Source organism: Flavobacterium phragmitis, assembly GCF_900112575.1.
GTDB classification, from domain to species: Bacteria; Bacteroidota; Bacteroidia; order Flavobacteriales; family Flavobacteriaceae; genus Flavobacterium; species Flavobacterium phragmitis.
The window spans coordinates 57672-173014 of the sequence record NZ_FOMH01000001.1; the positions used below are offsets into that span (position 1 = coordinate 57672).

General features: G+C 33.9%; 111 protein-coding genes. 75 read left to right on the plus strand and 36 right to left on the minus strand.

Features of this window, described 5'->3' with window-relative positions:
• The first annotated feature begins 98 nt into the window (after positions 1-98).
• From BM289_RS00270 to BM289_RS00325, 12 genes are all read left to right on the plus strand, one after another.
• On the plus strand, positions 99-377 hold the full coding sequence (locus tag BM289_RS00270) for a hypothetical protein (protein ID WP_091489728.1): 279 nt from the start codon (positions 99-101) through the stop codon (positions 375-377).
• 148 nt (positions 378-525) lie between these two features.
• Positions 526-1089 (plus strand): NfeD family protein, encoded by a 564-nt coding sequence (locus BM289_RS00275; protein WP_143102016.1) that lies wholly within the window; start codon positions 526-528, stop codon positions 1087-1089.
• Positions 1090-1105: 16 nt separating this feature from the next.
• A complete protein-coding gene (locus BM289_RS00280; protein ID WP_091490688.1) occupies positions 1106-2623 on the plus strand; it encodes a flotillin family protein in 1518 nt (505 codons plus the stop codon).
• A 131-nt stretch (positions 2624-2754) separates the two neighbouring features.
• Positions 2755-3639: a DMT family transporter gene (locus tag BM289_RS00285; protein ID WP_091489733.1), complete on the plus strand. Its 885-nt coding sequence runs from the start codon at positions 2755-2757 to the stop codon at positions 3637-3639.
• 280 nt (positions 3640-3919) lie between these two features.
• The gene (locus BM289_RS00290) at positions 3920-4627 is read left to right on the plus strand and encodes an HAD family hydrolase (RefSeq protein WP_091489736.1); all 708 of its coding nucleotides are present in this window, start codon (positions 3920-3922) and stop codon (positions 4625-4627) included.
• A complete protein-coding gene (locus BM289_RS00295) occupies positions 4627-5256 on the plus strand; it encodes a chloramphenicol acetyltransferase (protein ID WP_091489739.1) in 630 nt (209 codons plus the stop codon). Before BM289_RS00290 ends, BM289_RS00295 begins: the two co-directional genes overlap by 1 nt.
• 33 nt (positions 5257-5289) lie before the next feature.
• On the plus strand, positions 5290-6687 hold the full coding sequence (locus tag BM289_RS00300) for a hypothetical protein (protein WP_091489741.1): 1398 nt from the start codon (positions 5290-5292) through the stop codon (positions 6685-6687).
• Between the two features lie 178 nt (positions 6688-6865).
• The gene (locus tag BM289_RS00305; RefSeq protein ID WP_091489744.1) at positions 6866-8008 is read left to right on the plus strand and encodes an OmpA family protein; all 1143 of its coding nucleotides are present in this window, start codon (positions 6866-6868) and stop codon (positions 8006-8008) included.
• Positions 8009-8128: 120 nt separating this feature from the next.
• The gene (locus BM289_RS00310) at positions 8129-9574 is read left to right on the plus strand and encodes a hypothetical protein (RefSeq protein WP_091489747.1); all 1446 of its coding nucleotides are present in this window, start codon (positions 8129-8131) and stop codon (positions 9572-9574) included.
• Positions 9575-9675: 101 nt separating this feature from the next.
• Positions 9676-10194 (plus strand): ferritin, encoded by a 519-nt coding sequence (locus BM289_RS00315; protein WP_012022953.1) that lies wholly within the window; start codon positions 9676-9678, stop codon positions 10192-10194.
• 82 nt (positions 10195-10276) lie between these two features.
• A complete protein-coding gene (locus BM289_RS00320) occupies positions 10277-10462 on the plus strand; it encodes a hypothetical protein (RefSeq protein WP_091489749.1) in 186 nt (61 codons plus the stop codon).
• A gap of 84 nt (positions 10463-10546) precedes the next feature.
• Complete coding sequence (locus BM289_RS00325) at positions 10547-11239, plus strand: DUF2461 domain-containing protein (protein ID WP_091489751.1); 693 nt, start codon at positions 10547-10549, stop codon at positions 11237-11239.
• An 85-nt stretch (positions 11240-11324) separates the two neighbouring features.
• Here the strand turns inward: BM289_RS00325 and BM289_RS00330 are convergent, their stop codons facing one another.
• Positions 11325-11651, minus strand: a complete 327-nt coding sequence (locus BM289_RS00330) for a single-stranded DNA-binding protein (protein WP_091489754.1) — start codon at positions 11649-11651, stop codon at positions 11325-11327.
• 177 nt (positions 11652-11828) lie between these two features.
• On the opposite strand from BM289_RS00330, the gene BM289_RS00335 reads away from it, so the two are divergent.
• The 12 genes from BM289_RS00335 to BM289_RS00390 all read left to right on the plus strand — a co-directional run bounded on the left by BM289_RS00335 (position 11829) and on the right by BM289_RS00390 (position 26070).
• Positions 11829-13358: a bifunctional GNAT family N-acetyltransferase/carbon-nitrogen hydrolase family protein gene (locus BM289_RS00335; RefSeq protein ID WP_091489755.1), complete on the plus strand. Its 1530-nt coding sequence runs from the start codon at positions 11829-11831 to the stop codon at positions 13356-13358.
• 24 nt (positions 13359-13382) lie between these two features.
• Entirely contained in the window at positions 13383-13724 is a 342-nt protein-coding gene (locus tag BM289_RS00340; protein WP_091489758.1) for a hypothetical protein, read from the plus strand.
• Positions 13725-13737: 13 nt separating this feature from the next.
• Positions 13738-14085, plus strand: a complete 348-nt coding sequence (locus BM289_RS00345) for a hypothetical protein (RefSeq protein ID WP_091489760.1) — start codon at positions 13738-13740, stop codon at positions 14083-14085.
• Between the two features lie 16 nt (positions 14086-14101).
• Positions 14102-16498: a M28 family peptidase gene (locus BM289_RS00350; RefSeq protein WP_167365361.1), complete on the plus strand. Its 2397-nt coding sequence runs from the start codon at positions 14102-14104 to the stop codon at positions 16496-16498.
• A gap of 164 nt (positions 16499-16662) precedes the next feature.
• Positions 16663-17478 (plus strand): NAD-dependent epimerase/dehydratase family protein, encoded by an 816-nt coding sequence (locus BM289_RS00355; protein ID WP_091489763.1) that lies wholly within the window; start codon positions 16663-16665, stop codon positions 17476-17478.
• Between the two features lie 136 nt (positions 17479-17614).
• Positions 17615-18091, plus strand: coding sequence for a methylated-DNA--[protein]-cysteine S-methyltransferase (locus BM289_RS00360; RefSeq protein WP_091489766.1), 477 nt, complete (start codon positions 17615-17617; stop codon positions 18089-18091).
• A 205-nt stretch (positions 18092-18296) separates the two neighbouring features.
• Complete coding sequence (locus BM289_RS00365) at positions 18297-19010, plus strand: 3'-5' exonuclease (protein WP_091489769.1); 714 nt, start codon at positions 18297-18299, stop codon at positions 19008-19010.
• Positions 19011-19099: 89 nt separating this feature from the next.
• Positions 19100-20173, plus strand: a complete 1074-nt coding sequence (locus tag BM289_RS00370) for a winged helix DNA-binding domain-containing protein (RefSeq protein ID WP_091489771.1) — start codon at positions 19100-19102, stop codon at positions 20171-20173.
• A 110-nt stretch (positions 20174-20283) separates the two neighbouring features.
• Entirely contained in the window at positions 20284-21723 is a 1440-nt protein-coding gene (locus BM289_RS00375) for a nucleoside recognition domain-containing protein (protein WP_091489774.1), read from the plus strand.
• Between the two features lie 1457 nt (positions 21724-23180).
• On the plus strand, positions 23181-23642 hold the full coding sequence (tnpA, locus tag BM289_RS00380; protein WP_091489775.1) for an IS200/IS605 family transposase: 462 nt from the start codon (positions 23181-23183) through the stop codon (positions 23640-23642).
• Positions 23643-23646: 4 nt separating this feature from the next.
• Positions 23647-24393: a hypothetical protein gene (locus tag BM289_RS00385; protein WP_091489778.1), complete on the plus strand. Its 747-nt coding sequence runs from the start codon at positions 23647-23649 to the stop codon at positions 24391-24393.
• Positions 24394-24465: 72 nt separating this feature from the next.
• Complete coding sequence (locus BM289_RS00390; protein ID WP_091489781.1) at positions 24466-26070, plus strand: fumarate hydratase; 1605 nt, start codon at positions 24466-24468, stop codon at positions 26068-26070.
• Between the two features lie 131 nt (positions 26071-26201).
• Here the strand turns inward: BM289_RS00390 and BM289_RS00395 are convergent, their stop codons facing one another.
• Complete coding sequence (locus BM289_RS00395; RefSeq protein WP_091489783.1) at positions 26202-26702, minus strand: PAS domain-containing protein; 501 nt, start codon at positions 26700-26702, stop codon at positions 26202-26204.
• Between the two features lie 102 nt (positions 26703-26804).
• Positions 26805-27887, minus strand: coding sequence for a DNA polymerase IV (dinB, locus tag BM289_RS00400; protein ID WP_091489786.1), 1083 nt, complete (start codon positions 27885-27887; stop codon positions 26805-26807).
• Positions 27888-28026: 139 nt separating this feature from the next.
• Here dinB and BM289_RS00405 point away from each other — a divergent pair, with 139 nt between their 5' ends.
• Both BM289_RS00405 and BM289_RS00410 read left to right on the plus strand, forming a co-directional pair.
• Positions 28027-28761 (plus strand): metallophosphoesterase family protein, encoded by a 735-nt coding sequence (locus BM289_RS00405; protein ID WP_091489788.1) that lies wholly within the window; start codon positions 28027-28029, stop codon positions 28759-28761.
• A gap of 50 nt (positions 28762-28811) precedes the next feature.
• Positions 28812-29339, plus strand: coding sequence for a DUF6646 family protein (locus BM289_RS00410; protein WP_091489790.1), 528 nt, complete (start codon positions 28812-28814; stop codon positions 29337-29339).
• 143 nt (positions 29340-29482) lie between these two features.
• Here the strand turns inward: BM289_RS00410 and BM289_RS00415 are convergent, their stop codons facing one another.
• The 5 genes from BM289_RS00415 to BM289_RS00435 all read right to left on the minus strand — a co-directional run bounded on the left by BM289_RS00415 (position 29483) and on the right by BM289_RS00435 (position 35238).
• The gene (locus BM289_RS00415) at positions 29483-30136 is read right to left on the minus strand and encodes a CoA transferase subunit B (protein WP_091489792.1); all 654 of its coding nucleotides are present in this window, start codon (positions 30134-30136) and stop codon (positions 29483-29485) included.
• Positions 30137-30218: 82 nt separating this feature from the next.
• A complete protein-coding gene (locus BM289_RS00420; RefSeq protein ID WP_091489795.1) occupies positions 30219-30920 on the minus strand; it encodes a CoA transferase subunit A in 702 nt (233 codons plus the stop codon).
• Positions 30921-31087: 167 nt separating this feature from the next.
• Entirely contained in the window at positions 31088-33394 is a 2307-nt protein-coding gene (locus BM289_RS00425) for a penicillin-binding protein 1A (RefSeq protein WP_091489797.1), read from the minus strand.
• A gap of 10 nt (positions 33395-33404) precedes the next feature.
• Positions 33405-33884 carry a gliding motility lipoprotein GldH gene (locus tag BM289_RS00430; protein WP_091489800.1) on the minus strand — a complete coding sequence of 160 codons (480 nt, stop codon included), beginning with the start codon at positions 33882-33884 and terminating at the stop codon, positions 33405-33407.
• The gene (locus BM289_RS00435) at positions 33868-35238 is read right to left on the minus strand and encodes a PSP1 domain-containing protein (RefSeq protein ID WP_091489802.1); all 1371 of its coding nucleotides are present in this window, start codon (positions 35236-35238) and stop codon (positions 33868-33870) included. The genes BM289_RS00430 and BM289_RS00435 overlap by 17 nt, the downstream gene beginning before the upstream one ends.
• 298 nt (positions 35239-35536) lie before the next feature.
• Here BM289_RS00435 and BM289_RS00440 point away from each other — a divergent pair, with 298 nt between their 5' ends.
• From BM289_RS00440 to BM289_RS00510, 14 genes are all read left to right on the plus strand, one after another.
• A complete protein-coding gene (locus tag BM289_RS00440; protein WP_091489804.1) occupies positions 35537-35848 on the plus strand; it encodes a hypothetical protein in 312 nt (103 codons plus the stop codon).
• Between the two features lie 243 nt (positions 35849-36091).
• Positions 36092-36460: a hypothetical protein gene (locus BM289_RS00445; RefSeq protein WP_091489807.1), complete on the plus strand. Its 369-nt coding sequence runs from the start codon at positions 36092-36094 to the stop codon at positions 36458-36460.
• Positions 36461-36735: 275 nt separating this feature from the next.
• Positions 36736-37917: an ankyrin repeat domain-containing protein gene (locus BM289_RS00450; RefSeq protein WP_091489809.1), complete on the plus strand. Its 1182-nt coding sequence runs from the start codon at positions 36736-36738 to the stop codon at positions 37915-37917.
• A gap of 220 nt (positions 37918-38137) precedes the next feature.
• Complete coding sequence (locus tag BM289_RS00455) at positions 38138-39481, plus strand: ankyrin repeat domain-containing protein (protein ID WP_244165298.1); 1344 nt, start codon at positions 38138-38140, stop codon at positions 39479-39481.
• Positions 39482-39492: 11 nt separating this feature from the next.
• Complete coding sequence (locus BM289_RS00460) at positions 39493-40029, plus strand: hypothetical protein (protein WP_091489815.1); 537 nt, start codon at positions 39493-39495, stop codon at positions 40027-40029.
• 400 nt (positions 40030-40429) lie between these two features.
• On the plus strand, positions 40430-40711 hold the full coding sequence (locus BM289_RS00465; protein WP_091489818.1) for a DUF6881 domain-containing protein: 282 nt from the start codon (positions 40430-40432) through the stop codon (positions 40709-40711).
• A gap of 716 nt (positions 40712-41427) precedes the next feature.
• Entirely contained in the window at positions 41428-41862 is a 435-nt protein-coding gene (locus tag BM289_RS00470; protein ID WP_143102017.1) for a DUF6036 family nucleotidyltransferase, read from the plus strand.
• Complete coding sequence (locus BM289_RS00475) at positions 41843-42493, plus strand: hypothetical protein (protein WP_091489823.1); 651 nt, start codon at positions 41843-41845, stop codon at positions 42491-42493. The genes BM289_RS00470 and BM289_RS00475 overlap by 20 nt, the downstream gene beginning before the upstream one ends.
• A 966-nt stretch (positions 42494-43459) precedes the next feature.
• Complete coding sequence (locus BM289_RS00485; protein ID WP_091489828.1) at positions 43460-43672, plus strand: hypothetical protein; 213 nt, start codon at positions 43460-43462, stop codon at positions 43670-43672.
• A 36-nt stretch (positions 43673-43708) separates the two neighbouring features.
• Positions 43709-44275: a hypothetical protein gene (locus tag BM289_RS00490; RefSeq protein ID WP_091489829.1), complete on the plus strand. Its 567-nt coding sequence runs from the start codon at positions 43709-43711 to the stop codon at positions 44273-44275.
• A 9-nt stretch (positions 44276-44284) separates the two neighbouring features.
• A complete protein-coding gene (locus tag BM289_RS00495; RefSeq protein ID WP_091489832.1) occupies positions 44285-44485 on the plus strand; it encodes a hypothetical protein in 201 nt (66 codons plus the stop codon).
• A gap of 30 nt (positions 44486-44515) precedes the next feature.
• Entirely contained in the window at positions 44516-44839 is a 324-nt protein-coding gene (locus BM289_RS00500) for a hypothetical protein (protein WP_091489835.1), read from the plus strand.
• Complete coding sequence (locus BM289_RS00505) at positions 44829-45605, plus strand: hypothetical protein (protein ID WP_208610221.1); 777 nt, start codon at positions 44829-44831, stop codon at positions 45603-45605. Before BM289_RS00500 ends, BM289_RS00505 begins: the two co-directional genes overlap by 11 nt.
• Positions 45606-45628: 23 nt before the next feature.
• Positions 45629-46669 (plus strand): XAC2610-related protein, encoded by a 1041-nt coding sequence (locus BM289_RS00510; RefSeq protein ID WP_091489838.1) that lies wholly within the window; start codon positions 45629-45631, stop codon positions 46667-46669.
• A gap of 123 nt (positions 46670-46792) precedes the next feature.
• Here the strand turns inward: BM289_RS00510 and BM289_RS00515 are convergent, their stop codons facing one another.
• From BM289_RS00515 to trhO, 4 genes are all read right to left on the minus strand, one after another.
• Entirely contained in the window at positions 46793-47023 is a 231-nt protein-coding gene (locus BM289_RS00515; RefSeq protein ID WP_091489840.1) for a ferredoxin, read from the minus strand.
• Positions 47023-48264 carry a peptidase U32 family protein gene (locus BM289_RS00520; protein WP_091490691.1) on the minus strand — a complete coding sequence of 414 codons (1242 nt, stop codon included), beginning with the start codon at positions 48262-48264 and terminating at the stop codon, positions 47023-47025. Before BM289_RS00520 ends, BM289_RS00515 begins: the two co-directional genes overlap by 1 nt.
• A gap of 859 nt (positions 48265-49123) precedes the next feature.
• Positions 49124-49558, minus strand: a complete 435-nt coding sequence (gene tnpA / locus BM289_RS00525) for an IS200/IS605 family transposase (RefSeq protein ID WP_091489843.1) — start codon at positions 49556-49558, stop codon at positions 49124-49126.
• 23 nt (positions 49559-49581) lie between these two features.
• The gene (gene trhO / locus BM289_RS00530) at positions 49582-50940 is read right to left on the minus strand and encodes an oxygen-dependent tRNA uridine(34) hydroxylase TrhO (RefSeq protein WP_091489845.1); all 1359 of its coding nucleotides are present in this window, start codon (positions 50938-50940) and stop codon (positions 49582-49584) included.
• A gap of 272 nt (positions 50941-51212) precedes the next feature.
• Here trhO and BM289_RS00535 point away from each other — a divergent pair, with 272 nt between their 5' ends.
• From BM289_RS00535 to BM289_RS00545, 3 genes are read left to right on the plus strand one after another with little or no spacing between them, the layout of a single operon-like run.
• The gene (locus BM289_RS00535; RefSeq protein WP_167365363.1) at positions 51213-52367 is read left to right on the plus strand and encodes an efflux RND transporter periplasmic adaptor subunit; all 1155 of its coding nucleotides are present in this window, start codon (positions 51213-51215) and stop codon (positions 52365-52367) included.
• 3 nt (positions 52368-52370) lie between these two features.
• On the plus strand, positions 52371-55517 hold the full coding sequence (locus tag BM289_RS00540) for an efflux RND transporter permease subunit (RefSeq protein ID WP_091489849.1): 3147 nt from the start codon (positions 52371-52373) through the stop codon (positions 55515-55517).
• Positions 55514-56878 carry an efflux transporter outer membrane subunit gene (locus BM289_RS00545; protein ID WP_091489852.1) on the plus strand — a complete coding sequence of 455 codons (1365 nt, stop codon included), beginning with the start codon at positions 55514-55516 and terminating at the stop codon, positions 56876-56878. The genes BM289_RS00540 and BM289_RS00545 overlap by 4 nt, the downstream gene beginning before the upstream one ends.
• Before the next feature lie 422 nt (positions 56879-57300).
• On the opposite strand, the gene BM289_RS00550 is transcribed toward BM289_RS00545, so the two are convergent.
• From BM289_RS00550 to BM289_RS00560, 3 genes are all read right to left on the minus strand, one after another.
• Positions 57301-57711, minus strand: coding sequence for a BrxA/BrxB family bacilliredoxin (locus BM289_RS00550; protein ID WP_091489855.1), 411 nt, complete (start codon positions 57709-57711; stop codon positions 57301-57303).
• A 166-nt stretch (positions 57712-57877) separates the two neighbouring features.
• Positions 57878-58288, minus strand: a complete 411-nt coding sequence (locus BM289_RS00555; RefSeq protein WP_091489859.1) for an ArsR/SmtB family transcription factor — start codon at positions 58286-58288, stop codon at positions 57878-57880.
• 189 nt (positions 58289-58477) lie between these two features.
• Positions 58478-59668, minus strand: coding sequence for a lycopene cyclase family protein (locus BM289_RS00560; protein ID WP_091490692.1), 1191 nt, complete (start codon positions 59666-59668; stop codon positions 58478-58480).
• A gap of 139 nt (positions 59669-59807) precedes the next feature.
• On the opposite strand from BM289_RS00560, the gene BM289_RS00565 reads away from it, so the two are divergent.
• The 3 genes from BM289_RS00565 to BM289_RS00575 are packed head-to-tail and all read left to right on the plus strand — an operon-like array spanning position 59808 to position 62916.
• Complete coding sequence (locus BM289_RS00565; protein WP_091489862.1) at positions 59808-60638, plus strand: DUF6492 family protein; 831 nt, start codon at positions 59808-59810, stop codon at positions 60636-60638.
• Positions 60639-60667: 29 nt separating this feature from the next.
• On the plus strand, positions 60668-61747 hold the full coding sequence (locus BM289_RS00570; protein WP_167365364.1) for a glycosyltransferase family 4 protein: 1080 nt from the start codon (positions 60668-60670) through the stop codon (positions 61745-61747).
• 32 nt (positions 61748-61779) lie between these two features.
• Positions 61780-62916, plus strand: coding sequence for a glycosyltransferase (locus BM289_RS00575; RefSeq protein ID WP_091489867.1), 1137 nt, complete (start codon positions 61780-61782; stop codon positions 62914-62916).
• Here BM289_RS00575 and BM289_RS00580 read toward each other — a convergent pair.
• From BM289_RS00580 to BM289_RS00605, 6 genes are all read right to left on the minus strand, one after another.
• Entirely contained in the window at positions 62911-64107 is a 1197-nt protein-coding gene (locus BM289_RS00580) for a glycosyltransferase family 4 protein (protein ID WP_091489870.1), read from the minus strand. The genes BM289_RS00575 and BM289_RS00580 overlap by 6 nt on opposite strands.
• A gap of 303 nt (positions 64108-64410) precedes the next feature.
• Positions 64411-64875, minus strand: coding sequence for a thioredoxin family protein (locus BM289_RS00585; protein ID WP_091489873.1), 465 nt, complete (start codon positions 64873-64875; stop codon positions 64411-64413).
• Positions 64876-65054: 179 nt separating this feature from the next.
• The gene (locus BM289_RS00590; protein WP_091489876.1) at positions 65055-67307 is read right to left on the minus strand and encodes a TonB-dependent receptor; all 2253 of its coding nucleotides are present in this window, start codon (positions 67305-67307) and stop codon (positions 65055-65057) included.
• Between the two features lie 217 nt (positions 67308-67524).
• The gene (locus BM289_RS00595; RefSeq protein WP_091489879.1) at positions 67525-68439 is read right to left on the minus strand and encodes an NAD(P)/FAD-dependent oxidoreductase; all 915 of its coding nucleotides are present in this window, start codon (positions 68437-68439) and stop codon (positions 67525-67527) included.
• A 12-nt stretch (positions 68440-68451) separates the two neighbouring features.
• On the minus strand, positions 68452-69657 hold the full coding sequence (locus BM289_RS00600) for a GTP-binding protein (RefSeq protein ID WP_091489882.1): 1206 nt from the start codon (positions 69655-69657) through the stop codon (positions 68452-68454).
• Complete coding sequence (locus BM289_RS00605) at positions 69654-70007, minus strand: MerC domain-containing protein (RefSeq protein ID WP_091489885.1); 354 nt, start codon at positions 70005-70007, stop codon at positions 69654-69656. The genes BM289_RS00600 and BM289_RS00605 overlap by 4 nt, the downstream gene beginning before the upstream one ends.
• Positions 70008-70099: 92 nt before the next feature.
• On the opposite strand from BM289_RS00605, the gene BM289_RS00610 reads away from it, so the two are divergent.
• The 4 genes from BM289_RS00610 to BM289_RS00625 all read left to right on the plus strand — a co-directional run bounded on the left by BM289_RS00610 (position 70100) and on the right by BM289_RS00625 (position 73820).
• Positions 70100-70492, plus strand: coding sequence for a Fur family transcriptional regulator (locus BM289_RS00610; RefSeq protein WP_068841836.1), 393 nt, complete (start codon positions 70100-70102; stop codon positions 70490-70492).
• A gap of 74 nt (positions 70493-70566) precedes the next feature.
• Complete coding sequence (locus tag BM289_RS00615) at positions 70567-72438, plus strand: Nramp family divalent metal transporter (protein WP_091489887.1); 1872 nt, start codon at positions 70567-70569, stop codon at positions 72436-72438.
• 90 nt (positions 72439-72528) lie between these two features.
• The gene (locus BM289_RS00620) at positions 72529-73182 is read left to right on the plus strand and encodes a metal-dependent transcriptional regulator (protein ID WP_091489890.1); all 654 of its coding nucleotides are present in this window, start codon (positions 72529-72531) and stop codon (positions 73180-73182) included.
• A 323-nt stretch (positions 73183-73505) separates the two neighbouring features.
• The gene (locus BM289_RS00625) at positions 73506-73820 is read left to right on the plus strand and encodes a hypothetical protein (RefSeq protein WP_091489894.1); all 315 of its coding nucleotides are present in this window, start codon (positions 73506-73508) and stop codon (positions 73818-73820) included.
• 328 nt (positions 73821-74148) lie between these two features.
• Here BM289_RS00625 and BM289_RS00630 read toward each other — a convergent pair whose 3' ends face one another.
• The 8 genes from BM289_RS00630 to BM289_RS00665 form a co-directional block, all read right to left on the minus strand.
• Positions 74149-74655 (minus strand): hypothetical protein, encoded by a 507-nt coding sequence (locus tag BM289_RS00630; protein ID WP_091489897.1) that lies wholly within the window; start codon positions 74653-74655, stop codon positions 74149-74151.
• Positions 74656-74677: 22 nt separating this feature from the next.
• The gene (locus BM289_RS00635) at positions 74678-75076 is read right to left on the minus strand and encodes a hypothetical protein (protein WP_091489900.1); all 399 of its coding nucleotides are present in this window, start codon (positions 75074-75076) and stop codon (positions 74678-74680) included.
• Between the two features lie 169 nt (positions 75077-75245).
• Positions 75246-76028: an enoyl-CoA hydratase/isomerase family protein gene (locus BM289_RS00640; RefSeq protein ID WP_091489903.1), complete on the minus strand. Its 783-nt coding sequence runs from the start codon at positions 76026-76028 to the stop codon at positions 75246-75248.
• An 11-nt stretch (positions 76029-76039) separates the two neighbouring features.
• Positions 76040-77455, minus strand: coding sequence for a sensor histidine kinase (locus tag BM289_RS00645; RefSeq protein ID WP_091489907.1), 1416 nt, complete (start codon positions 77453-77455; stop codon positions 76040-76042).
• Positions 77456-77685: 230 nt separating this feature from the next.
• Complete coding sequence (locus tag BM289_RS00650; protein WP_091489910.1) at positions 77686-78234, minus strand: CopD family protein; 549 nt, start codon at positions 78232-78234, stop codon at positions 77686-77688.
• A gap of 89 nt (positions 78235-78323) precedes the next feature.
• Positions 78324-79337: a ferrochelatase gene (gene hemH / locus BM289_RS00655; RefSeq protein ID WP_091489912.1), complete on the minus strand. Its 1014-nt coding sequence runs from the start codon at positions 79335-79337 to the stop codon at positions 78324-78326.
• Positions 79338-79471: 134 nt separating this feature from the next.
• Entirely contained in the window at positions 79472-80572 is a 1101-nt protein-coding gene (locus BM289_RS00660; protein WP_091489915.1) for a PDDEXK nuclease domain-containing protein, read from the minus strand.
• A gap of 14 nt (positions 80573-80586) precedes the next feature.
• A complete protein-coding gene (locus tag BM289_RS00665; RefSeq protein WP_394332977.1) occupies positions 80587-81453 on the minus strand; it encodes an AraC family transcriptional regulator in 867 nt (288 codons plus the stop codon).
• 321 nt (positions 81454-81774) lie between these two features.
• On the opposite strand from BM289_RS00665, the gene BM289_RS00670 reads away from it, so the two are divergent.
• From BM289_RS00670 to BM289_RS00735, 14 genes are all read left to right on the plus strand, one after another.
• The gene (locus tag BM289_RS00670; RefSeq protein WP_091489920.1) at positions 81775-82209 is read left to right on the plus strand and encodes a hypothetical protein; all 435 of its coding nucleotides are present in this window, start codon (positions 81775-81777) and stop codon (positions 82207-82209) included.
• Between the two features lie 15 nt (positions 82210-82224).
• Positions 82225-82812, plus strand: coding sequence for a hypothetical protein (locus tag BM289_RS00675; protein ID WP_091489922.1), 588 nt, complete (start codon positions 82225-82227; stop codon positions 82810-82812).
• A 358-nt stretch (positions 82813-83170) separates the two neighbouring features.
• The gene (gene hemA / locus BM289_RS00680) at positions 83171-84421 is read left to right on the plus strand and encodes a glutamyl-tRNA reductase (RefSeq protein ID WP_091489925.1); all 1251 of its coding nucleotides are present in this window, start codon (positions 83171-83173) and stop codon (positions 84419-84421) included.
• Between the two features lie 103 nt (positions 84422-84524).
• Positions 84525-85448, plus strand: a complete 924-nt coding sequence (gene hemC, locus BM289_RS00685; protein WP_091489927.1) for a hydroxymethylbilane synthase — start codon at positions 84525-84527, stop codon at positions 85446-85448.
• On the plus strand, positions 85448-86125 hold the full coding sequence (locus BM289_RS00690; protein WP_091489930.1) for a uroporphyrinogen-III synthase: 678 nt from the start codon (positions 85448-85450) through the stop codon (positions 86123-86125). The genes hemC and BM289_RS00690 overlap by 1 nt, the downstream gene beginning before the upstream one ends.
• A 56-nt stretch (positions 86126-86181) precedes the next feature.
• A complete protein-coding gene (gene hemE, locus BM289_RS00695) occupies positions 86182-87207 on the plus strand; it encodes a uroporphyrinogen decarboxylase (RefSeq protein WP_091489933.1) in 1026 nt (341 codons plus the stop codon).
• 110 nt (positions 87208-87317) lie between these two features.
• Entirely contained in the window at positions 87318-87869 is a 552-nt protein-coding gene (locus tag BM289_RS00700; RefSeq protein WP_091489934.1) for a transposase, read from the plus strand.
• Positions 87870-87989: 120 nt separating this feature from the next.
• Positions 87990-88676 (plus strand): hypothetical protein, encoded by a 687-nt coding sequence (locus BM289_RS00705; RefSeq protein WP_091489937.1) that lies wholly within the window; start codon positions 87990-87992, stop codon positions 88674-88676.
• 6 nt (positions 88677-88682) lie between these two features.
• The gene (locus BM289_RS00710) at positions 88683-89063 is read left to right on the plus strand and encodes a hypothetical protein (protein WP_091489938.1); all 381 of its coding nucleotides are present in this window, start codon (positions 88683-88685) and stop codon (positions 89061-89063) included.
• Positions 89064-89068: 5 nt separating this feature from the next.
• Positions 89069-89992, plus strand: coding sequence for an oxygen-dependent coproporphyrinogen oxidase (hemF, locus tag BM289_RS00715; RefSeq protein WP_091489941.1), 924 nt, complete (start codon positions 89069-89071; stop codon positions 89990-89992).
• Between the two features lie 34 nt (positions 89993-90026).
• The gene (locus BM289_RS00720) at positions 90027-90569 is read left to right on the plus strand and encodes a Panacea domain-containing protein (protein WP_091489943.1); all 543 of its coding nucleotides are present in this window, start codon (positions 90027-90029) and stop codon (positions 90567-90569) included.
• A gap of 3 nt (positions 90570-90572) precedes the next feature.
• Complete coding sequence (locus BM289_RS00725; RefSeq protein WP_091489945.1) at positions 90573-92444, plus strand: hypothetical protein; 1872 nt, start codon at positions 90573-90575, stop codon at positions 92442-92444.
• On the plus strand, positions 92419-93387 hold the full coding sequence (locus BM289_RS00730; RefSeq protein ID WP_244165299.1) for a DUF4421 family protein: 969 nt from the start codon (positions 92419-92421) through the stop codon (positions 93385-93387). The genes BM289_RS00725 and BM289_RS00730 overlap by 26 nt, the downstream gene beginning before the upstream one ends.
• Before the next feature lie 87 nt (positions 93388-93474).
• Positions 93475-94362: a fructose bisphosphate aldolase gene (locus BM289_RS00735; RefSeq protein ID WP_091490694.1), complete on the plus strand. Its 888-nt coding sequence runs from the start codon at positions 93475-93477 to the stop codon at positions 94360-94362.
• A gap of 256 nt (positions 94363-94618) precedes the next feature.
• On the opposite strand, the gene BM289_RS00740 is transcribed toward BM289_RS00735, so the two are convergent.
• The gene (locus BM289_RS00740; protein WP_091489947.1) at positions 94619-96490 is read right to left on the minus strand and encodes a hypothetical protein; all 1872 of its coding nucleotides are present in this window, start codon (positions 96488-96490) and stop codon (positions 94619-94621) included.
• 3 nt (positions 96491-96493) lie between these two features.
• Positions 96494-97126, minus strand: a complete 633-nt coding sequence (locus tag BM289_RS00745) for a hypothetical protein (RefSeq protein WP_091489950.1) — start codon at positions 97124-97126, stop codon at positions 96494-96496.
• 264 nt (positions 97127-97390) lie between these two features.
• Here BM289_RS00745 and hemB point away from each other — a divergent pair, with 264 nt between their 5' ends.
• Positions 97391-98386, plus strand: coding sequence for a porphobilinogen synthase (gene hemB, locus BM289_RS00750; RefSeq protein WP_091489951.1), 996 nt, complete (start codon positions 97391-97393; stop codon positions 98384-98386).
• A gap of 1 nt (position 98387) precedes the next feature.
• Positions 98388-98786: a c-type cytochrome gene (locus BM289_RS00755; protein WP_091489954.1), complete on the plus strand. Its 399-nt coding sequence runs from the start codon at positions 98388-98390 to the stop codon at positions 98784-98786.
• A 269-nt stretch (positions 98787-99055) separates the two neighbouring features.
• On the opposite strand, the gene BM289_RS00760 is transcribed toward BM289_RS00755, so the two are convergent.
• Positions 99056-101116: a M13 family metallopeptidase gene (locus tag BM289_RS00760; protein ID WP_091489957.1), complete on the minus strand. Its 2061-nt coding sequence runs from the start codon at positions 101114-101116 to the stop codon at positions 99056-99058.
• Between the two features lie 192 nt (positions 101117-101308).
• A complete protein-coding gene (locus BM289_RS00765) occupies positions 101309-103366 on the minus strand; it encodes a M13 family metallopeptidase (protein ID WP_091489960.1) in 2058 nt (685 codons plus the stop codon).
• A 227-nt stretch (positions 103367-103593) separates the two neighbouring features.
• Between BM289_RS00765 and BM289_RS00770 the strand changes: the two genes are divergently transcribed.
• The 5 genes from BM289_RS00770 (at position 103594) to BM289_RS00790 (ending at position 108109) form a co-directional block, all read left to right on the plus strand.
• A complete protein-coding gene (locus BM289_RS00770) occupies positions 103594-104259 on the plus strand; it encodes an SCO family protein (protein WP_091489962.1) in 666 nt (221 codons plus the stop codon).
• Positions 104260-104363: 104 nt separating this feature from the next.
• The gene (locus tag BM289_RS00775; protein WP_091489964.1) at positions 104364-104603 is read left to right on the plus strand and encodes a FeoA family protein; all 240 of its coding nucleotides are present in this window, start codon (positions 104364-104366) and stop codon (positions 104601-104603) included.
• Positions 104603-106702 carry a ferrous iron transport protein B gene (gene feoB / locus BM289_RS00780; RefSeq protein ID WP_091489967.1) on the plus strand — a complete coding sequence of 700 codons (2100 nt, stop codon included), beginning with the start codon at positions 104603-104605 and terminating at the stop codon, positions 106700-106702. Before BM289_RS00775 ends, feoB begins: the two co-directional genes overlap by 1 nt.
• A 6-nt stretch (positions 106703-106708) precedes the next feature.
• The gene (locus tag BM289_RS00785) at positions 106709-106834 is read left to right on the plus strand and encodes a FeoB-associated Cys-rich membrane protein (protein ID WP_091489968.1); all 126 of its coding nucleotides are present in this window, start codon (positions 106709-106711) and stop codon (positions 106832-106834) included.
• 384 nt (positions 106835-107218) lie between these two features.
• Positions 107219-108109: a DUF4349 domain-containing protein gene (locus BM289_RS00790; RefSeq protein WP_091489970.1), complete on the plus strand. Its 891-nt coding sequence runs from the start codon at positions 107219-107221 to the stop codon at positions 108107-108109.
• 396 nt (positions 108110-108505) lie between these two features.
• On the opposite strand, the gene BM289_RS00795 is transcribed toward BM289_RS00790, so the two are convergent.
• The 3 genes from BM289_RS00795 to BM289_RS00805 form a co-directional block, all read right to left on the minus strand.
• Positions 108506-109159 carry an HD domain-containing protein gene (locus tag BM289_RS00795; RefSeq protein WP_091489972.1) on the minus strand — a complete coding sequence of 218 codons (654 nt, stop codon included), beginning with the start codon at positions 109157-109159 and terminating at the stop codon, positions 108506-108508.
• A gap of 144 nt (positions 109160-109303) precedes the next feature.
• Complete coding sequence (locus BM289_RS00800) at positions 109304-110299, minus strand: acyl-ACP desaturase (protein ID WP_091489974.1); 996 nt, start codon at positions 110297-110299, stop codon at positions 109304-109306.
• Between the two features lie 44 nt (positions 110300-110343).
• Positions 110344-111090: a lysophospholipid acyltransferase family protein gene (locus tag BM289_RS00805; RefSeq protein WP_091489976.1), complete on the minus strand. Its 747-nt coding sequence runs from the start codon at positions 111088-111090 to the stop codon at positions 110344-110346.
• A 125-nt stretch (positions 111091-111215) separates the two neighbouring features.
• Here BM289_RS00805 and rnpA point away from each other — a divergent pair, with 125 nt between their 5' ends.
• From rnpA to BM289_RS00825, 4 genes are all read left to right on the plus strand, one after another.
• Positions 111216-111620, plus strand: coding sequence for a ribonuclease P protein component (rnpA, locus tag BM289_RS00810; RefSeq protein ID WP_091489978.1), 405 nt, complete (start codon positions 111216-111218; stop codon positions 111618-111620).
• 70 nt (positions 111621-111690) lie between these two features.
• Positions 111691-112527, plus strand: coding sequence for a DUF4349 domain-containing protein (locus tag BM289_RS00815; RefSeq protein WP_091489980.1), 837 nt, complete (start codon positions 111691-111693; stop codon positions 112525-112527).
• Between the two features lie 2 nt (positions 112528-112529).
• Positions 112530-114167, plus strand: coding sequence for a S41 family peptidase (locus BM289_RS00820; RefSeq protein WP_091489982.1), 1638 nt, complete (start codon positions 112530-112532; stop codon positions 114165-114167).
• Positions 114168-114170: 3 nt separating this feature from the next.
• A complete protein-coding gene (locus tag BM289_RS00825; protein ID WP_091489984.1) occupies positions 114171-114974 on the plus strand; it encodes an OmpA family protein in 804 nt (267 codons plus the stop codon).
• Positions 114975-115343 lie beyond the last annotated feature (369 nt).

A 115343-nucleotide genomic window follows, 5' to 3' on the forward strand; every position in this document is an offset into this window, starting at 1 on the left:
CATGATGTCCCTGCGGAAACAATGGGAAAACCTATCCCTATGGGGTATTTTTTGCACATCTAAAACGAGGGATTTGTGCGTTTAATATTTTCAGGTTTATGCAAAAAAGAGAAAATCAAAAACCGACACACCACGATGTAATGCCATCAATGGCAAAATTTCTTTCAGACTTATGGTTTGAAGGCGATTTTAGAGAACAACCCCATTATCTGTCTGAAATTTTCAAGCGGATTCTTGAAACAGATTTGGGAGATGATAAAGATCTAAGATCAAAAATGATGGAATGCATCAAAACAAGTGAAATGCTTGCCGAAACTCTAGAACCGTTTTCGGATAAACAAATTCAGAAAGCCTGCAATAAAATCATAACGGCTTAAGATAAAAGCGTAAATCGATTAACTTTTTTAATTGATTTGCGCTTTTTCATTCTGTACAACATCAAATCATTGATTTTCCTTTAAAATTAGTTTTCTTACAAAAAAAATAAGATATTAGCGCCAAAAGTTATTCGAAAAACTGAAAATTATGGAGCTATTAGAAAGTTTACCTACGTTGCTTAAATCTTTTTGGTACATCGCGATTCCAACAAGTTTAATTTTTCTTATTCAAACCGTTATTACCTTTTCGGGTCTTGATGTGGCTGACGGTTTCGATACCGATTTTGATGCAGATGTTCACGACGGCGATTTTCAGCTTTTCTCTTTAAGAAACCTAATCAACTTTTTACTGGGTTTCAGCTGGACCGGAATTTCTTTTTATGCTACTCTCGGCGAAAAGCCGGTTTTTCTTATTGTTACTTCATTAGTTGTTGGAGTTTTGTTTGTGCTTTTGTTTTTCTTCGTAATCAAACAAGTACAAAAACTAGCCGAAGACAATTCTTTTAAAATAACCAACACGCTTAATAAAACTGCCGAAGTTTACTTGACAATTCCCGAAAAGAAAAGTGGAAAAGGCAAAATCATGATCAGCGTAAATGGTGCATTTCATGAACTGGAAGCCATGACAGAAAATGACAGAATTCCGTCGGGAAGTTCAGTAAAAGTTGTCAAAATAGAAAACAACAACCTCTTAATCGTAGAAACCATATAATACACATACCATGTTAATGAACCCAATTATTTTGATTGCAGTTGCGGCAATCGTTCTATTCGTAACCATTTCAGCATTAATCTCGAGGTACAAGCGCTGTCCTTCGGATAAAATTTTAGTAATCTACGGACGCACCGGCGGAACCTCAGCACGCTGTGTACACGGTGGAGGTGCTTTTATCTGGCCCGTAATTCAGGATTATTCTTTTCTGGATTTAAAACCGCTTTCTATCGAAGCCAATCTGACCAACGCGTTAAGCCGTCAGAACATTAGAGTCGATGTCCCTTGTCGATTCACCATTGCCATTTCTACAGAATCTGACAGCATGAATACAGCTGCTGAAAGATTATTAGGCTTATCATCAGAACAAGTTCAGGAGCTTGCAAAAGATATTTTATTTGGTCAGTTGCGTTTGGTTATCGCAACCATGACTATTGAAGAAATTAACTCTGACCGTGATAAATTCCTAGACAACATTTCTAAAAACGTGGACAGCGAATTGAAGAAAATCGGTTTAAAATTAATCAACGTAAACGTTACCGATATTCGTGACGAATCTGGTTATATCGAAGCTTTAGGAAAAGAAGCTGCTGCAAAAGCAATCAACGAAGCTAAAATTAGCGTGGCTGAGCAAGAAAAAATCGGGGAAACTGGTAAAGCTCTTGCTGACAGAGAAAAAGACACTCAAATCGCCGAAACACATAGAGATCGTGATGTTAAAATTGCCATTACTCAAAAAGACCGTGAAATTAGTATTGCAACAGCCGCCAAAGACGAAACGATTGGTAAAGCTGAAGCTGAAAGAGATACAAGGGTAAAAACGTCTGAGGCTAATGCGATTGCGATTCAGGGAGAAAACGAGGCAAAAATTGCCATTGCGAATTCTGAAGCTATTCGTAGAGAAAAAGAAGCAGAATCGTTGCGTATCGCAATTGCTGCCGAAAAAGTACAACAAGCAAAAGCATTGGAAGAATCTTATCTTGCAGAGCAAAAAGCCGAGTTGGCGCGTTCTGAAAGAGAACGTTCTACACAAATTGCCAACATTGTAGTTCCTGCCGAAATCGCTAAACAAAGAGCCATTATCGAAGCACAAGCCGCCGCAGAAACGATCAGAGAAAATGCAAAAGGAGAAGCTGACGCGATTTTCGCTAAGATGGAAGCAGAAGCAAAAGGTTTATTTGAAATCTTAACCAAACAGGCAGAAGGTTACAAAGATGTTGTAGCGGCAGCGGGCGGAGATCCAAGCAAAGCTTTCCAACTTTTATTATTAGAGAAACTTCCTGAATTGGTTAAAACTCAAGTTGAAGCTGTTAAAAATATCAAGATTGACAAAATCACGGTTTGGGATTCTGGAAATGGTCAGGGTGAAAATGGTTCTACAGCCAATTTTGTTTCTGGAATGATGAAAACAGTGCCACCATTAAATGACTTATTCAATATGGCCGGATTAAATCTTCCATCTTATTTAAAAGGTGAAGACTTGACTTCGCCAGAAGCTCCTCCAACCCTTGAAGTTGAAGAAACGAAAGAGTAAAAATTCTTCTTTTTAAAAATAAAAAAGCGCGAACCGATTATCCTTTTTAATTGATTCGCGCTTTTTGTTTTCAAAATACTCTCTTTCTAAACTATCTTTGAAGAAAAAATATCTAAGAATAAATACATCTAATGAAACTCACTAAACCAAGATTAGCCCTAATCTGCGGTATCCTTTGCATTTCGATTTTTCCAATATTGGTAAAATTACGTTTAACACCAGGATTGATTTCGGCATTTTACCGAATGTTTTTTGCTGTTTTACTTTTACTGCCTTATGTCATTTTCAGCGGGAACTTTAAACTTCCTAGTTTGAAATTTACACTTTTGGCAATGCTTTGCGGTGTTTTGTTTTCGTCAGATGTTGCGGTTTGGAATATTGCTATTCAGGATTCGAGTGCAACTCAAGCTTCTTTACTGACAAATTTATCGCCTGTCTGGGTCGGAATTGGTTCTTTCCTTTTTCTGAAATCAAAACCTGCCACAAACTTCTGGATTGGAACTGTCGTTTCGCTTTTTGGAATGGTCGCTTTAGTTGGATTTGAGTTCTTTCTGGATTTAAATTTCGATCAAGCGTTTTTATTTGCAGTTTTATCTGGAATCTTATATTCGATTTATCTTTTGGTCAGCAAAAATGTACTTTCAGAGGTAGATGTTCTTTCGTTTATGACAATTAGTTTAACGGCTTCCAGTATCTATTTGGGAATTTTATGTTATTCGCTGGACGAACCTTTTACTGGATTTTCAAATGCAGGCTGGTTTGTTTTGGTCTTACAAGCCGTAATTTGTCAATTGTGTGCATGGCTTTCGATTAGTTACGCAACACAGCACATGCGAGCAACCAGAGTTTCGCTGAGTTTATTGAGTCAGGCAGTAATTACTTCCATTTTGGCTTGGTTGTTTTTGGAAGAAAAAATAACTTTACAGATGGTTTTCGGTGGCATCGTTTTGCTTTTCGGAATCCGAATTACTTTTTACGATAAAACGATTTCTTTGAAAAAGCTGTTTATAAAGTAAAAAATCAGCTCACAGATTTCCACAGATTAAAAGGATTAACACCGATTATTAATTAATTTTAGAAAAAGTTCTCCCGCAGATTTGAGTAGATTTATTTAAAAATCCTTCTAATCCGAGTAATCTGTGGCAATAATTATTGTAATTCGTGAATTCGTGGCAATAAAAAGTTTCACGCAGATTAGACAGATTTGAGCAGATTTATTTAAAATCCTTTTAATCCCAATAATCTGTGGCAAAAAAACCTGAAACAAAGAAACATTAAACTTGAAACAAAAGCACTATGTTACATAAAACTAAAATACCAAACTTAAAAGTAATCGCATTTGATGCCGATGATACTTTATTTGTAAACGAACCCTATTTCCAGGAAACCGAACATAAATTTTGTGCTTTGATGGAAGATTATCTTTCGCATCAAGGCATTTCGCAGGAATTATTTAAAATTGAAATCGCCAATTTGTCTTTATACGGTTACGGCATCAAAGGTTACATTCTTTCGATGATTGAAGCTGCGATGAACATTTCCAACAAAACAATTCCGGTAGAAGTCATTGAAAAAATCATTCAATACGGAAAAGAATTGCTCGAAAAACCAATCGAATTGCTGGACGGAATAGAAGAAACTCTTGAAGCTTTAAAAGGCAAATACAAACTGGTTGTGGCAACAAAAGGCGATTTAAAAGACCAACACAGCAAACTGCACCGTTCTGGTTTGGGGCATTATTTTCATCATATTGAAGTCATGTCAGACAAACAGGAAATCGATTATGAAAAACTTTTAGGTCGTTTAGATATTCAGGCACATGAATTTTTGATGATCGGAAATTCATTAAAATCAGATGTGCTTCCAGTTTTGGGAATTGGTGGCTATGCCGTTCATATTCCGTTTCATACAACTTGGGAACACGAAAAAATTAATCATACCATAGAACACGAGCATTTTAGTTCATTTGAAACTATTGCAGAAGTGGTTCCGAAATTACTATAATGAAAACACTTTTAGACTTAGAAAACTGGAATAGAAAAGAGCATTTTGCTCATTTTAAACAAATGGAAGAACCGTTCTTTGGAGCAACCGTTGAAATCGATTGTACCAAAGCGTATCAAACTGCCAAAAGTTTAAATGCTTCTTTTTTCATTTTCTACCTGCATAAAACCTTAACTGCAGTAAATACAATTGAGAATTTTAAATACCGAATTTCCGAAAACCAGATCTATATCAATGATCGTGTTGATGCTTCGGCAACTATCGGACGTGAAGATGGAACTTTTGGATTTTCATTAATTGAATATCATCCTGATTTTAAAACATTCGAACAAACGGCATTGGCAGAAATTGAGCGTATTCAGAACACAACCGGTCTTTTTACAAGATCTTTTGATGATGATAACCTGATTCATTTTTCTGCAATTCCGTGGTTGAATTTCACATCGCTTACGCATGCAAGAAGTTTTATCTATCCAGACAGCTGTCCTAAAATTTCGTTCGGGAAAATGATGGTTTCAGAAACGGGAAAAAGAACCATTTCGATGGCAGTATATGTACATCATGGTCTGATGGACGGAATGCATCTTGGGCAATTCGTTGATCTTTTTCAAGAGCTTATGAATCAATAAATTAAATGGAATAATTTTTGTTCGCAGAAACTTATGAAACAAATCTTCCTTTTTCTGGTTTTTATATATAGTACTGTTTCGCTGAGTCAAACAGTACTAGCTTCCTATCCTATAGATTTAAAAACACAGAAAGAGGAATGTGAAACTTTAAATGCAGAAAACGTTGTCACGCATGAAGTTTTCGCTTTTATTGCCTCTCGTGATAGTTTGACGATTCTCAAATACAATAGCGCTTTATTCCTAAACGATAAGTTTACCACTACCCGACAATATACCGAAAACAGATCCTTGATGGGCTATAGTTTCAGCGAAGACGGCAATCCGACTTTGTATTGGTTTTCGCCAGTAGACAACAGCATTATTGTAATCAAATATTATTTTGAAACCAAAACAACTAGAGCTTTAAAATTTGGTTTACCTGTTGACGAACAATCTATTCTAGCACAATATCAAAAGGATAATAATTTTTATCTGGTTTTGAAATACAAAGAAAAACCAGCCTTAACAGTTTACCTTTTTAAAAATGGAATGGCCGATGAAAAATTTTTGGACTTCTCCCCTTTTACTTTTCGAGATCGAAAAACACAGCAAAAGACATTCAACCAGATCTTAAATGAAAATCCGATTGAAAAAATGGAACCTGGAGAATATAATCCGCTTTATAAAGTAACTGCAAAAAGCAAACTTTATATATTGCCCAATCGCTTAATTCTCTCTTTAGATCAAGGCCTAAGAAAAACACAGCTTTTTGACATCAATCTCGAGAATTCTGAAATAACAGAAAAAACTTTTTTACAGCCCTTGGGGCAAAAAAATGCTAGAACATCCAACTCATTCTATCATGAAAACAAGCTTTATCAGATTAACGTAAACTCTAATGAGCTTTTATTTGATATTAAAGATTACAATACTGGAGAATCGATAAAATCATTCACTGTTTTAAGGAAAGATACTATTCGTTTTAATAACTCTCCTTTTTTAATGCAGATTGAGGACCGCAAACCTAAAACCATAAAGAACACCAGTAATTTTATTAAAGAACTGGCTTCTACCAATGCAGGTCTTTCTGTATATAAAAACCAAAAGAACCTTTTAATCACATTGGGCGGGACTGGCAGCAGTTCAAAAACGGTATCTATGAATGGTTTTAATATGTTTGATGATTATTTTGGAGATTTTCCTTCCACGAATTATTACAACATAGACAGTGATTATTCTGTTTTTTTTGAAAGCATCTGGACTAAAAAACTGGAATTAACCACAGAAACACATGAACCATTCGCTTCTGACAAGATTTATTATTTTATAGATACTCATAGAGAAGTGTTTATTCCCAATGTTATAAAATTAAATAACTATTCTATTTTAGGTTATTACGATACCATCGCTAAACAATATACTTTACGTAAATTCACCGACGGATTCGAGTAACCAACTTGTAATCAAATTATTACACAAAAAGAATATGCTTTTCAGCATATTTACTACGCTTATTATAGAAATATAGGCATCATTATTATCCTATTCTGACATCTTTGTGGCTTTTAGAGGAAGTTTTTACTTACAAATTGTTGTTGTTTTGATTAAAATTTATTAATCTCAAACAACAATGAAAAAAATTGTAATGACTCTGGCATTTGCTTTAAGCATAATGTATGCAGAGGCGCAAACTGAAACAAAAACCTCAGATAATTACAACAAATGGTCTATTGAATTAGCCGGCGGTTTTAACAAGGCGCAGCGTCCATTTGCATCTGGTAATTATTACAGCTCTAGAATTAGTCCTTTCACAACTGATCTAGGAGTAAGATACATGCTGAACAATAAATTTGGTCTTAAAGCTGATTTTGGATACAACTCTTTAACAGAGCAGAAAAACAGTTCACTTCCTTTTGACTCAAAATATTACAGAGTTGATTTACAGGGTGTAGCTAATTTAGGTCGTATCATGAATTTTGAAACATGGACTAATACATTTGGATTATTAGCTCATGCAGGTTTTGGAGTTGGTCAGTTAGAAAACAAAGATTATAACGTTAAAGACAAAGTTGGAAATTTGATCGCTGGTTTAACTGGACAGATAAGATTAACAAACAGAGTGGCGCTGACAGGAGACGTAACTACAATGTTAAATGCATTTCAGGATCATACTTTTGATGGTACTGCCATGAATGCAAACAGAGGCTTTTCAGGCTTGTTATTTAATGGTACTATTGGGCTAAATGTTTACTTAGGTAAAAACGCAAAACATGCTGATTGGACAGTAACTTCAAATGACAATGGTGATATTACTGCTTTAGAAAAAAAGGTAGCAGATTTGGAATCACAAGTCAAAAAAATTCCAGCACAAAAAGAAGTAATTGTTGAAAAACAAGTAGGCACACCACAACTTACTAATGATGAATTAATCAAGAGAATGATTAATGATAAGTATTACAGCGTGTATTTTGACTTTAACAAAACAACCCCAATTGAGAACTCAACTGCTGCAATTGATGTTGTTTTAACGTACCTAAGAAAAAATCCATCTGCATCACTTGACTTAATTGGCAATGCTGATCAAGTTGGAAAATCAGATTACAATCAAAAATTATCAAACACAAGAGCCAATAATGTAAAAACTATTCTAGAAAAAGCTGGAATTGCTTCCTCTCGCTTGAATGTTATTGCTAATGGTGCCGATACCTCAATTCAAAAAGATTCTGACGAAGCCAGAAGGTTAGCTAGAAGAGTTATCTTTATTGTGAAATAATTTCTTTTTTTAAAATGGTGCCTAAAGTCCTTAAGATGATTCTTAAGGACTTTTTTATTGTTTAAATTTGAGACGCTTAATCAAATAAAATTTGGAATAAATTTTGATGAACTTTTCATTATGAAAAAACTGCTTCTACTCTTTGTTTTATTTTCTAAAACAGCGCTGTTTAGTCAAACAGTACTAAACTCTTTACCATTAAATCTGAACTTTCTGGGAAAGACCCAGATTTTAAATGCTCAAGATGAAAAAAGTAAGGATATTTATGTTTTTACTTGGGATAATAAAAACGTAAATATTTTAAAATACAATCCGTCTTTATTTCTTGCGAATCAATTTACAGATTCCATCAAACCTGAAACAAGTCGGGATTTAATTGGTTACAGTATAAGTGAGAATAAAAAACCATCATTATACTGGAGTTCTCATAATTATAAAAACATTTTAATTACAGTTTATAATCTAGATAATAAAACCTCAGAATCCTTAAACTTCGATTTCCCAAAAAATCACGATTATATTATTAGCTCTTTCCAACAGAACAATATTTTCTACATTTTGGCAAAAGAAAAAGACTTTGAACATCTGCTTCTTTACAAATTTGAAGATGGGAAATGCGTTGTTAAAATGTTTGATTTTTCTTCATTTATTTTTAAAAATGAAAGAAATACCCAAATCTCTTTTAATGCTCTTATCAAATATTTCCCGATACAGAAAGTAGATCCAGATATTTATACTCCTATAGAATTGGCTTCAAGCGCCAGCAAAATGTATGTCATTCAGGATCATATTATTTTGACATTTGACAATACTCTTATCCAAACGCAAGCCTTCGATCTTAATATTAAAACTGGTGAAATAAAAGAAAAAACTTTTGATCTGCCTGCTCCAGAAACTCCGTTACGAACAACAAATTCATTTTATAGTGATAATAAATTATTCCAAGTAAAGGCAAATAAAGAATTCTTTTTATTTCAAATCAAAGATTTTGATTCAGGTAAAGGCATCAAGAATTATTCATTTTCAAAAAATGATACTATTCCTTTTATGAATTCTCCTTTCATTATGCAGATTGACAATAACGAACCTCGTCAATTAAAAACCACTGAAAAGTTTCTGAAAAGCATAAACGGACTTCCTGCCGGTGTTTCCGTTTTTAAAAACCATAAAAACAGTTTTATCACTTTTAGCGGTTTTGGTGAATATTCAGATTTTTATTTTTCCTTCAATTCTTCGACTGATTCTGGAGAACGTGTTCCTTATTCGTTAAGCAAAGCAGTTTATTTTGACGCAATGTTAAGTGAAAACCTAAGTTTCGCAAAAGACTATCAATCAAGACCTTTGGCTATTGACAATTTGTTTTACTTTTTGAATAGCAATAAAGGCATAAAACTTTATGATGCGTTAAGATTGAAAGATTTTTATGTTTTAAGTTATTTCGACAGTGGTTCTCAACAGTTTGTAATGCGAAAATTTACTGATGGCCCTATGATGCAAGACAATGGAAATCCGATTATAAATAAATCTCAATTCTCAAAACCTTTTTCTTTTGGCGATATAAAATAGTATTAAATTTATTGGAAGTGAATTGAAATACGTATTGTTTTCAGGGTTTTGAAAAAATGGTTTGGATTATTTTTTCTAATTTTACAAAAAAGACACCTATTATGCTATCAAAAAATATTGAATCGGCTTTAAACAAGCAAATCCGCATAGAAGCAGAATCTTCGCAAACGTATCTTTCTATGGCTTGTTGGGCAGAGGTACAAGGATTAGAGGGAATTGCTCAATTTATGTACACACAGTCAGATGAAGAGCGTGCACACATGCTTAAATTGGTTAAGTATGTAAACGAACGCGGAGGACATGCTCAGGTAACAGATCTTAAAGCGCCAAAAACGACTTACACTACTTTCAAAGAAATGTTTGAGGAGCTTTACAATCACGAACTTTTTGTATCGAAATCAATCAACGAATTAGTGCACATTACTTTTGAAGAAAAAGATTATGCTACACATAATTTCTTACAATGGTATGTTTCTGAACAAATCGAAGAAGAAGCAACTGCTAAATCGATCTTAGATAAAATCAACTTAATTGGAGACGATAAAGGCGGACTTTACTTGTTCGACCGTGATATTCAGCAATTAACAGTTACAAGTTCGATTGCTATCAATCCAAAATAAAAAAAGTTAAAGTTTATTTAGAACATTTAAAAATTACTTTTTTCGTTTATATTTGTCTCTGTTTTTATAATACAGAGGAAAATTGGGCAAGAAAGAAAAAGACAAGGAGAAGAAAAAGGATAAAAAGAAAAAGAAAAATTCTGAAATCCTTGATAAGATCAAGAAGATTGAAAACTGCAAATCTTCTTGCTGTGAGAAATATAAAAAGAGCGAAAAAAAGCGCTGTTCTCGCTGTCCTATGTTTGATTTATTCAAAAAAACAGCTTAACAAAATATAGAAAAACCCATTAGATTTCTCTAATGGGTTTTTTAGTTTAAATTGCAGTCAATCTTTCTGATTTTTAATTCAATTATGGAAAACTACGTTACTATACCAAAATCAAGCCTTGATTTTCTGGTTCAGCTCAAAGAAAACAATAACAAACCCTGGTTTGACGATCATAAATCTGAATATTTAATCGAATTAGAACATATTCAAAACTTTGCAGATGCTTTATTAAAAGAACTTTCAAAAACAGATGTTCTGGAAAATACTTCAGGAAAAAAAAGCGTTTACCGAATCTATCGCGATATTCGTTTCTCTAAAGACAAAACTCCTTTTAAACATTATTGGGGCGGAAGTTATACACGCGCAACAGCAGCGAGAAGAGGCGGTTATTATTTTCATCTGGAAAAAGGAAACAGCTTTTTCGCCGGTGGATTTTGGGGGCCAAATGCATCTGATTTAAAACGCATTAGAACTGAATTTGGGTTTAACTCTGAAGCTTTCCGAGAAATCCTAAACTCCAAATCTTTCAAAGATACATTTGGAACACTGCAAGGCGAACAATTGAAAACAGCTCCAAAAGGTTTTGATGCCGATCATGAAGCCATTGATTTACTGCGTTACAAACAATTTTTAATCATCAAACGTTTTACTGATGAGGAAGTATTGAGTCCAACGTTTTTAGAACAAGCTTTGGACACTTTCAAAAAAATGAGACCTTTCTTTGACTATATGAGCGAAGTATTGACAACGGATAGCAACGGCGTTTCAATTTTATAAACATACTTTTTTATAAAAGTTAAACCCGACAGGTTTAAAAACCTGTCGGGTTTGTTTTGCTTTTCGTGGCGTTTAGTCAAAATATTTACAGCAATAAAATCTCGTTTACAACAACTTCGGTGATGTATTTTTTCTCTCCGTTTTTATCATCGTAACTTCTGTGAGTTAGTTTACCTTCAATTGCGACTTCTTTTCCTTTTACAACAAACTTTTCGATAATTTCGGCAACTTTTCCCCAGGCAGTTACACGATGCCATTCGGTTTGCTCTACTTTGTCTCCTTTTTCATTTCGGTAAACATCATTTGTCGCAATTGTTAAATGTGCAAGCTTTTTACCGCTTTCTAATGTTTTAACTTCTGGATCATTCCCTACATTCCCAATTAACTGTACTCTGTTTTTCATTGCATTCATGGCGTATATTATTTAAATGTTAGTATAACTTGAAATTGTTCGTCAACTTCAACGATGCAAAGATGATACAGCCCAGCAATAACAGTCGGTTGTTAACTATTTACTATCGACTGTAACTATTTGTAACCGTTTGTAATTGGAATTGATTTTTTGTATATTTGAGAGAAATCTTACTATATGCAGGCAAAAATCAAAAAAGTCGAGTTACGAAATTTAGAAATTGAAGACTATAAACAATTAAAAAAATCAATGATTGAATCGTATCCTGAAATGGCCGATTCGTATTGGGGATCTGAAGATATAGAAAGATTGCTTTCTATTTTTCCGGAAGGACAATTGGTGATTTTAGTGGATGGAAAGGTCGTTGGTTCTGCATTATCTCTGATAGTTGATGAAAAATTAGTAGAAAAAAGACATAATTACCAACAAATTAGTGGCGATTACACTTTCTCAACCCATAATCCAAATGCTGAAATTTTATACGGAATAGATGTTTTTATTCACCCAAATTATAGAGGTTTACGTTTAGGTCGTCGATTATACGATGCCAGAAAGGAACTTTGCGAACAATTGAACTTAAAAGCCATTGTTTTTGCAGGCAGAATTCCGAGTTACCGAGAACATGCTAAAAAGATGTCTCCAAAAACCTATATCGAAAAAGTACGAACTAAAGAGTTGTATGATCCCGTTCTTTCTTTTCAGTTAAGCAATGATTTTCATGTTTTGAGGGTCATCAAAAATTATCTAGAGGGCGATGAAGAATCTAAAGAATTTGCTGTTTTACTGGAATGGAATAATATTTATTATGAAGAAAGTCCGAAACTGATTAATCTAAAGAAAAACATCATTCGTTTGGGATTAATTCAGTGGCAGATGCGTCCTTTAAACAATGTTGAAGCCTTATTCGAACAAGCGGAATTCTTTATTGATGCTGTTTCCGGATATGGATCTGATTTTGCTCTTTTTCCCGAATTATTTACGGCACCACTAATGGCAGATTATAATCATTTATCTGAGGCAGAAGCAATTCGTGAACTGGCACGCCACACCGATCCAATTAAAAAGCGTTTTCAGGAATTTGCTATTTCGTATAATATCAATATCATTACAGGAAGTATGCCTTACGTAGAAAGCGGAAATCTTTACAATGTCGGTTTCTTGTGCAAAAGAGATGGAACTTCAGAAATGTACACCAAAATTCACATCACTCCAAACGAAGTCATTCATTGGGGAATGAAAGGTGGCTCTGAGTTTAAAACCTTTGATACCGATTGCGGAAAAATCGGAATTTTAATCTGCTATGATGTAGAGTTCCCAGAACTTCCAAGACTTTTAGCAGATGAAGGAATGGATATTTTATTTGTGCCATTCTTAACCGATACCCAAAACGGATATACTCGTGTAAAACATTGTTCACAAGCAAGAGCTATCGAAAATGAATGTTATGTAGCCATAGCAGGTTGTGTTGGGAATCTTCCGAAAGTAAACAATATGGACATTCAATATGCACAGTCTTCTGTATTTACGCCTTCTGATTTTGCTTTTCCGAGTAACGGTATAAAAGCAGAAGCTACTCCAAATACAGAAATGACCTTAATTGTTGATGTTGATTTGAATTTATTGAAAGAACTTCATGAACATGGAAGTGTCAAAACATTAAAAGACAGAAGGAAAGATCTTTATGAACTTAAAAAGCTAAATTCATAAAGAGTTCATTAAATAAAAAAGCCAATGACTGTCATTCGAAGAAATCCGTTATTTGAAATCTATCTTAAAGAGGATTGCTTAGTAATTAACAATACTGATTTTAGTAAAGACAATGGCATATTTGAAATTGACAGCATTTTAAGCGTAGAACTAATCAGACATTTAGCTTTCATTGATAGAGTCATTGAAGTAACATTTGGATTTAATGTCCCTGCTAAATCTTGCGAACTTAGAATTAATTTGGAAAATGGTTTTAAGGATATTGTTCTAACCCGTTGTGACATTGAAAAAGTGGAACTTTTAATCTACCAAATCAATCAAACAATTATTAAAAGAGAAAACGAAAAACCTAGTTTATCAACGTAATAAAAATTGTTAAATGAAAACATGCCTCGAATGTTCCGTTAAGATTGTTGGCCGAGAAGACAAGAAATTTTGCTCTGATAGCTGCCGAAATGCGTACAATAACAAAATAAATAAAGATAGTACAAATTTCATGCGAAATATAAACAACAAGTTACGCAAAAATTACCGTATTTTGGCAGAGTTAAATGTAGATGGAAAATCAAAAGCATCGCGCGACAAATTATTAAACAAAGGCTTTGATTTTGAGTTCTTTACCAATATCTTACAAACCAAGACGGGAAATACATATTATTTCTTGTACGACCAAGGCTATCGTTCCTTGGACAATGATTATTTTATGCTTGTTAAAAAAGAAATATAGTTAGCGTTTATTAACCATGAGAAAAAACCAAACCTCAATTCTAGCCATTGCCTGTGTCTTAGCTCTGCTGGGCATTATCTACGCCACCATGATGCCGCAAGGAATCAGTAAAGATGACGAAGCACTCGCAGAATTCTCAACCGAAAGGGCTTTAAACCAAGTCGAAATAATTGCGCAGAAACCACATTACGTCGGATCGACAAATCATGAACTGGTTGCTAATTATTTAAAACTTGAATTAAACAGAATCGGTTTAGAAACTAGTGTTCAAGAAGGTTATACTTTAAATGACAGAGGCCTTTTAGTAAAATCTAAAAATATTTTAGCCAGAATAAAAGGAACCAACAATACCAAAGCGCTTTTACTTCTTTCTCATTACGACAGTGCTCCACATTCTTTCTCAAAAGGAGCAAGCGACGACGCTTCGGGTGTCGCAACCATTTTAGAAGGTGTTCGTGCCTTTTTATATTCTAAACATCCTCAGAAAAACGACATTATCATATTATTTTCAGATGCCGAAGAATTAGGTTTAAACGGCGCTACTCTTTTCGTAAATAAGCATCCCTGGGCAAAAGATGTTGGAGTAGTTTTAAATTTTGAAGCCCGCGGAAGTTCTGGACCAAGCTATATGTTAATGGAAACTACGAAAGGAAATGAAGCAATGGTTCAAGCTTTTTCTAATGCTAAAACTTCTCATCCTGTTTCCAATTCATTGATGTACAGCATCTACAAAATGCTTCCAAATGATACCGATTTAACTGTTTTTAGAGAACAAGGAAATATTCAGGGTTACAATTTTGCATTTATAGACGGACATTTCAACTATCATACTCAACAGGACGATGTTCAGCATTTAAGCAAAACTACCTTAGCACATCAGGGCACTTACATCATGCCTTTATTGAAATACCTGACTAATATTGATTTAACTAAAACAGAATCTACTGAAGATAATGTTTACTTTAGTGCTCCGTTTTCATTCATAAGTTATCCTTTTTCATGGGTAATGCCAATGACATTAATCGCTTTTGGATTATTGGCTTTGTTTATTTTTATCGGAAAAGTAAAAAGAATCATCACTTTCAGAGAAATATTCAGAGGTTTTGTACCTCTTTTGGGATCTATAATAATTGCTGGTTTAGTAACGTTTTTAGGATGGAAACTGATTCTGGAAATTTATCCTCAATATTCTGATCTTTTAAACGGATTTACCTATAACGGACACGCTTACATTGGTGCTTTTGTCACTTTAAGTATTGCGATTTGTTTTGCTTTCTACCACCATTTTTCTGAAGCTAAAATTACCATGAACCATTTTGTGGCTCCACTTTTACTTTGGATTATCATTAATGGATTTTTAGCCAACAGCTTAACAGGCGCAGGATTTTTAATCATTCCTGTTTATTTTGGAATTCTGTTATTCGGAATATTTGTTTTCACACAGCATTACAGTTTAGGTGTAAATCTGCTTTTCAGCATTCCGGCTTTAGCTATCATTGCTCCGTTTATCGTAATGTTTCCTGTTGGTTTAGGTCTTAAAATCTTATTTGGAAGTGCTATTTTAACCGTTTTACTTTTTGGATTATTATTGCCAATATTTGGAGATTTTGCCCGAAAAGGAATTTGGACTGTTGTTTTCTTCCTTACTTCTATTGGATTTTTCATCTACGCAGGATATCATTCCGGTTATGAACCTGGCAAAGCCAAATCAAACAGTTTATTGTATGTTTATAATGCCGACAACAATTCTGCCGTATGGACAACTTATGACAAAAACCTTGACGATTGGACAAAATCTTATGTAGGCGAAAAGAATCAAAAAGCAGTGGGTTTAAATTCACTTCCATTGGCAAGTAAATACAATACCACATTTACTTACAGCGCTATCGCACCAGTTGTGGATGTTCCTAAACCAACAATTCAGTTTTTAAGAGACAGCGTTATTGGAAATAATCGATATCTGAAAATCAGAATCACGCCAAACAGAAGAGTAAACCGTTACGATATCTACGCCAATCCAAAAATGACGTTTTATAACTTTAAAGCAAATGGTGTTTCAGAATCTCGAGCAAAAACCAACAAACTGGAACGTGAGGACAGTAAAATTCTTTGCTACTATGTTGTAGGCAACGAACCGTTGGAAATGGAATTCTACATCAACAAATCGTCTATTTTTGATATGGATTTAATTGAAAGCTCATTTGATTTAATGTCGAATCCACTTCTAAACGTTAAACCAAGAGAAAACTGGATGATGCCGACTCCTTTTGTTTTAAATGATGCTGTATTAATTCAGCAGAAATTAAAAAGATATGTCGCTCCCGTAAAACCAATTGAAACAGCTCCTGTTGTAGATAGTTTGGCTATTTCTAAAGACAGTATAAAACCGGTTCCGGTTGCAACACCAGAATAAAACAGTAAAGGCAGATTTTTTTAAGTCTGCCTTTTTTATTTTACGCTCCCGATAACTATCGGGATCAAAAGATTTGAGCAGATAAAAAATCTTTTTTAATCCTTTAATCTGTGGCTAAAAATCTTTACAACTCTTGTACCTTTGTCTCTCTGAACCTCAAAAAAATGACACAAATAAGCATATTAGGCTGTGGCTGGCTTGGATTTCCTCTAGCAAAAAGGCTAATCGAAAAAGGATATTCTGTAAACGGATCCACAACTTCTGAAAACAAACTTTCAATATTAGAAAATGCTGGAATAAAGCCCTTTTTAGTTGCGCTTGAAAGTGAAAGTATCTCAGAATCTATAATTGATTTTTTAGCAGAGAGCAAAATCTTAATAATTGACATTCCGCCTAAGTTACGAAGTGAAAACACTGATTCTGAAAAGAAAGTTTTTGTAGAGAAAATCAAAAACCTGATTCCGTTTATAGAAAAATCCGCAATTGAAAAAGTACTTTTTATAAGTTCTACTTCTGTTTATGGAGATGACAATAACTTGGTTACAGAAGAAACCGTTCCAAATCCGGAAACAGAAAGTGGTAAACAATTACTTTTAGCGGAAGCTTTACTTCAAAACAATCCTAACTTCGAAACTACAATTCTACGTTTTGGAGGATTAATTGGAGAAGATCGTCATCCTGTCAAATTTTTGGCTGGAAAAGAAAATATTGAAAACCCGGATGCTCCAGTGAATCTAATTCATCAGAAAGATTGTATTGGCATAATTGAAGAAATCATAAAACAGTCAAAGTGGAATGAGATTTTTAATGCTGTTGCATCTTTTCATCCAACAAGAGAGGAATATTATACACAAAAAGCAAAAGATTTAAATCTGGTTGTACCGAAATTCAACAATAAAAAATCAAACATTAAAAAGACTATTTCTAGCGGAAAAATTGAGATAATTTTAAACTATCAATTTAAGTTGGAGAATTATTAAACCATATAAGTTATATAAGTTCATTTAAAAAGGCTTTCCAAAAAAAACAAAATCTTAAATTGCTTATATAACTTACATGGTTTAAAAAAACTTTGCGAACTTTGCGCTAAACTTAGCGTCTTTGCGTTAAAAAATTATGGAAACAGTTTACATCAACTCCCCTTTAGGAATCACCAAAATTATTGGAGATGAAAATGGCATTGCCGTAATTTCTGTTTCTGATGTTGGCACAAACGAGGTTTCCCAGACTATTCCAGCGGTTTTACAAGAAGCAGTTTCACAGTTAAATGAATATTTCGAAGGCAAAAGAACCGATTTTGACCTCAAACTTAATCCACAAGGAACCGAATTTCAGCAGAAAGTCTGGAAATCATTATTGGAAATTCCATACGGAAAAACGGTGAGTTACATGGATCAAACCAAAAAACTAGGCGACGTCAAAGCTATTCGGGCGGTTGCTTCGGCAAATGGTAAAAACCCGCTTTGGATTGTGATTCCCTGCCACAGAGTTATCGGAACAAACGGATCACTAACAGGATATGCAGGCGGATTGTCCCGCAAGAAATGGCTTCTGGAACACGAAAATCCATCTGCTCAGCAAAGTTTGTTTTAATTTTTTTTTTAGCCACGAATTACACCAATTATCACTAATTTTCTTTTACTCAATTCTTTTCAACAAAAATTGATTTATTTTTAAAATAAGATAATTCATTCATTTTTTCTTTATGATAGGATATAAGAATTGAAATTAGTGTAAATTTATATGGAATAAAAAATTAGTGCAATTCGTGTAATTCGTGGCAAACCCAAGTAAAATTATGATTGAAAAAATAAATCTCAACAACATTCTCTTTCTTGATATAGAAACCGTTCCGGAAGAAGAAAACTTCAATTCGCTTGACGCGGAAATGCAGTCACTTTGGGATTTGAAAACACAATACCAGCGAAAAGACGAATTCTCTCCAGAAGAATTTTACGAACGTGCAGGAATCTGGGCCGAATTTGGAAAAATTATCTGTATCTCTGTCGGTTTTTTTACCATCAAAGGAGATGTTCGAAACTTTAGGGTTACTTCTTTTTTTGGTGACGAAAAGAAAATCTTAAAAGACTTTTCTAATCTGATCAACAATCATTTTAATCAGCCACAGCATTTGTTATGCGGACATAATTCCAAAGAATTTGATATTCCGTTTATAGCAAGAAGAATGATTATTAATCAAATGCCAATTCCGGATAAACTGAATCTATTTGGAAAAAAACCTTGGGAAATTCCACATCTCGATACTTTAGAATTATGGAAGTTTGGCGATTATAAGCATTTTACTTCTCTAAAACTGCTGACTAAGATTCTCGGAGTTCCATCGCCAAAAGGCGATATTGACGGAAGTCAGGTTGCCCACGTTTATTACGTTGAAAAAGATATTGACCGAATTATAACATACTGCGAGAAAGATACTATTGCCGTTGCTCAGATATTTCTTCGTTTAAGAAGAGAAGATTTGCTGATTGATGACGAGATTATTCATGTTTGATTTTTTAGGTACAAAGATTCAAAGTTGCAAAGGGACAAAGATTTTTACATGAACTTATATAACTTATATGGTTTAAAATAATTCTGATTATGATTCATTCTGAAATTTCACATCATCGTATGACTGCCCAAAAATTGTTTAAAACAACTCAATGCTCACCACAAGAAGTTGTAAAACATTTTGGTGCGATGCAAGCGCAGGATTATGCTATGGCAAAATGGGCTGTTGGATCCCGATGTGATGCTTCTGAAAAAGAAATTGAAGAAGCGGTAAATTCAGGACAGATTATTCGAACTCATATACTGCGTCCAACCTGGCATTTTGTTTCTGCAGATGATATTTATTGGATGTTGGATATTTCGGCTCCCCAAATAAAAAGATTAGCCGTTTCTGGAGCTAAAAAATTTGATGTCGATCTTAAAAAGCTCGATCAGTTTAATACCAAAATTGAAAAACTATTATCTGGAAACAATCATTTGACGAGAGAAGAAATTATGCAGGAACTTGATGTCAAAAAAACTTCTAAAGAAGATTTTCTCGCCGCCGCCATTATGATGAATGCAGAATTGGAAGGTTTGGTCTGCAACGGAAGAATGAACGGCAAACAAATTACGTATGCTTTACTTGAAGAACGTGTCGAAAAACCAAAAACAAAACTGACTAAAGAAGATGGTGTCGCCAAATTGGCTCAACGCTATTTTGAGAGTCATGGCCCGGCAACTTTGCTCGATTTTTCATGGTGGTCCGGTTTTTCTCCAACAATTTGCAAGTCAGCTATTGATGCAATTGAGTTGCAGTTAAACCATATTACTATTGACAATCAGACATTTTGGTTCGGAAAAAATTATAAAGAGGAGAATCTCTTTCACGAAAGCGTCCATTTTCTTCCTGCTTTCGATGAGATATTAATTTCGTATAAAACCCGCGAAGTTTCCTTTTCAGGAGATCATCAATCCAAAACTTTTACTAATAATGGCATCTTTAAACCGATCATTTTAGAAAATGGAAAAGTAATTGGAATCTGGAAAAGAACCATTAAGAAAGATCACATCAAAATTGAAACGGAGTTTTTTAATGAGACAGAAAGTTCTAAAAAAGAAGTTTTGTTTGAAGGAATTAAAGCTTTTGAAAACTATATAGGAACTAAAATTGTGATTGAATAAATTGCATTTTATCTTCAATATTATTGTTTTTCATGAACACTTCTCGTTTGACTACTAAAATCTTTATGCTTATTATTGCTAAATAATTACATTTACAAAAAATTATAGTTATGGTATTGAGCAGATTTTGGTTAGTTATTTTTATTTCTTCAATTATTTTTATTGTAGCCAGTTTATTTACTGCCAATACATATACTATTGATTCTGTTTTAAATGGAAAGAAAGACGATCCTATTTTAGTTTCCGAAAAGTACGTTGAAGAACTTCCTGCTTTTATCAAAGACAGCATTACGAAAGCACCAGATCAAACCATGATCGTTAATCGTGATACGCTAAATGCCGACACGACTTATGTTTATAAAAACAAAACCGTAAAAATTTTCAGCGGACTTCAGAAATCTGATGGCTTACTGCCGACTTGTAAAAGCACTTTAGTCGATTTGATTTTACCACTTATTGCCTATTTAGCCTTTTTTTGCGGATTAATGGAACTTTTAATTATTTCTGGAGCATCCGGAAATCTGGCAAAAGCTTTAAGTCCTGTTTTCGTAAAAGTTTTTCCAAGTATTCCGAAAAATCACCCTTCGATTTCCTACATGACCTTAAACTTTGCCGCCAATTTCCTCGGATTGGATTCAGCTGCAACTCCATTCGGACTTAAGGCCATGGAAAGTTTACAGGAAATAAATCCTGATAAAGACAAAGCCAGTGATGCGCAGATTATGTTTATGTGTCTTCATGCTTCCGGTTTAACATTAATTGCCACTTCAATTATTGGTTATCGTGCAGCTGCAAACGCCAGTAATCCAGCCGATGTAATGCTTCCATGTATCATCACTTCATTCATTGGTACAATCGCCGCTTTCTTAATTGTGGGAATCAAACAAAAAATTAATTTCAAAAGTGCTTCACTTCTTATTGGTTTAATGGGTTTAATTGCTGCCATAGTTGGTTTATTGATGTATGTTAATCATTTAGATCTTATTGGAAAAAACTATTTTACTTCTAATCTTTCTGGGTTGATATTATTAACAATTATCGTTTTCACTCTGATTTTTTCTTTCAGACATGAACAAAAATTCAAAGATGCTAATACAACAGTTTTTGATACTTTCGTAGTCGGAGCAAATAATGGTGTTAAAACGGGTGTTACTATTTTTCCTTATGTTTTAGGAATGTTAGTTGCCATTTCATTATTCAGAAACAGCGGTTTGTTTGAAATTATCAGTGACGGAATCGGGTTTGTATTTTCAAATATGGGTGTAAGCAAAGAAATAACTAATGCTTTGCCAGTTGCTATGCTTCGTCCGTTTAGCTCTGCCGGCTCTCGTGGATTCTTAATTGATTCGATGAATACTTTTGGTGCCGATTCTTTAACGGCTAGATTGAGCAGTATTTTCCAATGTAGCGCCGAAAGTACGTTTTATGTAATTGCAGTTTATTTTGGCTCTGTAAATATCAAAAATACACGTTATGCTTTAGGCACAATGCTTTTGGTTGATTTGATTTGTGTGATTACAGCGATTTTTGTGGCGACTTGGTTTTTTTAATTTGAAAGAAAATGAACCGATCCTACGGATCTTTTTACTAAACCTAATTTTCATAACCGGATTAAAATCCAGCCCTACAATATTTGGTCGAGCCGATGGCTCTTTTCTAAATCGAATTGAAATTCAATCGAATAACATTAAATTGGCTTAATTCGTTGTAAAGTTCCGAAGCAACGATTCTATTTTGTAGCAACGGATTTCAATCCGTTGATGATAATGACCGACATTCCATAAGTTCCGTAGGAACGGTACATTTTAGCGATTCTAACATTTAGAAAAAATGATATAAAAATGGGTCGATCCTACGGATCTTTTTACTAAACCTAATTTTCATAACCAGATTAAAATCCGGTCCTACAATATTTGGTCTAGCCAATGGCTCTTTTCTAAATCGAATTGAAATTCAACCGAATAACATTAAATCGGTTTAATTCGTTGTAAAGTTCCGAAGCAACGATTCTATTTTGTAGCAACGGATTTCAATCCGTTGATGATAATGACCGACATTCCATAAGTTCCTTAGGAACGGTAAATTTTAGCGATTCTAATATTTAGAAAAAACGATATAAAATGAACCGATCCTACGGATCTTTTTACTAAACCTAATTTCCATAACCGGATTAAAATCCGGCCCTACAATATTTGGTCGAGCCGATGGCTCTTTTTTAAATCGGATTAAAATTCAATCGAATAAGATTAAATCGGCTTAATTTTCTGTAAAAGTTCCGAAGGAACGACGTATTTTGTAGCAACGGATTTTAATCCGTTGATGATAATGACCGACACTCCATAAGTTCCGTAGGAACGGTACATTTTAACGATTCTAATATTTAGAAAAAACGATACAAAATGGGTCGATCCTACGGATCTTTTACTAAACCTAATTTCCATAACTGGATTAAAATCCGGCCCTACAATATTTGGTCGAGCCGATGGCTCTTTTTTAAATCGGATTAAAATTCAATCGAATAACATTAAATCGGCTTAATTTGCTGTAAAGTTCCAAAGGAACGATTCTATCTTGTAGCAACGGATTTTAATCCGTTGATGATAATGACCGCATTTCTATAAGTTCCGTAGTAGGAATGGTACATTTTAGCGATTCTAACATTTAGAAAAAAAGATATAAAATGGGTCGATCCTACGGATCTTTTTACTAAACCTAATTTCCATAACCGGATTAAAATCCGGCCCTACAATATTTGGTCGAGCCGATGGCTCTTTTTTAAATCGGATTGAAAAACAATCGAATAAGATTACATCGGCTTAATTTCGTTGTAAAGTCCCAAAGGAACGATTCCATTTTGTAGCAACGGATTTCAATCCGTTGACGATAATGACCGCATTTCTACAAGTTCCGTAGGAACGAATGATATTCATTACAAAAAAAGAAAGTCAAATATTACAAAAAATATCTTCTTTTCAATTAATATTCGTTCTTTAGCCAGAAAACTAAAATGGCAAACACATACCATCAAATTTATATTCAGGTTGTTTTCGCTGTAAAATATAGAGATGCTCTAATTGAGGAGAAATGGAGATCGAAATTACTAGGTGTAATTGGAAATCTGATTAATGAAACAGGATGTAAAACAATTATCGTTAATGGTGTTGAAGATCATGTTCATTGTCTTTTAGGATTAAAACCAACAATTACAATTTCAGAATTAATGAAAACAGTAAAGGCAAAGTCATCTAAATACATAAACGACAATACATTGACAAAATCCAAATTCTCCTGGCAGGAAGGTTACGGCGTTTTCTCTTACAGTCAATCTCAAATTGATTCTGTGTATAAATACATTCAAAATCAAAAAGAGCATCACAAAAAACAAAGCTTTAATGAGGAATATTTAAATTTTCTGAATAAATTTAGCATCCAATACGATGAAAAATTTATTTTTGAAAATCTAAAATAATACCATGAAAACCCCAATTTTCTTTTCCCTGCTACTTTTAATCGGATGCCAAAACAAACCTACTAATTCAGAAGCTATTGCAGAGTTACCAGTACCGCAAGAAATTGCAATGATAACAAATGATGATGCTGCGGATGAACGCGCTCTTCGAACGGATACGATTTATCTTTCAGAAGATAAAGACAGCCCAATTACACATGTTTTGGCCAATCTTGTCGATCTAAAGGCCGATCAGGACAGCATAATGACTTCTAAATTCAGATTGGATTTTTATCAAAACAAGAACAAATTGATTTCTTCTAAAGTGGTCATCAAAAATTATGAGAAAGGATCAGAATGGGGAGGCTCGATTGGCTTAACCAATACTTCTCATAAAAATTCTCCTTTTATTCAATTAGGTTTTGGATATCCTGCCTGCGGTTATGTACATGAAAACTATTTGTATTATTTCAAAAACAGTTCCTTACAGCTTGTTCATCAATGGAATACCATGTCAGATAGCGGTTGGGGAAATTGGCTGGAAATTGTAAATCCATCCAATGCTTCCGATCCAAAATCTTTTTATTGCAAAACTGTTGCATTTGTTCCTGCGGATGATGATGAAAATATGGACATGGGTGTTCTTAGTCATTCAGATTCAATTGGTTTCGAATTAAAAGGAAACCAATGGAGCAAGAAATTACTTTCGGCAAAAGACAAAGCCTACTTTCAAAAAAAGATGACTTTTGATCAATTCAACAGTACCGAATAAAACTGTGTAGAAGGTCTTATTCAAATTCTTTCTTAGGTAAATAATTTCTAAATTTGTAAAAAAAACAAAGCAATGATTGATTTTATATACCAAGATCCTTATCCGATCTTAAAGGACGATACACAGTATCGCAAAATCACCTCAGATTTTGTGAAAGTGGAGCAATTTGGAGAACGTGAAGTTTTAACTGTTGATCCAAAAGGTTTAGAGTTACTGGCTGAAGAAGCTTTAACGGATGTGTCTTTTATGCTTAGAACGACGCATTTGCAAAAACTAAGAAAAATTCTCGATGATCCAGAAGCTACAGACAACGATCGTTTCGTGGCTTATAACTTACTTCAAAATGCTTCTGTTGCTGCTGAAGGTCAGTTGCCGAGTTGTCAGGATACAGGAACGGCTATCGTAATGGCTAAAAAAGGAGAAAGCATCTTTACTGGTGTTGATGATGCTGAATGGTTAAGCCGAGGAATTTTTAATACTTACCAAAAAAGAAACTTACGTTATTCGCAGATTGTTCCTATTTCGATGTTTGAAGAAAAGAATTCAGGTTCAAATCTTCCCGCTCAAATCGATATTTATGCTAAAAAAGGAAGTTCTTATGATTTCTTGTTTATGGCAAAAGGAGGAGGATCTGCTAACAAAACGTATTTATACCAACAGACAAAATCTTTATTGAATGAAAAATCATTAGATGAATTCATTCGCACCAAAATCAAAGATTTAGGAACTTCTGCTTGTCCTCCATATCACTTAGCTTTAGTTATTGGTGGCACTTCTGCCGAAGCAAACTTAAGTGCTGTTAAAAAAGCTTCTGCAGGATATTATGACAATCTTCCAACATCTGGAAACATGGCTGGTCAGGCTTTTCGTGATCACGAATGGGAAGAAAGAGTTCAAAAAATCTGCCAGGAAAGTGCTATCGGAGCGCAATTTGGTGGAAAATATTTCACACATGACGTTCGTGTAATTCGTCTGCCTCGTCACGCCGCTTCTTGTCCGGTTGGATTGGGAGTTTCTTGTTCTGCGGATAGAAATATCAAAGGAAAAATTACTAAAGACGGAATCTTCGTTGAGCAATTAGAAGTAAATCCGAAACAATTTTTACCAGAGACAGCGCCACATTTAGAAGCACCTGTAGAAATTGACTTAGATCAGCCAATGGCCGATATTTTAGCCAAATTGTCTCAATATCCAGTTAAAACACGTTTAAAACTAAACGGAACTGTAATTGTTGCCCGAGATATTGCTCACGCCAAAATCAAAGAATTACTAGACGCTGGAAAACCAATGCCTGATTATTTCAAAAATCACCCAGTTTATTATGCTGGTCCTGCTAAAACACCAGAAGGAATGGCTTCTGGAAGTTTTGGCCCAACAACTGCTGGCCGTATGGACGTTTATGTAGATGAATTCCAGAAAAATGGTGGCAGTATGATTATGCTGGCGAAAGGAAACCGTACCAAACAAGTTACCGATGCCTGCAACAAATACGGCGGATTCTATTTAGGTTCTATCGGAGGGCCTGCTGCTATTTTGGCTCAAGACAATATTCTTAAAGTTGAAGTGGTTGATTTTGAAGAACTAGGAATGGAAGCCGTTCGTAAAATCACAGTGAAAGATTTTCCAGCATTTATTATTACAGATGACAAAGGGAATGATTTCTTTGCAAATCTATAAGAATGTTTTGCTTTTGCCACAAAGGCACTAAGACACAAAGTTTGTATATATTGAAAAACCGCCTATTTGGGCGGTTTTTTTTATTTCTTTTACTAAGCTTAAACTTAACGTCTTAGTGCCTTTGTGGCAAATCAAGCACTTAAGTCCTGTTTTTCAAAAGCTATAAAATGGGAAACTTCTCCTTTTAGATTATAAACTGGCGAAGCATCGATTTTACATTTATATGTTTTTCCGTTTTTTCGGTAGTTATCCAGTGTTTTTTCAAACGGAATTTTCTTTGCCAAAGCTTCTCTGATTTCTTTTAAAGTCTTTTTTGAAGTTGCAGGCCCTTGAAACATCTTTGGTGTTTTACCTAAAATTTCTTCTGCTTTGTAACCCGTCATTTTTTTGATGCCGCTTGACGCGAAAACTATTTTCAAATCCAAATCGGTAACCACAACAACTTCATGTTTAATTCTTTCATGAATATTCAGTTTCTTTTCATCCCAAACAAACTCATTCGAAATTTTGCTGACTCTCTCCAAATCAGAACTTAAGGCTTTAAGCTCATTCAGATATTCATAATGAAAATCCCAAGATAAGATTGGAACTGAATTTCGTTGCATTAAATCGTCAGAATTTTTATTTTTCATATTAAAACAATTCAGAAGATGAATGGATCTTTTTTCTCAAAGATACAAGAAAAACTCTGTTATAAAGAGCCTGAAATCTTAATATACGATTAAAATAGGTTGTCAAAATGTAAATTTTAACTGAACAGCAACTGCTTTTTTTACTTCGGTATTCAAATTACTTAATGAAATTCCAAGCAACCTAACAGAATCCTTCATTTTTTCCTGATATAACAATTCTTCTACGTTTTCCATAATCAGACTTTTATCCGAAATAAAATAAGGCAGTGTTTTACTTCTGGTCTGCTGTGAAAAATCGCTGTATTTTATCTTCAAAGTAATCGTTTTACCTGAAATATTGTGTCTTTTGAGTCGTTTTTCCAATGAAACTGCAATTCTTTCTAATTGTTCCATCATAAAAATCTCTGAAGAAAGATTGACATCAAAAGTATGTTCAGCTGCTACAGATTTTGTAATTCTGGATGATTTTACTTCGCTGTTATGAATGCCGCGGACTACGTTGTAATAAAAAGCTCCCGATTTTCCGAAGTGTTTTTCCAGAAACTCTAATGATTTACTTTTTAAATCAGTTCCGGTAAAGATACCAAGCTGATACATTTTTTCGGTTGTTACCTTTCCTACTCCATAAAACTTGCGAATCGGCAACTCTTCCAAAAAAGCTTCAACTTCATCTGGATTTACCGTTTTTTGTCCATTGGGTTTATTATAATCACTTGCAATTTTGGCCACAAATTTATTAATGGAAATACCTGCAGAAGCAGTTAAACCAACTTCACTGAGAATTCTTGATCTAATTTCTTGAGCTAAAAGACTTGCACTTGGGTTTCCTATTTTATTCTGCGTAACATCCAAATACGCTTCGTCAAGCGAAAGAGGCTCAACTAAGTCAGTGTATTCATGAAAAATTTTATGAATTTTAGATGAAATCTCTTTATAACGGTCAAATCTTGGTCGGACAAAAATAATTTCGGGACAATATTTTTTAGCCAAAACTCCGCTGATGGCACTTCGAACACCAAATTTACGAGCTTCATAACTTGCTGCCGAAACCACTCCTCTATTTTCTGAACCGCCAACAGCAACAGGTTTTCCTCTTAATTCAGGATTGTCCATCTGTTCTACCGACGCGTAAAAAGCATCCATATCGATGTGAATAATTTTGCGATATGTTGTTGTTTCAGACATATTGCAAATTTACAGAGGAAAAGCAATAAAAAACGTTGTAAATAGTTATAAATCATATCAATTTTTAAAGAATACAAATTCAATGAGTGCAAACCAATTATTCTTTTTATTTTTGTTCTTCTACTCCAAAAATTAAATAATGCGAACATTTGTTATAGGTGACATTCACGGCGGATTACTTGCGCTTGAACAAGTGATTGAAAGAGCCAAAGTTACCACTGAAGATACTCTAATTTTTTTGGGCGATTATGTGGACGGCTGGAGTCAGTCTGTTGAAGTAATCGACTATTTGATTGATTTAAAAAGCAAACAAAACTGTGTTTTCATTAGAGGAAACCATGATCAGCTGGCACTAGACTGGCTGGAAGAAAGACATGATGATTTTGATGAAGAAATGTGGTACAAACATGGCGGAAAAGCCACTGTTGAAGGTTATGCTAAAATCTCTGAAGAGAAAAAACAAACTCATATCGAATTTCTAGAAAATCTTCAGGATTATTACCTTGATGATCAAAACCGTCTATTTGTTCATGCAGGATTTACCAATTTAAATGGCGTAAAATGGGAATATTTTTCTAAGCTTTTTTATTGGGACAGAACGCTTTGGGAGACTGCTCTTTCTTTGGATCCAAAATTAAAAGAAGACGATATAAACTATCCAAAGAGATTTACCGTTTATAAAGAAGTTTACATTGGACATACTCCGGTAACACGAATCGGACAAACTATTCCTGTAAACAAAGCTTGTGTCTGGAATGTCGATACAGGCGCGGCATTTAGAGGCCCACTTACCATTTTGGATATCAACACCAAAGAATACTGGCAAAGCGAACCATTAAACGAATTATATTTTAACGAAAAAGGTAGGAATTAATTTATTTAAAACTTTATTTTTGCCAATCAAAATAATTAATATTAAAATTTATGAAAAAGGTTATTACACTCTTGTTTTTAGTTTCATTCGGATTTATCAACGCACAGAAAGCCTTTACAGGCAAAGGAGACACTAGAGTAAATGTTGGTGCTAATCTACAAGATGGTGGCTCTGGAATTCAGGGATCTATTGATTTTGGTTTAGGAGAAAATTTCTCTTTTGGATTTGTTGCAAACTACCTATTAGGGGTTGATAATTTTAATGGCTTCTACCACGGAAGTAATACTGCTTATAATGATCAAAAACCAGACTTCGGAGATCGTTTTGATGCTAAAGCAAGAATCAATGCTAACTTATCTAGTGTAATTGGAGTGGAACAATTAGACGTTTACCCTGGATTAAGTTTAGGTTTACATAATTTTGGAGGTCATGTTGGTGGTCGTTATTTCTTCACTGACGGATTCGGTGTTTTCACAGAAATCGGATTCCCAATTGCAAAATACGGTTCAAACAATGACCCTTTCTATCATTTGAATAATCAGGCTACTTTTAGTTTAGGAGCTTCTTTTAATTTATAATACTTTGTCGTTTGCCACGAAGGCACAAAGACACTAAGTTTTTTTAAAATAAAACCGCCATATTGGGCGGTTTTTTATTGTTTTTTTCTTAATTATTTACTTTGCGTCTTTTTTGCGTCTTTGTGCCTTAGTGGCAATACTTTTTAGATTAGCATCTCAGGAATTTCTCCTTCAATAATCAAATCAGCTTCGGTTGAAGCGATGATGTGTTCGACTGAAACACCTGGCGCTCTTTCTAAGAGCTTAAAACCTTTTCCTGTTACTTCGAGCACTGCGAGCTCCGTTACGACCTTTTTAACGCATCCTACGCCCGTTAATGGCAAAGTGCATCTTTTTAAGATTTTTGACTCTCCAGCTTTGTTTACGTGCATCATGGCAACAATAATATTTTCTGCAGAAGCAACTAAATCCATAGCGCCTCCCATTCCTTTTACCATTTTACCCGGAATTTTCCAATTGGCGATATCTCCATTTTCAGAAACTTCCATCGCGCCTAGAATCGTTAAATCGACTTTCTGGCTTCGTATCATTCCAAAGCTAAAAGCGGAATCAAAGAAACTTGCTCCAGGAAGCGTTGTAATAGTCTGCTTTCCTGCATTAATAATATCGGCATCTTCTTCTCCTTCAAAAGGAAAAGGCCCCATTCCGAGAACACCGTTTTCACTTTGAAATTCTACCGCTATATCTTCTCTAACATAATTTGCAACCAAAGTTGGAATTCCAATTCCAAGATTCACGAAATAACGGTCTTTTACTTCTTTTGCAATTCGTTTTGCTATATCTTCTTTTGTTAACATATCTCTAATGTGTCAATTTGATAATTAGATAATTTCAAAACGTAATTTAAAAAATTATCTAATTGTCCCTTTTTCTCATTATCTAATTCTTAGCTCTTACTGTTCGTTGTTCAATTCTCTTTTCAAATTTCTCTCCCTGAAAGATACGCTGTACCATAATTCCCGGAACATGAATTTGATTTGGATCTAATGAACCAACTGGAACCAATTCTTCAACCTCGGCAATTGTAATTTTTCCTGCACCTGCCATACACGCATTGAAGTTTCTTGCTGTTCCTTTGAAGATTAAATTTCCAGCTTCGTCACCTTTCCAGGCCTTTACGATAGCAAAATCTGCTTTGAAAGCTTCTTCCATAATATGCATTTTCCCGTTGAATTCTCTGGCTTCTTTTCCTTCAGCCACTTCTGTTCCATAACCTGCCGGCGTGAAGAAAGCTGGAATTCCAGCCTGTGCTGCACGACAACGTTCTGCTAGAGTTCCTTGTGGCGTCAATTCAACTTCCAATTCTCCAGAAAGCATCTGACGTTCAAATTCTGCATTTTCACCCACGTAAGAAGAAATCATTTTTTTGATTTGCTTCTTTTGCAATAACAACCCCAAACCAAAATCGTCAACTCCTGCATTGTTTGAAATACAAGTTAAATCAGAAATTGATGTATTTACCAAAGCTGCAATTGTATTTTCAGGAATACCACATAATCCGAAACCGCCAAACATAATGGTCATCCCACTTTCAATTCCGTTAATAGCATCCTGAACGTTATTTACTTTTTTTGTTATCATAACAAACTGTCTTTATTACTGTATATTTTTTGATAAAAATAAGATTTTTAGATTGAATTATAACGATTTCGTAAAAATAAAACCCAAATAAAAATCCCTTTACTAATCTTATACAAAAGAGCAGTAAAGGGATGATATATAATTAGTTGACTCTTATTGCAACATTATTACAATGCAAATTCATCTGTATTTTGTTCTGTGTCTGTAGTATCTTTTACAATTACTGGTCTTTGATAACAGTCCACTTTTATAGAAAGGTTTGCTGGGCGCTCAAATTCTGCTTTAGAAATCTGAAGGTTTTTATCGGCATAACATTTTTTCATGAAATAACCCCAAATTGGCAAAGCCGCTGTCGCTCCTTGTCCATAAGTCAAACTTTTAAAACGAGCAGAACGATCTTCACATCCAACCCAAACTCCAGTTACTAAGTTCGGAACCATTCCCATAAACCAACCATCAGATTGATTTTGTGTTGTACCCGTTTTACCCGCAATAGGATTTGTAAACATGTATGGATAACCTGTCCAGCGATTATCTCCGCTTCCTCCACCTTGAGTACGTAAACGCACACCAGAACCACTTTCTGTTACCCCTTGAAGTAATTTGATTACGGCAAAAGCAATATCTTTATTTAAAACGTCGTGAGACTCCGGAATCGGTTCGTAAATAACTTCACCGCTTTTGTTCTCAATTCTGCTTAAAAACTGTGGTTTTACATAAACTCCTTGGTTTGCGAATGTACTATAAGCCGCAACCATATCTTCAACTGTAATATCAACGGCTCCTAAGGCAATTGAAGGCTGAACCGGAATTTCTGTTTTAACTCCTAATTTTTTAGTCAATTCTACAACTGCTTCTGGACTTGTTCTGTCAATTAATTTAGCAGAAACTGTATTGATAGAAGCCGCTAGAGCTTGTTTTAAAGTAACCATACCTCTGTATCTGTAATCAGAGTTTCTTGGTTCCCAATCAGCTGTAACATGATGACGTCCTTTATGAATCATAAATGGACCATCTAAAATAGAATCACAAGGAGACATATTCAATTCTTCAATAGCGGTTGCATAAACGAAAGGCTTAAAAGTAGAACCTACCTGTCTTGCTCCTTGTCCAACGTGATCGTATTGGAAATATTTATAGTTAATTCCTCCAACCCAAGCTTTGATTGCTCCAGTCTGAGGCTCCATTGACATTAAACCAGATTGTAAAAAGTGTTTGTAGTAACGGATAGAATCCAATGGTGTCATTGTAGTATCTCTTTCACCTTTCCAAGTAAAGACACGCATTTTTGTTTTTACTTTGAATGAAGCAATGATATCGTCTTCACTTTTATCCATTTCTTTCATCTGAGCCCAACGAACAGAATTTTTCATTGCCTGCATCATGATTCGCTCAGTTTCTGCTTGTGTGATGTTTACGAAAGGGGCATTTTTATTGGTTTTCTGTTCAATAAAAAACTGCTGTTGAAGGTTTTGCATATGTGCTGCAACAGCTTCCTCTGCATAAGACTGCATTCTCGAATCTATTGTAGTGTAGATTTTAAGTCCGTCTTTGTAAATATCATAATCAGAACCATCAGGTTTTTTGTTTTCTGCAACCCATTTCTTCATATAATCACGAAGATATTCTCTAAAATAAGTAGCAATACCTTCACGGTGGCTTTCCAATTTAAACTTTAAAGTAATTGGTAATGCTTTATACTTTTCTTTTTCAGACTCCGTAATCATCTTTGCTTTTACCATTTGACCTAGTACTACATCACGACGGTTTTTAACCCCAACAGGGTTTCGCAACGGATTATAGAGAGAGGAATTATTAAACATTCCAACCAATATCGCCGATTCGTCTATAGTTAAATCTTTAGGGTCTTTTGAAAAATAAGTTTGAGCAGCCGAACTTACGCCAACAGCATAATTTCCGAAATCATAAACGTTACAGTACATCGCTAAAATCTCATTTTTGGTATACTGTCTTTCCAAACGAATTGCAATAATCCATTCCTTTATCTTTTGTACGATTCTAAAAGGCAAAAAGCTAGACCCTCCTTTATGAAATAACTGTTTTGCCAATTGTTGCGTTAGAGTACTAGCTCCTCCATTTGTTCCCAGCGAAAAGGCAGCACGTAGAGTTCCACGACCATCAATTCCTGAATGTTCATAAAAACGAGCGTCCTCAGTTGCAACTAAAGCATCTACCAGATTTTTAGGTAAATCAGAATATTTAAGCTGGGATCTATTCGTTTTGAAGTATTTACCAAGCACTACTCCGTCAGAAGAAATAATTTCTGTTGCAAGGTTAGAATCTGGATTTTCTAAATCTTCAAAAGAAGGCATAGACCCAAAAAAGCCCCAAGAGGCAAATAAAAAGAAAGCTAAAATTCCCAGTAAGGTATATGCAAAAACCCTCCAGAATTTCTTTTTGTAATAATTAATATCCTTAACGTTTTTGGATTGATTGTTTTTTTTAGTAGCCATACCTATTTTTCTAATCTTTTTGTTCTATTCTAAAACCAACGTCTGTAATTCCTTCTAAAGCTTCAACACCAGCAATTTTGCCTGATTTTCTAACGGCTTGTTTGATGTGAACTTGATATTTTCCTCTAAATTTTACGTCTTCTTTGTAATAAAGTTTACTCTCTTTTATGTCTGAAAATCCATTTCCTAATAATGTTCCGTCTGGTTCAGCCATTTGGTATTCTAGGGTATCCACTTTTGTAAATCCGTTTGGCATTTCCATTGAAACAATCAAAAACAAATTATTAAACGGATAATTGTTGTTGTCTCGTATGTTTACAAAAAGATTGTACTTTTTTGTAGAATCTAAAACCGGCAGATTAAAGCTTATAATACTGTCTTTGTGCCAAGCACTTCCAACAGATTTATATTCATCAAATACTCGCTTTTTATCACAAGAAAAAAGAAGTATTGCTGCCAAAAGAAGAATCCAGCTATTTTTTATTCTCATTTTTAGTATTCGTTATTGTTTTTCTAGGTTCAGCAGATTTATTTTCATTTGAATTTTGCTTATTCGGATTGTTTTTATTCGAATTATGCTTTTTCTTATGATTTTGCTTATTAGGCTTATTCGCATTACCATTATTTGGATTGTTATTCCCTGATGGCTTAGCGTTATTCGTATTTTTTTCCTGCTGTGGTTTTATTGGAGTTGCAACACCAGCAGTTTCAGCATTTTGTTTGCGTTTGCGGTTTGGTTTTTTCTTTCTTTTTGGCTGGTCGAAACGAGTCAAACTCTCTTGTCCCATTGCATTATTGAAATCTTTTTCAGGTTCTGCAACCACTTCAAGAGCAAAATCTTCCAGAGACGAAACTTTATTTTTCTGCTTGTTTTCTGCAATAATCTCCTTAACCTGATCAATTTTTAAAACGTGCCAGTTTGCAAAATTGTTGGTATATGCAAACCACATTAATCCTTTAAAAATATCTTGTTTTTGGCAAACAGCATCACCTTTTTCAGTAATCAACTTCGTGTCATAATCCGGAAAATCTTTCAGCGCATCCATGTAAGTGTCTAACTCATAGTTTAGACAGCATTTTAATTTTCCACATTGACCTGCCAATTTCTGCGGATTCAATGATAACTGCTGATAACGCGCTGCAGAAGTATTTACACTTCTAAAATCAGTCAACCAAGTTGAGCAGCAAAGTTCGCGTCCGCAAGAACCAACTCCACCTAAACGAGCCGCTTCCTGACGGAAACCAACTTGCTTCATCTCTACTCTGGTACTGAATTCTTTCGCAAAATCTTTAATCAGCATTCTAAAATCGACACGATCATTTGCTGTGTAGTAAAATGTTGCTTTAGAACCGTCTCCCTGAAATTCGATATCCGAAATTTTCATTTCCAGTTTGTGCTGAATCGCCAATTCACGTGCACGAACTTTCATTGGTTCCTCACGATCGCGGGCAACAGACCAGATATCAATATCTTTTTGAGATGCTTTTCTATAGATTTTTGGCACATCATTACTTTCGTAATTCACTCCTTTTTTCTTCATTTGAATCTTTACCAATTCGCCTGTAAGAGTAACAATCCCAATATCATGACCTGGCGACGCTACAGTTGCTACAATATCGCCAATACTTAAAGTTAATTTTTCTGAATTTCTAAAAAATTCCTTACGTCCGTTTTTAAAACGAACCTCAACACAATCAAAAATCGCCTCTCCATTAGACGGACTCATGTTCGAAAGCCAGTCAAAAACCGTCAATTTATTGCAGCTATCGGTGCCGCAAGTCCCATTATTTTTACAACCTTTTGGTGCGCCACCATCTGAGGTTGAACAACTTGTACATGCCATAATTATATATGTAGTGCCACCAGAATGTGGCTTAAGTTCATAAACGTTTGATCGGTAAAGATAGTATTTTTTTTATTTGGCTATTTATAGATTAATTCTAAAGGGTTGTTAAATAAAAAAATGCTTTGATTTAAAAAAATAACATTTTAAAAATTCTATGCTTTTACTATTCTTTTCTGCTTTAAACAGCAAACAAAACAAAAGACTTATTCTTTCTTTTTTATGACTTATTATGGTCATTTAGAATAACTTTCAATACTATTTTGCACTTTTTGCAATAACTTAAATCTATTAAAAAATGGAAGATTTGTATTTTTCAATTGATAAAAATGTCAAAAAAATTTCTCTAAAATTGCAACGTAAATCTTGGGAATTAAATATTCATGGATGGAATTTTGAAATTGACTTACTTCAAGATTTATTCAAAACAAATTGGGCAGATAGAAAAACAATTAAAGTTGGAAAATCAGCAAATACAAGTGCGTATTGGACTATGGAAGGAGAAAATGTTATAATAATGACAGGTAATGATGATGAGACTTGGGATTTTGCAGTCATCATTTCATCTAAAAAATTAAATGATATAATTGGAAAATTCTGCAGCATTTAAGAAAACAGATAAGATAAAAAATGATTAATGACTTAGAAAAGTTTAGAGAAAAAGAGTAATATGGTAGAAAACATCACATTTATATTTAATAGTAAAGTAGCACTAGATATGCTTTTATATAATGCTTCAAAATCAGAACAATTCAGGAAATCAAGAAAAACCAGCCGTTTCATATTTATAAGCATTATTTTGCTGATCAGTTTACTTTTTATAAAATTTAACCTCCTTATTTCAGTTTGTTTCATGGCATTAGGAGTCATCTCGTTTATCGTTTTTCCTCAATATCTGGGCTATTACTATAAAAAGCATTTTTCTAAAATAATTAAAACGGAAGACTATAAAAACCGTATTGATCAATCGTTCAACATTTCTTTCAACAATGAATTTATTGAAGTTAAAAATAATCATATTCAGGCGAAACACAACGTTGGAAATTTTGAATACATATCTGAAACTAACGAATATTTTTTTATAAAACTAAAAGCTGGTGATTTTTTAGCTTATCCCAAAGAACAGATTAATGATTTTGATACACTTAAAACCTATTTTAAAAACATCTGTACCAAAAATAAAATAGAATATAAAAATGAATATGGCTGGAAGTGGAAATGAAAAATCAAAAAACTCCAATCAAATCAGGATTTCATATCCTATTTTAATTATTGCCATTATAATTTCATTTGAATCAATGTTTCTACCAAAATCTAAATTAAAAAACTCCCAAAAACCCTATTCTGTAAGTTTTACGACTTAAACTGTCATTTTTAATTTTTATCCTGAAATATATTTACGAATTTTATGTTTTATCTTACAGCATCATTTGCGAAGTCAATAATTACAAAGCAAATTGCTATTAAAATTTATCATCATTTTTAAATATATTTCAAATGCAAACACAAAACCAGATTGAAAATTTCCTTTTTCAGGGAAAATTTGACGAGGCCAGAGAATGTCTAAATAACGGAGAAACTTTTAACGAACAATATCTTAAAAACAACTTTTCTCAAATCGCCGCCAAAATAATCGAAGCCAAAGAAATTGATTTTATCGAAAGATTCATAAAAGCCGGTTTTATTGAAACGGATATCTACGAATTGGACAGTTTTGATAAATCAATCTTCAATCCTCTTTCCCGAAATATCAAAAATGATGATGCATCTCTTTCTTTCTTCAAAGAAATCATGTCAAAAGTCGATAATGTGAATGACGAAATCAGTGATCAGACTTTGTTGGGATACTGCATCGAGAAAGAAGCCGTTCCGGAAGTCATTAAAATCTTAATAGAAGATTTCGGCTGTAATGCCAATTATAAAAACAATGCACAAGAAAATTTGATTCATAAAATCGTAAATAATTATTCTTTGAATGCTGAAAAAGGTATAGCGTATATCAAAACCCTTCTTGAAAACGGAGTTGACATCAATGATAAAAATGTAGTTGGTACAACGCCTTTGATGTACGCTATTAAAAGGCATAAAAAAGAATACATTCCGATGTTATTAGAAAACGGAGCTGATCCAAATGAAAAAGACAATCAGGAAAACAGTTCGTTTTATTATGCTGTTGGCGAGCAGTTTTCGATTCCGATGTATGAAATTCTGGCCGAATCATCTTCAGCCGATTTCAACAGCATCAATAAAGACGGAAGAACTTTGCTAACTGAATTTATCCGAATGATGTCTGATTCTGAGTATGACCTAAATTCACTTCAAAGATTATTATCAGATGGTGCCGACTTAAATCACTGTGCTACTTATTACGGAAATCCAAAATCGGGTATTGATTATATTGCTGAAAAGAAATCGGGTATTCTAAAATCGGCATTAGACAGCGGATCGATTGATGTGAACGAACAGGACAACGAAGGAAATACCATTTTACACAAAGTCTGTGCTTTCAATGTAAACTATGACGCAGAAGCTGCCAAAGAAATTTACAGAAAAGTAAAACTGCTTCTTGAAAATGGCGCTGATAAAGATATTACAAACGATAAAGACGAAACCGCTCTTACGCTTGCTTCTACAGATAATTTGAAAATAAAAACGGTTGAGCTTCTAATGAAAGCTTAAACTTTTCCAGATGGTTAAATAAAAAACAACTTAAACACATAGAAACATAGATTTTTATTTGTGAACAAAAGAAATTAGAAAGAAACTAGTTTCTTACGCATAGTCCCGATAGCTATCTGGAATGTGAATTTATGCAAGTGAAACGCCTTCTTTTAAGTTTCCAGAGAACTATGTTTCTATGTGTTTAATAATAATTATATAAAACTAAGATTCTATGTCAATGTCATTTATAATTGCCTGCGAAAACGGCAACCGAAAAATAGCTGAATTGTTACTTCAAAACAAAGAAGTAGATGTAAAATATACCGACGAAAAAGGAAGAACCGCTCTTCATTATGCCGCACACAGAGGTTATCTGGATATTGTGAAAATATTGTGCGAAGACGGTGCCGATATCGATTATGAAGATCATGCGGGAGAGACGCCTTTGTTCTTTGCTTGTCTTCAAAAGCAAAAACAAACTGCTTTGTATCTTTTGGAAAACGGAGCCAAAATAGAAATCAATGATAAAAACGGTAATAGCCTGTTGCACTTGACTGTACAGACTGCTCAGGTTGAAATTGCAACAAAGTTGCTTGAGGCAGGAGTTGATGTTAATTTACTGAATAACAATGGAGAAACTCCACTTCTACTAGCTTCGGCAAGATTAAACAGAGAGATTATACAATTACTTTTAGACAAAGGTGCAGACATTAATGTGACCGATAAACAAGGCAATACGCCATTGCTTTATGCTTGTTACACCAAATCATTACCTATGGTAACTTTACTTTTGGACAACGGTGCTGATGTGAATCATGCCAATCATTCGGGCGAAAATGCACTTTTAATTGCCTGTTATGAAACCAATAGGATACTGGCGAAATTATTAGTCGAAAGAGGCGCTGATGTATTTACTTCCAATAACAATGGTTATTCTCCAATTTGGTACGCTTGTGCGAATAATCAAAAGGAAATTGTGGCTTTGTTTTTAGAAAACGGAGTTGATGTCAATTACAGCAAACCAGTTGCAGGAGACACTTCGTCTATGAACGATTATCTGGATTGGGTGGTAAGTGCTTCAAACATTTCCAACGATTCGAGTTTCACATTAAACAACAGTTACAATTATGGCGGAGAAAGTCTGCTTCATGTTGCCACCAAAAAAGGAAACCTCAGCATGGTAAAGTTAATTATTGAAACCGGAGCCAATATCAATATTCAGGACGAATCTGGAAATACACCTTTGCATTACAGTGCCGCAAACGGAAAAAAAGATGTAGTAAAATATCTTCTTGACAACAAAGCTGATGCGTCTATCGTAAACGTAAAAGAACAAAAAGCAATTGATTATTCGAATGTAAAAGGCTTTAATGAAATTACAGAACTGATTCTAAAATATGCTCCATCAGGAACAGTTGTAACTCCAATTCAGACCACACAAACTGAAACACCAAAATCCGAAGCTTCAAATTCGATGGAAACGAAGAAAAAGGCTTTATTAGATTTGAAAGAACTTCTAGATGCCGGAATTTTAACATCAGAAGAATTTGATGCTGAGAAAAATAAAATTTTAAAAGGATAAATAAACACGAAATGAAAAAAATCTTAAATGCCACAACTCTATTTTTAGTATTAATTGCTATCGTTTCTAGCTCTTGCAATAACCTTTCGCCAGAAAAAACTTTTGAAATAGCGGGATTAAATTCCAATCTATTGTCACGTTTTGGTGGTAAAGAAATAAATGAAAAACTACAGTCGGAACCACAAGTTTATGACGAAAGCCAGAAAAAGATGATTCCTTCTACTTATTACGATGCTTTCAAGTATGATATCAGCAATCTGGAAACTCGATTTCAAACTATTAAAGATATAGCCGAAGACGATGACAATAAAGAATTTCTTCAGGCATCAAAAGACTTGTTTACTTATGCAATCGCCAAACAAAAAGAAGGTTATTTGCCCATTGCAAAGATGAAAGACGAAAAAGCTTCTCCTGAACAAATTGAAAAAGCAATTGCCGATTTTGATGCTTCAACCCTAAACGACATAGATGCCAAGTTTACAAAATTGATGAATGAGGCAAAGGCATACGCCGAAAAGCATAATATTAATGCCAAAATAGGCATTTAAAAATCTGATACGAAAATTTAGATTAAAGTAAAATCGGGCATACTTTGTCCGATTTTTTTTGCTGTCATTTAAACTGATTCATTCCAACAAAATAAACCGTTTTTTCTTCATAAAAACTTCAATAATATATTCTGTCTTATTTTATCATTTTTTTGCCTTATAAAGAACAACCATCACTTAATCAGCAATTTAACTTTGTAAACAATTCCTTTTTTATTATTTAAATTATTCTTGCTGTTAGTAATTTAAAATATTCACACAACTTTTAGTCCAACTAAATCTTTGATTTCATGCAGAAGACAATCCCTCAAAAATATATTTACAATAGCACAAAAATGAGAACTTAGAGATATTAAAATTGTTGAATTAGCAACAATAAAACGTACTTAAAACAATGAAGATGGCATATTATAAAATTAATTGGAGAAATGAATTTGTTGAAGAACCTTTTATGTGTTTAATTGAAGTTGATGAAAATGGTTTTGAACAAAAAAAAATAGAGATTTATAATAATCACATAATGAAAATAGCTTCGAATAAATTTCAAAGAGGAACATTTTTAAGTCCTGATAAATTTTATTTTGAAGACTATAATTATGAATCATATAAAGAAAAGATTTCTGTTGTAGAAATTTCCATAGTTTACTTTAACATGGAATGGAACAGGGCTATTCGTATCTAGACTTATTTTGATACAGTGATGACTTCTAGTAGCTGTTTTGGGATTTAGATTTAGATATTTTTATCTGATAAAGAAACGATTGAGTTTGATTAAGAATTTAATATAAATACTTATAATAAGTGATATCAAACTATGGACTATAAAAATAATTTAATAATTAAGATTATAATTTCTGCGTGTTCGATTCTTTTTGCGGGATATCTTTTGTATATCATTTTACGACATGGTAATTACAACGGAAATGGAAGACTATTGATTTGGCCAATTATGACACCTATCATCGTAAATTTTATAGTATTTAAGCCCGACAATCTCTCTACGTGGCCCACTTCCAAACGAGGAACTTTTGTTTGTATGGTAACATTTATTCCGCTAATCCTAACAGTAGTTGCTATGTGTCTAATTGGAATGCTATTGGGGTAAAATTTTAAATTTTATTATTACGATAACGCGGATTTGCACCCGAGCGATAGCGAACTGAGGAGGTAATCCGTGCACCTAAAGTATATCTGCACTCCCGCACGAATCCTTTCGTGTGGCGTTATAGAAAGTAAAAGTCTTTTTTAAAGAATCAATATATGAAATGAGTAGAAAATTCAAATTTTATAATCCTGATGGACTAAGTTGGAACGTACCACACGAAAGGATTCGTGCGGTAGCGGGGTGATAATTGAAATAACGATGATTACGAAAACAAACAATAAATTAGAGATATAATGTTACAACCAATAATTTTATTGAATAACTATCAAATAAGATATTTAGTAATAGGCTCATTTGCAATGTTGTTAAATGGTGTTTCTGTAATTCCATCTGATTTAGATTTATGGATCGATTATAAAGACGAAAAAAACAGACATCTATTTAACAATTTCCTCAAAGAAATAGCAAAAGGAGAAACAATAAAAGACGAAGAGTTTTTTATTCATTACAAATATGGACTGTATTTATATAACTTTTTATCAGTCGCAAGTGGTTTGGAATTCGAAATGGCATATAACAATAGTACAAAAGCAGTAATTGAAAATACAAATTTAAGATGCTTAAGTCTCGACGATATTGTCCTCAATAAACTTGCGGTAAACAGACCTAAAGATGCATTAGATATTATTAAAATAAAATCATTTAATCATGGCAGAATTATATATTAAAGTTCAGGGATTATATTCCTGGAATGAAGGAAAATATTCGGTAGAACCAATTGATTTTAATAAACTGATTGAGAACTCTGAACGGATTTTATCTACAGATTTCATGGATGTCGATACAAAATCAATTACTTATTACAGCATAGATGAAATCTCTTGTCGGCTTGGAATACCTTGGGAACTATTAACCCTTTTTAATGGCATTAATAAAGAACAAAAGTTTTCTAAACTATTTTTGGAAGATATGGATGATTTAACCTCAAAAGTTATTTCAGGAAAATCAGAATTCGATGCTTTTACCATACCCGAATTATTTGACGTAAATGAAGTCAAAATATTTCCATATTGGATGTATTATTATGATCCTCCTATAGGCGTCCGTGTCAATGGCTACAATTCTAATGTTCCGCCAAATGATGAAGAGAAAATAGATCGTAGTGTTTTTGAACGAAATGAACTTTCTATTAATCCCATTCTGTTAGAATCATTTTTAAACAGAATCACAGACCGAATTATTCCTTTAAATATTTTTTCGAACAAAGATAAAATAGTAGCATTTATTGACAAGGCTTTGGCGTATTGCGAATTTGCAAAAATTTACCATATTAGAATCCTATATGATAGTGGCATGTGATGCAAAAACTGAAATAGAATTTTACTAAATATTCCATCCCCCCGCTCCCGCACGAACCCTTTCGTGTGGCGTTATAGAAAGTAAAAGTCTTTTTTAAAGAATTAATATATGAAATGAGTAGAAAACTCAAATTTTATAATCCTGATGGACTAAGTTGGAACTTACCACACGAAAGGGTTCGTGCGGGAGCGGGGCTTTAAAAGAATTGAATGCATTTATAAGCACAGCACTTATGTCTGTAGAAAAAAACACATTGCCTTTCAACACTTACCTCAAAAGAATTTAGAAATATTCATGTAAATAATTAATCAAAATATGAACTATAAAAAACTGAAAATTATATTTATTGGAATACAGTTAACGCTATTATTACTCTGTTTTTTTTACAGGTCCTTTATTGGCTTTTATGCTTTGATAAATGGTGTTATTTCGGTAGCGCTAGCACTCAAAATCTATAATGGAAAAATAGGTCCAGCTTTTGTTTTTGCCCTATTTATGGCAGGAGCTATCATTAGTTTATTACTGTGTGCGATAATTTTTGGCTTCAATTTCGATAGGTTCCAGTAATCTTCAACTTGTTAGGCATTTCTCGTTCGCTCAGATTTATCTCTGCAATGATAGCGCGGATTTGCACCCGAGCGATAGCGAACTGACGAAGTAATCCGTGCACCTAAAGTATATCGACAAAGTGAGATTAAGAGAAGATAAAAGCTATGAAAACAAATTAAGATTTACCAATTGGAGCGGGCACAGATTGCAGTCAGAAAAGAATTAGTACTAAAACACTATGCAAAGAATCTTTAGAAAATACCAAAACTAAAATGAAAAATCAGGTATATTTTGTCCGATTTTTTTTAATTTAATAACTTAGTAAATTAAAATCTCGTAATGAAAAAACTTATAGTACTCTTTCTACTAACAATCCTAATTTTTACGGTACTCACCTTCTCCACCGCCAGCTTACAAATGAAGGTCGACGGAAACGATATGTATGGTTTTCCGGCTTCGTTCTATGTTCTTTATGGTGGAATGATGACTCCCTCTCCTACAGTAGAAATGACGAGTTTTCATTTTCTGAATTTAGTCCTTGATATTGCAGTTGCTTTTATATTGGCAGTTATCGTTTTGATGTTTTATCAAAGAGTGGTAACGAAGCTTATTAAAATTGGAAAAAAATAAAGTGTTTCTAAAACGCAGATATCAATAAATGGAAATATGAAACTCGAACATGTTACAGTCAAAAAAGATCTAAAAAGAAAAACCAGTATAAAGGAAATTTACTCTGGTCTTACAATTCATATAATAATTTTAGTATTGGCTTATTTACTGGCTGTAATATCTTTTTATAAAAATCTATTTACTGATTTTACTAAGTTTTCCTTTTTGGTAGCTTTGAGTTATTGGATTATATTCTATTGTAATTCTCAGAAAATCATTGACAAAAATCAATTTAAACAATACACAGTTGTAGGTTTACTTATTGTTATTTTAAGTCTAATTCTATTAATTATAACAAATAATCGTTTTGAGAGTTTCAGCATTACGGCATTTCCTCTTTTTTATGTTGGCTATTTTCGCATATTAATATCCCTGTTTTATAAAGACTTTACAACGTTCTCAAAAAAACCAACTGTTCTTTTTGCATCAAAAGGCAAATGGACAAATGAAAATTCAGATTACTTATATGTGACCACAAAAAAAGAAATAATATTTTCTAACTTACTATTTTTTGGACCTATTGTAATTCTAAATTTGATCGCATACTTTATAATCAATGCTTAAAACCACTAAATGATGTTTGATCTTTTAACTATACTAAAACAACATACTGCCGTTTTAGAAAATAATCTCAAAGAGCTTAACCTTGATCAAGGAAAAAGCATTGCAATTGCTTTTGCCCAATTCTATTTCCTGATGCCTGATGTAACAGAATGTTTGGAAAATCGTTTGGGTATAAAAACTACTAAAGACCAGTTTATTAAAGACTTATAAAATAATACCACTTGATATATTAAAGAAGCTTTGGAAAAATATGATACCGAAACAGATGAATATGCTGATGATTTTGTCGAGTTGGAGCCTATGGAAGTCAACATCCTGAGCGGACTTGAAAATTGCATTTATAGTCTGGAAAAACCACAAAATACCCCTTCTAATTTCTTATTAATTATTGATATTCTGGATTATTATGAAAATTTCTCAGACAAACCCGAATATTGGAATAAACTGCTTGAAGAAGAAATTCAGTTTCAAAAAGAAATAGCAGAAAAACTTTCAAATGGAGAAAATCTGAATGAAAATGTTTATTTTGAACGATATAAAAATGTGTCGTTTGATGAAATTTAAAAAAACGATTATGATTAAAAACCTATTTTTTACAGCTATAGTTTTAATGCTTATTTGCTTTTCAAGCTGTAATAAAACAAAAGAAAAAACCGAAGCTGTTCAGGTTTCAGAAATGCCAACCGTCGAAGAAGTGCTTGAAGGTGATACAACTTCAGTCGAAATAAAGAAAAAACCCGAAGACTTCATTCCGAAAGGTTATGTTCCTTTTGACACCATTACAGGCGATTTTAATAAAGACGGATTAGAAGATTATATTCTCATTATCAAGGGTACCGATAAAAGTAAAGTCATTACAGACGAATATCGTGGTCAACTAGACCGAAACCGTAGGGGAATTATAGCTTTAATCAACAAAAATAACGGCTACGAACTGGCAGTTAAAAATTACGATTGTTTTTCGTCTGAAAATGAAGAAGGAGGCGTTTATTATGCTCCCGAACTTGACCTCGAAATAAAAAACGGAAAATTATATATTGCTTACCGACACGGCAGATACGGCTATTGGGAATATACTTTCAGATATCAAAACAATGATTTTGAACTGATAGGTTATGATGCCAGCAGTAATCATGGACCAGTTACGCTTACCGAAACCAGCATCAATTTCCTGACCCGAAAAAAGATTGTCAATCAAAACGTCAATGAAAACACATACGATGGTGATGAAATTTTTGAAAAAACGGAAACCAAACTTCCTCCAAACAAACTCCTTAGATTATCTGACATCAGCGATTTTGATGAATTAGATGTATCAGATAACCGATAAAAACCTCATCAATACGACAAACTATGAAATTAAAGATTTTAATGCTCTTCATTATCTCTGGAATGTTTACTGTAAAGGCTCAAAAAGCTTATGTCATTCATGATTTTATGAAAGGTCATACTTTATACTTTATTCAGCAAAAAACAGACTCAGAAACAAAAGAATATTACAAGCTAACTGATGACAAAAATAAAAAAACGGTTCTGGAATTTGGCGCAAAAGAACTTTCTAAACCGCAATTAAACAAAATCGCCAAAGAAGTTGCTTTTAAAAGTATTCCCGAAAACAATATTCGCATTCTTGGAGATGTAAATTTCGACGGCAGAGAAGATATTGTAATCCATGAAACAGAAATAAATGATGATGGATGTTATACGGCTCAGGCAACGGCACATGTTTTTATTAATACCGAAAATGGTTTTGTATATAGCCCAAGCATAAGTGAAGTTTACAATGGAGCGTTCTGTGTTCGTGGCGGTTCGTTTGAAATTGACGCTAAAAAGAAACGTATTATCACATGGAGTGCAGGCGGAGCAGCTTTGCATGTTTGTGCCTATTATAGTGTTTTGGGTAAAGAAGCCAAAATGGTTGCGAATTTTGAAGAAGAAGGTTATTATTCAATGCCTTATTCTAAAATCATAGGCAAAAAAATGGAAAACAATAAATGGGTTTCATTTACTTCCTTGTCACTCTATGAACCAGAAGTACACAAATTGCTTTCATTTGACACTAAAAATGGCAAAGGAAAAGTGATATTGTTTAACGTTGACAATATACTATATTATGCTTTTCAGCAAAACGATGAGTATCGATTTATTTCTTTTGCATATCCTTCGAGTGCTGAAAAAGCAGATAAATCGACTTTTAAATTTAAAAAACAAAATACAGATTATGAACTTGAATTTAACAGTGGTAGTGTAAAATATCTGGTTTATGAAACAACAAGTGGAGTTGGAATCAAAATTAATGTTAACGAAAAAATATCTGACTGGCAGGGAATGACCAAAGAGGGAAGTTTAGAAACATTGGTTAATAACAAGTTTAGCAATGTTACGAAGAATTAATTCTAAAATGCTCCAATTATAAATGTAGGTGTCGTATAGCTTTTTACTTACGCAATAATACCTAACAGGTTTTAAAAACCTGTTGGGTCTAACTAGAAGAATCTATATTTTTTAGTAATTGCCCTATGTCACTTTAACCGTAATGATCTTGACCGGACAAGCTTTTGCCGCCAATTCACAACTCTCAACAATCGTATGATTGGGTGATTTCAGCGTAAAAAATCCTTTTGCATTTACAGAATGAATCAAAACCGATTTCCCATCTTTTTTTGACATTTGAAAATGAACAGGATTCATTTCAACGCAGTAATTACAGCCAATGCATTTATCTCTTTGTAAAGTTACAACAACCATTATGCTTCAACAATTTTATACAGTTTATCAGACATTCTGATTCTGAATGGTAATTTGAAACTGCAATCATCGCCTTTTGTTGCTTTTTCTCCTACAACATCATTCACAAACATTTCGTCAATAATCATTTCCTGGGCTCCTGTACTTGGGCCTGTGACTAAAATTTTATCTCCAATTTTAATATCATAAGCTTCAATTTTAAATTGCCCAACTGCAGCTTTTGGAAAATAATGTGTTCCTTTACCCACATAAACCTTTTTCTGAGTCGCTACAGATCCTGGAACATCACTCCATTCTCCTAATTCCTGACCTAGATAATAACCCGACCAAAATCCACGATTGTAAACTGTTTCTAAAGCTTTCATCCAATCTGCGACTTTTTCTTTGGAAAAAGTGCCATCGTAATACGCATCAATAGCTTCACGATAGGTTTTGGTTACTGTTGCTACATATTCCGGCGCACGGCCTCTTCCTTCGATTTTTAAAACTTTAATCCCGGAATCGATAACCTGATCTAAGAAATCCAGTGTACATAAATCTTTTGGTGACATCATGTATTCGTTATCCAATTCGATTTCAAAACCTGTTTCCTGATCAATAACGGTATATTTTTTTCGGCAGTTTTGTTTGCACGCACCACGATTTGCAGATGAATTATGCGAATGTAAACTCAAATAACATTTCCCCGAAACCGCCATACACAAAGCACCATGACCAAAAATTTCGATTTCGACCAAATTTCCGTTTGGTCCTTTGATCTGTTCTTTCTCAATTTGATCTGTGATATTCTTTACTTGGCGTAAGCTTAATTCTCGGCTTAAAACCATTGTATCTGCAAACAAACTGTAGAATTTTATGGTTTCAATATTCGTTACATTCAATTGGGTTGAAATATGAACTTCCATTCCTATCGATCTTGCCATAGCGATTACGGCTTGATCCGAAGCTATTACTGCTGTAATATTGGCTTCTTTGGCTTTTGTCAATAATGTTTTTACGACTGATAAATCGTGATCGTAAATAATGGTATTTAATGTAAGATAGCTTCTAACACTTTTTGCATCGCATCGACGAGCAATTTCTTTTAAATCGTCAATGGTAAAGTTCACCGTTGAACGCGCACGCATATTAAGCTGTTCAACTCCAAAATATACGGAATCACAGCCATTGTCTAAAGCTGCTTGAAGCGACTCAAAATCTCCAGCTGGAGACATAAGTTCGATTGTATTGTTAATTGTCATTTTTGATTCTATTATTTCAATGAAATGATCTTTCAATCAGTCATCTAACAATTGACAAAAATAATGTGGGTAGAGATTAGATTCCTATGATTTATATCATAGTTTTTATTTTAAAAATTATTTGTAGTGGTTTTAATAATCGTTGTAGATATCCGTTTCGTCCATACGGTTGAAACCGCACGCTATGTTTTTTTTACGCATTGTTTGTCAATATAGCCCGTGGTTTCAACCATGGGGAACGTCCAGTTGAGTACATGCATTGCGTCCATGCGGTTGAAACCGCACACTATGTTTTCTTTGTGTATGTTTTGTCAAATATAGCCCGTGGTTTCAACCACGGGGAACGTATCGTTGAGCATTTCGATTTAATCCTGCGAAATAAATAATAATCGCGGACATACCTTGTGTTCCGGTGGTTGAAACCACAGGCTATGTTTTTCTTTGCATACTGTTTGTAAATATAGCCCGTGGTTTCAACCACGGGAACGTACAGTTGCGGACATACCTTGTGCCCATGTGGCTGAAACCGCAGGCTATGTTTTTTTTGTGTTTGTTTTATCAATATAGCCCGTGGTTTCAACCACGGGGAACGTCCAGTTGAGGACATGCATTGCGTCCATGCGGTCGAAACCGCAGGCTATGTTTTCTTTGTGTATGTTTTGTCAAATATAGCCCGTGGTTTCAACCACGGGGAACGTATCATTGAGCATTTTGATTTAATCCTGCGAAATGCATAATCATCGCGGACATACGTTGTGTTTCCTGTGGTTGAAACCACAGGCTATGTTTTTCTTTGCATACTGTTTGTAAATATAGCCCGTGGTTTCAACCACAGGAAACACATCGTTAAGCCCAGCAATTATTTGCCCTCCAACCCATGTCGTTTTATAAATCCATCAAATTCATCTTGCGTATTTTTCGTAAGATGATGTTCCTTTTGATTTTTAATGTAATTGTAAACAATATCTAACTGAGATTCACTGACAGAAAAAGTAGCAAAGCCAGTTTGCCAAGCAAATTTTTCAAGGATAAATTCTCCTCTATTCATAAAATGAGAAGAACTTCCTTTTATTTGCTTTACAATATCTGTAATTGATTTTTGTGGGTTTTGTAAAAATAAAACATGCACATGGTCCGGCATTCCATTAATGATTCTAACGGGACATCCAAGTTCAGTTAGCTCTTGCCAAATGAAATCATAAAGGTCTTTCTCAATTGAAAAATCAATTAATTCCTGACGATTTTTGGTTGCCCAAATAACGTGAATCCATAATTTGGTAAACGATTGTGACATAAATAAATTAGCATAAAATTATGCTAATTTACAATTTTATACAATTTATCTGACAAACGAATGCGGAAAGGAACCTCAAAAGTAACCTTATCACCAATTTTAGCAGATTGAGTTTCTGCACCGTTAACAATGATTCTCCCTAAAACCAATTCCTGATCTCCAGTAGTTGGACCAGAAATTAGGATTTTATCACCAACGTTTAATTCGTGATTTTCAACGGTAAATTGTCCCACTTGAGCTTTTACATAATAATGCTCTGCTTTTCCAAGAAGTACTTTCTTTACTTTTATTTTCTGACGAATATCTGCTGGCTTTTGCGCTGTTGCCAAAGCAGTTTCTGGTAATTCGCCTGAATGTTTGAATTTCAAGTTTTCCGATTTTCCTTTTCTAAATACTTTGTTTCCAACTTGTTTTCCAGTTCTTAAACGAACTTGGTCAACTAATGGCATGTGGATGATTTCTAGACATTCTGTAGAACAGCAGTTTTCCATTACGGCTTTACATTCATCACACTGAATAAATAATAAATGACAACCATCATTTTCACAATTCGTGTGATTATCGCAAGGTTTTCCACATTGGTGACATTGCGAAATAATATCATCTGTAATTCTTTCGCCTAGACGATTATCAAATACGAAGTTTTTACCAATGAATTTACTTTCTAAACCTTCTTCTTTCAATTGTTTAGCGTAATTAATAATCCCACCTTCTAACTGGTAAACGTTTTTGAAACCTTGATGTTTGAAATAAGCACTCGCTTTTTCGCAACGAATACCTCCAGTACAATACATTACCAGATTTTTATCGTCTTTGTGGTCTTTAAGCTGTTCGTTAATAATGGGTAAACTCTCTCTAAAAGTCTCAACATCTGGAGTAATCGCTCCTTTAAAATGTCCTACTTCACTTTCGTAGTGATTTCTAAAATCTACTACAATAGTGTTTGGATCATCAAGAATTTCGTTGAATTCTTTGGCTTTCAAGTGAACGCCAATATCAGTAACATCAAAAGTATCATCGTTTAAACCGTCGGCAACGATTTTATGACGCACTTTGATAGTCAATTTTAAAAATGAATGATCATCATGTTCTACAGCAACATTCAATCGGATGCCTTTCATGAAATCGTAAGCCTCAAGCGTTTCTCTAAAAGCTTCAAAATTTTCGGCAGGAACACTCATCTGAGCATTAATTCCTTCAGTAGCAACATAAATTCTTCCCAGTGCATCTAGTGCATTCCAGGCAATGAATAAATCGTTACGAAATTTTTGTGGATCTTGAATTTTGGCATACGCATAGAAAGACAACGTAAGTCGTTGTTGTCCTGCATCATCGATCATGATGGCTCTTTCTTCTGCGCTCAAAGTGTTATACAGTTGCATGCTATAAACAGTTTTAAGTTAAGAATAAATTAATTATGAATCTATAAATGGAATAAATTCGGGCGCAAAGGTAAAGCTTTCTTTTCAATTTTAAAAACAATAAAAACGGCTCATTTTTGAAACCATATAAGCTATGTATGTTCATTTAAATACAGTTGCTAAATCAAATTATCAAAAAGCAACGAAGTTGCGTTAGCAAAAAGAAAACTGTTTATCAGATTGTTACAAAAATTTCCTTAAATTTATGTGGTACAATTTTAACATTTATGATTATGAATGCTTTAAAACTACCAAAACCAATCCTTCCCCTCTTCTTTCTTCTAACCTTAACTACTTCCTGCAAAAAAGAACAACCCAAGGCACCGCCTCCTATGCAGGCTCCTTTTGTCACGGTCAAGAGTGAAGATGTCCCCATTTATAAAGATTTTGCGGGACAGACTTTTGGAGATTTAGACATTGAATTAATCGCCAGAGTTGATGGTATCCTGACCGGAATTCATTTCAAAGAAGGTCAAAGAGTCAAAAAAGGCCAACTTTTGTACAGCATTGACCCATTAGAATATGATACAAAAGTAGATCAGGTTCGCGGACAAGTTGCCGCCGCACAAAGTAATCTCGTAAATGCAGAAGAAGAATTAAAGCGAATACGCCCTCTTGCAGACATGAATGCTGTTAGTAAACGGGAATTGGATGCGGCTGTAGCCAAAGATAAAGCGGCGCGTTCCAACCTAAACAGCATGCAAGCCAGTTTGAGAAACCAGCAGATTGAACGGGGTTATTGCGACATTCGATCTCCAATTGATGGTGTTATCGGACTTTCGAATGCCAGATTAGGAGATTATATTACCCGAATTGGAAATGATGCCAAACTCAATACCGTTTCCAAACTCGAAAAAGTCAGAGTTCAGTTTACAGTAAGCGAAGCCGATTATCTTCGTTATCAAAAACAAGTCAAAGCCGGAGAACGAATTACAGACCTTTCGTTAATCCTTTCTGACGGAAGTACACATCCGTACAAAGGAAGTCTCAATTTCTCCGACACTAAAATAGATCCCACAACCGGAACCGTAACTATTGAAGCACAGTTTCCTAATCCCGACGGTACTTTACGCTCGGGGCAATTTGCAAAAGTCCGTGTTCTAATTCGCACTCAAAAAGATGCTATCGTCGTACCTCAAAAAGCCGTAACCGAAATTCAGGGACTTTTTCAGGTTTCCATCATAGACAATAAAAACACTATTCAAACCCGAATGGTCGAAGTCGGTCAGAAAATTGGTGTCGACTGGATCATTACCAAAGGTTTAAAACCCGACGAAAAAGTAGCCATCATTGGGAATCAGTTTATTCAGCCCGGCTCAACAGTTGTTCCAGTTCCTTATGTAGCCGACAAAGATAAAAAGCAGATTGCATCATCTCTAAACAACTAGATTATGGATAATTTCTTTGTACGCAGACCAATCGTAGCTATTGTTCTCTCCATTTTCATTGTTTTAATTGGAGGTCTTTCTGTCCTTTCTACTCCTATTGCCCAATATCCGGAAATTGCACCACCTTTGGTACAAGTTTCTACGAGTTATCGTGGTGCCAATGCCCTGAACGTTGAGCAAGCTGTTGCCACACCAATCGAACAAAAGGTAAATGGAGTTGAAAACATGCTTTACATGCAATCTACCAATACAGGTGATGGGAGTATGACGTTAAATATTACGTTTGATATGGGAACCGATTTGGATAACGCCACCATGCTAACCCAAAACCGTGTTAACGAAGCGACCAATAAACTTCCAAACGACGTAAAGACAACGGGAGTTACGACCAAAAAGTCGCTCTCTATGCCCATGTTGATATTGTCTTTGTATTCTCCTAACAAAACGTTTGACGGAAACTTCCTTACCAATTATGCCAATATTAACATTGTAGATGCTTTGGCCCGTATAAAAGGAGTTGGCGAAGTTACCCTTTACGGAGGAAGTAATTATGCAATGCGAATTTGGGTCAAGCCCGATATTATGGCGAAATACAATTTGACTGTTCCCGATATTATACGATCCATTCAGGATCAAAATGCCATTGCGCCTGGAGGAAAATTTGGTGCTCCTCCGGCAACGGAGAACAATGAATTTACCTATAACGTAATGCTGAAAGACCGCTTGGTCAATCCGGAAGACTTTGAAAATATCATTTTAAAATCAAACATCAACAATCAGCAGGTTCGTTTAAAAGATATTGGAACGGTAACCTTAGGAACTGAAAGTTACGCTTCGATTGCCAAATTAAACGGAAACCCTGCAGGAACAATCGGAATCAAACAAATGCCGGGTTCAAATGCTTTAGAAGTTGCCGAAAATGTAAAAAATACGATTGAAAGACTCAGCAAAAGATTTCCGCAGGATTTAAAATACCGAGTTTCATTAGACACCACTTTAGCCATTTCTGAAGGTATCAACGAAATCATGCACACTTTGGTCGAAGCGATTATTCTGGTAATCATCGTGGTTTTTATCTTTCTGCAGAACTGGCGAGCTACTTTAATTCCGCTTTTAACTGTTCCTGTTTCGCTGATTGGGGTTTTTATGCTTTTTCCAATACTTGGTTTTTCTATCAATGTACTTTCCCTTTTAGGATTAGTATTGGCCATCGGAATTGTTGTTGACGATGCCATTGTGGTTGTTGAGGCCGTAATGCATCATATCGAACAGGGAATGTCTCCGCGGGAAGCAACGAATCAGGCGATGAAAGAAGTTTCGGGACCTGTAATTGCAATTGCGATTGTATTAACCGCCGTATTTATTCCGGTAGCTTTAACGCCTGGAATTACAGGAAGATTGTATCAGCAGTTTGCCATTACAATTGCTATATCAGTGATTTTCTCTGCGTTAAGTGCTTTAACTTTAAGTCCGGCTTTATGTTCTCTTTTATTAAAACCGAATCAGGAAGCAAAAGGCTGGCTCGGAAAATTCTTTGAATGGTTCAATAAAAAATTTGGCGCTTTCACAAATAGATACACCGGATTTTCTGGTTTTCTAATTAAAAAAACTGCCCGAAGCTTAATCTTTATCGGAATAGTTGTTGGGGCAATTATTCTGCTTGGAGGAAGAATTCCGGGCGGTTTTGTACCCGAAGAAGATCAGGGATATATGTTCGTGAATATTGAACTTCCCGGCGCTTCATCTTTAGAAAGAACGGGAAAAGTTATTCAGAAAGTGGAACATATTTTATCACAGAATCAAGGTGTTGAATATTATACTTCGGTTGCCGGATTCAGTTTAATCAAAAACTCGGTTGCCACCAACAACGGATTTTTCTTTGTGGCCTTAAAAGAATGGAAAGAACGCGAACAAGATGTTTTTCAAATTTTAAAAGAAGTCAACGGAAAAGTAGTTTTCGGAATCCCGGAAGCTACAGTCTTTGCCTTTGGCCCTCCACCTATTACGGGAATAGGAAATGCCGCCGGATTCTCGATGATGCTTCAGGATCGGGAAGGAAATACACCGCAGTATCTTTTTGAAAATGCACAACAATTCATGGCAGAAGCCAAAAAGAGACCCGAAATTGGAACGATTCGAACGACTTTTAATCCGAATGTGCCACAGATTAGTCTGGATATCGATCGGGAAAAAGTCACCGAACTCAATCTTTCTTTGTCTGATGTGAATATTGCCATTGGAGCCAGTTTAGGAGGACAATACATTAACGAGTTCAACAAATTTGGACGACAGTATATCGTACTGCTTCAGGCCGATCCGAGTTATACCGTAAATCCCGAGGACATTAATAAGATATTTGTTCGAAGCAAAGACAACAAAATGATTCCCATTTCGAGTATTGCCACAATTCGAAAAGTAAGCGGACCTGAATTTACAACCCGTTTCAATTTGTACCGTGCCGCCGAAATTGGTGGAACTCCCGCTCCCGGATTTACTTCGGCGCAAGCCATGACTGCTTTACAGGAAACCGCCACAAAGGTTCTTCCTGCAGGAATGGGTTACGAATGGGCAAACATGAGTTATCAGGAAAAACAAGCAGAAGGAAAAGGAAATACTGTTTTCCTCATGGCATTGCTTTTTGTGTTTTTAATTCTCGCCGCGCAATACGAAAGCTGGAAACTGCCTTTCAGTGTTTTACTCGGAACGCCTTTTGCGGTTTTTGGCGCTTTTCTCGGATTATACATCTGTCGACTGCTAAGTCCAGATTATGTAAACAATGTTTTTGCCCAAATCGGATTGGTAATGTTGATTGGATTGGCGGCGAAAAATGCTATTCTGATTGTAGAATTTGCCAAAGAAGAATACGAAAAAGGAATGCCGGCAAAAGATGCTGCTTTGTACGCTGCAAAACTGCGTTTCCGTCCTATTTTGATGACTGCTTTTGCTTTCATTTTGGGTGTTGTTCCTTTGTTAACTGCAACTGGAGCTGGAGCTCAAGCTCGAAAAGTTATGGGAATGACCGTATTCAGCGGGATGCTCGTGGCGACCATTTTAGGAGTTTGTTTGATTCCAGTCTTATTTGTTTTTATTGAAACCTTCGGAAAGAAAAAAACCGAGGAAACCGATGAACCTAAAACAGAAGAACAATGAAAACTCTAAAGATACTTTTAGCGCTCTTTTTGATAGCTGTTTTTCCTTACGGATGTATGGTCGGACCAAAATATGCCCAACCAGAACAGCCTCAGGCAAATTCTTTTCGATATAGTAATCAACCTTCTGATACTACCAAATCGGTTAAGACTATAAAATGGTCATCGCTATTTAACGATGATGTCTTAATTGGCTTGATTGAAAAAGGAATTCAGAACAATTATGATCTTAAAATTGCCATTGCCCGCTTAGAACAGGTGCAAGCGAACCTCGGAATGGCAAAAGCCGATTTATATCCGTCTTTTCAATATTCGGGTCAGGTAAATAGTGCCGAAACTTTTCAGTGGCCTTCGGCTGCATTGGCTAATATGTCTTGGGAATTGGATTTTTGGGGAAAATACCGCCATCAGAAAAAAGCACTTCAAAATGAACTTTTAGCAACTGATGAAGCCAGAAAAGTTGTCCTCTCTACAATTGTCAGCAATATTGCCATTTCTTATTTCGAACTACGTGATTTTGACAACCAATTGGAAATTACCATTCACACTTTAGAAACCAGACAAAAAGCTTATGACATCATCAACGAACGTTTTATAAGCGGTTATGTTGCCGAATTGGATAAAGTACAAATCGAACAGCAAGTTGCTATTGCCGAAGCGAATATTCCGTTAATCAAAAGACAGATTACCGCTTTAGAAAATGCTATTTCAATTTTAATTGGACAAGTACCACAAGCTATTCCGAGAGGAAAAACCAATAGCGAATTATTGATTCTGACAGAGTTTCCAACTTCGGTTCCTTCCGCTTTGTTAGAAAACAGACCCGATGTCAAACGTCAGGAATATTTGTATAAAGCTTCGTTTGAAAGAATTGGCGTTGCACAGGCGATGCGGTATCCGTCTTTCAACATTTCGGCAATTGCGGGTTTTACCAACATTATGATTAGTGATTTATTTAATGATGGTTCTTACATCCAAAATGTTGGCGGTGGCATTACCGGCCCTATTTTCAATTTCGGAAAAAACAAACGTCGTGTAGATTACAACAGAAAATTGGCAGAAGAAATGAAGTTCAATTTCCAGAAAACCTATTTGACAGCCATTGCAGAAGTAGAAAACTCACTTCAAAACACCGCCATGTTCAAAGAAGAATGGACAGCCAGAAATCGACAAGTCGTAGCGGCTCAAAAAAACTATGATTTGTCTAATGCGAGATATTACAACGGTTACGTTTCATACTTAGAAGTTTTGGACGCACAAAGGTCATTGTTTGAAGCACAATTAAGCCTTTCGCAATTAACTCAAAAACAATTGAGTTCTATGGTTCAGCTGTATAAAGCACTCGGCGGAGGGTGGAATTAGTTTTTTTGAGGGACAAAGTGACAGAGAAACAAAGGTTAAAAGGTTTCTCAGCATATTTAATAAAAGCTTAACGTTACCTCTTTTTTTATATCACCTTATCATTCTGTAGGAATGTTTCATCGGTAAAAAAATAACGACCACCAACATTTCAAGTTCCAAAGGAACGTTTGATATTATCTGATTATAAAAATTATTAAAAAGCGATATCAAAAAATTAAACGTTCCTACGGAACGTGAAACAATAACAACAATACATTTTTTTTCGACAGATGAGATGTTCCTACGAAACATTTATATAAAACAAAAAGGGTTGTTTCAAAATTGAAACAACCCTTTTTTAATCTTTGTACCTTTGTACCTTTGTACTTTTAACCTAAAAACCTTAGAATCTTAGTACCTCAGAACCTTAGCAACTAAGAAAATTAGCAGAATTCGTTGAAAGCATCTTGCAAATTCTCAGCGATTAATTCTGCTGGACGGCCTTCGATGTGATGACGCTCTAACATGTGAACTAATTCTCCGTTTTTGAACAAAGCCATAGATGGCGATGATGGAGGAAAAGGAAACATATGTTGTCTTGCAGCATCAACAGCTTCTTTGTCAACACCAGCGAAAACTGTTACAAGGTGATCTGGTTTTTTAGCTCCCTCTAAACTCATTTTTGCTCCTGGACGTGCATTTCTAGCAGCACAACCGCAAACAGAGTTTACAACAACTAAAGTGGTACCTTCCGCTTTGATAGCATTCTCAACAGCCTCAGCACTATGTAAATCTTGAAAACCAGCAGCTGTTAATTCAGCCTCCATTGGTTTTACCATGTCTAGTGGATACATATTCTTGTCTTTTAAATTTTACTTTTGAATTGCAAAGTTACGAAGTTTACTTGCAACTCCTTAATTTGAAGTATAAAGTTTTGTTATAGTTCCATATAAAATCTTAACACTGTTAAAAACTCCTTTTTACTGTATTCTAAATAAATACTAAAAACACAATGATTTCTTATTTTTTATGAGGAAACTGATAATTGTACTGTTTTAAATGATGATTTTTCCCACTGACATTATGAGTTCTAAGAACTGTTGACTTTTTCAACTCAGCCATTTCAAGGGTAGAAAGATAACTGCTGAAATATTTCCTAAGTATTTGAATATTATTTCTCTCAACAGAATAAATGCTCTTTTTGCCTTCGTTTTTGATGTTTACCAAATTCGCTTTTTTCAACTCCAATAAGTGTTTGGATATGGTGGACTGCGCTAACGGAATCAAATCGACAATTTCCCCACAAGTTCTGCTGTCTCTTTTCCATAAAAGTGTCATAATCTGAATTCGTATAGGATGTCCCAGCGCTTTACAGATTTTGCCAATTATTTCTATTTCATCATCAAACTCTAATTGTTTTGAAATCCCCATTTTTCAGACTTGTTGATTCATTATCGCAGAAAGTCGATATATTTTTAAGACTAACAAATCTAACTAAGAGTATATTTTTCAACATCCACTAAAAGTCATTATTATAAAACAATATGTTTTTTTGGTATAAAAAGAAACTTTAAAAGTAAAGTACCAATGATTCATTTTATTTAGAAATAAAAACTATTCTTAAGACATATTTATTTTAGATAAAAAAAATACTCGAAACAAAGCCTTAATAAAAGGAAGTTTGGGGCATTTTAAAATCACTTTAAAATCTTCAACCCAATTGGTTTCTTCATCTAAAAATTTAAAAATCAGAGCTGGATTTCCCTTTTTGAATAACGAGGAAAAAATTGAACTTCCTAATTCATTATGACGATACAAAATATCCAAAAGCAGTAAATCGTAAAACCAAAAACGGCTTTTTTTATGAAACGTTTTCATAATGATTGGATTTAAAGCACTTTTGTCTTTCATAAATTCGACCAATTCAGAAGACTTCTTATCGGCATTTTTAAAAGTATAACCTGTGCTAGCTTTTGTCCATCCGCCAGCAGTTCCAATGTTTAAAACTCGTTTCGTATTCTTTTCCCAAAAAGGATAACAGGTCATTGGGATACTTCCCTGTTCTTTTTCTTTAATTTCAAACTGATTTACTCCCAGTTTTTCGAGATAACGCTTAATTTCATTTTCGTACTCTGAAATTTCGAGCAATTTTTCTGAGAACAAAGTATACTCAACTAAGGCTTCGGTTTTGGAAACTGGCAAAACATACATAAATCGCGTATTTCCTCTTTGTTCAACCGAGAAATCCATGAAAGTTACTTCATCTGGATTAAAAACCTCTTCTTGTGTTTTTACAAACCAACCCACAAAATGCTGTTGCAAAACAGGATATTTGTTTTGTCTTTCGGCGAAAGCCTTAGTGTAAATACTGTTGAACAAATAATCGCAGGTATATCGGTTTTCTTCTGTACCCACAAAAACATGCGTTTCGAGTTCGTTGATATCGGTTACTTTTTCATTTAAAAACGTAATGTTTGAATGTTTGGAAAATTCTTCAAAAACAAAATTATAAAAATCTAATCCATTGATTTTATTATAAATATATGGCTTTAACTCAAGATCTAGCTTAATTTTTTCATTCGAAAACAAAGCCAAACGCCACTTTTTAGTAATAATCGAATTCCAGATTGAATTTTCTTTTTCCCAAAAACACCAAGTCCTGTCATTTATTTTCTTTGAATCCTGATCTAACAGCAAAACAGACTTATTTGAAAACTTTCCAGACAAAATCATTTTATAAACTGTCATTAAGGATGCCAGTCCGGTTCCAGTAAAAATGTAGTCGAAATGTTTTATTTGCGAAGAGTCCATTTTCAAAAATAAGAAAAAAAAATTTGTTCCATTTTTCAAAAAAACCAAAAAAAGATGACAATTTACTGTCGGTTTTTATCGTTTGCTTACAATGCCATTTTAATTCTATCTTAGTACTCCAAAAACAAATCTCTCTTGTATGTATAAACTAATTCTTTTTATCAAGACTTATGAACCTGATTTTAAAACAGTTTACAAGCTTCTGGATTCTATAGATAAGTTTAACCAAGATAATATTCCGGTAATTATTTCTGTGAATGATGATCATTTTGATTTTTTAAAGCCAGATTGTTTTGAAAAGTATAAAGTATATCGCGATTCTGAAATTTTTCAAACTACTGTTACCGAAGGATGGCGTTATCAGCAGATTATAAAATGCAATGTTTATAGACTTAATATCTGCGAAAACTATGTCGCCATAGATTCTGATTCTGTTTTTATACGAGACTTCTATATTTCCGATTTTATGTTTGACGAGAACACGCCTTACACCATCATGCAGGAATCGAAGGATTTATTGGAAATGACTGAAAGACTTCAAATGGATTCCCAAACTATTTTCTTCAAAAGGGCATTAAGAGACACTCGTCCATTTTTTGGGAACAAAGGCAAAGAATGGGATTACGGTCCTTCGCCCTATATTTGGAATTGCAAAGTTTGGGAACATTTTAATGAGGTGTTTTTGAAAGATCTCAACCTAGACTTTGATACCTTTTTTACTCAAATTGACAAAAAAAGCTATTCGCCAAGTGATTGTGTTATTTACGGAGAATATTTATTGAAAACCAGATTAATCAATATAATTCCAATCGGAAGTTTATTTAAAGTATATCACTATAAACGACAATATGCAATAGAAAAAAACCAGCTTAATATGGAGCAACTGAGCAAAATTTATCTCGGTTTGATTCATCAAAGCAATTGGAAAAGAAAGAAAAAGAAATGGTACCGATTTTTTCAATGGAATTAAAGAAAAACACTATTCTAAAAATTCTTCAGATGAAAAAAACAAGTAAAGTCTATTTAGTATTTCTAAACGGCAAATCTAATGCAGGAGGAGCCGAACGCATGGTGCATTATTTAGATGAATATCTCAAAAGCCGAGAAATCTCGACTGAAATAATTGATGAAGATTTTCTAAAAAACACTTTTGCAGGGAAAATATATTGGAAATTATTCAACCGCAGACATTTTGAAAAACGAAGAGCAAAATATATAGCGAGATTTATAACTGTCTTTCTTTGGCTAACGTATCGCCTGAATAAAATAGTAATCAGCAATGGAGAGCCAACGGCTTATTATCCTACAGATTACGTAATTTCTCATGGCTGTTATCATAAAATGGAATTGGACTATGGCCGAAAAGATTCTAGATTGAGCAGAGTGGCTAAACTTCAAATGAAAGCTTGTAAAAATGCCAAGAAAATAGTCGCTGTGGAATCGAATGTCAAAAAAGATTTAATACACTATTATGGGATAAGCCCAGATAAAATCAGCATTGTTCCGAATTGTATTGATCAAAATAATTTCTATCCCATTCCAAAACAGCCTTCCAACTTTAAAACCATAACATATATTGGAAGACTAGAACACGGAAAAGGTATTACCGAACTACAAGAGCTGGCAAAACTTGTTGAATTACAAACCGACTGGAAACTGCTTATTGCCTCAAACAATTCTTCTAATGCGGAACTTTTTAAACATTTACAGAATACGGAACTTTTGGTTGGATTAACAATTGGAAACATTAACAAACTAGCGTATTCTTGTGCTGACATCGTTTTCTATCCATCTTATTCAGAAAGTTTTGGAATGGTAACCATAGAAGCGCTTGCTTGTGGAAAACCCATTACAGGAAATGCTGTTGGCGTTTTACCTAAACTAGTTGAAGAAAAACATCCAGGCTGTTATCTTCTGCCCAAAAAAATAGATGAAACCATTTTTAATTTTTTCCAAGATTGTATAGAAGATTCGAAACAATATAAACCAGAAGAAATCCATGAAAAGACAATGAAAAAATTCGGAATCGAATCGTATTTCGAGCAACTGGATCAGCAATTTTTTCATCAGAATACTTAATTAGCGCAAAACAGATAACAAAACACTTCCCCATGAGAATTTTATATTTCTATCCCGAAAATCCACTACACAAAACAAAAGGAAACAATGCAAGAGCGTTGGCTTTATTAGAATATTTCAAAAACAGAAACATTGAAGTTGATTTTGTAGGTGTCGAAACAGATATATTTGGAGCAAATGAAATAAAAGCCTTGAAAGAAGAAAAACTAATTTCTGATGGTTATTTCCTTCCCATTTTTATTCGAAAGAAAAACAAGCTGAAGTATTTCTTTTATTATTCACTTCCTAACAAAATAAAAGGAAAAATTGGTTTGTTTGACAATATTCGTTCAGGTCATCTAAACGCTTTTAACAAGGTTCTAAAAGCCAATAATTATGATATTATTCTAATCTCATATCTCTATTGGTCAAAACTTGTTGTGAATAATCCGAATGTCAAAAAAGCAAAATTGATGATTGACACACACGATTTCTTAACCTCGCAATTCCAGAAAAAGAAGAATTTCCGTTTAGGACCGTTTTTTGAAAAAGAAATCGAAATCTTAAGTCATTATGACAAAATCCTAGTCATTTCTGCCGAAGAAAAATATCTTTTCTCTCAGTTTATTGATAAGGAAATTGCGTTGGTAACACATAGTTTACCGCAGAAAAGTGCTTTAAAAACTGAGTCAAAATACGATATTATTTACGTAGCAAGTGAAAACGAACACAATGTTAAATCGGCTAAATGGTTTTTTAATCTAGTTTATCCCTTGTTGCCAAAGTCTCTGAAAATTGCTGTAGTTGGAAAAATAGGCAAATTTATTGGCGAGCATAACAATGTCGAAAAAATCTCTTTTATTGAAAATCTAGATGATGCCTATCGTGAATCTAAAATTGCAATTTGTCCAATGCTCAGCGGAACTGGAATCAAAATTAAAGTCATTGAAGCTTTGTCTTTTGGAATTCCCGTAGTTTGTAATGAAAGAGGTGTCGACGGATTAGTAAACAAGACTAATAATGGCTGTTTAGTTTCAAATGACTCTAATGAATTTGCAGCTTATATAAATGAATTATTAACCGATTCCAATTTCTATCATAAAATCCATTCTGAAGCGGTTTCCTATTTCAGCAACCACCATAGTACTGATGCGACTTACAGCGTATTAGATGATGTATTTAAATTATAGCGTATCAAATTTTAAAAACAATTCTTCTAAAGCCTTATTCGAAAAAGGCTTTAGGCTTTGTTCGGAGTTTTGATGCAACTCCTGCCATAGTGGTTGATTGTTGTACAAATTAAGAATTGCCAGTGCAAACTCTTCTTTTGCATCGTAAATCAAAGCATTCCTTTGGTGAATCAATTCCATTCCCTCTGCCCCAATCGAAGAAGTTATTACTGGTAAATAATACTCAAACGCTTGTCCTATTTTGCCTTTTACACCTGCGCCATATCGCAAAGGTGCAATCATGAATTTGTTTGCAGTAAAAAAAGGCTCTATGTCGCAAACATGACCTGTGAAAATAAATCTTGAGTCTTCTATTCCTTGAATATTTTCATTAAGATTCCCAATTATATTTACTTTTATCTCATTATTTTCTTTCCAGACTATCGGCATTATTTCATGATACAAATAATGAACAGCATCAATATTGGGTTCATGTTTCGAGCCTATAAAAAGTATGCCCTCGCGATCTTCAAAAAGCAACGACTTTTCTTTACTTATTTTTGGATAATGAATGTTAGGAATGGTTATCAGTTTATCGTCATCAATATATCGTGACATAATTTCCTTTTCCACATTAGAAATGGTCGCTACCAAATCTACCTTTCGGGCTAATTTTGTTTCGATGAAAAAGAATTTCAAAAAGTTTTTCCAAAGTGAAATACGCTTCGGATTAATTTTAATGGCTCTTTTATAACGCAAAAAATGAATATCGATCATATCGTAAAGCGATATGGCTTCAGGAAGAATTTTAGATACTTTTTTTAAGTTAGAATAAAACGATTTCCCGCCATAATACCACACAAAATCAACTTTCGGAAGCGATTTTAGAAAATCAAAATAGCTCGAATATTGACTGGATTCTACAAAAACAATAGCTCCTAAATCACTAAAATAATCTACATAACCATTGTCCCTAAAAGTATTTTTTGAACAGATAATACAGTTGTAATTTTTGTTTTTAAAAAATAATATGATTTCTTTTAATCTGTTAGAACCTGAATCATGTGCAGGAGCCGGCATATGAAGAGTAAGAAATACAATTGTTTTATTGTGCGGATTATAAGTATTATAGTTTGGTATTGATTGATCGGATTGTTTTTTAACTTCTTCTTTTTGTGTATAGTATCGTTTGATACTTTTAAATATAGCCATATCTATTCTGTTTCGTCCCTATTTTTTACAAGTCTGACTATAAATATAGATAACCAAAAATGTATTTGGTTGCGTTTCTTTTAAAAAAAAATACTTTTTCTTTTAAACTAAAACTCAATTTGCTTTTCCTTTATTATCTGAAAAGCATTAAAACTTATAAAATCCAAATCCAAAAGAAAATATTGTCCATTGATTTTCAGCGATTTTTGTTTTCGAACAGTTTTTAATTAATTTACAAAACCACTGTATAACAGCAACTTATGCTAAAACAGTATGTTAAAAAGAGCATTTTTTAGTGAGAATCTATTCGAGAAGTTTTACTAGAAAAAATTTAAAATCATTAGGTGACAAATAATTCGAATATTGAAAAATAATCTCATTCTTCTCATTCAAAACACATAAAACTGGATAGACAATTTGATTGCTAATAGTTCCAAGCTCTAGAGCCAGTTCATTAACTCCAATATTATTTCCCGAAGGTTTGTATTTAAAAACTTGATTATTAAAAGTAATATCTCGTTTTTCTTCGGCATTAAAATCAATAAAATAGAATTCTGAATTAAGTTTTTCAACAACTTCTTGATTTTTGAATGTTGTCGCTTTCATTCTTTGGCAGAACTGACACCAGTCAGTATGGATAAAAACAATGATTTTTCGTTTTTGAATTTGCTGTAAACTCTCTATTTCTTCAAAAGAATAGCTTTTCAGCTGACCAAAACCGGTTCCCGAAATCACGAAGAAGAAAATAAATAGAATTAGCTTTTTCATTTTTTTTTAGTGAGTCTGATTTCTATTACTAAAAATTTTTAAACACATAGAAACATAGGTTTTTCTATTTCTATAAAAAGATAAAAGAAGAAGCTAGCTTCCACACATAGCTATGTGAATTGATGCAAGTGAAACGCCTTTCTACACAAAGCTAAACTATGTTTCTATGTGTTTAAATTTTATCTCAAAGTATATCGCAATCCAATAAACCCGCGAATCGTTTGATTTTGCCCATAAACATAAGTCGTATCAAAAGTCAAACCGTATGGATTATCTGGCGTAACTAATACTTTTCCGTTTGCATCGTATTGTACATTTTTATCGAAAGGATCATTGGTTCTTGAAATCAAAAACGGATTATTTTGTTTTGGGGTAAAGTTCAGCAAGTTTTTGACTCCGCCATACAATTCAAAATTCTTCCAGCCCGTAAACGTAAACTGAATATTCTGAATGCTGTACCAGGGCGAATTTGGATTTCTAGGATCGTATTCGTTCAGCAAAGGCAGTTTCATCGGACTATACACATTTCCCGTATAATCCAACAATAAATTCCAAGGTTCAACTTTATATGAAACGCTCCAAGTTCCAGTAAATCTTTCCGTTAGAAAAGGTCTTTCCGAAACTCCTTCTTCCACATTTTTATTATCTAAAACCGTTGCCCCAAGTATAAACTTTAAACCATTCGTAAAATTCAAATCTACATTAGTGCTTATTCCCTGACTAATGGCATAACCATCAATATTATCATAAATGATTTTATTGGGGTCGGTTTCATAATCTGTTACAATCTTATTGCTGAATCTGGTGTAAAAAGCTGTAGTTTCGATTCCCATAAATGTCCCGTTCCCAAAGTTGATTTTCTGAATATAATTCAAATTCACATTTACTGATTTCTCAGGTTTTAAATCATTTTGAATCACTACATCTCTCGAACCCGTCAAAGCAGCGTGATCTTCGGTAAATAAATTCACTACTCTAAACCCTGTTCCTGCATTTAATCTAAAAATCGTGTTTTCATTGGCTTTGAAACGATAGGCAAATCTTGGTGTAAATATCGAACCGTGAATGGAGTTATAATCATATCTCGCTCCCAGCAAAACCTGACTTTTTGGAGAAAAAGTTATTTCGTCCTGAACAAAAATTCCTGGCAACCAAGTACTTTCAGCTTCATTTGTTGCAGGTGTATTGTCATCATAATACGTATATCGGCTGGCAATTCCTGCAAGTAAATCGTTTCGTCCGATTTTTTTATCCCAGGTTAATTGAAGAAAACCGATTTTTTGATTGGCGATGTAGGAAGTTGTTCCGTAACGGCTGTCTTGATAATGCACATTTCCTGAAAACGAAAGCATCAGTTTTTCTTCAAAAGGCAATTGATAGCTTCCAATTAATTCGGCTCTTTTGGTATAAATGCTTTCTCCGTAAATTTCGTCTCCACCTCTATATTTTTTCTCCCAACGAATGTCTCCTCCCCAACGATCTTCGTACATTCCACGTGCTGCAATCGTAAAAAGCCGATTATGATTGCGCTGAAAACTCCATTTATTAAAAACCGAAACCCGGTCAGAAAGTGTTACATCGGTAAAATTGTCATTATCTTTATCAACAACCTGATCATAATTGAAATAGTTGATTCCCAAAAGAGAAGTAGCTTTTTTACCCACATTGAACTTCATTCCCAAATCAAGATTGTTTTCTAGATAAGTTGTGGTGAAATAATCTGCCGAAAACACTGGCGCATTGGTTGGATTCTTGGTAATAATATTGATTAAACCGCCAACCGCTTCACTTCCATACAAAGAAGAAGCCGGTCCTTTTACGATTTCTATTCGTTCGACCAAAGAATTCGGAATTCCAGATAAACCGTAAACTGTGGAAAGACTGCTCACAATTGGCATTCCGTCAATCATTACCAAAGTATAAGGGCCTTCTAATCCGTTTATATGAATATCTCCTGTGTTACAAACCCCACAATTCAACTGCGGACGAACTCCGTTTATATTCTGCAAGGCATCATAAATACTTGGAGTTGGATTTTTCTTAAAGAAAGTTGGCGAATAAACCTCAACGGGAACGGCACTTTCTAGCCGTTTTACTGGTTTTAAAGTTCCTGAGACCACTACTTCATTTAGTTCGTTCTGATCTTCTTTTAATTCAAAATCCAGATTTAGATTCTGATCTTCTGATATCGTTATTTTTTGGGTTAGAGATTTGAATCCAGTCGAGGTTACCGCAATTTTATAAATTCCCGCCGGAATATTTTCTAAATGATAATGACCAATTGAATCTGCTTGAGTTCTAAAATTTGTATTTAACAAACGAACATTAATTTCCTGCACAACAGGACTATATGACATTACCCTTCCCGATATATTTTGTGCGTAAATGCTTTTTGTTGAAATTATTAATATTGCCAAAAATAAATATTTCATTTTTTTAAAATTAAATTTAGACAAAACTAAAAATTAAATTTGACAAACAATGATATTAGAAACATAAATTTTTAAACGGATTGAATTCAATATGTTAGAATTTTGTTTTCGATCGAGCAAAGTCACAAAACACAAAGTTTTTTTTTAACCATATAAGTTATATAAGAAAATGTAAGTCTAGTTTTAAATGAACTTATATAACTTATATGGTTTATTTTCACTTTGCGTAATCTTCATCAATTAGTTCTTTGTTAATTACCGCTCCAGCGAAAGAACCAGTAGAAACAGCAATAGCAACTGAGCGCATTGGAGTTGTACAGTCACCGCTCGCATAAACTCCGTTAACGTTTGTTTTCTGCATTGCATCAACTTTTAATAAACCTTGTTCGTTTATATCACAGCCCAGAGTTTCAGGAATTGGACAATGTTGTTCAAAAGGCGGTCTCGCATAAATCGCTTTTACTTCAATTTTATCCTGATTTTTGAAAACGATCTTTTGGATATATCCCTCTTTATGTTCAAACGAATCTATTTCTTCTTCAAAAATTTTAACCCCATGATTGTTAAGGATTTCCGTTTGTTCCAGAGTTAATTCTGATTTTCCATTAGTACACAATCTTAAATCTTTTGTCCAATTCGAAATTAGTTTAGCATATTCAAAACCCATTTCTCCATTGGCTATAATGGCTGTTTTTTCGTTTTTAACTTCATAGCCATGGCAATATGGACAATGTAAAACCGAAATTCCCCAGCAATCTGCAAAACCTTTTATCTCAGGAATCAGATCTTTAACGCCACTTGCAAACAGGATTTTTCTTGAATTGAAAGTTTTACCAGATTCTGTAAAAACCTCAAATCCGTTTTCATTTTTAATTGCTTTTACCGCAAGTCCGTTAAAAAAATGAATTGTTTTATAAAGATCGACTTGTAATTTGGCTTTCGCCGAAATCACTGCGGGTTTTTCACCGTCCTGTGTAATAAAATTATGAGAATACGGTGTTTGTCTGTTGCAAGGCAAACCACTGTCGATAACCAAAACCTCTCGCAAAGCACGCCCTAAACTCATTGCCGCAGAAAGTCCGCTGTAGCTTCCGCCAATGATAATCACGTCATAGGTATAATTGTCTTTCATCATTTTTAATATTTAAGATGTTCTTGATATTGGAAAAAGATCATTTTTCGGAAACAAACCTCCATGATAATCTATAATTTCATCTTCTGTACAAAGGCATTTTCTAAGTTCGTTCAGAATTTCTGTCTCTTTTATTTTCTGTCCAATAAAAACAAGTTCGTTTAGTCGGTCTCCAAAATTAGCCGTCCAGCGTTCTTCTATAATATCCTGAAATTCAACAAAATTATTAAATGTCATTCTTTCACTTAACGGCATACTTGCCCACCAGACTCCAGCTCCTTCTGCCTTCATTGAACCTCCAGCCTGGCTCCAGTTAATTGCCTGTTCTGGCCGGGATGCCATCCACAATAAACCTTTACTTCTAATGATGTTCTCTGGGAAATCTGAAGTAATAAAATTCCATAATCGATTGGGATGAAATGGCCTCGAATCCCTAAACACAAAAGAATTGATTCCGTATTCCTCCGTTTCTGGCGTATGAATTCCTTCTAATTCTCTAATCCAGCCAGCTGCACTTTCGGCTTCTTCATAATTGAATAATCCTGTATTTATAATCTCGTTCGGATGTACTTTTCCTAAAACCGAAGTGATTATTTTCGCCACAGGATTCAACTTCTGAATTGAGGCTTTCAGCATTTGTAATGATTCGGAATCAATAAGATCCGTTTTATTCAAAATAATAACATTGGCAAATTCAACCTGATCAACCAAAAGATTGACTATTGTCCTGTTGTCGTTTTCTATATCTGACAGATTTTGTTCCTGCAGGGTTTTGGCCGAACCAAAATCTTTAAAAAAGTTAAAACTATCCACAACAGTAACCATCGTATCGATATAGCTAAACCTGGACAAATCAATACTGGCATCTTCATTTACAAAAGAAAAAGTCTGGGCGACTGGTATCGGTTCACTAATTCCTGTACTCTCAATAAGTAAATAATCAAATCTATTTTCCTTCGCTAATCTTTCTACCTCAAGCATTAAGTCTTCGCGTAAAGTACAGCAAATACAGCCATTGGTCATTTCAACTAATTTCTCTTCGGTTCTGGAAAGAGTATTTTCATTTTTTACAAGTTGAGCATCAATATTAACTTCACTCATGTCGTTAACGATTATGGCCACTTTTAATCCTTCTTTATTATGAAGAATATGATTCAAAAGCGTAGTTTTTCCTGCTCCAAGAAATCCGCTTAATACGGTAACAGGCAATTTTTTCATTTGTGTATGTTTTTATGATTTTTATAATTAATCAAATGCCCGATAATCATTCCGATGCCACCAAAATAAATGAGATCCAGATGAATTTCTAAAAATAAATCGGTCAAAATAGTAATCCAAATCAGGCTCATGGAAACAATCAAAATCGACGAAACCAAAAGAGTTGATTTTTTCGTAATTTTGACAATTGCAAACAAACCTATTGAAGCAAATAGTAAATCGATGATTGGATTGTGACTCAGCCCTAAAGGAAGAATCGTTAAAAGAGGAAAAATCAAACAATGCACAAGACATATCGTCGCACTTGAAATTCCTAAAATATCGTAAAAAGGTGCCGTTAATTTCTTCATTTTGTGTACTTTTACTTAATGCAATTTTGTTGCAAATATACAGATTAAATTCAAATGCAACATTGTTGCGTTAAATTTTTTAATTTATAAAAATGAAAACAACACGTAATACTACCGCGAAAACAGCTGTACTAGAGGTATTTGAGAATTCTAAAACGGCATTATCACACACCGAAATTCAAAAACAATTAAACGATGTCTGTGATCGTGTAACCATTTATAGAATTTTAGATCGTTTGGTCAACGATGATATTATCCACAAAATTTCCAATCTGGACGGAACAGTAAAATATGCCAAATGCAATCATTCTCATCAGCGCGTGCACATTCACAATCATGCTCACTTTAGCTGTGAAAATTGTCATGAAATTACCTGTCTTGAAAATGTAAAACCAAGTTATATTATGCCACACAATTATAAAGTGAACGAAATAAACTTTACATTATCAGGATTGTGCCCAAAATGTTTGAATTCTAACATATAAATTTTAGACTCGCCTAAAAATATTGTTCCGCGAATATCATTTTTCCATATATTTGTGAAAACAATACATTTACAATGAGTAAATCTTTAGAAGAAGTCCACGAATCGGTTTCTACAGAACATAAAAAAACTGGTTTCAGAAGAATATTAGCCTTTTTAGGTCCAGCGTATTTAGTGAGCGTTGGTTATATGGATCCAGGAAACTGGGCAACTGATATTGCCGGCGGAAGCCAATTTGGTTATACTTTAGTCTGGGTTTTATTAATGAGCAATTTAATGGCGCTGCTTTTACAGAGTTTAAGTGCCCGTCTCGGAATCGTAACACAACGTGATTTGGCTCAGGCTTCGCGAGAAACCTATTCAAAATATATCAATTACATTTTATACTTTTTAGCCGAAATTGCCATTGCTGCCTGTGATTTGGCCGAAGTACTCGGAATGGCAATCGGGATTAACCTGCTTTTCGGAATTCCACTTTTTGAAGGCGTTTTGATTACGGTTTTAGACACTTTCATTCTCTTATTCTTAATCAATAAAGGAATCCGAAAAATGGAGGCTTTTATTATTGCTTTGGTTGCGATAATTGGTTTCTCTTTTATTTTTGAGATGATTTTCGCAGAACCAGAAGTTTCTAAAATCATTGCAGGGTTGGTACCTTCTATTCCAAACTCTGCTGCGTTATACATCGCAATCGGAATTATTGGAGCAACGGTAATGCCTCACAACCTTTACTTACACTCTTCTTTGGTGCAAACCAGAAAATTCGATAGAAGTCCAGCGGGAATCAAACAAGCTTTAAAATACAATTTTATCGATTCTACTATCGCTTTGAATCTGGCTTTCTTCGTCAATGCTGCGATTCTAATTCTTGCGGCGGCAACTTTCCATAAAAACGGAATGTTTGAAGTTGCCGAAATTCAAGACGCACATCAGTTTCTCGAACCTTTATTAGGGACTAAATGGGCGCCAATCTTATTTGCGGTTGCCTTAATCGCTGCAGGACAAAGTTCTACTGTAACGGGAACTCTTGCAGGGCAAATTGTTATGGAAGGTTATTTACACCTAAGAATTCAGCCTTGGGTTCGTCGAATTATAACACGTTTGATTGCGATTGTACCAGCTTTAATCGTGATTTGGATTTATGGAGAAAGTGTGACTGGAAAACTTTTGATTTTGAGTCAGGTCATTTTGAGTCTTCAATTGGGTTTCGCCATTATTCCGCTGATTCATTTTGTGAGTGATAAATCGAAAATGAATGGTTTTCATATTTCTAAAACCACTCAAGTTGTTTCTTGGATCATTGCTTTGATTATTGTTTCTCTCAATGCCAAATTAGTGTATGACGAAATCACTTCATGGCTTGAAAACTCAAATCATCCTGTAATTTTATGGTTTACGGTTATTCCGTTGGCATTCGGATTCTTAGGTTTATTATTATACATTGTCTTTAAACCTTTCATTGCAAAAGCAAAATCTAAAAAAGTTATTAATCATTCACCACATAATCTAAAACTTCATTTTACACCTAAAGAAAGCAAAAGCATTAAAAACATCGCTGTTTCAGTAGATTTCTCCCATGCTGATGAAGCCGCTTTAAACAAAGCCTTTGAATTGGGTGGCATTGACACTGAATATACGCTCATTCATATCGTAGAAACGGTTGGAGCATTAATGTACGGCGTTCATGTTCACGACCATGAAACCACAATCGATGAGAAGTTATTACTGAAATACAAAGAAATGCTTTCGGAAAAAGGATTTAATATTGAAACCGAGCTTGGTTTTGGAAAACCAGCCAAGATAATTCCAGAAATCATAAACAGTGGTAACTTCGACATTCTGGTTATGGGAACCCACGGCCACACTGGACTAAAAGATATTCTTTTCGGCACAACGGTAGACAAATTGAGACATAAAATTTCAATACCTTTGTTGATTGTTAAATGAAGATGTCAAAGTTTCAGAGTCACAAAGTAACAAAGTTTTTAGCTTTGTCCCTTTGCAACTCTGTCTCTTTGTTACTCAAAAAGAAAAAAAATGACCTTTTCAGAAGAAAACTACCTTAAATCGATCTATCACTTGACCGCTGCTTTGGAGACGGAAGTGAGCACCAATGCTATTGCTGAAATTATGGAAACGAAAGCTTCCTCAGTTACAGATATGCTTAAAAAACTGGCAGAAAAAGATTTGGTGAATTATAAAAAATACCAAGGCGTTTCTTTGACTGAAAATGGAAAACTGGCAGCCAAAATGATTGTGAGAAAACACCGTTTATGGGAAGTTTTTTTGGTGGAGAAATTAAATTTCAGCTGGGACGAAGTTCATGATATTGCAGAACAATTAGAACATATCAAATCGGAGCAATTGATTAATCGTTTGGATGATTTTCTTGGAAATCCAACAGAAGATCCACACGGAGATCCAATCCCAGATGCTAACGGCCGAATTATCAAGATCGAAAAACATTTACTTTCTGAGTTATCTGACAACCAAACCGGAGTTTGTGTTGGTGTAAAAGATACTTCATCTGAGTTCCTGAAATATCTGGATAAACAAGGAATTGCTTTGGGGTCTAAAATTGAATTTCTTTCTAAAGAATCCTTTGATTTATCGGTGAAAATTAAGGTGAATGATATTGAGTTATCTATTTCGAATAAAATTGCTTCTAATTTGTTTGTAAAGCTGGTTTAGCGGGTTGTTTCGCAGAGTTTCACGAAGAATTTATTCTTTTGTCAGACTGAGCGAAGTCGAAGCCCCGCAAAGATATACTGAGAAACATATGAGTCGAACCTACGGTTCTTTTTTCCTTGTCGACAATTACGACGGATGAAATCCGTCGCTACAAAATTTAGCGAGCCTATGGCTCTTCATAATTGTAATCTACAAATCGAACATAAAGAATCTAATACCTAACAGGTTTTAAAAACCTGTTAGGATATAACAATATCACCGAAAAAGTTCTGAAGGAAGGAAATATGTTGTAGCAACTCCAAAAGGAAAAATCGAATAAATTTATGAATGAATTTGAAATCAATTCAGAAAAGAAAATAAAAGATCTTGAAGCACAATTAAAAAAACTACCAAAAGAAAAGTGGAAAATTTGGAGATTAATTGTAGTTGGAATTATTACGCCTTTTGTTGGCCCATACATTCCTCTAAGAAAGGGAATGCTAGTAGATAGAATGGGTTATCGAGATTCTGTTTTACTGTTTTTTTTAATTTTATTGATTGCAATCCCAGTGGCTTGCTATATGCATTTTCAAAAAATCAATGATCAAATATTTGATATTGAATGTGAACTTGAAAATTTAAAACAACAGAAGAAATAGAAAATGGAAATAAAAATTGCGGAATAAAACTTGGAAGCCTAAAGACTTTTTAAAAAGTTCCGAAGGAACGAACTATGTTGTAGCAACGGATTTTAATCTGTTGTTGAAATATCCACGTTGTGAATAGAGTTCCGTAGGAACGGAACATATTAATTACATTTAATATCCTAAAGACATTCAGAAAAACAAAAATGTGATTTTGAAATCGAGTGTCCTAGCCCCGATAGAAGTGAAAATCCTTTTGTGGTCTCGTAAAGGACGAGACCACAAAAGATTGCAACGGATAGCGGGATTAGCTTCTAAAAAACTTAAAAAATCCCTCTATTGATTATTTTCTTTTATCAATAAAATTTACAATTGTCTTGCTGTTTGTCATCATCAAATAGCCACAAATTGCTTTTAGAAAATAAAATATCAACCAAGAGGTTCCGGAATAATCCTTAAATAATTCTTTCTGTTTTAAAAACTCATAAATCGTTGAGCATAATTCAGGAATAGCTTCAACAAAAACAAGCGCTCCAATAACAATTACTGCAATAGAAAGAACATTACTATATGGAAGATTTATATCTATCCTGTTTTCTGTAAAACTTTTATCTAGCTTTAATACATTCACTATCCATTCGGTTTTAAACAAAAATACTCTTACTACTAAAAGATAAAGAATAAGAGTTCCAAATGTTATAAGCCAAACTGTTATTAAATTTCCCCAATCTAATTGATCTTGATTAAAAGAAAAAGTTGAAGCAAATTGTGGAATAACATATATGCTATTTACCAAAAGCCACAAACCGATTCCTTTAATAATAATTCTCCAGAAAGTCTTGATTTCCATATATCTATTTAAACTGGCAAGGTTATACAATCCCTTTCTCAATCATTTCCAGCATAACTGGCGAAGCATTTTTAAATGTCGGCGGTTGTTCGATAATACTTCCGGCGTTCTTTTTGTTTACTTTGAAAGTAACATCATTATCTGTTGTAAATAAAAGTGCGGTTAGAAATGGCTTTTTGATGTAAGTTCCTAAAATCAATAAGGCTTCATCTAAAGTATGAATGCTTTCGATTTCTTCTGTTTTGTAACGTGAAGTTAACGAAATAGAAAAAGTATCGTCTTCGTTGAGAACCAAACGAAAATAGATGTTTTTAATTTCGGTATCGCCCATCGTTTTGGCCAAAGTAAGTTTGGCGAAAGTTCCGTTTTGGATGCTTTCTTTAACTCGTTCACAAAAAAGGGCAAATATTGGTTCGTACATTTTTTTTAAAGGTGCTAAGGTTCTGAGATACTAAGATTCTAAGGTTTTACAATCTTTGTCTATTATTTAACCGCAAAGGTCGCAAAGATATACGCAAGGTTCGCAAAGTTTTTTAATTTTCCTTGTGTGCTTTGCGTAATCCCTTGCGAACTTTGCGGTTAAGAAAAAATTATTTTCCTGTAAATTCAGCTTTACGCTTTTCTAAAAAGGCTGTTGTTCCTTCTTTAAAATCCTGTGTCCCAAAACATTCTCCGAATGATTTGATTTCAGTATCGAAACCATTTTTGCCGTCTTTGAAATTGGCATTGATAGCTTTTATAGCTTTTCCTATTGCAAATGGTGCATTTTTAATGATTTTCTGAGCGATTACGTTTGTAAACGACAATAATTCTTCTTGAGGCACGACATGATTTACCAAACCGTACTCTTTTGCTTGTTCGGCAGTAATCATTGCTGCGGTCATAATCATTTCCATGGCACGGCCTTTTCCAATTAACTGTGGCAAACGCTGTGTTCCTCCATAACCTGGAATTAATCCTAAAGTAACTTCTGGAAGTCCCATTTTGGCATTGTCCGAAGCTATTCTAAAATGACACGCCATTGCCAATTCCAATCCGCCACCAAGAGCGAAACCGTTCACAGCTGCAATAACTGGTTTTTTAAGGTTTTCTATGAAATCAAATAAAGATTCTTGTCCTTCTGCCGCTAGTTGAGCACCCTCAACAGTCGTGTAATTTGCAAACTCCGAAATATCTGCTCCGGCTACAAAAGCTTTTTCTCCGCTTCCAGTTAAAATAATTACTCGAACATCATCATTTTTAGATGCAGATTCAATAGCGTTACTCAGATCACTAATCGTTGCTTTGTTTAGAGCATTTAATTTCGTTGGTCTGTTAATTGTCATAGTCGCAACTTTTTCTTCAATAGAAATTAAGATATTTTCGTAGTTCATAACGTCTGGTTTTATGAGTTTGTGATAGGTAAAGAAACCCTAAAAGTCGTTCCTTTTCCATAAGTTGATTCAAAGGTAATTGTTCCTTTATAATTTTCAATAATGTTTTTGATAATTCCGAGTCCGAGTCCCATACCGCTGGTTTTGGTAGTAAATTTGGGTTCGAAGATTCGTCCAATATCTTGTTTCTGGATTCCGATTCCGTTGTCTTTTACCGCGATTTCAACATTGTTGTTACGTCGTTTTACGGTAACAATAATAGACTTTTGAAACTGACTTTCCGGAATTGCCTGTGTCGCATTTTTAACCAAATTGGTAATAACACGTATTAATTGCGTACGATCCATTTTGGAAATGATTTCTTCTTCTTCTTTTTCGAAGACAATATAATCTTCGTTGAAAATATCCAAAGCCAATTCTACCACCTCAACCACATTCAGCGTTTCATTTTGCTGCGCCGGCATCGAAGCAAAGTTCGAAAATGCCGAAGCAACAGATGTCATGGTATCAATCTGCTGAATTAAGGTTTCGGAGTAATCATTCATTTTCTGTTTCACATCTGGATCATTCGGATCAAACTTTCTCTGGAAACTCTGAACTGTCAGACGCATTGGCGTCAACGGATTTTTGATTTCGTGTGCTACTTGTTTTGCCATTTCGCGCCAAGCTTCTTCACGTTCGCTTTGCGCTAATTTAATGGCACTGGTTTCGAGTTTGTCCACCATTCCGTTATAGGCTTTGATCAGGAAGTTGACTTCTTTGCTGTTGGCCTCCAAAACAATTTTCTCGTTTTTCTGATCCAGATTGGTTTCTTCCAAACGATCGGAAATGGTTTTTAATGATTTTGTGATATACGTCGAAAGAAAATACGCCAAAGCAAAAGCGACAATCAGCATAAAAGAATATACTTGGCTTAAACGAATCAAGAAAGTATTCAGCTCATTGTCGTAATAACCGTCATCTTCTAAATAAGGAAGATTTAGGATTCCGAGTGGTTTAAATTTTTCGTCTTTTATTAAACTGTATGAAGATCTGTTTTTAACTCCGTCGATCGTTTTAATGTCTACAAAGCGTTTTTCAATTGAAGAACGAACCAATTTCAAAATATATTCCGGAATTGGCGGTGGCGCTTTATCAACGGCAAAAGACTCCTTTGACGATTTTAAAAGTTTCCCATCAAGGCTATAAATATTGATTTCGATTTTATGAATCTGTGCCAGTTCGTGGATTTTATCTTTAAAAATCAAATCCAGATTCTGAGTTTTTAACGGATAAGTCGTAGTTGCCAGAACATAATTGATGTGTTCTTTTACTGCATTTTCTTTTCGTTCCAACCGTTCCTGATGGTATTCTTTTGCTTCAGTCTTAAACTGAATAATCGAAATCGAAGCCAATAAAAAAGATGCCACAACAATCAATACAATCATCGACAGGAAAATCCTGGTACGAAGGGAAAGCATTGACATTTTGAAGTTTAGCATATTTTTTTGTTTTTGCCACGAATTACACAAATTCGCACGAATTAAATTTTGATAATTTCAGCCACAGATTAAAAGGATTAAAATGATTTTTAAAGTAATCTCTTAAATTCAAACAATCCTTTTAATCTGTGGCTAAATAAAATTAGTGACAATTCGTGTAATTCGTGGCAACCTCTTTATTTTTTTTCTCGAATGCGCTTATAAAAACGGAATCCCAGCATAATTAAAACGGAGAATAATATAATTCCGATTACGCCGAAAATCCAGTTAATGGCACTTTTTAAAACTACTAAAAATACAACGGCAAATAGAATAATCGTAGCGCCTTCATTCCACAAACGCATAAAATTATTCGAATATTTTACTTCATCTCTTTGTAATTGCTTAAAAATCTGATGGCATTTTCCGTGATATAAATACAAAAGGAAAACGAAGCACAATTTTACGTGCATCCACGGCATTTTTATCCAAATGTGTCCAGCATCTGTAAAAAACAGCATCCAAAAAGCAAAGATACTTGCCAAAACCGCCGATGGCCATGTAATAATGTACCACAAACGGTAGGCCATTATTTTGTATTGCGCCTGCAAAATTTCTTTTTCTGGAGAAGGTTTTTCACTGGCTTCAATCTGGTAAACAAATAAACGCACAATATAAAACAAACCCGCAAACCAAGTTATCACAAATATAAGATGCAGTGATTTTAGATAATTATAATATTCCACTATATATCTCTATAATTTTGGACACAACTTGTGGCCATTTTTAAAATCTTTTTTCTTTACTCTTTATTCTATTCTCTTGCCTCTATTCTCTATTTAGCCCAATCATTAATCCAATTAGAAACTGTCTGGCACCATTCATCATCATCATTCAAACAAGGAATTGCCAAGAACTCTTCTCCTCCTTTTGCTTCAAAATCTTCTTTGGCGCGCATGGCGATTTCTTCTAAAGTTTCTAAACAGTCTGAAACGAAAGCCGGCGTTACAACTGCTAATTTTTTAATCCCTTTTGCAGGCATATTGTCAATTTCAACATCTGTATAAGGTTCTAACCATTTATCGCCTGCTAAACGAGATTGGAAAGTCAAACTATACTTGTCTTCAGGAAGTCCCAATAATTTAACCACTTGTCTTGTTGTTTCATAACATTGATGACGGTAACAGAACTCATGTGCTGGCGATGGCGTATTACAGCATGAACCGTCAATTTTACAATGTGATTTGGTTACATCGGTTTTGCGAATGTGACGCTCTGGGATTCCGTGATATGAAAATAATAAATGATCGTATTCAAATCCAACTAAATGTTTCTGAATAGAATCTGCTAAGTTTTTGATGTAGTCCGGTTTATTGTAAAATGCCGGAACATCTGTAAATTTCATGTGTGGAAATTTCTTCTTACGAATTTCTTCGGCCTTTACTAAAATAGTTAAAGTAGAAGCCATTGCATATTGCGGATATAAAGGAAAAAGTAGTACATCTGTAACTCCTTTGTCGTTCAATTCTTGAAGTCCTTTTTCGATTGTCATGCTTCCGTAACGCATTGCCAGCGAAACTGGGACATTTACCAAAGGCTGTACTTTTTGCTGCATTCTTTCTGAAAGAACCACTAACGGAGAACCTTCTTCCCACCAGATTTTAGAATAAGCATGTGCCGATTCTTCTGGTCTTTTTCTTAAAATAATCCCACGAACTAATAATGCTCTCAATAAATATGGAACGTCAATCACATATTTATCCATTAAAAATTCATCTAAATAAGGTTTAACATCTTTTGGAGTTGGACTGTCTGGAGAACCTAAGTTTACTAATAATACACCTTTCATTATGTTTTTTGCTTTTAAGCTTTTATTTTGTTTTTAAAAATTTCGGCAAAAGTAAACGCTGTACTTTATTCGAAATATGATATTTATTACTTTTTAATTATGTTCTTATTTATAAAAGTGATTAAAAGAATACTCTAATCCATCAATTTTTTAAGTATTTCTACATCTGGCAGTAATCCTTTATATTCTTTTGGCAACTCATTTACTGTTTTATAGGTTGAAACTCCCATTGCTTTATTAACATCTCTAAAAGAAAATTCCACAACTTTATTATTTTTCTCTTTACAAAGGATGATTCCAACTGAAGGATTTTCGTGAGGCAATTTTACCATTTCATCTAATGCTGAAAGATAAAAATTCATTTTGCCCAAATACTCTGGAATAAATTTTCCCTTTTTTAAATCAAAAGCCACCAAACATTGCATTTTTCGATTGTAAAAAAGTAAATCAACAAAATATTCTATATCATCTAAAATGAATCGATACTGATTGGCAATAAAAGCAAAGTCGGTCCCTAAAGAAAGTAAAAACTTTTTGATGTTTCTAACAATCTCATTCTCAATTAATCTTTCATTTTCCTCTTCGGGGTCTTCTATATTGATAAAATCTAATAAATATTCATCTTTAAAAGCCATTAAAGCCTTAGCTCGTAAATCATCTTGTGTAATTACTTTGGCAAAATTATTAGGCAAAGTACCCTGTTGCCTGAATAAATTGGATTTTAAATGATGTCTTAAAGTTGTAATACTCCAAAATTCAGAAGCTATTTTCTGAATATAAAAAATACGTTCTTCTAGTGTTTTTGTTTTTGATGATATCTCGAAATGGTGTGAGAATCCAACTTTTTGAAACTCAATCGCAAATTGGTTCGACACCATCGAACCAATTACAATTATTTGATTTTCAGAATTTTGTGCTTCACCAAATTGGTTCGATGGTAACGAACCAATTGTAAAACAATCTTCCCAGGTTTCGTAAAAAATCCTCATTTTTTTAATATTCGACGCCGAAAAGCCTCTTAATCCTGGTAATTCATTTTGTAAATCATTCGATAAAATTTCAAGAGCCTTTGCTCCCCATTTTTCCTGATGTGCTTTTTCTGAAATGAGCTTTCCAACCGCAAAATATAAACCCAGCATTTCTTTGTTTGCTAAAACAGCAACACGATATCTGCTCGCTAAAATAGCTGATTTTAATTCTTTTATAGTTTGCAAATGTGTATTTTCAATCGTCATACTCTCATTCTCTATTAAACATTCGCATTAATCGACATCAAATATTTTTTTGGTGTTGTTCCGAATTTCTTTTTGAATGCGGCTATGAAATGACTTCCTGTACTGTAACCGATTTTCAATCCTACTTCGTTTACATTATAAGAACCACTGTCTAATAGTTTTCTAGCGAAATCCATTTTGTAATCGAATAAGAAACCGTAAACGGTATCGCCATAAATTTGTTTGAAACCCATTTTCAGTTTTTTCAAATTCAAACCAATTTCATCTGCCAATTCTTGCAATCCAGGTGGCTCTGCCATATTAGCAATTACGATTTCTTTGGCTTTTCGGATTTTCAAAACATTGTCTTCGTCAATCAAAAACGGACATTGTTCAGCATTTGGGTCTTCGGTTCTGTTGAAATACAAACTCAACAATTCGTATCCTTTTCCTTTGTAATAAAGGTTTTTTATTGAAGGATGAAGATTGTAATGAAACAACTGACTCAAAACAATTGCCATTGACGGACTGATATTCCCTTCGTTATAATACTTCTTATCTTTATTATCAGGACTTAAAAAAGTGATATAATCGGCTTCGGCAGAAAATAACGCGTGAAATTTCTTGATGGAAACAATTACAGAAATCACCCAAGAATTTGGAGCCAATTCCAGATTAAGAGGCAATTCTTTCTGCGGGTTATATAAAAGAAGTGATTTTTCTTCTTTCAATTCTAAAGCATAATTGCCTTGATTGAATAAAAATTTTGCGTTTCCTTTTATCCCGAAGTGAAACTGAATTAGTCCCGTACCTATTTCATGTTGCGCAAAAAAAGGCTCCGAGCTGTCGTTCTGAAACCTGATTAGCGTAAAGTCGTCTTCAATTTTTATTTCTTCCTCCATTTTGATTCCTTATTCAAGTTGTAACTGATTTTATTGAAACGATAATTTGGGTTTTCAAAATTAAATCTTTTTGATGGGTTTATCGTTTACTGCTTCTAAATTTATAATTTATTTATTGTTTCAACCTCTTTTCTTTCTTTAAGCAATGTCAATTTACTGATTTTCAGTTTAATTCTTCTTAAAAACAAATATCAATTATTTCTTACGGTATTTATAACTGTTCTAAATTGAAAGTTTATTACAGTTTATTAAAACCAACTATAAAAAGCTCACGTAAATGATTCGTAAAAAACTAAATCAATAATTAAATAAACGCTTTTTATGAAAATTAACAAAATAGTAAAAAAGGGGCTTTGGGCAGTTCTAATAACAGGTATATTGTTTTTCGCCATCTTAGTATTTCATATCATCACAGCAAAACCTACCGTTTATGAAAGTCCTAATCTTCAAGTAAGCAGAATTGATTTTAAAGAAAACATAGATTCTGCCTACGCGAAAAAGATTTGCGCAGATTTGAGATCCATAAAAGGATTAACCACCGATTCTATAATTGTAAAAAGAAATGTAGTAGTCTACTTCCACAATAATAAAATTACCAATTCCAAAAAAGTATATGACGAATTAATGAGCAAAGGGAATTATGATGCTCAACGTTACATTCTCCCTGCTGGTTTGGCAAATAAGGAAGTTTGTCCCGTAGACCAGAATAGCTACAGCTACAAATTGTCAAAAAAAATCAATCAGTTTTTTAATTAACCTTAAATATTTATTATGAAAAATTTTTCTAAAATTACACTTGGCGTATTAATTATTGCATCGGCTTCATTAACTTCCTGCAGCAACGACGATGATAAAACTCCTGCAGAAAAACCAACTATCTATGAGAGATTAGGAGGTTCTGTTATGGTTTCTGATCCGGATAATTCAGGACAGATGATTGAGAAAGGGCGTTTAAGCTTTCGTAAAGTCGTAAACTCTACCATAGGATTAATTGTGGCAGATATCCAGTCTAATGCTTCAGGTAATTTACAGGCACATTTTGCTCCTCTTTTAGCAGAAACAGGAAACACACAGGCGACCAATATTGCTAAATTGTCAGACAACCTTACTGATTTCTTCTCTTTTAATACAGGAGGAAAAAATGCTGTAAACACTTATTCAGGCTTAAATATGTCGGCTGCTCACGATCCTGCTAGAAATCCTCGAATGGGAACTAAAGCTAGCAATGCTGATTACACAAAATTTGAAGGCTATGTTGGTGCTGCAGCAAATGCAAACGGTGTTGCCTCTAACACAGAACTTTACACAGATATTGTTGCTGTTTTAGAATCATTAAGAACTCCAATAGTTCAAAAATAATTTCTTTTACTTAATAGCGCTATCTTGAAAATTTAAGATAGCGCTTTTTATTCAATTCAATTTTCGAATAAAATAACGTCAGTACGATAGTAAATAATTTGAAAAATTCTATTTTCAATTTTTGAACCCTCAGCGATATTTTTTTTCAGACAAATTTTATCTATTTGCATTAAATTATTTAGAATGACTCTAAACAAAACATTTCAAATGACTTGATTTTGCTATAAAAATGCTGATTTCTAAATAAAAAGACCTCTTTAGAATTAAAAAAACATACAGCGACATAAAAAGTACTTTTAGCGTTATTTTTATCGATGGTATAGTAATAATTTTGTTGCACTTTTATGAAAGTGAATTTATGGAAAACAATAACGTACCGAAACACCTTTATTTTTACTCAGTTGGTCTGAGTTACAAAAAAGCTGATGCTGAGGTCAGAGGTCAATTTAGTTTGGATGCAGTTGCAAAGACGCGTTTGCTGGAACAGGCTAAAAACGATGGAATAGAAAGTTTAATAGTAACTTCAACCTGCAACAGAACTGAAATCTACGGTTTTGCAGAACATCCATTTCAATTAATAAAACTTATTTGCGATAATAGTAACGGATCTGTAGATGCTTTTCAAAAAGTGGGTTTCGTTTACAAAAATCAGGAAGCAATCAATCATATCTTTCGCGTAGGAACTGGTTTAGATAGTCAAATTTTAGGCGATTTTGAAATTATTTCTCAAATAAAAACCAGTTTTACGCATTCAAAATCAATGGGATTAGCCAATGCTTTTATGGAAAGATTGGTAAATGCGGTAATTCAGGCAAGTAAAAGAATTAAAACAGAAACTGAAATCAGTTCTGGTGCTACTTCGGTTTCTTTTGCTTCTGTACAATACATCCTTAAAAACGTTGAGGATATCAGCAACAAAAACATTCTACTTTTTGGAACTGGAAAAATAGGAAGAAATACTTGCGAGAATTTAGTAAAACATACTAAAAACGAACACATCACTTTAATCAACCGAACAAAAGATAAAGCTGAGAAATTGGCTGGAAAACTAAATTTGATTGTTAAAGATTATTCTGAATTACATTTAGAACTTCAAAAAGCCGATGTTGTGGTTGTAGCAACCGGCGCGCAAAACCCAACAGTTGACAAAGCGATTTTGAATCTTAAAAAACCTTTGTTGATTCTAGATTTATCGATTCCGAAAAACGTGAATGAAAATGTTGAGGAATTAGAAGGTGTAACTCTAATCCACATGGATTATTTGTCTCAATTGACAGATGAAACTTTGGAAAACAGAAAATTACACATTCCGGCTGCGGAAGCAATCATTGAAGAAATCAAAGAGGAATTTGTTACCTGGATGAAAGGCCGAAAATTTGCGCCTACAATCAATGCGTTAAAAGACAAACTAAACGCCATTAAAGTTTCTGAATTGGATTTTCAAAGCAAAAAAATTGCTGATTTCAACGAAGAACAAGCTGAAATCATCAGCAACAGAATCATCCAAAAAATCACTACTCATTTTGCAAATCATTTAAAAGACGACGATACCATGGTCGATGAAAGCATCGAATGGATCGAAAAAGTCTTCAAAATAAAAGCATCTTAAATAAAATTTAAACCATATAAGTTATATAAGTTCATTTAAAAACTGTGTTTTACCCAAACTGCTTAAATTACTTATATAACTTATATGGTTCAAAAAACAAAACATGGCTGAAAAAACAATCAGAATAGGAACGCGTGACAGCGAATTAGCACTTTGGCAAGCACACACTGTAGAGAAAAAACTAAACGATTTAGGTTATAAAACCTCGATTGTTGCAGTAAAATCTCAAGGTGATATTATTCTGGATAAGCCACTTTACGAATTAGGAATCACTGGAATTTTTACTAAAACGCTTGACATTGCGATGATCAACGGAGATGTTGATATTGCGGTGCATTCTATGAAAGATGTTCCGACTGCTTTGCCAAAAGGAATTGTTCAAGGAGCTGTTTTGCCAAGAGCCAATGTTTTAGATATTTTAGTTCATAAAGGAAACCCTGATTTTTCAAATCCAAGTACCATTGCAACGGGAAGTCTTCGTCGTCAAGCACAATGGTTTAATAAATATCCTAATCATACTGTCGTGGATTTACGTGGAAATGTAAATACACGTATGCAAAAACTACAAGACAATAATTGGGACGGAGCTGTTTTTGCAGCTGCTGGTTTAGAACGAATTAACTTAAAACCTGAAAATTATATCAATTTAGATTGGATGATTCCTGCACCGGCGCAAGGAGCAATGCTTGTGGTGGCAATGGAAAATGACAATTATACATTGGATGCACTTTCTCAGTTAAATGATATTGAAACTGAAATCTGTACCTATATCGAACGTCAGTTTTTGAGAACGCTTGAAGGAGGATGTACAGCGCCAATCGGATCTTTAGTCACTTATAACGAAGATGAAGACACTTTGCATTTTCAAGGTGTTTTACTTTCTATCGACGGAAAACAAAAAATTGAAATTGACAAAACTGTTGATATTTCGGAATGGAAAAAACTAGGTTTCAATGCAGCTCAGGAAATCCTGAATAATGGCGGAACGGAATTAATGAAGCAGATTAAAGAATCCCTGAAGAAATAATGGCAAATCCAGTTCAAATACTCTCTACAAAAATATTATCTCCTCTTCATAAGCAAGAGCTAATGAAATATGGCATTGAGTTAATCGAAGCCGATTTCATTAAAACCGAAAACAAATCTTTTGAATTAAAAAACCTCAACGAAAGTCTGATTTTTACGAGTCAAAATGCTGTTCACAGTGTTTTATCCAATCCAAAATCAGAAGAATTAATCCCGAAGCTTCGGGAGAAAAACGTGTATTGCGTTGGACTTAAAACTAAAACTCTTCTAGAGGAAAACGGATTTAATGTTGTGGCTTACACTGGTTACGCATCGGACCTAGCCGAAATTATCAGCTTAATTTACAGCAACGAAAGCTATACTTTTTTCAGTGGCAATCTTCGAAGAGATACTTTGCCAGAAGCGTTAAAAGAAAACGGAATTAAATTCAACGAAATTCAGGTTTACGAAACTACGCTTCAACCTCAGAAATTAAAAGCAAATCCAGAAGCGATATTATTTTTCAGTCCTTCTGGAGTTGAAAGTTATCTGAAAGACAACACTATAAACAAACAACTTTGTTTCTGTATTGGAGAAACCACCGCAGAAGCATTACATAAAACCACAAAAAACATCATTATTGCAGATCAGCCCACAATTGAAAATGTGATTGAAGATGTAATTCAGGAATATAAATAACAATAACAAACCTGACAGGTTTTCAAAACCTGTCGGGTTTAAAACATAGAAAATCCATGTTAAAAAACGACCTATTTTTAAAAGCATTAAAAGGAGAAACAGTACAGCGTCCACCGGTATGGATGATGCGCCAGGCAGGAAGATATTTACCAGAGTTTAGAGAACTTCGTGATAAATATGATTTCTTTACACGTTGTGAAACTCCAGAATTAGCTGCCGAAATCACAGTGCAACCAATTCGCAGAATTGCTCCAGATGCTGCTATTTTATTTTCGGATATTTTGGTAGTGCCTCGTGCAATGGGAATTCATGTAGAATTGAAAGACAATTTAGGGCCAATTATTCCAAATCCGATTCGTTCTTTGGAAGATGTTCACAAAGTGTATGTTCCAGATGTAAATGAAACATTAGGTTATGTTTTTGATGCTGTGAAATTGACTAAAGAAATGTTGAACGACGAAGTACCATTAATTGGTTTCGCTGGTTCTCCTTGGACCATTTTCTGCTATGCTGTTGAAGGAAAAGGTTCTAAAAGTTTTGACACTGCAAAAGGATTCTGTTTTTCAAACCCAGTTGCAGCGCATACTTTATTGCAAAAAATTACAGATACTACCATTTTATACTTAAAAGAAAAAGTAAAATCGGGTGTAAATGCAGTTCAGATTTTTGATTCTTGGGGCGGAATGCTTTCTCCGGTTGATTATCAAGAATTTTCATGGAAATACATCAACCAGATTGTTGACGCTTTAGCGGATATTACTCCGGTTATTGTTTTCGGAAAAGGATGCTGGTTTGCTCTTGGCGACATGGGTAAAAGTCGTGCTTCTGCTCTTGGAGTAGATTGGACTTGTTCTGCAAGAAATGCGCGTTATTTGTCTGGCGGAAACATTACATTACAAGGAAATTTTGATCCGTCAAGATTACTTTCTCCAATTCCGACAATTAAGAAAATGGTTCATGAAATGATCGACGAGTTCGGAAAAGATAAATATATCGTAAATTTAGGTCACGGAATTTTACCAAATATTCCTGTAGATCACGCCAAAGCATTTATTGACGCGGTGAAGGAATACGGGAATTAGTATTTCAGTGTTCAGTCTCATTTGATTTCCTGCAAGGTTTCCAAAACCTTGTAGGTATAAAAGTTCTTTTTTTATATTTACAGTAAAAACTTACTTTTGGGTAAATAAAAATGAAATTGGAAACACTTGATAAGGATTGTTATTATCATATTTATAATAGAGGAATTAATGGAATAACTATTTTTGAAAATGACGCTAACAAACTTTATTTCTTAAAACAATTAGCTAAATTTACAGAACATAAAATTTCAGTTTTTGCATATTGCTTGATGAATAATCATTTTCATTTAGTTATTCGCTTAAATGTAGAAGAAAAAGAGGCTACACAAGCATTTTCAAACTTATTTAATTCTTATGCTAAGGCATTTAATAAACAAACCAATAGAACAGGAAGTTTATTTGAAAAGCATTTTAAAAGGATAAGGTTAAAAGATGAAAATTATTTAAGACGACTGATTCTTTATGTTCATTTAAATCCGAAACATCATTTTGATTTAGATTTTAAAGATTTCAAATTTTCATCCTATCAAGCTTTTTTATCAAATAAAGAAACCAAAATAGAACGAAATGAAGTTTTAAATTTGTTTGGAGATTTTGAAAATTTTATCTTTTGTCATAATCAAAAGAATGATTTTTTAAACGAAACGTATACTTTTGAGTAACTTAGATTTTTCCTGTAAGGTTTCCAAAACCTTGTAGGTTTGTAACTTATTAAAAAATAAAAAGTATAACAAGAAGAAATACCTACAAGGTTTTAAAAACCTTGCAGGAAAGAAAAAAATATGCTAGCAAATCTAAACCTCAACAGAAACTCACCTTTTTCATTTATTGAATATGGATTTCAGGCTTATTATTCTTATGTGTTTTTAATGGTTTGGATGCATCCAGAATTACATCCGGTAAGTTTGATAAATGATTTGGCTGTTTTGATGGCTTTTGAGTTTATCATGGTGCATTCTGGAGTTTTTATGGCAGTTATGCCTAGAAAATGGTCTCTTTTTGTGTTTTTTCCGCTATATGCAACGTTTGCTTACTCTTTTAATGAATCTGTAGTCAATACCAATATTCTATATATTTATCTGCTTACAGTTTTAAATAGAATGCGATTTGCTTTTTCAAATGTTGCTCCCGAAGTCAGAATGTATCAAATGGGAAAATCGGCGGCTAAAGCGCTTTTCTACTTTTTATTGATTCTTGCAGTTTGTATGGCAAATTCTATAATTCCGCCATTTGGATTGACACAAGAATTTTTAGAAAAATCACATTATTTCCAAACGGTAAAATCCAGTGGATTGTTTATTGAAAAACCTTATGTCCCAATCTGTATGGGTTTTATATATTATTCGTTGCCTGTTTTATATTTTGTTTATCGTGTCATTAAAAACATAGGCAAAAGAAGCGAAACCTCTTTTACAAAAAAGCCCATAATGGCATTTCAGAAAAAAACGATCAGCAACAAAAAATTCTAGGACATTATGCTTAATAAAGGATTAAGAGATGAAGAAAAGATAAGAATTGATAACGTCCTCAAAACGTTACGAACTCTTGTTTATGTTCCTTATCCTTTGAACAATCTAGAAAAATCGAACATCGAAGATCTGCTTAAAGAAATTGGATTGAACCTCGAAACTTTATCCAGCCAAACCAATGAAGATTTAATCACATTATTAATGCGACTTCATTTTGACTGGGAACATTTAGAACAATTTGGAGATATTTTAGTCGAATTTTCTAAAGAAGAAAATTATAATTTTACGGATAAAGCTTTGGCTATTTACCAATATATCCAACAGGAAAGCAAGGTTTTTTCTTTTGGGATTAATACTAAAATTGCTTCGGCGAAAGCCAAAAAATAATTACAATGAAAGACCTATTTTACGCATACATACAAAATTTACAAAACCAAATCTGTGCAGGATTAGAAGCTGTTGACGGAACAACAAAATTCCGTGAAGATTTATGGAAACGTCCTGAAGGCGGCGGCGGAAGAACTCGCGTTATAGAAAACGGTGCTGTTTTCGAAAAAGGTGGTGTAAACATTTCTGCCGTTCATGGAAAATTACCAGATACTATGCAAAAAATGTTTGGCGTTGGCGAAGCCGATTTCTTTGCCTGCGGATTAAGTTTGGTAATTCACCCGAAAAACCCGATGGTTCCTACTGTGCACGCCAATTGGCGATATTTTGAAATGTATGATACTTCGACTTCGCTCAGTACAGGTCCTAGAAAAGTCATCAATCAATGGTTTGGTGGCGGACAGGATTTAACGCCTTATTATTTGTTTGAAGAAGATGCTAAACACTTTCATCAAACTTGTAAAACAGCTTGTGACAAACATAATCCTGAGTTTTATCCACTTTATAAAAAGAAATGTGACGAATATTTCTGGAATGCACACCGAAACGAAGCGCGTGGACTTGGCGGTTTGTTCTTTGATTATTGCAAAGCCAATGAACAAATGTCGATGGAAAACTGGTACGATTTTGTAACCGAAGTCGGCAATAGTTTCCTTGAAGCTTACGTTCCGATTGTAGAAAGAAGAAAGAATCTGCCATATAGTCCTGAACAAAGAAATTGGCAAGAAATTCGTAGAGGACGTTATGTTGAATTCAATTTAGTTCATGATAAAGGAACATTATTCGGTTTAAAGACTAATGGAAGAATTGAAAGTATTTTAATGAGCCTTCCTCCACATGTGCAATGGGTTTATGATCATCATCCAGAAACAGGAAGTGACGAAGAAAAATTAATTTTAATCTTACAAAATCCTAAAACATGGATTTAAATGTATTATATTTACAATATTAACAAAAGCTTTTATGGCAAATTCTACTGAAATATTCAAAAATGTAGTTTATCATTTGTCTAATCGTTATATAGAGCAAACTAAAATAACGTTAGACCAGTTTAATGAAAACAATGATTTTACTATACTAAAATTAATTAAGCTTCATTTTTTTGTAATAGTAATTAATAGTGAAAAAGACAGAGAATTATTGGATATAAATGAGTTTTGGGCAATGCCGTATGGACCAGTAGAAACAAACATTTATAGTCAAATTAGGAGAGAAAAAAATTTTACTGAATTTATACTTTCAAATGAAAAACTCTATTTTTCAAATAACAAACCAAATATTAATACACTAATAGAAAATAAAATAATAGATTCAATTAATTTATTATTGGAATTAGAACCAAGATTACTGTTTACTGATGCTGGTACACTTGTTGAATTAACACACAAATGGAATTGTTGGAGAAAAAATTATTCTCTTGCGAGAGCTAGAAACTCTTACTCTTCAATTATACCAAAAGAAGATATAATTAATGATATTAAAGTAGTTAATCTTGACTTAGTATAATTGATGAATTGTTTTTGGCTACAAAAAATATTAGATGAAGCGACTGACTTATCGAAATCCGATTGGTCAACAAATGCATATCAAAAAGCATTAGATGCCACAACTGAATTACAAATTGGTACTGATGATGATTATTTTCATGAGGTTTTATTAAGCAATTTTGAAAATGAAATCGAAAGTTTTGAAAAACTTTATTTAGTAAAATTTTTTGAATTTTTACATTTTTCAATTATTGGTGGAGAATGCTTTCATACTGATTTTTCAGATCTGATAAAAAAAACAATTACAATTTGTGGTAAATTTCAATTTGCAGAATTTAATGACGAAATTGACGAAGAAATTCAATTGTCATTAGAAAATAAAATTCAGGAACTAGAACCTTTATCTGTATTAAAAAAATCATTACTTGAATTCCAATCAAGTTCTAATTTTCTATTGCGATTAATAGAGAATCCATCTCTAAATACACTTTTTGACTTGTCTGATCGCACTCAAGATATCTTAGATGAGTTAAAAAGCAATACATCATTCATTCAAAATGATCTAAAAAAGGAGTTACTTCTATCAGTAAAAAACAATTTAATTCTTTTAAGGAAAGATTTTTGCTTAAAATATGACATTCAAGATATAAAAACTTTACTTATCTCTAAAAACGAATTAGAAATTTGCAGTAAGTATTTCATAAGTACGCCAACTATCTCAAAAATATTAGAGTTGTTAATTGAAAAAAGTATCTTTTTAATTAGAAAACTTATAATTAGAAAAAACAAAGAAGATAATGTCCATAATGAAAATTACGTTTTCTTAGGAAAAGAATCAAACTTTGACCTTACAGCACATAAACTTAAACTTGAAGTTTTTAAAGATTGGGACCGATATTCTAAAAATCATTTTTTAAGTGAAGACAATCACGAAAAAACAATTATCCTTAAGCGTAATGCAAAAAAAATCATAGATATTGGAAAAGTTTGTGCTTTGGATTTTCATTCTTTAACAAAATATTACAAAGATCTTAATTCTAATTTTTCAAAGTTAACTAAACTTCTTGATGAAATACAATCAATCCCTATTGATTCAACCTCTTTTGATAAATTCGCTTTAGATAAAATTAAAAATTATATATCTAACAATATATTTTCTGAAACAATAAAGAATATTTCTACTGAATCAAAAGTAGAAATTGTAGAAAATTTAATTGACTGTGAAATAGAAAAAATAGAAAAAATTCAAGATGATTCTTTCTTAAACAATTTCTTTCCTTATTATAAAATATGTGATTTTTTAAATAAATATATTGAAATAAAAATCACAGCACTTTCTTTAGACAGTCAAAATTCTAAATTTGATATTTTAGAAATTAAAAGATCTCACGAACTTTTACAAAAATACTTCAATATATTTAAAAAATATCTCAAATGGTCAAAAGTTCACTTAAATTACGCTTGTCAATTACCTTTTAAAGAGTGTATAAAAAAGCATAAAATTGATACCATTGAAATAAATGTATTTTCTTCTTCTACTTTCTCTCTTCCTATAGAATTTGAAAAATATGACGATTTCGAAAGATATACTGAAGCTTTTTTATTAAGAATTGATAATGAAATTAAAAGTTTAAATAATCTTGATGCATTTGTCAGCTTATTTAAAAAAGATAGAGATAAACTCCAAGAAGAAATCAGGAATAATTCTAACAAAAACATTGAATTATTAGGTATCTTTTCAGCAGTAATAGCATTACTGTTTCAAGGTGTAAACACGGCTCAGAGTCTTCAAACATTTGAACAAAAGATATTAACTTTTATAGCAATGTTTATAGTTTTAATTGCTTTTCTTCTTTTATTACATTATTTTGTTAATCACAGAAAAAATAAATAGCAACAAAATAGTAAAACTGGTATACACCACATTCTTTACCAGCATTTTTGGATGTTTCGCCCAAAACGATTCCATACGAAATCCCTATTTCAAATCGTACGACGATAAAATTACGGCCAGTGTTTATTATTTAGACACTTCCAATAGTTTTCAGATTGCTTCAGATAATCCGGAAACCAAAATGTATGTCAATCTTATTCCGAATCGAAGAGAACAAATTGGTTTTAACCTAAATTATAAAATCATAGATGTTGGTTTTGGTTTTGCACCTAAATTTTTGAGTCAAAACAAAGGCGATTCGCATTCCAAACATTTCAATTTCAATACCCGTTTTTATTTAAAAAAATGGATGCAGTCGTTCACTTATATCAATCAAAAAGGGTTTTATATTAAGGATGACAACATTACGGCACAACTGCCGAGTATGCGAACAATGAAAATCGGCGGATCGACGGCTTACGTTTTCAATGATAAATTTTCTTTTAAAACATTGGTCAGTCAAAACGAATGGCAGACCAAAAGTTCCGGAAGTTTCATTCCTACTTTCTCTTTTTATTACACCAATTTAGATTTAAATACGCCCGATTCATCACCAGGAGATATTTATGTTTTTACGCTTGCTCCCTCCTACTTTTACAATTTTGTGATTAGCGATCGGGTTTTAATTGGCGCCGGACTGGCGCTGGGTGCTGGGCTGAATTTGATTGATAAAGACACCTCAGCTTTATATCAGGCCGATTTCAATTTAAAATTAGCCTACAACAAAGACCGTTTCTTTGCTTTCGCAACTCTTAATACCATTAGTTTTGCTCAGGATGATAAAGTCGATCCGAGATTAAATGATCATATTGTAACCTTAAAAATTTCTGCAGGTTATCGATTTGATCCTCCCAAAAAAGTAAAAGAAGTTTATGACAAGGTGAATGATAAAATCGGGCTTTAAAAAACCTACCAACTCATAATCAATAAGTTGTAAAAATTGCTTAAATTACATGGATTTACAAAACTTAAATTCATTATTATGGCAAATGTGAACCAGGAACAATTAAATCGTATGCATTTTGGAAAAGGCTTTATCGCAGCACTAGATCAAAGCGGCGGAAGCACACCAAAAGCATTATTACAATACGGCGTACAAGAAGACAGCTATTCTAACGACGAAGAAATGTACACGCTTGTACATGAAATGAGAACTAGAATTATTAAAAGTCCCGCTTTTGACAGCGAGTATATTTTGGGTGCTATTTTGTTTGAAAATACCATGGACCGTAAGATTGATGGTTTATGGACTGCCGATTATTTATGGGAAAAGAAAAACATCGTTCCGTTTCTAAAAGTAGATAAAGGGCTTGCTGATCTTGCCAGTGGTGTTCAATTGATGAAACCTATTCCAAATCTGGATGAATTGTTGACAAGAGCTGTAGAACGAAATGTTTTTGGAACTAAAATGCGTTCGGTAATTAAAGAAGCAAATCCAGACGGAATTCGAGATATCGTAGAACAACAGTTCAGGGTTGGTTTGCAGATTTTCGAAAAAGGATTGATTCCGATTATTGAACCTGAAGTTGATATTTACAGCGCTGACAAAGAAAAATCAGAGCAGATTCTGAAGGACGAAATCATAAAACAGCTAAATGCTCTTGACAAAAATGTGAGAGTAATGCTGAAATTATCTATCCCAACAGTGAATAATTTCTATGGCGAATTGATAACAGATCCGCATGTAGTTCGTGTTGTAGCATTATCGGGAGGATATTCCAGAGAAGATGCGAATACTAAACTGGCACAAAACCACGGATTAATTGCCAGTTTTTCCAGAGCATTATCTGAAGGTCTCAGCGCAGGTCAATCTGATGATGATTTTAATGCCGTACTTGGCGAGACCATAAAAACCATTTACAAAGCTTCTATTACTTAAAAGCTACTTTTAATCTGTGGGCATAATTATTTCAACACATAGAAACATAGTTTATTAGATGTAAAAAAGGCGTTTCACTTGCATTAATGCACATAGTTAGCTATGTGTGGAAACTAGTTTCTTCTACTCTCTTTTTTCAATATGAAAATCTATGTTTCTATGTGTTAAAACATTTTCGTTTTAATTTCATTAGCCACGATCTTTTATCTAAAAAAATCCCCGAAACCTGACATTTCGGGGATTTTTGTTTTGAGCTTTATTTTGAACCCATCATATCGTCAGCCAGATCTAATGTCTGTAAAATGATGTTTTTATTGGTTTGCAAAGAGTTCAGTTTAAGGACAAACTTGAATTTATTATCAATCAGTTTTTTAGGAGATTCCATTGTAAAATCTGAAAACTGGCTTGCAAGTCTAGTCACTTTATTCATTTCATCTTCTTTAGCGTTTTGTCCGAAAGCTTTAACAGTCTGCGAAATATTCAGTTTTCCGAAGATTGCATTCTTGCTCAGATCTTTCTTTGATTCTTTCACAAAAGAACCGCTTCCCTGACTAAAATAATTTAATGTATTGCTTATCGCTACAACATCTTTATCTTTTAGGATATAAATATCGCCATATTCTTTAGTCCCTAAAATCTGGTAATAATTCCCAACTTGAGTCAGTAGTTTTTTGCGAACGCCTAACTGCAGCAATTTATCTCCAAAAGTTGGATGTGTGGAGGTAAAAACTACCGAAAACAACGGAATTGTCTTTTTCACTTTCTCTTCCGTTATTTTTTCCTCGTAATTTTCATCATAACCATATTTTTTGGTCATTACCTCAACTTCTTTCACATCGTATAAAAAAGCGCTTAAATCACCATCAAAAAGCTTTGCTGTGGCTTCTTCATCAACTATGGTCGAAATTAAATTGGTAATGATTCCAATATCCTCTTTTGTAAACTTTGGATTCTGAAACATATCTGTCATTAAAGATGGAAACTTTTCAAGTGCTGCTTTGGTGTTGATATGATAAGACATATATCCTAATGGTTTTTGAGCTGGGAAATAATTGAAGATGTTTTTGTTTATTTTTCGATCTCCAATTTTGCTTACTGCCTCAGCAATTTCTTTAGAATATTCTACAATTTCCTCGATTCTGGCATTATCATTATCAAAATAGAAATCAAGGTTTATTCCTTTTACAAAATTCCCGAAGTTCTTCTGCATTGGCAGATATTTATCATAACCTCCAAAAAGTCTCATCGGATAACTATACGCAGCATACAATGTCGAAATCATGCCGCCATAATCGACCCACGAAGAAATATCTGCTCCAATAGTAACCTTAGAAGAAGTTGGTGCTGTAAAACCATTTTCAAACAAACGTTTTATAATTTCACTTTGGTTTTCCGCCAATTTTCTATCAAATTCTGCTTGCTCTACTGAATAGGCTTCGTAAGGATTTCCTTCATGCAAATAATCTTCCTGTACAGCATCTGTTGCGACAGCTGGCTCATTAAAAACTATTGGTTCTTCTTTAGCAGAAGGCTTTCCCATTTTTGGCGGACTTGGAACTGATACTGTTGGATCACCATAAGCTGGTGCTACAATGGTGTCATTTTCATAATAATCTACGACTGCAACAGAATCCATTGCTACAGTTGAAGTTTCGTTATAAAATTTTGTTGGAAGCCTTTTGGTCAATTCAAATATCATTAAATATTCATTGTTCCAAGCCAATGATTTTTTAACTCCTTTTGGCGTAAAAACGGAATATTTGCCAAAATCCTGAATTGTGTTATTCTCTGCTCCTGCTCCTAATTTATCTACTAGAAACTGATTAACAGCTTCTTTATTTTTTATCGGAATCGTAACCTGATAATACGGAACGCTATCCAGAAAACTTCCATGAATGGTAATCTTCTGATCTAATTTGATAATGGAAGCGTATTTTCTGAGATCGAAATCAGGATTTTTACCTGTATATTTAGTAATAATGGGATGATTCAGCACTTGATTAATATCTACTTTTTTCGAAAGCTGATTTCCGTTAAACTGTACAAAATAATCGTATTTATCCAAATTGGCTTGACCAAAAGTCAGCGTTGAGGCGAATAATAAAAATAAAAAATAAAGCTGCTTCATAAATTAAGGCGTTAATTGTATTGTATTGTTCATTAAGGTCGATTTCTTGAAAACACTGTACATGCTTTGTTTCAGGAAAACCGTTTTATTGTTTTTAGAAATTTTACTATTCACATTATCAGCAGTTAAAACATCTCTATCAAAAGTATAAATAGAAGTAATACTAGCTTCTTCCAGATCTTTCTTTTTCTTTGGATCGTTGACTACTTTTTCAGGAACTGGATAAGAGGCAATTCTTTCAAAAGTTTTACCGCTTCCGCTAAAGTGAATCTGATCGCGCTGATTGTTTATCGTATTTACAACAGCATTTAATGCTTTGAGATTAGCGTAGTTGAGTTTGATGATGAAAACATAATTGCTGAAATCGGTTTTGGTCGAAACATTTGAAATCCCGTCAATCTTCAAAGCCTTACTTTTAAAATCTTCCAGTTTCTGGGTAATCTCTTGTTCATTCGGAATTTTAACGCCATCGACTTCTTCCAAAAAAATAGCCGATTTGGTTTTAAACCACGATTTCGAAAAATCAATCATCAAAGTATATTCACCACTTTGATCGTCGTGATGTTTAATTCTTTCTGTAATCTCGAAACAGCTTGTTAAGAGCAGACAGCACAATAAAGCGAGAATTTTCTTCATATTACAAATTTAGATGTAATATTCTGAAAAACCATGCTTTAGTTCAAACAATAAAAATCTAAATTTTTAGATAATATTAACGGATTCTACAACAAGCTAAACGCCTTATTCTGTTCCTTTTTCTTTAACTTTGCGCCACTCATAAAAAAGTGAGACAAACTTCAAAAAAATAAAAAACAACTACAATTTTAGAATAAGGATTTATCAATCTGTTTTCAAATTCAGGTTAAAATCTAAAATCTAAAATCTAAAATCTAAATTTATATGTTCCCATTACAAAGAGGCAGAAGATTAAGAGTAAATGAATCGATTCGTTCTTTAGTTCGCGAAACCAGTTTAAGTCCATCGGATTTTATGTTTCCAATGTTTATTGCTGAAGGAGAAAATGTAAAAGTAGAAATTCCATCAATGCCGGGAATTTTCAGAAGATCTATAGATTTAACAGTTGAAGAAGTAAAAGAACTTTATGATTTAGGAATTCGTGCTGTAAATATTTATGTAAAAGTCAGTGAAAACCTAAAAGACAATACTGGTAAAGAGGCTTGGAATTCTAACGGATTAATGCAGCAGGCAATTCGTGCCATAAAAGCCGCTTGTCCAGAAATGATCGTTATGCCAGATGTGGCTTTAGACCCATATTCTATTTATGGTCATGACGGAATTATAACAAATGGCGATGTCGAAAACGACAGTACAGTTGATGCTTTAGTAAAAATGGCCATTTCGCACGCAGAAGCTGGTGCTGATTTTGTTGCGCCAAGCGATATGATGGACGGACGCGTTTTGCGCCTGCGCGAAGGTCTGGATGCTGCCGGATTTCAGAATGTTGGAATCATGAGCTATTCTGCTAAATATGCCTCTGCTTTTTACGGTCCATTTAGAGATGCTTTAGATTCTGCTCCAAAAGAAGCTGATGTTGTGGTTCCAAAAGATAAAAAAACATACCAAATGGATTATGCCAACCGCATCGAAGCAATCAAAGAAGCTTTGTCAGATGTAGAAGAAGGTGCAGATATGGTTATGGTAAAACCGGGAATCGCTTATTTGGATATTGTTCGCGAAATAAAAAATACTGTACATGTTCCTGTAACTGTATATCAGGTTTCTGGAGAATATGCTATGATTAAAGCGGCATCTGAAAGAGGATGGCTTGATCACGATAAAATTATGATGGAACAATTAATGTGCATCAAACGTTCTGGTGCCAATCTTATTTCGACATATTTTGCAAAAGAAGCAGCAATTTTATTAAACAAATAAAATGAAAAAGATTTTATTCTTATCTGCTGTTCTAGCTTTTGCTTCTTGTAAAAAAGAAGGTTCTGAAAGTAAAGATCAAACAACAGAATCGTATTCTGAAGGAGAATCGGCTAAAGCGGCAACACCAGAAGCTTTAGGAAAAGAAATTTTTGAAGGAAGAGGAAACTGCACAGCCTGTCATCAACCCGATCAAAAGGTAATTGGGCCGAGTATCAAAGAAATCGCTAAGATTTATAAAGACAAAAAAGGCGACATGGTTACTTTCTTAAAAGGAAATGGAGAACCCATTGTTGATCCAAGTCAGTTTTCGGTAATGCAGACCAATTTTGCCATTACAAAAGAAATGTCTGACGAAGATTTAAAAGCAATTGAAACGTATATCTACAGTCATTTGAAATAATGACAAATTATGTTCCATAGGAACATTTCATCGGTAGAAAAATTATGTGTAATCATTATTTTACGTTCCGTAGGAACGTTTAATTGACACCATTTTTTAACAATCCAAAATATAAAACGTTCCTACGGAACGTAAATAAATGGGGTGGGATAATATTATTTTTCTACTACGGAATGATAACTGGTGTCAAGTTTTTGAAAACAATACTATAGTAAAAGGGCTGTTCCGTAAAATCGAGACAGCCCTTTTTTATATCATCAAAATTTAAATTACCAGATTTTAACTCGTTTTTCTGGTTCCAAATACATTGGATCTCCTTTTTTGATTCCAAAAGCATCATAAAAAGAATCTAAGTTTTTAATTGGCACAACCGCTCTGTACATTCCTGGAGAGTGTGGATCTGTTTTGACTTGACTTTTAATTGCTTCATCACGAGATTTTGTTCTCCAAACTGTTGCCCAAGAAATAAAGAAACGTTGTTCTGGCGTAAATCCGTCGATTAAACCTGGATTTCCGTGTTTTTTCAAGTACAATTGCAAACCATCATAAGCCGCGTTTGTTCCTCCTAAATCTCCAATATTTTCACCTAAAGTAAATTTACCGTCAACGAAAATTCCAGGAAGCGGTTCTAATGCGCTGTACTGTGCCGCCAATTCTCCTCCAAGAGCCGTAAACTGTTTTAAATCATCGACAGTCCACCAATCTACAAGGTTTCCTTCAGCATTATAACGAGCTCCTGAATCGTCGAAACCATGAGAAATCTCATGACCAATTACCGCTCCAATTCCGCCATAATTTACCGCTTCATCTGCTTGATAATTGTAGAATGGTGGCTGTAAAATTGCTGCTGGGAATACAATTTCGTTGTACGAAGGGTTAAAGTATGCATTTACAGTTTGCGGAGACATTCCCCATTCTGTTTTATCAACCGGTTTACCTAATTTCGCTAAGTTTTCAGAATAAGCCCATTTTGATAAATTTCTCATATTATCAAAATAAGTTCCGCCTTCGCTTACATTTTTAAGCTCTAATTTTGAATAATCTTTCCATTTATCCGGATATCCAATCTTAACTGTTAGTTTCTTTAGTTTTTCAATTGCTTTTACTTTAGTCTCTTTTGACATCCAAGTCAATGCATTGATTCTATTTTCATAAGCCTGCATTACATTTGCAATCATATCTTTTGCTTTTGCTTTTGCCTCAGCAGGAAATAATTTTTCTACATACAGTTTTCCTAAAGCTTCACCAGTTGCTCCGTTGATTACCTGTAAAGCGACTTCTTCACGTGGACGTTGTTTTAAAGCTCCTGTCAATGTTTTTCCGTAGAAATCAAAATTGGCGTTTTCGATATCTGTCGTTAAAGTTGAAGCCGTTTTATTTAATAACGACCATTTTAAATACTCCTTCCAAGCTTCTACTTTCTTTTCTGTAAAAGTCTTTTCCAAAGCAATCATATAACGTGGCTGCGCGACAATTACAGTGTCTAATTTTGTCATTCCAATTCCTGTGAAATATTTCTCCCATTGAATAGAAGGTGTATTCTTTTTCAAATCGGCAACCGCTGTTGGATTATATTGTTTTCTTCGGTCTCTTCTTTCTACGCGGTCTAGTCTAGGTGCAGACATTTCTACTTCTAAAGCCAAGATTTGTTTTGCGCTTTCTTTTGCTTTTGCTGGAGATTCTCCAATGTATTGCAACATTCTAGCAATATGAACTTCATACTTTTCACGTTTTTCTTTAGAATCTTTATCATCTGAATTGTAGTAATCCTTATCAGATAAACCTAATGTACCTGGTCCTAAAGTCACCGAATTTTTATTACTGTTTTTAGCATCAGCCCCAACATAAACTCCAAAGAAACCTGATCCGCCGGCAAGCTGCATTTCAGTGATATAATTTTGAAGATCTGCCACATTTTTAATGGCATCAATTTTCTTCAAATAAGGCTGAAGGGGTGTAATTCCTCTTTTGTTTCTGCCGACAGTATCCAAAATTGTATTGAATAAAGCAATTGCTTTGCCTTGATCTGTATTCGATTTATACTTTGGGTCTTTTGAAGCGGCTTTTAAAATAGCAAGTGCATCATCATCTGTTTTCTGGCGCAGTTCGTTAAAACTACCCCAAGAATTACGGTCACTAGGAATTTCTGTTTGATCTAACCAGGTACCATTTACATAACGGAAAAAATCCTGGCTTGCGGTAACTTTAGGATCCATGTTGGAAACATTGATTCCTGGTTCCTTTGGTTTGTTGTTTTGTGCTTGTACTGCTGTTAATGAAAACATTGCAGAAACCACACAAAACATTGGTTTGGAGAGCTTTTTAATCATTTTTGTTTAGTTTTTAAGTGTGTTAACAAACATATTGTTATTATTTTTAATTCTATGTTAAAATTTTACAATAAATCATTTGTAAGAAATATATTTATTTTATCGAATCAAATATGGATAAAACAAAGTCTAAATGACTGAAAAAAAAACGGCGCTAATTCAGCGCCGTTTTTAAATATTGTTAATATTTCATTACCAGATTTTAACTCGTTTTTCTGGCTCTACATACATCTTATCTCCTTTCTTAATATCGAAAGCTTTGTAGAAAGCATCCACATTTTGAATTGGTACATACGCTCTATACATTCCTGGAGAATGCGGATCGGTTTTTACTTGATTTTTGATTGCCTCATCTCTTGATTTTGTTCTCCAAACCGTAGCCCATGAAATAAAGAAACGTTGTTCTGGTGTAAATCCGTCAATTAATCCCGGATTTCCATTTTCTTTTAAATACAATTGTAGACCATCGTAAGCAGCATTAATTCCACCTAAATCTCCAATATTTTCTCCTAAAGTAAAATGACCGTCAACGTGAACTCCCGGTAATGGCTCGAGAGCGCTGTATTGATTTGCCAAGTCAGTTCCTAAAGCAGTAAATTGTTTTAAATCATTTTCTGTCCACCAGTCAACCAAATTTCCTTCAGCATTGTAACGCGCACCTGAATCATCAAATCCGTGAGAAATCTCATGTCCAATTACTGCACCAATTCCTCCGTAGTTAACTGCTTCATCAGCTTGATAATTGTAGAATGGCGGTTGTAAAATCGCTGCTGGGAATACAATTTCGTTGTAAGATGGATTGTAATACGCGTTTACTGTTTGTGGCGACATTCCCCATTCTGTTTTATCAACTGGTTTATTCAATTTGGCAATGCTTTCCTGAAAGCCCCATTTTGATAAATTCCTCATATTATCAAAATAAGTTCCTCCTTCAGCAACACTTTTCATTGTTAAAGCTGAATAATCTTTCCATTTATCAGGATATCCAATTTTGATTGTGATTTTATTTAATTTTTCAATCGCTTTTACTTTTGTTTCTGGCGACATCCAAGCCAAAGAATTGATTCTATTTTTGTAGGCTAAAATTACATTTTGAATCATTTTCTGCGCTTTCTCTTTTGCTTCAGCTGGGAATAATTTTTCTACATACAATTTCCCAAGAGCCTCTCCAACAGTTCCATTAACAACATCCAAAGCTCTTTCTTCAGCAGGAAGCTGTTTAATTGCCCCTCTTAATGTTTTGCTGTAAAAATCAAAACGTGCATCACTAAGCGCTGTTGACAATTGTCCAGAAGCTCCGTTTAATAAATCCCATTTTAGATATTCTTTCCAAGCTCCTACTTTATTTTCAGTAAAAACCTTTTGTAAAGCTGTCATGTATTTAGGTTCAGAAACAATTACAGTTTCTAATTTTGTAATTCCTAAACCGGCAAAATAGTCATTCCATTTAATCGCTGGAGTTAATTTCTGAATTTCAGCCACTGTCATTGGATTGTATTGTAAACGGCTGTCTCTTCTTTCCACTCTGTTCAATCTTGGCTGAGACAATTCTGTTTCTAAAGCTAAAATTTCAGCTGCACTTTGTTTTGCTTTTTCAGGAGATTCTCCAATAAACTGAAGCATTCTTGCAATATGCTGTTCATATTTTCCACGTTTTTCTTTAGAATCTTTATCGTCAGAAGTGTAATAATCTTTGTCTGGAAGTCCAAGTCCGCTTGGAGCAAGATTTACAGAATTTTTTGAGCTGTCTTTATCATCAGCACCAATATAAATTCCGAAGAAACCTGAACCACCTTCTTTTTCCATTTCTATTAAATATTTCTGAACATCAGCAACATTTTTAATAGCATCGATTTTTTTCAAATACGGTTTTAGCGGTTCAATACCTTTTTTATTTCTTCCTATTGTATCCAAGTAGGTATTGAATAAATTAACGGCTTTCCCTTGATCAGTATTCGATTTGTATTTCGGATTTTTTGCGGCGTCTTTTAGAACTGTCATTACATCTTTGTCAGTCCTTTTAATCAATTCATTAAAACTTCCCCAAGTTGTACGGTCGCTTGGAATTTCTGTTTTATCCAACCAAGTTCCGTTTACATATTTGAAAAAATCTTGACTCGGACTGACTTTGGTATCCATAAAAGATACATTAATTCCGGGTTCTTTTGGTGCGGTTTGAGCTTGAACTGCTGTTAGCGAAAACATTGCAGATATTACACCAAACACAGGTTTAGCTAATTGCTTTTTCATAAAAATTTATAGTTTAAGGGAAAATACAAACATATTGTTATTATTTCTAAAATTGTGTTAAAATTCTAACTGTAAAATCAAAAACAGGAATAAATTTCACAAATTGAAATCTTAACGTTTTTTATTTAGTTGCAAATTCATCCTAAAAGTTACAAAAGGCTGTTAAAAAAATAATGCAGTAAAGTTTTTAGAATCTGCTTTTTGTATTTTTGCACCAAATTTTTTTTATGAAATCGCTTTTATACAAATACCGCAAATTCTTTATTGTTTTAATAGTATTTTCGGTGGTTACGATATCCTTGTTTTATGCTGCTTTAAAACCAAAAAAGACTTTACCAATCTACAATCCTGCAGATGTAAATCCTGAATTAGTAGACAGTACCGTTCAATATAAAAGTAAATACCACACCATTGCCGATTTTTCTTTTGTAAACCAAAACGGCGATACCATTACACAAAAAAACTACGAAGGCAAAATTTATGTTGCCGATTTCTTTTTCACCACCTGCGGTTCTATCTGCCCAAAAATGACCACCAATTTAGAAGAAGTTCAGAAAGCAGTTATCAATAACCCAAAAGTAATGCTACTTTCTCATACTGTTTTTCCTGAAGTTGACAGTATTCCAGTTTTAAAAGCTTATGCCATAAAACATGGTGTTGTAGACAGCAAATGGAATTTGGTTACTGGCGATAAAAAAGAAATTTACAAAATGGCGAGAAAATCTTATTTGGCCGTAAAATTGGGAAGACCTGATCAATTGTATGATATGGTTCACACCGAGAATTTTGTTTTGGTTGATCAAAAAAGACGTGTTCGCGGTTTTTATGACGGAACAAATAAGGAAGACATAAAACGTCTTTTAGAAGACATCGAATTCCTGTCTCAAGAGTAAAAAACCCTTATTTTTAGAAACTTTTAGCATTTGTCGAAGTGTTAAATGCCTTGGAATAAATAATAATTGCCTACTTTTGCAATCTAAATTCAATCTAAATAAGCTTGCGAAATACAATCCACACTCTGAAAAAAGGCGAGAAAGCCATTATCAAAGATTTTGATATCGATCTTATTCCACTTAAATTATTAGAAATGGGTTGTCTCCCTGGCAGCGTAGTTGAGTTACTGCAGATTGCTCCTTTTGGAGATCCATTGTATTTGGATATTAACGGTTCGCATGTGGCGATTCGAATTGAAACGGCTCGTGAAATTGAAGTTGAACTTATCAAAACCAATTTGTAATGAGTATTCAGAATATCAATGTTGCCCTTATCGGAAATCCAAATACCGGAAAAACTTCCGTCTTCAATCAGCTTACAGGTTTAAATCAGCAAGTTGGAAATTATCCCGGAATTACGGTGGAGAAAAAAATGGGGTTTTGCAAATTGCCACATAACATCAAAGCCAATATTCTAGATTTACCTGGAACTTACAGTTTGAATGCAAGTTCGATGGACGAAAGCGTTGTTATTGAACTTTTGCTAAATAAAAATGACAAGCTATATCCAGACGTTGCTGTTGTTGTAACTGACGTTGAAAATCTGAAAAGAAACTTATTGATTTACACTCAGATAAAAGACCTAGAAATTCCGACGATTTTAGTCATCAACATGTCTGATCGTATGGAAAGAAAAGGGATTTCTTTGGATATTCCATATTTAGAAGAAAAATTAAAAACCAAAATTGCTTTAGTCAGTTCAAGAAAAGGTTTGGGAATTGACGAATTAAAAGAACTAATTGTTTCTTATAAAACCATTCCGAACGAACCTTGTTTGAGTGCTTCTGTAATTGATCCTGAATATTTTCAAAAGTTACAAAACGCTTTTCCAAATCAATTGATGTACAAATTGTGGCTGGTAATTACACAGGACGTTAACTTCTCGAATTTAGACCGAAACGAAATCCGTAATACTTTTACCAAATCACATTCAGAATTAAAGCGTTTACAACAAAAAGAAACCATCAAAAGATATCAGTTTATTAATGATGTTTTGAAAGAGGGTTTAAAAGTAGATACTTCGAATGCAACAGATATTCGCGCCAAATTAGACCGCGTTTTAACGCATAAAGGTTGGGGTTATGCGATTTTCTTTGCGATTTTGTTTTTGATTTTTCAATCTATTTTCAGCTGGTCAACCATTCCGATGGATTTTATTGACAGCACTTTTGCCTCATTAAGCAGTTGGGTGGCGGAAGAACTGCCAAGTGGTATTTTAACCGACTTACTTTCGCAGGGAATCATTCCGGGAATTGGCGGTGTTATTATTTTCATTCCACAGATTGCGTTTTTATTCCTTTTCATTTCTATTCTGGAAGAAAGCGGTTACATGAGCCGTGTAGTCTTTTTGATGGATAAAATCATGCGCCGATTTGGGCTTTCAGGAAAAAGTGTCGTGCCTTTGATTTCAGGAACAGCTTGTGCCATTCCGGCAATTATGGCGACCAGAAATATCGAAAACTGGAAGGAACGTTTGATTACTATTCTTGTAACGCCATTTACCACTTGTTCGGCAAGATTGCCGGTTTATGCGATTATCATTTCATTGGTTATTCCGAGTAAACGTGTTTTTGGAGTTTTAAATGTTCAAGGATTAACACTGATGGCTTTATATGTTTTAGGTTTTTTCATGGCTATTTTGTCTTCTTATATTTTAAACAAAGTTTTAAAATTAGAATCTAAAACGTATTTCGTTGTTGAAATGCCAAGTTATAAAATGCCTCTTTTCAAAAACGTAGGAATTAATGTTGTCGAAAAAACAAAAGCATTTATTGTGGGTGCCGGTAAAATCATTTTGGCAATATCTGTTATTTTATGGTTCTTAGCTTCTTACGGACCTGGAAAAGAATTTAATGATGCCGAAAACATTGTAAAAGAAAGATTTGCCAATACAACTTTGGACGAAACGCAGTTTGAAAACGAAGTAAACTCTCAAAAATTAGAAAACTCTTATATCGGTTTAATGGGAAGAGCAATTGAACCAGCGATTCAGCCTTTGGGTTACGATTGGAAAATTGGAATTGCTTTGATCAGTTCGTTTGCTGCCCGTGAAGTTTTCGTTGGAACATTGGCAACCATTTATAGTGTTGGAGATACCGACAACGAATCGACCATAAAAAGCAAAATGCAGGCAGAAGTCCGCCCAGATACAGGAGGAAAAGTATTTGACTTTGCAACAGGAATTTCTTTACTGTTATTTTATGCTTTTGCTATGCAGTGTGCCAGTACACTGGCTATTACCAAAAAAGAAACCAACTCATGGAAGTGGCCTGCAATGCAGTTAGGCTTCATGAGTGCGTTAGCTTACTTTAGCGCATTAATTGCGTATCAACTTTTAAAATAAAAAGTTATGTTTCAAGAAATAATAGCCTTTGCCATATTAGGATTTGCAGTTGCTTTTTTGATCAAAAAGTTCTTCTTTAAATCGAAAAAGAAAAAAGACTGTGGCAATGGAACTGATTGCGGATGCAGTTAATTGTTATGCCGCAGAGATTCACAAAATGCAACACAAAGCTTCACAGAGATTTTAATTCTTTGTGAAGCTTTTTGATTTTTTGATGTCTCTTTACAGAAAAAAAGTCTTTTATTGTTATTTTGAAAACTTTTTAAAGCTATTTATTAAATCTAATTGTGCTTGTTTTGAAAAATTTAAAAACCTTCAAAAATATGTCTGAGCAAGATAAAATAGAAATAATTAGAGACAACAGAGTTACTCGGTTATTGTGGTTTACAATTGGTTTTCTGTGTGCGTTAATAATTACACATCTCCTAATCAAAAATCATTAATTTTAAAAAAACATTTGATAATGAAAACCTAAAGCTTTTTTAATAAAAAAAGTCAATCTAAAATTAAACTAAAATGGGAAAAAGCTTTAAAACAAGATTTTGGATATTAAGTAAGTGGTCTGTAAGCATTTTCATTTTGTTATTTGCATTTAGACTTTTATATGGTTATGTTGCTTCAGATTCTACTTCCCGAAATGATTACAGTGATAACTTTTTTTCAAGTATAGACAATTTGAGAAAAAATTATGCCTCTGAAAAAATTGCTATGAAAGCTGATGTTAAAACAGCTTCTCCATCAAACAATTTGGCGTCAAATCAAAAATTTGAAAAGACAGCGTCAATAAAAACAAAAACATCTGAATTTGATAAAGATCAAAATCTTATTAAAGCAAAAACAAAATCTTATAATGCCATCATTCAATATGAACAAAGTTTAGGGCAAAAGGGCAACAGACAGATTCATCTACTTATTGGAATAAATCCTTCAAAGTTTGACAATTTTTATCTTGACCTTCAAAGAATTGGCAAGCTCAAAGATATTGAAATTACAAAAGTTGACAAGACAAATGAGTATCGTCAACTGAATGCTAAAAAGATTTCTATAGAAAAAATACTTCAGTCATTAATCGAACTAAAATCTAAAGGAGGAAAAATTTCAGATTATATTTCCCTAAATGACAAAATCTTAGAAGTTGAAGAACAACTACAAGGGCTTGGAGTTGAACTTGGAAATTTTAATACCGAAAATGAATTTTGTACTGTTCGTTTTTCAATGTATGAAGGTGCCGCAGAAAAAAGCATCAGTTTTATTCATAGAGCGAAAGTGGCTCTTGAGTGGACAATAAAGCAATTTACATTACTGGTAATTACTGTTTTCTTCCTTTCGCTGACAATTTTTATTTTATTAATAACAGTTGATAAACTGAAAATTATAAGTGCTTTAAACAAAAAAATCAACGAATAATAATACTAGCTAAAAATTGCTTTTCGTTTTCAAAAATAATTCTACAAAGGATTTCTGCCTTTGTGACTTACTTTTTTGACAAGAAACAAAATGTCTTATTATAATGGTTATAAGACTTTAACATCCTAACATTAACTAGAACAAAAATTACTTTTGCAAAAGTAAATATATCAAAAATGACAAAATTTGAAAAAAACGAAATGATTAGGAAAAAAAGTGTTTCCAGATTACTCTGGTTTTCCTTTGGTTTTTTATGCGCTTTTGTAATAATGTGCTTTTTAAAATCCAGATTATAAATGAATGTAAAACTGTTACGATTTATAACTTAACTTTAAATCCAAAACGGTTCTAGTTTAATAGAGCCGTTTTGTGTTTAAATGATCTGTTATTCAAAATTTATTTCAATCCTTCCCATTCTGCATAAAACTGCGCCAGAAAAGATTCCATAAAACGATGTCTTTCTGCAGCGATTTCTTTGCCTTTTTTGGTATTCATTTTATCTTTTAAGAGTAAAAGCTTTTCGTAGAAATGATTTATGGTTGGAGCATTGTTCTTTTTATACTCCTCTTTTGTCATATTTGTTATGGGTTCAATTTCCGGATTGTATAAAGCGCGGTTCTTAAATCCGCCGTAATTGAAAGCTCTTGCTACACCAATAGCACCAATAGCATCCAGACGATCGGCATCCTGCACAATATCCAATTCGACAGAAGAGAACTTTCTTTCGAAATTTCCGCCTTTATAAGAGATATTTTCAATGATATTGATAACATGAGCAATTATCCCCTCAGAAACATTTTCTGCTTCTAAAAACGCTCTTGCTGTTTTTGGACCAATAGTTTCGTCTCCGTTATGAAATTTGCTATCGGCAATATCGTGTAATAAAGCTCCTAATTGAACCACTGTAAGATCACATGCTGTATCTTTTGCTATCAGAAGAGCGTTTTTGTAAACACGTTCAATATGAAACCAATCATGACCGCCTTCGGCATCGTTTAATTTTTCTTTTACAAAAGCAATAGTTTTAATAATCAATTCTGAAGTACTCATACAGAAGTTTTTACAGTTTAAAAAAAAGTTGATTGTCAAAGATTTTAAATCCTTCAACAATCAACAAACATATTCTAAAGCAACAATGTTGCGTTTTAAGTTCCAAGTTCTAAAATCCCAAATTTCAATCTAAAATCTAAAATTTTAAAGTCTAGCTGGTTCTACCCATTTAAAGATGTGCGATTCTTTTGGAATTACAATTCTTTCAGAAATTTTAGCCATTCTTGCAGGTAATTTCATTAGGTAATCACGTGCTTTTTCAGCTTCATCTGTCAAATTAGAAATTTTATCAATTTCCCATTTGTTGATTAATTTCTGCATGATTTCAACGTAATCCGTTGCCGTATACACACCAATTCTTTGTGCAGAATCTGAAAACTGTTCAAATGCACTACTAATCTTTTGACCAGATTCTCTCAAAAAGTGAGCTGGCATAACGATTTTCTGCTTCATCATGTATTGAAAAGCCAGCATCATTTCGCTTGGGTCAACCTGGAAAATTCTAGTTACAAATTCGCTGTATGCATGATGGTGACGCATTTCGTCTCCAGCAATCATTTTACACATTTTAGACAATTTGTTATCGCCAAATTTCTTAGCTATCTGCGCTACTCTATTGTGCGAAACATAAGTTGCTAACTCCTGAAAACTAGTGTACACAAAGTTTTTGTATGGATCGGTTCCAGTTCCAATATCAAAACCGTCGTTGATTAAATGCTGTGTTGTCATTTCGATTTCACGCATATTCACACGACCAGATAAATACAAGTATTTATTCAAAAGATCTCCGTGGCGGTTTTCTTCTCCAGTCCATTGTTTTACCCACTTAGCCCAGCCGTTTCCTTGACTTCCTTCTTGCTGATCTATTCCTTCTACATCCATCAACCATGACTCATATGTCGGTAATGCTTCCTCAGTGATAGTATCACCAACAAGCGTAACCCAGAAATCGTATGGTAATTCTTTAGCAATTTCGCGTAATTCTTTTACCTCTTCAAAGAAGTTTTCTCCTTGAGAATTTGGTAAGAAATCCGACGGTTGCCAAATTTTTTCCACCGGGATTAAATACTGTTCAACGAAGCTATCCACGTTTTTTTCCAAAAACTGCATTACTTCTAATCTAATGTTTTTTATAGACATTACTTATTTAAAATTTGGGTTTAGATTTTAGCTCGGACTAAATCTTAAACCTGTTTATACTCATTTATTCCTTCTTTAACTGCCTTTTCAGTAATTTCCATTAATTCTTCAAACTTATAGTCTTTTACAGCCAACGCCGGATGCGCTGTAAATGTCAAATGGTTTCCTAAACCAACCGGAAACATTCCGTATTTAACTATCTTCCAAGAATTATTAATACTCACTGGTACAACATATGCAGACGGTGCATATTTGCATAAAATTTTTAAACCGCTTTGAGCGAATTCTTTTGGTTTACCCGTTTTGCTTCTTGTTCCTTCTGGAAAAATAACGGCAGATCTTGTGTTTTTTTCGATATATTCAGACAAGCCTTTGATAACTGGTATCGCTTGTTTAGGGTCTTTACGGTCAATTAGGACAGATCCTCCATGTTTCAGATTATAAGAAACACTTGGAATGCCACTTCCTAATTCCTTCTTACTTACAAATTTACAATGAAAACGTCTAAAGTACCAAATCATTGCCACGATATCGTACATACTTTGGTGATTTGCCACAAAAATAATCGGAGCGCCTTTCGGAATTGTCTCTACACCTGTCACTGTATATCTTGTCCCTACCAAATTTGTACATTTTAGAAGACAGAAATTCAGATAATCTACACTTTTCTTGTGTGCCTGATATCCGAATAAATTTAAGCAAATCCACTGAATTGGGTGAAAAACAACCAAACATAAACCAAATAATAAATAATAAATTACCGATATTGGATAAGAAATAATTTTTTCCATGCTTCAAAAATTAATGCGCAAAAGTAGTAAATATATTTTTAGACTTATTAAAATTGAAAACAATAACCGATTTTCTGGTTTAATTGTACCTTTGTCACAGAATTTGCAAATCTTTTCTGAATTAAATGAACTTCAAATACCCTAAAAACGAGCGTTTAAAAAGCAAAACCACCATTGGATTACTGTTTTCTGAAGGAAAATCGGTGTCCAAATATCCGCTTCGTTTGGTTTACCGTCAAGCGGAAGAAAATTCAGAAGAACAGACTAAAATTGGTGTTTCGGTTTCTAAGAAATATTTTAAGAAAGCCGTTGACCGCAATTACTTCAAAAGAGTGCTGAGAGAAACCTATCGTTTGAACAAACATTTACTTTTGGATAATCTGGATCAGTCCTATTCGATTATGCTTTTTTATCAAACCAAAGACCGTTTGTCTTACGAGGAAATCAATACCAAAACGATTCAGTTATTTGAGAAGTTTACTGCTCAAATAAACAAAACACCGGATTCTGAACAGAAAACCGAATTGTAAATCCCAAAACGTAAGATTAATAAGCAACTTAGACAAAAAAATCGTAGTTTTAGCTCTAAATTGAAATTTTATGCGTCAACTTTTCTTTTTATTGGTTTTGGTTTTGATTCTTTCTGGCTGTAGTAAATCTGAAGCTGAGAGTAATGATGTTGCAGTAAGCGCCGTTATGGTTCCGCCACCGCCACCTGCTGGAGCGAGTGAGTCTAATAGAAAAGATCAAGATTTAAATGAATCATCAAAAACTAAGATTCCGCAGAAAATAATCAAACAGGGATCACTTCGATTTGAAACTGATAATTTAGAAAATTCGTTCAGTCAAATTCAAAAAGCTGTTGCAAATAACAGAGCACGAATTATAAACGATTCTGAAGGAAAAGATTTTGCTACTCTTTTTAGAAATCTTACTATAAAAGTACCAAGTCAGAATTTTGACCGTTTTATAAATGATGTCTCTAAAGGTGTTTCGTATTTTGAAGTTAAAAATATCTCTGCACAAGATGTAACAGAAGAATATATCGATCTGACTTCAAGATTGAAAACCAAGAAAAAATTAGAAGAGCGTTATCTTGAAATTTTAAAGAAAGCCAATAAAGTCAGTGAGATTTTAGAAATTGAAGAACAAATTTCAACTATCCGCGAAGAAATCGAAGCCAAAGAAGGTCAGCTGAAATATTTAGAAAGCAGAGTTTCTGAAAGTACCATCACTATTGAGTTTTATAAAACAATACCTGAAAAAGAGGGCGTTAAAATATCTTACGGTTCCAAACTTTGGAGTGCAATTGAATCCGGATTCTATACTCTATCCGATTTATTGCTTTCATTATTAAGTGCCTGGCCTTTTGTAATTTTGTTTGTTGTATTTGCCTATTTTATTAGAAAAAGATTAAAAAGAAGAAAAAAAGAATAATCATGTATCCGTATTTCAAAAAGAAATTTATTATACCAGTCGCTACGGCGGGAATGTTATTTGTTGGAACCAGTTTTAAAGAAGATTTTTTTGAGATTGCCAAACAGATTGAGATTTTTACGACCCTATTCAAAGCCGTAAATACCAATTATGTTGACGAAACCAACCCGGGCGATTTGATGGACAAAGCCATCAAAAGCATGCTAGCAAGTTTAGATCCTTATACGGTTTATTTTAACGAGCAGGATGTTGTTAATTTCAAAATCAATAATACGGGAGAATATACTGGAATTGGTGCTTTGATTTCTAGAAAAAAAGACCGTTTGGTTGTTCGCGAACCTTATAAAAACTATCCAGCCGATAAAGCCGGACTAAAAGCCGGCGACGAAATCATTCAGATTGGAGATATTCTAATAGCTGATTTTAAAGATGATGCTTCTTCCTTATTAAAAGGAACAAAAAACACCAAAATCAACATTAAATACCTTCGTCAGGGAAAACCATTTACTACTGTTTTGGTTTTGGATGAAGTCGATATTAAATCGGTTCCTTTTTATGGAAAAATTGATGATAAAACGGGATATATTGTTCTAGCACATTTTAGCAGAAAAGCATCAAGCGAAGTAAAAGAAGCTTTGGAAAAACTGAAAGCTGACGGAGCGAAACAAATCGTTTTGGATTTAAGAGGCAATCCTGGAGGATTATTGAATGAAGCCATTGATATCTGTAATTTATTTGTTCCAAAGAATGAAGTGATTGTAACTACTAAATCGAGAATCGAAAAACACAATAACACTTATAAAACACAAAAAGAACCGGTTGATACTGAAATTCCATTGGCTATTTTAGTAAACGGAAAAAGTGCTTCGGCATCTGAAATCGTTTCGGGAGCTCTGCAGGATTTAGATCGTGCAGTAGTTTTGGGAAGTAGAAGTTTCGGAAAAGGTTTGGTGCAACGTTCTGTTGATCTGACTTATGGAACTCAGCTAAAAGTGACTATTTCTAGATATTACACTCCATCCGGAAGATGTATTCAGGCGCTGGATTATGCGCATAAAGATAAAAACGGTGTAGCACAAAAAACCGATGCTAAAAATTACAATGCTTTTAAAACCAGAAAAGGCAGAACCGTTTATGACGGCGGAGGCGTTTTACCGGACATTGAACTGGAAGAAGCTAAAACAAGTGCGATTGCAACAGCTCTAACTAAAAACGACGGTGTATTTGATTACGCTACATCTTACTATTATAAAAATCCAAATTTGGGCGATAAGATTCCAACTTTGACAGATGCAGATTACGCCGCTTTCAAACAATACCTAAAAACCAATAAAATTACATTCGATACAGAGACCGAAGTGGCTTTGAAAAATACTTTAGCTGCAGCTAAAAAAGAAAAAATTGACGAAACCATTACGGCAGAATATCAGCAATTGTTGACTGCTTTAGAAAAAAGTGAAACTACTTTACTGGATAAAAACCAAAAAGAAATCAAAAACATGATTTTGGAGGAACTGATTAAGAGATATCAATATCAGGAAGGTTTGTATCAGTATTATATCAAAAACAATTCAGAAATTAAAAGAGCAGTAAGTGTATTAAATAATCAGACCGAATATAAAACGATTTTAAAAATGTAGTGAATGAAGCTATCCCTAGCCATACTTCTTCTTTCATTTTATACAGTATCGGCGCAGCAAAAACCTGTTGAAACTATCTATTTTGAATTTGACAGATATGATTTGACAGACAAGCAAAAAACGGTTGTTTCGAGCTTTATAAAAAACATAGACACCTCTACGGTTGAGTCTATACAGATTTATGGGTATTGCGATGACAGAGGGACAGATTCATACAATTTTAAATTATCTAATAAACGTGCGGTTACGATTCAGAATCTCTTGGTTCGGTATGGTTTCAAAAAGAATAAAATTGTTATTCTGGAAGGAAGAGGCCGTATTGTTGTAAAGGCAGACACTGTAAAAAATCTTCAGGAAACCCGCCTGCAAAATCGGCGGGTTGATTTAATTGTCATTAAAAAAAATAGTCTGGGCAAAGGAGTTCATTCTTCTTTTAAAGACAAACTAAAAGTAGGCGACCGAGTTTATCTCGAAGCCATTCTCTTCAATATCGGTAGCGCCAAACTAACCGATTCTGCAAAAAAAGAACTGAACAAAGTTGCATTAACTCTTTTAAGCCACCAAAACATTAAGTTTGAAATACGCGGTCATGTCTGTTGCACGCCCGAAATTTATAGCGATGGCATAGATCGCGATACCAAAGAAAGAAGACTTTCATGGAATCGTGCCAAAACTGTTTTTCATTATTTAATCTCGAAAAAAATCTCGAAAAGCCGTATGACATATATTGGCTGTGGTAATAAATTTCCACTTGGAAAAGGCGATAAATACGATCGGCGGGTGGAGTTTTTAATTACACAACTTTAGTCTTTTTTCTCCCTCGAAGGCACTAAGACACAAAGTTCTATTTTTGCCCTTCTTATGGAGGAAGAATCACACAATACCGAAGCTTCTCCTTCATGCATCAGGATGAAAAAAAAATGGAGGACAATCTTTAGCGAATTCCAAGTGTTATCCAAACAAAACTCAAAAACCTTAGTGTCTTAGTGCCTTCGTGGCAGAAAAAACGTAAAAAAATTAAAAAGCCACCCAGAGGTTTAGACTGCGCGGCTTTAAAAAAACAATGGTTTTGGTAGTTAATTATATAAAAAAATTTGGCTATACTAAAAACATCTACTGTGCCAAAAGTAGCATACAATTTTTTTTAAAGCATCCAACAAAAGTTATTTGAGTATC

Coding starts and splice junctions, on each gene's coding strand:
- hemE (WP_091489933.1), top strand. CDS start 86,182: ATGTTAAAAAACGACCTATTTTTAAAAGCATTAAAAGGAGAAACAGTA.
- BM289_RS00660 (WP_091489915.1), bottom strand. CDS start 80,572: ATGACGATTGAAAATACACATTTGCAAACTATAAAAGAATTAAAATCA.
- BM289_RS00510 (WP_091489838.1), top strand. CDS start 45,629: ATGAAATTAAAGATTTTAATGCTCTTCATTATCTCTGGAATGTTTACT.
- BM289_RS00710 (WP_091489938.1), top strand. CDS start 88,683: ATGCTTAATAAAGGATTAAGAGATGAAGAAAAGATAAGAATTGATAAC.
- BM289_RS00485 (WP_091489828.1), top strand. CDS start 43,460: ATGAAGGTCGACGGAAACGATATGTATGGTTTTCCGGCTTCGTTCTAT.
- BM289_RS00445 (WP_091489807.1), top strand. CDS start 36,092: ATGGCATTAGGAGTCATCTCGTTTATCGTTTTTCCTCAATATCTGGGC.
- BM289_RS00390 (WP_091489781.1), top strand. CDS start 24,466: ATGATTGATTTTATATACCAAGATCCTTATCCGATCTTAAAGGACGAT.
- BM289_RS00395 (WP_091489783.1), bottom strand. CDS start 26,702: ATGAAAAATAAAAATTCTGACGATTTAATGCAACGAAATTCAGTTCCA.
- BM289_RS00345 (WP_091489760.1), top strand. CDS start 13,738: ATGAAAACATGCCTCGAATGTTCCGTTAAGATTGTTGGCCGAGAAGAC.
- hemH (WP_091489912.1), bottom strand. CDS start 79,337: ATGAAAGGTGTATTATTAGTAAACTTAGGTTCTCCAGACAGTCCAACT.
- BM289_RS00375 (WP_091489774.1), top strand. CDS start 20,284: ATGGTATTGAGCAGATTTTGGTTAGTTATTTTTATTTCTTCAATTATT.
- BM289_RS00595 (WP_091489879.1), bottom strand. CDS start 68,439: ATGAAAGACAATTATACCTATGACGTGATTATCATTGGCGGAAGCTAC.
- BM289_RS00270 (WP_091489728.1), top strand. CDS start 99: ATGCAAAAAAGAGAAAATCAAAAACCGACACACCACGATGTAATGCCA.
- BM289_RS00675 (WP_091489922.1), top strand. CDS start 82,225: ATGAAAAATTTTTCTAAAATTACACTTGGCGTATTAATTATTGCATCG.
- BM289_RS00570 (WP_167365364.1), top strand. CDS start 60,668: ATGAAAAAAACAAGTAAAGTCTATTTAGTATTTCTAAACGGCAAATCT.
- BM289_RS00670 (WP_091489920.1), top strand. CDS start 81,775: ATGAAAATTAACAAAATAGTAAAAAAGGGGCTTTGGGCAGTTCTAATA.
- BM289_RS00425 (WP_091489797.1), bottom strand. CDS start 33,394: ATGGCTACTAAAAAAAACAATCAATCCAAAAACGTTAAGGATATTAAT.
- BM289_RS00790 (WP_091489970.1), top strand. CDS start 107,219: ATGGGAAAAAGCTTTAAAACAAGATTTTGGATATTAAGTAAGTGGTCT.
- BM289_RS00330 (WP_091489754.1), bottom strand. CDS start 11,651: ATGAATGCAATGAAAAACAGAGTACAGTTAATTGGGAATGTAGGGAAT.
- BM289_RS00580 (WP_091489870.1), bottom strand. CDS start 64,107: ATGGCTATATTTAAAAGTATCAAACGATACTATACACAAAAAGAAGAA.
- BM289_RS00550 (WP_091489855.1), bottom strand. CDS start 57,711: ATGTATCCACTAGACATGGTAAAACCAATGGAGGCTGAATTAACAGCT.
- tnpA (WP_091489843.1), bottom strand. CDS start 49,558: ATGTCACAATCGTTTACCAAATTATGGATTCACGTTATTTGGGCAACC.
- BM289_RS00515 (WP_091489840.1), bottom strand. CDS start 47,023: ATGGTTGTTGTAACTTTACAAAGAGATAAATGCATTGGCTGTAATTAC.
- BM289_RS00460 (WP_091489815.1), top strand. CDS start 39,493: ATGAAAAAAATCTTAAATGCCACAACTCTATTTTTAGTATTAATTGCT.
- BM289_RS00405 (WP_091489788.1), top strand. CDS start 28,027: ATGCGAACATTTGTTATAGGTGACATTCACGGCGGATTACTTGCGCTT.
- BM289_RS00435 (WP_091489802.1), bottom strand. CDS start 35,238: ATGGCATGTACAAGTTGTTCAACCTCAGATGGTGGCGCACCAAAAGGT.
- BM289_RS00495 (WP_091489832.1), top strand. CDS start 44,285: ATGATGTTTGATCTTTTAACTATACTAAAACAACATACTGCCGTTTTA.
- feoB (WP_091489967.1), top strand. CDS start 104,603: ATGAGTATTCAGAATATCAATGTTGCCCTTATCGGAAATCCAAATACC.
- BM289_RS00620 (WP_091489890.1), top strand. CDS start 72,529: ATGACCTTTTCAGAAGAAAACTACCTTAAATCGATCTATCACTTGACC.
- hemA (WP_091489925.1), top strand. CDS start 83,171: ATGGAAAACAATAACGTACCGAAACACCTTTATTTTTACTCAGTTGGT.
- BM289_RS00360 (WP_091489766.1), top strand. CDS start 17,615: ATGGAAACAGTTTACATCAACTCCCCTTTAGGAATCACCAAAATTATT.
- BM289_RS00440 (WP_091489804.1), top strand. CDS start 35,537: ATGGAAGATTTGTATTTTTCAATTGATAAAAATGTCAAAAAAATTTCT.
- BM289_RS00535 (WP_167365363.1), top strand. CDS start 51,213: ATGAATGCTTTAAAACTACCAAAACCAATCCTTCCCCTCTTCTTTCTT.
- BM289_RS00700 (WP_091489934.1), top strand. CDS start 87,318: ATGAAATTGGAAACACTTGATAAGGATTGTTATTATCATATTTATAAT.
- BM289_RS00725 (WP_091489945.1), top strand. CDS start 90,573: ATGAATTGTTTTTGGCTACAAAAAATATTAGATGAAGCGACTGACTTA.
- BM289_RS00640 (WP_091489903.1), bottom strand. CDS start 76,028: ATGAACTACGAAAATATCTTAATTTCTATTGAAGAAAAAGTTGCGACT.
- BM289_RS00545 (WP_091489852.1), top strand. CDS start 55,514: ATGAAAACTCTAAAGATACTTTTAGCGCTCTTTTTGATAGCTGTTTTT.
- BM289_RS00275 (WP_143102016.1), top strand. CDS start 526: ATGGAGCTATTAGAAAGTTTACCTACGTTGCTTAAATCTTTTTGGTAC.
- BM289_RS00825 (WP_091489984.1), top strand. CDS start 114,171: ATGAAGCTATCCCTAGCCATACTTCTTCTTTCATTTTATACAGTATCG.
- BM289_RS00540 (WP_091489849.1), top strand. CDS start 52,371: ATGGATAATTTCTTTGTACGCAGACCAATCGTAGCTATTGTTCTCTCC.
- BM289_RS00555 (WP_091489859.1), bottom strand. CDS start 58,288: ATGGGGATTTCAAAACAATTAGAGTTTGATGATGAAATAGAAATAATT.
- BM289_RS00785 (WP_091489968.1), top strand. CDS start 106,709: ATGTTTCAAGAAATAATAGCCTTTGCCATATTAGGATTTGCAGTTGCT.
- BM289_RS00605 (WP_091489885.1), bottom strand. CDS start 70,007: ATGAAGAAATTAACGGCACCTTTTTACGATATTTTAGGAATTTCAAGT.
- BM289_RS00420 (WP_091489795.1), bottom strand. CDS start 30,920: ATGATAACAAAAAAAGTAAATAACGTTCAGGATGCTATTAACGGAATT.
- BM289_RS00800 (WP_091489974.1), bottom strand. CDS start 110,299: ATGTCTATAAAAAACATTAGATTAGAAGTAATGCAGTTTTTGGAAAAA.
- hemB (WP_091489951.1), top strand. CDS start 97,391: ATGTTCCCATTACAAAGAGGCAGAAGATTAAGAGTAAATGAATCGATT.
- BM289_RS00430 (WP_091489800.1), bottom strand. CDS start 33,884: ATGAGAATAAAAAATAGCTGGATTCTTCTTTTGGCAGCAATACTTCTT.
- BM289_RS00300 (WP_091489741.1), top strand. CDS start 5,290: ATGAAACAAATCTTCCTTTTTCTGGTTTTTATATATAGTACTGTTTCG.
- BM289_RS00625 (WP_091489894.1), top strand. CDS start 73,506: ATGAATGAATTTGAAATCAATTCAGAAAAGAAAATAAAAGATCTTGAA.
- BM289_RS00795 (WP_091489972.1), bottom strand. CDS start 109,159: ATGAGTACTTCAGAATTGATTATTAAAACTATTGCTTTTGTAAAAGAA.
- BM289_RS00690 (WP_091489930.1), top strand. CDS start 85,448: ATGGCAAATCCAGTTCAAATACTCTCTACAAAAATATTATCTCCTCTT.
- BM289_RS00415 (WP_091489792.1), bottom strand. CDS start 30,136: ATGTTAACAAAAGAAGATATAGCAAAACGAATTGCAAAAGAAGTAAAA.
- BM289_RS00305 (WP_091489744.1), top strand. CDS start 6,866: ATGAAAAAAATTGTAATGACTCTGGCATTTGCTTTAAGCATAATGTAT.
- BM289_RS00325 (WP_091489751.1), top strand. CDS start 10,547: ATGGAAAACTACGTTACTATACCAAAATCAAGCCTTGATTTTCTGGTT.
- BM289_RS00610 (WP_068841836.1), top strand. CDS start 70,100: ATGAAAACAACACGTAATACTACCGCGAAAACAGCTGTACTAGAGGTA.
- dinB (WP_091489786.1), bottom strand. CDS start 27,887: ATGTCTGAAACAACAACATATCGCAAAATTATTCACATCGATATGGAT.
- BM289_RS00370 (WP_091489771.1), top strand. CDS start 19,100: ATGATTCATTCTGAAATTTCACATCATCGTATGACTGCCCAAAAATTG.
- BM289_RS00475 (WP_091489823.1), top strand. CDS start 41,843: ATGGCAGAATTATATATTAAAGTTCAGGGATTATATTCCTGGAATGAA.
- BM289_RS00635 (WP_091489900.1), bottom strand. CDS start 75,076: ATGTACGAACCAATATTTGCCCTTTTTTGTGAACGAGTTAAAGAAAGC.
- rnpA (WP_091489978.1), top strand. CDS start 111,216: ATGAACTTCAAATACCCTAAAAACGAGCGTTTAAAAAGCAAAACCACC.
- hemC (WP_091489927.1), top strand. CDS start 84,525: ATGGCTGAAAAAACAATCAGAATAGGAACGCGTGACAGCGAATTAGCA.
- BM289_RS00470 (WP_143102017.1), top strand. CDS start 41,428: ATGTTACAACCAATAATTTTATTGAATAACTATCAAATAAGATATTTA.
- BM289_RS00815 (WP_091489980.1), top strand. CDS start 111,691: ATGCGTCAACTTTTCTTTTTATTGGTTTTGGTTTTGATTCTTTCTGGC.
- BM289_RS00755 (WP_091489954.1), top strand. CDS start 98,388: ATGAAAAAGATTTTATTCTTATCTGCTGTTCTAGCTTTTGCTTCTTGT.
- BM289_RS00575 (WP_091489867.1), top strand. CDS start 61,780: ATGAGAATTTTATATTTCTATCCCGAAAATCCACTACACAAAACAAAA.
- BM289_RS00590 (WP_091489876.1), bottom strand. CDS start 67,307: ATGAAATATTTATTTTTGGCAATATTAATAATTTCAACAAAAAGCATT.
- hemF (WP_091489941.1), top strand. CDS start 89,069: ATGAAAGACCTATTTTACGCATACATACAAAATTTACAAAACCAAATC.
- BM289_RS00350 (WP_167365361.1), top strand. CDS start 14,102: ATGAGAAAAAACCAAACCTCAATTCTAGCCATTGCCTGTGTCTTAGCT.
- BM289_RS00365 (WP_091489769.1), top strand. CDS start 18,297: ATGATTGAAAAAATAAATCTCAACAACATTCTCTTTCTTGATATAGAA.
- BM289_RS00295 (WP_091489739.1), top strand. CDS start 4,627: ATGAAAACACTTTTAGACTTAGAAAACTGGAATAGAAAAGAGCATTTT.
- BM289_RS00490 (WP_091489829.1), top strand. CDS start 43,709: ATGAAACTCGAACATGTTACAGTCAAAAAAGATCTAAAAAGAAAAACC.
- BM289_RS00820 (WP_091489982.1), top strand. CDS start 112,530: ATGTATCCGTATTTCAAAAAGAAATTTATTATACCAGTCGCTACGGCG.
- BM289_RS00560 (WP_091490692.1), bottom strand. CDS start 59,668: ATGGACTCTTCGCAAATAAAACATTTCGACTACATTTTTACTGGAACC.
- tnpA (WP_091489775.1), top strand. CDS start 23,181: ATGGCAAACACATACCATCAAATTTATATTCAGGTTGTTTTCGCTGTA.
- BM289_RS00760 (WP_091489957.1), bottom strand. CDS start 101,116: ATGATTAAAAAGCTCTCCAAACCAATGTTTTGTGTGGTTTCTGCAATG.
- BM289_RS00410 (WP_091489790.1), top strand. CDS start 28,812: ATGAAAAAGGTTATTACACTCTTGTTTTTAGTTTCATTCGGATTTATC.
- BM289_RS00455 (WP_244165298.1), top strand. CDS start 38,138: ATGTCATTTATAATTGCCTGCGAAAACGGCAACCGAAAAATAGCTGAA.
- BM289_RS00310 (WP_091489747.1), top strand. CDS start 8,129: ATGAAAAAACTGCTTCTACTCTTTGTTTTATTTTCTAAAACAGCGCTG.
- BM289_RS00600 (WP_091489882.1), bottom strand. CDS start 69,657: ATGAAAAAATTGCCTGTTACCGTATTAAGCGGATTTCTTGGAGCAGGA.
- BM289_RS00630 (WP_091489897.1), bottom strand. CDS start 74,655: ATGGAAATCAAGACTTTCTGGAGAATTATTATTAAAGGAATCGGTTTG.
- BM289_RS00565 (WP_091489862.1), top strand. CDS start 59,808: ATGTATAAACTAATTCTTTTTATCAAGACTTATGAACCTGATTTTAAA.
- BM289_RS00765 (WP_091489960.1), bottom strand. CDS start 103,366: ATGAAAAAGCAATTAGCTAAACCTGTGTTTGGTGTAATATCTGCAATG.
- BM289_RS00665 (WP_394332977.1), bottom strand. CDS start 81,453: ATGGAGGAAGAAATAAAAATTGAAGACGACTTTACGCTAATCAGGTTT.
- BM289_RS00740 (WP_091489947.1), bottom strand. CDS start 96,490: ATGAAGCAGCTTTATTTTTTATTTTTATTATTCGCCTCAACGCTGACT.
- BM289_RS00335 (WP_091489755.1), top strand. CDS start 11,829: ATGCAGGCAAAAATCAAAAAAGTCGAGTTACGAAATTTAGAAATTGAA.
- BM289_RS00385 (WP_091489778.1), top strand. CDS start 23,647: ATGAAAACCCCAATTTTCTTTTCCCTGCTACTTTTAATCGGATGCCAA.
- BM289_RS00315 (WP_012022953.1), top strand. CDS start 9,676: ATGCTATCAAAAAATATTGAATCGGCTTTAAACAAGCAAATCCGCATA.
- BM289_RS00355 (WP_091489763.1), top strand. CDS start 16,663: ATGACACAAATAAGCATATTAGGCTGTGGCTGGCTTGGATTTCCTCTA.
- trhO (WP_091489845.1), bottom strand. CDS start 50,940: ATGCAACTGTATAACACTTTGAGCGCAGAAGAAAGAGCCATCATGATC.
- BM289_RS00280 (WP_091490688.1), top strand. CDS start 1,106: ATGAACCCAATTATTTTGATTGCAGTTGCGGCAATCGTTCTATTCGTA.
- BM289_RS00615 (WP_091489887.1), top strand. CDS start 70,567: ATGAGTAAATCTTTAGAAGAAGTCCACGAATCGGTTTCTACAGAACAT.
- BM289_RS00645 (WP_091489907.1), bottom strand. CDS start 77,455: ATGATTGTATTGATTGTTGTGGCATCTTTTTTATTGGCTTCGATTTCG.
- BM289_RS00770 (WP_091489962.1), top strand. CDS start 103,594: ATGAAATCGCTTTTATACAAATACCGCAAATTCTTTATTGTTTTAATA.
- BM289_RS00745 (WP_091489950.1), bottom strand. CDS start 97,126: ATGAAGAAAATTCTCGCTTTATTGTGCTGTCTGCTCTTAACAAGCTGT.
- BM289_RS00585 (WP_091489873.1), bottom strand. CDS start 64,875: ATGAAAAAGCTAATTCTATTTATTTTCTTCTTCGTGATTTCGGGAACC.
- BM289_RS00290 (WP_091489736.1), top strand. CDS start 3,920: ATGTTACATAAAACTAAAATACCAAACTTAAAAGTAATCGCATTTGAT.
- BM289_RS00505 (WP_208610221.1), top strand. CDS start 44,829: ATGAAATTTAAAAAAACGATTATGATTAAAAACCTATTTTTTACAGCT.
- BM289_RS00340 (WP_091489758.1), top strand. CDS start 13,383: ATGACTGTCATTCGAAGAAATCCGTTATTTGAAATCTATCTTAAAGAG.
- BM289_RS00705 (WP_091489937.1), top strand. CDS start 87,990: ATGCTAGCAAATCTAAACCTCAACAGAAACTCACCTTTTTCATTTATT.
- BM289_RS00520 (WP_091490691.1), bottom strand. CDS start 48,264: ATGACAATTAACAATACAATCGAACTTATGTCTCCAGCTGGAGATTTT.
- BM289_RS00805 (WP_091489976.1), bottom strand. CDS start 111,090: ATGGAAAAAATTATTTCTTATCCAATATCGGTAATTTATTATTTATTA.
- BM289_RS00285 (WP_091489733.1), top strand. CDS start 2,755: ATGAAACTCACTAAACCAAGATTAGCCCTAATCTGCGGTATCCTTTGC.
- BM289_RS00720 (WP_091489943.1), top strand. CDS start 90,027: ATGGCAAATTCTACTGAAATATTCAAAAATGTAGTTTATCATTTGTCT.
- BM289_RS00450 (WP_091489809.1), top strand. CDS start 36,736: ATGCAAACACAAAACCAGATTGAAAATTTCCTTTTTCAGGGAAAATTT.
- BM289_RS00465 (WP_091489818.1), top strand. CDS start 40,430: ATGGCATATTATAAAATTAATTGGAGAAATGAATTTGTTGAAGAACCT.